The organism is Glycomyces harbinensis (genome assembly GCF_900101745.1).
Taxonomy (GTDB): domain Bacteria; phylum Actinomycetota; class Actinomycetes; order Mycobacteriales; family Micromonosporaceae; genus Glycomyces; species Glycomyces harbinensis.
Genome location: NZ_FNAD01000001.1, coordinates 112322 through 226606, shown reverse-complemented (window position 1 = coordinate 226606; position 114285 = coordinate 112322). Strand labels below are relative to the sequence as shown.

The 114285-nt window shown below is 69.9% G+C and carries 97 protein-coding genes and 4 pseudogenes (2 of these 101 only partly in view); 38 read left to right on the top strand and 63 right to left on the bottom strand.

Annotation, left to right across the window (positions count from 1 at the left end):
• Positions 1–193, top strand: partial view of a WD40 repeat domain-containing protein gene (locus BLQ63_RS00965; RefSeq protein WP_143014720.1) — the final stretch only. The gene continues 1619 nt to the left of window position 1, outside the view; 193 of the gene's 1812 nt are visible here — the last part of the coding sequence; its start codon lies beyond the left edge, outside the window; the stop codon is at positions 191–193.
• Positions 194–276: 83 nt separating this feature from the next.
• Here the strand turns inward: BLQ63_RS00965 and BLQ63_RS00960 are convergent, their stop codons facing one another.
• Both BLQ63_RS00960 and BLQ63_RS00955 read right to left on the bottom strand, forming a co-directional pair.
• Entirely contained in the window at positions 277–1857 is a 1581-nt protein-coding gene (locus BLQ63_RS00960) for a serine/threonine-protein kinase (RefSeq protein ID WP_091027274.1), read from the bottom strand.
• Between the two features lie 322 nt (positions 1858–2179).
• A complete protein-coding gene (locus BLQ63_RS00955; protein WP_091027273.1) occupies positions 2180–2677 on the bottom strand; it encodes a MarR family winged helix-turn-helix transcriptional regulator in 498 nt (165 codons plus the stop codon).
• 90 nt (positions 2678–2767) lie between these two features.
• Between BLQ63_RS00955 and BLQ63_RS00950 the strand changes: the two genes are divergently transcribed.
• Complete coding sequence (locus tag BLQ63_RS00950; RefSeq protein ID WP_091027272.1) at positions 2768–3190, top strand: Rid family hydrolase; 423 nt, start codon at positions 2768–2770, stop codon at positions 3188–3190.
• Here the strand turns inward: BLQ63_RS00950 and BLQ63_RS00945 are convergent.
• The 6 genes from BLQ63_RS00945 to BLQ63_RS00920 all read right to left on the bottom strand — a co-directional run bounded on the left by BLQ63_RS00945 (position 3187) and on the right by BLQ63_RS00920 (position 11258).
• A complete protein-coding gene (locus BLQ63_RS00945) occupies positions 3187–4113 on the bottom strand; it encodes an alpha/beta hydrolase (protein ID WP_218124976.1) in 927 nt (308 codons plus the stop codon). The two genes, BLQ63_RS00950 and BLQ63_RS00945, sit on opposite strands and share 4 nt — an antisense overlap.
• A gap of 73 nt (positions 4114–4186) precedes the next feature.
• Positions 4187–5365 (bottom strand): damage-control phosphatase ARMT1 family protein, encoded by a 1179-nt coding sequence (locus BLQ63_RS00940; protein ID WP_218124975.1) that lies wholly within the window; start codon positions 5363–5365, stop codon positions 4187–4189.
• A gap of 52 nt (positions 5366–5417) precedes the next feature.
• Complete coding sequence (locus tag BLQ63_RS00935) at positions 5418–6572, bottom strand: nucleoside 2-deoxyribosyltransferase domain-containing protein (RefSeq protein ID WP_091027270.1); 1155 nt, start codon at positions 6570–6572, stop codon at positions 5418–5420.
• 77 nt (positions 6573–6649) lie between these two features.
• Positions 6650–7720 (bottom strand): LacI family DNA-binding transcriptional regulator, encoded by a 1071-nt coding sequence (locus BLQ63_RS00930; protein ID WP_091028529.1) that lies wholly within the window; start codon positions 7718–7720, stop codon positions 6650–6652.
• 174 nt (positions 7721–7894) lie between these two features.
• Positions 7895–9187: an ABC transporter substrate-binding protein gene (locus BLQ63_RS00925; protein ID WP_091027269.1), complete on the bottom strand. Its 1293-nt coding sequence runs from the start codon at positions 9185–9187 to the stop codon at positions 7895–7897.
• 205 nt (positions 9188–9392) lie between these two features.
• On the bottom strand, positions 9393–11258 hold the full coding sequence (locus tag BLQ63_RS00920) for a rhamnogalacturonan lyase family protein (RefSeq protein ID WP_218124974.1): 1866 nt from the start codon (positions 11256–11258) through the stop codon (positions 9393–9395).
• Positions 11259–11660: 402 nt separating this feature from the next.
• Here BLQ63_RS00920 and BLQ63_RS00915 point away from each other — a divergent pair, with 402 nt between their 5' ends.
• Positions 11661–14378 (top strand): exo-rhamnogalacturonan lyase family protein, encoded by a 2718-nt coding sequence (locus BLQ63_RS00915; RefSeq protein ID WP_091028522.1) that lies wholly within the window; start codon positions 11661–11663, stop codon positions 14376–14378.
• Between the two features lie 170 nt (positions 14379–14548).
• On the opposite strand, the gene BLQ63_RS00910 is transcribed toward BLQ63_RS00915, so the two are convergent.
• Both BLQ63_RS00910 and BLQ63_RS00905 read right to left on the bottom strand, forming a co-directional pair.
• The gene (locus tag BLQ63_RS00910) at positions 14549–16894 is read right to left on the bottom strand and encodes an endo-1,4-beta-xylanase (RefSeq protein WP_091027268.1); all 2346 of its coding nucleotides are present in this window, start codon (positions 16892–16894) and stop codon (positions 14549–14551) included.
• A 184-nt stretch (positions 16895–17078) separates the two neighbouring features.
• Positions 17079–17492 (bottom strand): VOC family protein, encoded by a 414-nt coding sequence (locus BLQ63_RS00905; RefSeq protein WP_091027267.1) that lies wholly within the window; start codon positions 17490–17492, stop codon positions 17079–17081.
• 101 nt (positions 17493–17593) lie between these two features.
• Here BLQ63_RS00905 and BLQ63_RS00900 point away from each other — a divergent pair, with 101 nt between their 5' ends.
• Positions 17594–18565, top strand: coding sequence for a helix-turn-helix transcriptional regulator (locus tag BLQ63_RS00900; protein ID WP_091027266.1), 972 nt, complete (start codon positions 17594–17596; stop codon positions 18563–18565).
• On the opposite strand, the gene BLQ63_RS00895 is transcribed toward BLQ63_RS00900, so the two are convergent.
• A complete protein-coding gene (locus BLQ63_RS00895) occupies positions 18555–19589 on the bottom strand; it encodes an SDR family oxidoreductase (RefSeq protein WP_091027265.1) in 1035 nt (344 codons plus the stop codon). The genes BLQ63_RS00900 and BLQ63_RS00895 overlap by 11 nt on opposite strands.
• Before the next feature lie 144 nt (positions 19590–19733).
• Between BLQ63_RS00895 and BLQ63_RS00890 the strand changes: the two are divergent.
• Positions 19734–20552: pseudogene (locus tag BLQ63_RS00890) on the top strand (helix-turn-helix domain-containing protein); the annotation flags it as partial.
• Positions 20553–20576: 24 nt separating this feature from the next.
• Here BLQ63_RS00890 and manD read toward each other — a convergent pair.
• Positions 20577–21815 carry a D-mannonate dehydratase ManD gene (gene manD / locus BLQ63_RS29010; RefSeq protein ID WP_091027264.1) on the bottom strand — a complete coding sequence of 413 codons (1239 nt, stop codon included), beginning with the start codon at positions 21813–21815 and terminating at the stop codon, positions 20577–20579.
• Positions 21816–22090: 275 nt separating this feature from the next.
• Between manD and BLQ63_RS00880 the strand changes: the two genes are divergently transcribed.
• Entirely contained in the window at positions 22091–23119 is a 1029-nt protein-coding gene (locus BLQ63_RS00880; protein ID WP_177154731.1) for a LacI family DNA-binding transcriptional regulator, read from the top strand.
• Here the strand turns inward: BLQ63_RS00880 and BLQ63_RS00875 are convergent.
• Positions 23113–27168 carry a bifunctional nitrate reductase/sulfite reductase flavoprotein subunit alpha gene (locus BLQ63_RS00875; RefSeq protein ID WP_218124971.1) on the bottom strand — a complete coding sequence of 1352 codons (4056 nt, stop codon included), beginning with the start codon at positions 27166–27168 and terminating at the stop codon, positions 23113–23115. The two genes, BLQ63_RS00880 and BLQ63_RS00875, sit on opposite strands and share 7 nt — an antisense overlap.
• A gap of 390 nt (positions 27169–27558) precedes the next feature.
• Between BLQ63_RS00875 and BLQ63_RS00870 the strand changes: the two genes are divergently transcribed.
• The 3 genes from BLQ63_RS00870 to BLQ63_RS00860 are packed head-to-tail and all read left to right on the top strand — an operon-like array spanning position 27559 to position 31545.
• Positions 27559–29544 (top strand): serine hydrolase domain-containing protein, encoded by a 1986-nt coding sequence (locus tag BLQ63_RS00870; protein ID WP_091027261.1) that lies wholly within the window; start codon positions 27559–27561, stop codon positions 29542–29544.
• A gap of 46 nt (positions 29545–29590) precedes the next feature.
• Positions 29591–30895 (top strand): sensor histidine kinase, encoded by a 1305-nt coding sequence (locus BLQ63_RS00865; RefSeq protein WP_177154729.1) that lies wholly within the window; start codon positions 29591–29593, stop codon positions 30893–30895.
• The gene (locus tag BLQ63_RS00860; RefSeq protein WP_091027259.1) at positions 30892–31545 is read left to right on the top strand and encodes a response regulator; all 654 of its coding nucleotides are present in this window, start codon (positions 30892–30894) and stop codon (positions 31543–31545) included. Before BLQ63_RS00865 ends, BLQ63_RS00860 begins: the two co-directional genes overlap by 4 nt.
• Before the next feature lie 28 nt (positions 31546–31573).
• Here the strand turns inward: BLQ63_RS00860 and BLQ63_RS00855 are convergent, their stop codons facing one another.
• From BLQ63_RS00855 to BLQ63_RS00835, 5 genes are all read right to left on the bottom strand, one after another.
• Positions 31574–32773 (bottom strand): MFS transporter, encoded by a 1200-nt coding sequence (locus BLQ63_RS00855; RefSeq protein WP_091027258.1) that lies wholly within the window; start codon positions 32771–32773, stop codon positions 31574–31576.
• Positions 32774–32886: 113 nt separating this feature from the next.
• Positions 32887–33597, bottom strand: coding sequence for a YesL family protein (locus tag BLQ63_RS00850; protein WP_091027257.1), 711 nt, complete (start codon positions 33595–33597; stop codon positions 32887–32889).
• Positions 33594–34451, bottom strand: coding sequence for a carbohydrate ABC transporter permease (locus tag BLQ63_RS00845; protein ID WP_218124970.1), 858 nt, complete (start codon positions 34449–34451; stop codon positions 33594–33596). The genes BLQ63_RS00850 and BLQ63_RS00845 overlap by 4 nt, the downstream gene beginning before the upstream one ends.
• Positions 34448–35395 (bottom strand): carbohydrate ABC transporter permease, encoded by a 948-nt coding sequence (locus BLQ63_RS00840; protein WP_218124969.1) that lies wholly within the window; start codon positions 35393–35395, stop codon positions 34448–34450. The genes BLQ63_RS00845 and BLQ63_RS00840 overlap by 4 nt, the downstream gene beginning before the upstream one ends.
• Positions 35392–36759: an ABC transporter substrate-binding protein gene (locus tag BLQ63_RS00835; protein WP_143014719.1), complete on the bottom strand. Its 1368-nt coding sequence runs from the start codon at positions 36757–36759 to the stop codon at positions 35392–35394. The genes BLQ63_RS00840 and BLQ63_RS00835 overlap by 4 nt, the downstream gene beginning before the upstream one ends.
• 310 nt (positions 36760–37069) lie before the next feature.
• Between BLQ63_RS00835 and BLQ63_RS00830 the strand changes: the two genes are divergently transcribed.
• Positions 37070–38089 carry a LacI family DNA-binding transcriptional regulator gene (locus tag BLQ63_RS00830; RefSeq protein ID WP_245680816.1) on the top strand — a complete coding sequence of 340 codons (1020 nt, stop codon included), beginning with the start codon at positions 37070–37072 and terminating at the stop codon, positions 38087–38089.
• Positions 38090–38104: 15 nt separating this feature from the next.
• On the opposite strand, the gene BLQ63_RS00825 is transcribed toward BLQ63_RS00830, so the two are convergent.
• Positions 38105–38989 (bottom strand): pirin family protein, encoded by an 885-nt coding sequence (locus BLQ63_RS00825; RefSeq protein WP_091027255.1) that lies wholly within the window; start codon positions 38987–38989, stop codon positions 38105–38107.
• 160 nt (positions 38990–39149) lie between these two features.
• On the bottom strand, positions 39150–40118 hold the full coding sequence (locus BLQ63_RS00820) for an alpha/beta hydrolase fold domain-containing protein (RefSeq protein WP_091027254.1): 969 nt from the start codon (positions 40116–40118) through the stop codon (positions 39150–39152).
• Between the two features lie 74 nt (positions 40119–40192).
• Between BLQ63_RS00820 and BLQ63_RS00815 the strand changes: the two genes are divergently transcribed.
• Positions 40193–40753 carry a TetR/AcrR family transcriptional regulator gene (locus BLQ63_RS00815; protein WP_091027253.1) on the top strand — a complete coding sequence of 187 codons (561 nt, stop codon included), beginning with the start codon at positions 40193–40195 and terminating at the stop codon, positions 40751–40753.
• Positions 40754–40756: 3 nt separating this feature from the next.
• On the opposite strand, the gene BLQ63_RS00810 is transcribed toward BLQ63_RS00815, so the two are convergent.
• The 5 genes from BLQ63_RS00810 to BLQ63_RS00790 are packed head-to-tail and all read right to left on the bottom strand — an operon-like array spanning position 40757 to position 45561.
• Positions 40757–41548 (bottom strand): ABC transporter ATP-binding protein, encoded by a 792-nt coding sequence (locus BLQ63_RS00810; protein ID WP_091027252.1) that lies wholly within the window; start codon positions 41546–41548, stop codon positions 40757–40759.
• Entirely contained in the window at positions 41545–42576 is a 1032-nt protein-coding gene (locus BLQ63_RS00805; protein ID WP_091027251.1) for a FecCD family ABC transporter permease, read from the bottom strand. The genes BLQ63_RS00810 and BLQ63_RS00805 overlap by 4 nt, the downstream gene beginning before the upstream one ends.
• Positions 42573–43622 carry a FecCD family ABC transporter permease gene (locus tag BLQ63_RS00800; RefSeq protein ID WP_091027250.1) on the bottom strand — a complete coding sequence of 350 codons (1050 nt, stop codon included), beginning with the start codon at positions 43620–43622 and terminating at the stop codon, positions 42573–42575. The genes BLQ63_RS00805 and BLQ63_RS00800 overlap by 4 nt, the downstream gene beginning before the upstream one ends.
• On the bottom strand, positions 43619–44506 hold the full coding sequence (locus BLQ63_RS00795; protein WP_218124968.1) for a siderophore-interacting protein: 888 nt from the start codon (positions 44504–44506) through the stop codon (positions 43619–43621). Before BLQ63_RS00795 ends, BLQ63_RS00800 begins: the two co-directional genes overlap by 4 nt.
• On the bottom strand, positions 44503–45561 hold the full coding sequence (locus BLQ63_RS00790; RefSeq protein ID WP_143014718.1) for an ABC transporter substrate-binding protein: 1059 nt from the start codon (positions 45559–45561) through the stop codon (positions 44503–44505). The genes BLQ63_RS00795 and BLQ63_RS00790 overlap by 4 nt, the downstream gene beginning before the upstream one ends.
• Positions 45562–45759: 198 nt before the next feature.
• On the opposite strand from BLQ63_RS00790, the gene BLQ63_RS00785 reads away from it, so the two are divergent.
• Positions 45760–46794 carry a pectate lyase family protein gene (locus tag BLQ63_RS00785; RefSeq protein WP_091027248.1) on the top strand — a complete coding sequence of 345 codons (1035 nt, stop codon included), beginning with the start codon at positions 45760–45762 and terminating at the stop codon, positions 46792–46794.
• A 58-nt stretch (positions 46795–46852) separates the two neighbouring features.
• Here BLQ63_RS00785 and BLQ63_RS00780 read toward each other — a convergent pair whose 3' ends face one another.
• Positions 46853–48916 (bottom strand): cellulase family glycosylhydrolase, encoded by a 2064-nt coding sequence (locus BLQ63_RS00780; protein WP_218124967.1) that lies wholly within the window; start codon positions 48914–48916, stop codon positions 46853–46855.
• A gap of 168 nt (positions 48917–49084) precedes the next feature.
• On the opposite strand from BLQ63_RS00780, the gene BLQ63_RS00775 reads away from it, so the two are divergent.
• Positions 49085–49693, top strand: coding sequence for a TetR/AcrR family transcriptional regulator (locus tag BLQ63_RS00775; protein ID WP_218124966.1), 609 nt, complete (start codon positions 49085–49087; stop codon positions 49691–49693).
• A 51-nt stretch (positions 49694–49744) separates the two neighbouring features.
• Here the strand turns inward: BLQ63_RS00775 and BLQ63_RS00770 are convergent, their stop codons facing one another.
• From BLQ63_RS00770 to BLQ63_RS00755, 4 genes are all read right to left on the bottom strand, one after another.
• A complete protein-coding gene (locus BLQ63_RS00770; protein WP_091027247.1) occupies positions 49745–50716 on the bottom strand; it encodes an aldo/keto reductase in 972 nt (323 codons plus the stop codon).
• Between the two features lie 76 nt (positions 50717–50792).
• Positions 50793–51857: a saccharopine dehydrogenase NADP-binding domain-containing protein gene (locus BLQ63_RS00765; protein WP_091027246.1), complete on the bottom strand. Its 1065-nt coding sequence runs from the start codon at positions 51855–51857 to the stop codon at positions 50793–50795.
• 55 nt (positions 51858–51912) lie between these two features.
• Positions 51913–52962, bottom strand: coding sequence for a glucose 1-dehydrogenase (locus BLQ63_RS00760; RefSeq protein ID WP_091027245.1), 1050 nt, complete (start codon positions 52960–52962; stop codon positions 51913–51915).
• Between the two features lie 95 nt (positions 52963–53057).
• The gene (locus tag BLQ63_RS00755) at positions 53058–53972 is read right to left on the bottom strand and encodes an SDR family oxidoreductase (RefSeq protein ID WP_091027244.1); all 915 of its coding nucleotides are present in this window, start codon (positions 53970–53972) and stop codon (positions 53058–53060) included.
• Positions 53973–54082: 110 nt separating this feature from the next.
• On the opposite strand from BLQ63_RS00755, the gene BLQ63_RS00750 reads away from it, so the two are divergent.
• On the top strand, positions 54083–54661 hold the full coding sequence (locus tag BLQ63_RS00750) for a TetR/AcrR family transcriptional regulator (RefSeq protein ID WP_091027243.1): 579 nt from the start codon (positions 54083–54085) through the stop codon (positions 54659–54661).
• A 17-nt stretch (positions 54662–54678) separates the two neighbouring features.
• On the opposite strand, the gene BLQ63_RS00745 is transcribed toward BLQ63_RS00750, so the two are convergent.
• The 5 genes from BLQ63_RS00745 to BLQ63_RS00725 form a co-directional block, all read right to left on the bottom strand.
• Positions 54679–55050, bottom strand: a complete 372-nt coding sequence (locus tag BLQ63_RS00745) for an MmcQ/YjbR family DNA-binding protein (protein WP_091027242.1) — start codon at positions 55048–55050, stop codon at positions 54679–54681.
• 81 nt (positions 55051–55131) lie between these two features.
• Positions 55132–59883: an ATP-dependent helicase gene (locus BLQ63_RS00740; RefSeq protein WP_177154728.1), complete on the bottom strand. Its 4752-nt coding sequence runs from the start codon at positions 59881–59883 to the stop codon at positions 55132–55134.
• Between the two features lie 58 nt (positions 59884–59941).
• Entirely contained in the window at positions 59942–60688 is a 747-nt protein-coding gene (locus BLQ63_RS00735) for a GntR family transcriptional regulator (protein WP_218124965.1), read from the bottom strand.
• A gap of 69 nt (positions 60689–60757) precedes the next feature.
• Positions 60758–62011, bottom strand: coding sequence for an FAD-binding protein (locus BLQ63_RS00730; RefSeq protein ID WP_091027241.1), 1254 nt, complete (start codon positions 62009–62011; stop codon positions 60758–60760).
• 3 nt (positions 62012–62014) lie between these two features.
• Positions 62015–62728, bottom strand: coding sequence for a GntR family transcriptional regulator (locus BLQ63_RS00725; RefSeq protein ID WP_091027240.1), 714 nt, complete (start codon positions 62726–62728; stop codon positions 62015–62017).
• 174 nt (positions 62729–62902) lie between these two features.
• On the opposite strand from BLQ63_RS00725, the gene BLQ63_RS00720 reads away from it, so the two are divergent.
• The 6 genes from BLQ63_RS00720 to BLQ63_RS00695 are packed head-to-tail and all read left to right on the top strand — an operon-like array spanning position 62903 to position 69847.
• Positions 62903–64180: an extracellular solute-binding protein gene (locus BLQ63_RS00720; RefSeq protein WP_091027239.1), complete on the top strand. Its 1278-nt coding sequence runs from the start codon at positions 62903–62905 to the stop codon at positions 64178–64180.
• The gene (locus tag BLQ63_RS00715) at positions 64177–65094 is read left to right on the top strand and encodes a carbohydrate ABC transporter permease (protein WP_143014717.1); all 918 of its coding nucleotides are present in this window, start codon (positions 64177–64179) and stop codon (positions 65092–65094) included. The genes BLQ63_RS00720 and BLQ63_RS00715 overlap by 4 nt, the downstream gene beginning before the upstream one ends.
• Positions 65091–65984: a carbohydrate ABC transporter permease gene (locus tag BLQ63_RS00710; protein WP_091027237.1), complete on the top strand. Its 894-nt coding sequence runs from the start codon at positions 65091–65093 to the stop codon at positions 65982–65984. The genes BLQ63_RS00715 and BLQ63_RS00710 overlap by 4 nt, the downstream gene beginning before the upstream one ends.
• Before the next feature lie 2 nt (positions 65985–65986).
• Positions 65987–67711, top strand: a complete 1725-nt coding sequence (locus tag BLQ63_RS00705) for a GH39 family glycosyl hydrolase (protein ID WP_091027236.1) — start codon at positions 65987–65989, stop codon at positions 67709–67711.
• Positions 67708–69141: an aldehyde dehydrogenase family protein gene (locus tag BLQ63_RS00700; protein ID WP_091027235.1), complete on the top strand. Its 1434-nt coding sequence runs from the start codon at positions 67708–67710 to the stop codon at positions 69139–69141. Before BLQ63_RS00705 ends, BLQ63_RS00700 begins: the two co-directional genes overlap by 4 nt.
• 16 nt (positions 69142–69157) lie before the next feature.
• Positions 69158–69847, top strand: a complete 690-nt coding sequence (locus tag BLQ63_RS00695; protein ID WP_091027234.1) for a molybdate ABC transporter substrate-binding protein — start codon at positions 69158–69160, stop codon at positions 69845–69847.
• 46 nt (positions 69848–69893) lie between these two features.
• On the opposite strand, the gene BLQ63_RS00690 is transcribed toward BLQ63_RS00695, so the two are convergent.
• Positions 69894–70757: a hypothetical protein gene (locus BLQ63_RS00690; RefSeq protein WP_091027233.1), complete on the bottom strand. Its 864-nt coding sequence runs from the start codon at positions 70755–70757 to the stop codon at positions 69894–69896.
• A gap of 96 nt (positions 70758–70853) precedes the next feature.
• On the opposite strand from BLQ63_RS00690, the gene BLQ63_RS00685 reads away from it, so the two are divergent.
• From BLQ63_RS00685 to BLQ63_RS00670, 4 genes are all read left to right on the top strand, one after another.
• Positions 70854–71492 (top strand): TetR/AcrR family transcriptional regulator, encoded by a 639-nt coding sequence (locus BLQ63_RS00685; protein WP_091027232.1) that lies wholly within the window; start codon positions 70854–70856, stop codon positions 71490–71492.
• Positions 71489–72523 carry an NADP-dependent oxidoreductase gene (locus BLQ63_RS00680; RefSeq protein WP_091027231.1) on the top strand — a complete coding sequence of 345 codons (1035 nt, stop codon included), beginning with the start codon at positions 71489–71491 and terminating at the stop codon, positions 72521–72523. The genes BLQ63_RS00685 and BLQ63_RS00680 overlap by 4 nt, the downstream gene beginning before the upstream one ends.
• A gap of 49 nt (positions 72524–72572) precedes the next feature.
• Positions 72573–72884, top strand: coding sequence for a hypothetical protein (locus tag BLQ63_RS00675; protein ID WP_091027230.1), 312 nt, complete (start codon positions 72573–72575; stop codon positions 72882–72884).
• An 86-nt stretch (positions 72885–72970) separates the two neighbouring features.
• Complete coding sequence (locus BLQ63_RS00670) at positions 72971–73921, top strand: NAD(P)-dependent alcohol dehydrogenase (protein WP_091027229.1); 951 nt, start codon at positions 72971–72973, stop codon at positions 73919–73921.
• Positions 73922–73988: 67 nt separating this feature from the next.
• Here the strand turns inward: BLQ63_RS00670 and xynC are convergent, their stop codons facing one another.
• Both xynC and BLQ63_RS00660 read right to left on the bottom strand, forming a co-directional pair.
• Positions 73989–75257, bottom strand: coding sequence for a glucuronoarabinoxylan endo-1,4-beta-xylanase XynC (gene xynC / locus BLQ63_RS00665; protein WP_091027228.1), 1269 nt, complete (start codon positions 75255–75257; stop codon positions 73989–73991).
• 192 nt (positions 75258–75449) lie between these two features.
• Complete coding sequence (locus tag BLQ63_RS00660) at positions 75450–76730, bottom strand: LacI family DNA-binding transcriptional regulator (protein WP_218124963.1); 1281 nt, start codon at positions 76728–76730, stop codon at positions 75450–75452.
• A gap of 192 nt (positions 76731–76922) precedes the next feature.
• Between BLQ63_RS00660 and BLQ63_RS00655 the strand changes: the two genes are divergently transcribed.
• Together BLQ63_RS00655 and BLQ63_RS00650 are read left to right on the top strand one after the other, a co-directional pair.
• Complete coding sequence (locus BLQ63_RS00655; RefSeq protein ID WP_091027227.1) at positions 76923–78191, top strand: M20 metallopeptidase family protein; 1269 nt, start codon at positions 76923–76925, stop codon at positions 78189–78191.
• Between the two features lie 211 nt (positions 78192–78402).
• On the top strand, positions 78403–79647 hold the full coding sequence (locus tag BLQ63_RS00650; RefSeq protein WP_091027226.1) for an alpha-hydroxy acid oxidase: 1245 nt from the start codon (positions 78403–78405) through the stop codon (positions 79645–79647).
• On the opposite strand, the gene BLQ63_RS00645 is transcribed toward BLQ63_RS00650, so the two are convergent.
• On the bottom strand, positions 79604–80905 hold the full coding sequence (locus tag BLQ63_RS00645; RefSeq protein ID WP_091027225.1) for an MFS transporter: 1302 nt from the start codon (positions 80903–80905) through the stop codon (positions 79604–79606). The two genes, BLQ63_RS00650 and BLQ63_RS00645, sit on opposite strands and share 44 nt — an antisense overlap.
• Positions 80906–80976: 71 nt before the next feature.
• Between BLQ63_RS00645 and BLQ63_RS00640 the strand changes: the two genes are divergently transcribed.
• Positions 80977–81975, top strand: a complete 999-nt coding sequence (locus BLQ63_RS00640; RefSeq protein ID WP_091027224.1) for a GlxA family transcriptional regulator — start codon at positions 80977–80979, stop codon at positions 81973–81975.
• Positions 81976–82064: 89 nt separating this feature from the next.
• Here BLQ63_RS00640 and BLQ63_RS00635 read toward each other — a convergent pair whose 3' ends face one another.
• The 4 genes from BLQ63_RS00635 to BLQ63_RS00620 form a co-directional block, all read right to left on the bottom strand.
• Positions 82065–83108 carry a hemolysin family protein gene (locus BLQ63_RS00635; protein ID WP_091027223.1) on the bottom strand — a complete coding sequence of 348 codons (1044 nt, stop codon included), beginning with the start codon at positions 83106–83108 and terminating at the stop codon, positions 82065–82067.
• Positions 83105–84472 (bottom strand): hemolysin family protein, encoded by a 1368-nt coding sequence (locus BLQ63_RS00630; RefSeq protein ID WP_091027222.1) that lies wholly within the window; start codon positions 84470–84472, stop codon positions 83105–83107. Before BLQ63_RS00630 ends, BLQ63_RS00635 begins: the two co-directional genes overlap by 4 nt.
• A 242-nt stretch (positions 84473–84714) precedes the next feature.
• The gene (locus BLQ63_RS00625) at positions 84715–85593 is read right to left on the bottom strand and encodes an alpha/beta fold hydrolase (protein ID WP_091027221.1); all 879 of its coding nucleotides are present in this window, start codon (positions 85591–85593) and stop codon (positions 84715–84717) included.
• Between the two features lie 15 nt (positions 85594–85608).
• Positions 85609–86217 carry a GNAT family N-acetyltransferase gene (locus tag BLQ63_RS00620; protein ID WP_091027220.1) on the bottom strand — a complete coding sequence of 203 codons (609 nt, stop codon included), beginning with the start codon at positions 86215–86217 and terminating at the stop codon, positions 85609–85611.
• A gap of 133 nt (positions 86218–86350) precedes the next feature.
• Here BLQ63_RS00620 and BLQ63_RS00615 point away from each other — a divergent pair, with 133 nt between their 5' ends.
• Positions 86351–87358 (top strand): TetR/AcrR family transcriptional regulator C-terminal domain-containing protein, encoded by a 1008-nt coding sequence (locus BLQ63_RS00615; protein WP_218124961.1) that lies wholly within the window; start codon positions 86351–86353, stop codon positions 87356–87358.
• A 418-nt stretch (positions 87359–87776) separates the two neighbouring features.
• Here BLQ63_RS00615 and BLQ63_RS27585 read toward each other — a convergent pair whose 3' ends face one another.
• The 3 genes from BLQ63_RS27585 to BLQ63_RS00600 all read right to left on the bottom strand — a co-directional run bounded on the left by BLQ63_RS27585 (position 87777) and on the right by BLQ63_RS00600 (position 89002).
• Positions 87777–88328: a hypothetical protein gene (locus tag BLQ63_RS27585; protein ID WP_143014716.1), complete on the bottom strand. Its 552-nt coding sequence runs from the start codon at positions 88326–88328 to the stop codon at positions 87777–87779.
• Positions 88329–88376: 48 nt separating this feature from the next.
• Positions 88377–88538: a cation transporter dimerization domain-containing protein gene (locus tag BLQ63_RS00605; RefSeq protein ID WP_177154727.1), complete on the bottom strand. Its 162-nt coding sequence runs from the start codon at positions 88536–88538 to the stop codon at positions 88377–88379.
• A gap of 176 nt (positions 88539–88714) precedes the next feature.
• Positions 88715–89002, bottom strand: coding sequence for a hypothetical protein (locus BLQ63_RS00600; RefSeq protein WP_091027216.1), 288 nt, complete (start codon positions 89000–89002; stop codon positions 88715–88717).
• A gap of 155 nt (positions 89003–89157) precedes the next feature.
• Between BLQ63_RS00600 and BLQ63_RS00595 the strand changes: the two genes are divergently transcribed.
• Complete coding sequence (locus BLQ63_RS00595; protein WP_091027215.1) at positions 89158–89727, top strand: helix-turn-helix domain-containing protein; 570 nt, start codon at positions 89158–89160, stop codon at positions 89725–89727.
• 272 nt (positions 89728–89999) lie between these two features.
• Here the strand turns inward: BLQ63_RS00595 and BLQ63_RS00590 are convergent, their stop codons facing one another.
• Positions 90000–91271, bottom strand: a complete 1272-nt coding sequence (locus tag BLQ63_RS00590; RefSeq protein ID WP_091027214.1) for an ROK family transcriptional regulator — start codon at positions 91269–91271, stop codon at positions 90000–90002.
• 182 nt (positions 91272–91453) lie between these two features.
• Between BLQ63_RS00590 and BLQ63_RS00585 the strand changes: the two genes are divergently transcribed.
• The 3 genes from BLQ63_RS00585 to BLQ63_RS00575 all read left to right on the top strand — a co-directional run bounded on the left by BLQ63_RS00585 (position 91454) and on the right by BLQ63_RS00575 (position 94467).
• Complete coding sequence (locus BLQ63_RS00585) at positions 91454–92956, top strand: cellulase family glycosylhydrolase (RefSeq protein WP_091027213.1); 1503 nt, start codon at positions 91454–91456, stop codon at positions 92954–92956.
• 329 nt (positions 92957–93285) lie between these two features.
• Positions 93286–93603, top strand: a complete 318-nt coding sequence (locus BLQ63_RS00580) for a hypothetical protein (RefSeq protein ID WP_091027212.1) — start codon at positions 93286–93288, stop codon at positions 93601–93603.
• A gap of 93 nt (positions 93604–93696) precedes the next feature.
• On the top strand, positions 93697–94467 hold the full coding sequence (locus tag BLQ63_RS00575) for a transposase (protein WP_091028496.1): 771 nt from the start codon (positions 93697–93699) through the stop codon (positions 94465–94467).
• Positions 94468–94506: 39 nt separating this feature from the next.
• Here the strand turns inward: BLQ63_RS00575 and BLQ63_RS00570 are convergent, their stop codons facing one another.
• The 6 genes and pseudogenes from BLQ63_RS00570 to BLQ63_RS00550 form a co-directional block, all read right to left on the bottom strand.
• Positions 94507–95022 carry an AlbA family DNA-binding domain-containing protein gene (locus BLQ63_RS00570; protein ID WP_143014715.1) on the bottom strand — a complete coding sequence of 172 codons (516 nt, stop codon included), beginning with the start codon at positions 95020–95022 and terminating at the stop codon, positions 94507–94509.
• A 202-nt stretch (positions 95023–95224) separates the two neighbouring features.
• Entirely contained in the window at positions 95225–95833 is a 609-nt protein-coding gene (locus BLQ63_RS00565; protein WP_091027210.1) for a hypothetical protein, read from the bottom strand.
• A 245-nt stretch (positions 95834–96078) separates the two neighbouring features.
• Positions 96079–96786, bottom strand: a complete 708-nt coding sequence (locus BLQ63_RS27580) for a hypothetical protein (RefSeq protein ID WP_143014714.1) — start codon at positions 96784–96786, stop codon at positions 96079–96081.
• A 265-nt stretch (positions 96787–97051) separates the two neighbouring features.
• Positions 97052–97860 (bottom strand): annotated as a pseudogene (locus tag BLQ63_RS29005) (IS5 family transposase).
• 84 nt (positions 97861–97944) lie between these two features.
• On the bottom strand, positions 97945–98439 hold the full coding sequence (locus BLQ63_RS00555) for a hypothetical protein (protein ID WP_091027208.1): 495 nt from the start codon (positions 98437–98439) through the stop codon (positions 97945–97947).
• A 404-nt stretch (positions 98440–98843) separates the two neighbouring features.
• The gene (locus BLQ63_RS00550; RefSeq protein ID WP_091027207.1) at positions 98844–101447 is read right to left on the bottom strand and encodes a tetratricopeptide repeat protein; all 2604 of its coding nucleotides are present in this window, start codon (positions 101445–101447) and stop codon (positions 98844–98846) included.
• Positions 101448–101846: 399 nt separating this feature from the next.
• On the opposite strand from BLQ63_RS00550, the gene BLQ63_RS00545 reads away from it, so the two are divergent.
• On the top strand, positions 101847–102209 hold the full coding sequence (locus BLQ63_RS00545; protein ID WP_091027206.1) for a histone-like nucleoid-structuring protein Lsr2: 363 nt from the start codon (positions 101847–101849) through the stop codon (positions 102207–102209).
• 92 nt (positions 102210–102301) lie between these two features.
• Here BLQ63_RS00545 and BLQ63_RS00540 read toward each other — a convergent pair whose 3' ends face one another.
• The gene (locus BLQ63_RS00540; RefSeq protein ID WP_177154726.1) at positions 102302–103144 is read right to left on the bottom strand and encodes an HAD family hydrolase; all 843 of its coding nucleotides are present in this window, start codon (positions 103142–103144) and stop codon (positions 102302–102304) included.
• Between the two features lie 49 nt (positions 103145–103193).
• Positions 103194–103589: a hypothetical protein gene (locus tag BLQ63_RS00535; RefSeq protein ID WP_143014713.1), complete on the bottom strand. Its 396-nt coding sequence runs from the start codon at positions 103587–103589 to the stop codon at positions 103194–103196.
• A gap of 123 nt (positions 103590–103712) precedes the next feature.
• Between BLQ63_RS00535 and BLQ63_RS00530 the strand changes: the two genes are divergently transcribed.
• A complete protein-coding gene (locus tag BLQ63_RS00530) occupies positions 103713–104252 on the top strand; it encodes a GIY-YIG nuclease family protein (RefSeq protein WP_143014712.1) in 540 nt (179 codons plus the stop codon).
• A 54-nt stretch (positions 104253–104306) separates the two neighbouring features.
• Here BLQ63_RS00530 and BLQ63_RS00525 read toward each other — a convergent pair whose 3' ends face one another.
• Positions 104307–104981, bottom strand: a complete 675-nt coding sequence (locus BLQ63_RS00525) for a GNAT family N-acetyltransferase (protein ID WP_091028494.1) — start codon at positions 104979–104981, stop codon at positions 104307–104309.
• A 970-nt stretch (positions 104982–105951) separates the two neighbouring features.
• A pseudogene (locus BLQ63_RS29930) lies at positions 105952–106145 on the bottom strand (GNAT family N-acetyltransferase); the annotation flags it as partial.
• Between the two features lie 626 nt (positions 106146–106771).
• Between BLQ63_RS29930 and BLQ63_RS00510 the strand changes: the two are divergent.
• Complete coding sequence (locus BLQ63_RS00510; protein WP_143014711.1) at positions 106772–107356, top strand: uridine kinase family protein; 585 nt, start codon at positions 106772–106774, stop codon at positions 107354–107356.
• Positions 107357–107500: 144 nt separating this feature from the next.
• Here BLQ63_RS00510 and BLQ63_RS00505 read toward each other — a convergent pair.
• A protein-coding gene (locus BLQ63_RS00505; RefSeq protein WP_091027201.1) for an IS3 family transposase occupies positions 107501–108663 on the bottom strand; the annotation gives its coding sequence in 2 pieces (ribosomal slippage) (positions 107501–108405 and positions 108405–108663; 1164 coding nt in all).
• Here BLQ63_RS00505 and BLQ63_RS00500 point away from each other — a divergent pair.
• Positions 108662–109117, top strand: coding sequence for a hypothetical protein (locus BLQ63_RS00500; RefSeq protein WP_143014710.1), 456 nt, complete (start codon positions 108662–108664; stop codon positions 109115–109117). The genes BLQ63_RS00505 and BLQ63_RS00500 overlap by 2 nt on opposite strands.
• Positions 109118–109330: 213 nt before the next feature.
• Here BLQ63_RS00500 and BLQ63_RS00495 read toward each other — a convergent pair.
• The 4 genes and pseudogenes from BLQ63_RS00495 to BLQ63_RS28165 all read right to left on the bottom strand — a co-directional run bounded on the left by BLQ63_RS00495 (position 109331) and on the right by BLQ63_RS28165 (position 112443).
• Positions 109331–110482, bottom strand: a pseudogene (locus BLQ63_RS00495) (IS701 family transposase).
• Between the two features lie 661 nt (positions 110483–111143).
• Positions 111144–111500 (bottom strand): hypothetical protein, encoded by a 357-nt coding sequence (locus BLQ63_RS27575; protein ID WP_143014709.1) that lies wholly within the window; start codon positions 111498–111500, stop codon positions 111144–111146.
• A gap of 261 nt (positions 111501–111761) precedes the next feature.
• Positions 111762–112001: a DUF2845 domain-containing protein gene (locus BLQ63_RS28170; RefSeq protein WP_177154725.1), complete on the bottom strand. Its 240-nt coding sequence runs from the start codon at positions 111999–112001 to the stop codon at positions 111762–111764.
• A 76-nt stretch (positions 112002–112077) separates the two neighbouring features.
• Complete coding sequence (locus BLQ63_RS28165; RefSeq protein ID WP_177154724.1) at positions 112078–112443, bottom strand: hypothetical protein; 366 nt, start codon at positions 112441–112443, stop codon at positions 112078–112080.
• Positions 112444–112731: 288 nt separating this feature from the next.
• Here BLQ63_RS28165 and BLQ63_RS00490 point away from each other — a divergent pair, with 288 nt between their 5' ends.
• The gene (locus tag BLQ63_RS00490) at positions 112732–113313 is read left to right on the top strand and encodes a hypothetical protein (protein ID WP_218124958.1); all 582 of its coding nucleotides are present in this window, start codon (positions 112732–112734) and stop codon (positions 113311–113313) included.
• A gap of 74 nt (positions 113314–113387) precedes the next feature.
• A complete protein-coding gene (locus BLQ63_RS00485) occupies positions 113388–114146 on the top strand; it encodes a transposase (RefSeq protein WP_091027199.1) in 759 nt (252 codons plus the stop codon).
• 95 nt (positions 114147–114241) lie between these two features.
• Here BLQ63_RS00485 and BLQ63_RS00480 read toward each other — a convergent pair whose 3' ends face one another.
• Positions 114242–114285 carry the final stretch of a hypothetical protein gene (locus tag BLQ63_RS00480; protein ID WP_143014707.1) on the bottom strand. The gene runs 292 nt beyond the window's last position, so the window shows 44 of its 336 coding nt (coding positions 293–336); the start codon falls outside the window, past its right edge — the gene reads right to left on this strand; it ends in the stop codon at positions 114242–114244.

The following is a 114285-nucleotide window of genomic DNA, read 5'->3' as shown; positions in this document are numbered from 1 at the left end:
GTTGGCGTTCAGCCCTGACGGCTCCGTCCTCGCCGCCAGCGACGCCAGTGGGGCCGTGACGCTGTGGGACACCGCCGCGTACGAGCGGATCGCCTCCTTCAACGTGCAGAACACCTACGCGCGCTTCTTGAGGTTCGTCGACAACGGAACGCTCCTCATCGCGAGGGGCCGGCTCGCGCTCTGGACGGACTGACCGCCGAAGGGTCGTTCGAGAATCCCGGGCGGGCCGGACGGCGACCGCCCGGGATTCTCGCGAGCAGTCCTTGCGTCGCCGGGTCAGCCCTGCTCGTAGAGGATGTCGTAGATGGCGACGCCCAGGTCGAAGAGGAAGTCGCGTTCGGCTTCCGAACTGGCGTCGATCGCGTTGAAGGGTCCCACCGTGACGCCCACGTGGTCGGTGAACCAGGCCATCACCAAGTCGCCGTTGGCCCTTTCGGCCAAGGCGCCCTCGGTCCAGGGGCGCTCCGTGGACTCCCCGAAGGGTCGCTGCAGCCCGGAGTAGCCGCATTCACCGAGTTCGCACAAGGCCACTTGAATGTCGTCGTTGACGCCGCGGTGCTGGATCCAGATGTCCAGCCAGTTGAGTTCGCCGTCCACGGAGAAGTGGATCGTGCAGGTCTCGATCCCGTAATCGGGGTTGTCGCGTTCGTCGACCGACCCGACGGTGGTACCCGGCGGGCTCATCGCCAGCAGTGCGTCGGTATCGACCAGCGGGCAGATCTCGGCCGGGACCACCGGTTCCGCGGTCGGCTCCTCGAGAGCCGCGCTCGGCGCCGATCCGGCGTCCTCGGCGGCCATGACGCCTTCGGGCTCGCCCGTACCGGGCCTGAAGACGATGCTGAGCACGACCACCGCGATGAGCGCGCTGATCGCGGCCGCGGCGATCAGTGCGGGAGTCCGCCGACGTCGGGTGGCGGGCGCCTGTGGTCGAAAGGCGGGGGCGGGATCGGCCGTCTCCGGACGGTCGAGCGCGGCGGCTTGGAGCGCGTTGATCGCCGCCTCCTGCTTGGCCGCGTAGGTCGCCGCGATCGGCGGCACCTCGGCGTCCGCCGCACCGCCCTGCTCCAGGATTGCGCGCAGGCCGTCCGGGGTGGGCCGGTCCTCGGGGAGTTTGGCGAGGCAGGCCGCGATCGGTGCGCGCAGGGACTCCGGAACCGCGGCGAGGTCCGGTTCGCCGTGCACGACCGCATAGAGCTGCTGCGGGATCGATGCGCCCGCGAACGGCGGCCGACCCGAGGCGGCCGCGGCCAGGAGGCAGCCGAGGCTGAAGACGTCTGAGCTCCCGGTGAGCCCCCTGGACTCGGCCTCCTCGGGCGACATGTATCCGGGCGAGGCCGGCCCGACTCCGGCCCGCGTGAACGCCTCGGTCGCGGAGAGGTCCGGCGTGCGGGCGGTGCCCGTCAGCACGGCCCCGGCCGGTGACAGGAGCACGTTCGAGGGCTGAACGTCCCCGTGGACGAGTTCGGCCGCGTGGACGTCGCCGAGCGCGGAGGCGAGTTCGGCACCGATGCGTCGCACGAAGTCCTCGGGGAGCGGCCCGGCCGCCTCGATCGCGTGCAGCAGTGTCGGGCCCGGTACGAACGCCGTCGCCGACCACGGCTCGGCGGCGGCGATGTCGGCGTCCACGACTCGGACGGTGCGGGGGCCGACGACGCTCCGGGCCGCTGCCGTCTCCAGCGCGAACCGCTGTCGGCTTGCGGGGTCGGCCGCGAGGTCGCGCGGGAGGCGCTTGACGGCGATCGGCCGGCCCTCCGGGTCGACCGCGAGATACACCTGCCCCGTACCGGCCTGCCCGAGCCGGGCCAGCAGGCGGTGCCCTCCGACGGCGCGCGGGTCGTCTTCGGTCAGTGTCAGCATTGATCCGTTCCTTCGATCTCGAGAAAACCGGAGGCGCGCGAATCCGGGCCACCCGCTCGAATCTCACCTCGGTCGCCACGAATCCATCACTGAACGGTCATCAGTCCAAGGTCGCTTCCGACCGCCGGGCAACGATAAGGCCCCCGGCCGTCGTTGTCCGAGTGGGAGCTGCGAACGTCCGACGGCCGAGGGCCTCGGCTCCAGAAATCGAGACGGGACTCGCGGAAATGACCGAAAGCCGCCCCGTGCACCTATGATTCTGCGCGCAGGCGGCCCGGGGCGCAAGGCGGAACACCGGCAGGACACCGGCGGGACCGCCGCGTCAGGCGAGGTCGGCGGGGCGGACGCGGAGTTTCGCGGCGATCCGGGCCAGCGCCTCCTGGTCCTCGGCGGTCAGCGGGTCCAGTACGAGCTGCCTGACGGCCCTGACGTGCACGGGGGCGGCGTCCACGACCACGTCGTAGCCGGCGTCGGTGAGGGCCGCGACGGTGTACCGGCCGTCCTCGGGGTCGGGCGAGCGCTCGACCCAGCCGCGCTGCTCGAAGCGCTTGACGACGTTGGACAGGCGCGAGAGGGAGCCGTTGGCGAGGAAGGCCAGTTCGCTCATGCGCAGGCGCCGGTCCGGGGCCTCGGAGATGTGGCTGAGGGTCAGGTACTCGAAGAGGCTCAGGCCCGAGTGCTGCTGGAGCGGCGCGTCGAGCTGCCCGGGCAGGAGCAGGACGAGGGAGACCAGTCCCGTCCACGCCTCCTTCTCTTCGGCGTTCAGCCACAGGTCGTCGGGCGGGTCCCCGACGGTGTCCGGGGTCGGGCGGGCAGTCATGGCGACACTGTACCCAACCGGCATGACTTCATGCTTGAAGTTAAACGTGCTACGTTTACTTCAAGCATGAAGTCAATCGGAAGGAATGCCATGAGCGACCCCCAGTTCGCCGTCACCCCCGGGTACGGCGAGATGTTGAAAGAGCGGCTGCACTACCACCAGGCCGTCCGCATCGGCGACCGCGTCGAGATCTCGGGGCAGGGCGGCTGGTCCGACGAGGACTTCCCGAACTTCCCCGCCTCACTGGAGGACGAGATCGTCAAGGCCTTCGACAACGTGGAGCGGGCGCTCGCCACCGTGGGCGCCACCTGGCGGGACGTCGTGGCCGTGGACTCCTTCCACGTGCCCGACGCCCCGGACGAGATCGGCGCCGAGCCGACCCGGGTCATGTCCGAGCAGTACCGCAAACGCATGGGCGACCGCGCGCCGATCTGGACGCAGATCGGCGTCGCCGCGCTCGGGGCTCCGGGGATGCGCGTCGAGATCCGCGCGACCGCCCACGTGAGCGCTTAGCCGTTCAGGCCCTTCGCGAAGAAGTCGAGCGACCGGCCCACCTCGGGCACGTTCGGGGAGTGGTTGAGGTGGCCGTGCGTCATGCCGAGGGCCAGATACGCCTCGACCGGGACGCCGGCCTCGCGCAGCTGCCGTTCGAGGAGTTCGGCCGAGGCGCGCAGGTCGTCGTACTCGGCGGCGAGGATCAGGGTGCGGGGCAGTCCGTCGAGGCGCGCCGCACCCGGCAGGGCGTCGGCGGGGACGTCGCTGATGCGGCCGACGTAGTTGCGGACCATCTCCTCGACGCCCTCGGGCTCGAAGCGGAACGGCAGGGGCGCCATCTCGACGCTGAGCGCCGGGCTCAGGGCCGGGTTCGGGTAGTGCGCGAACGGGTAGGCGAGCAGGAGCGCGTCGGGTAGACGGGGCCCGGAGTCCCTGGCGCGCAAGGAGGCCGAGAGTGCGAGGGCGGCTCCGGCGCTGGCGCCGCCGATGGCGACCGGGCCGCCTTCGGGCAGGTCCTGCGAGCAGAGCCAGGTCCAGGCGGCGTGGACGTCGTCGATCGGGACGGGGTAGCGGACCTCCCCGTCGGCGAGGCGGTAGTCGACCGAGGCGACGGTGACGGCGGCGCGGCGGGCGAGTTCGATGCTGACGATGTGGCCCTCGGGCATGTCGATGTCGCCGTGGCGGAAGCCGCCGCCGTGGGCCCACAGGAGGGCGCCGGTCGGCGACTCGGGGCGGTAGACGCGGATCGGGACGGGGCCGTGCGGGCCTTCGATCAGCGTGTCCTCGACGGCGACGCCGGTGGTGTCCCAGCGCTCGGTGTCGGCGCGGTAGTCCTGGAGGTAGGCCTCGACCAGGGCCTCGGGGTCCTCGTCGGGGCGTGCCGCGGCGCGGGCGGCCGCCATGCCGCGGAACATCTCGGTGAAGTACTCGTCGACCGGCACCTGCCGCCTCCTTCTCGCGTGCGGGCCCGGATCGGGCCTCACGATGCAATGATGCCGCTTGCCGATCCTGGGATCAACGGCGCACCTGGATCATCGCGTGCGTGCCGCTGGTGCGCCAGTCCGGAGTGTCCTGGTCGAGTTCGGCGAGGCGGGCCGGGTCGATGCCGACGGCGAGGTCGGACTTGGCGGTGCGCAGCGCGGCCACCGGGCCGGGGAAATAGGACGCGACGGTGTCGAAGGGCGTGGCGGGGTCCCATTCGCGGTCGCCGGTGAGGCGCCGGTAGTTCAGGTCGCCCTTGAGGATCACGAGTTTGGCCGCAGCGAATTCGGTCGCGAGGTCGGCCGGGAGTTCGCGGTACGTCGAAGGAAGCGTGTAGAAGCCGTGGGTGCGCAGTTCGAGGCGTCCGGTGCCGATCGCCTCCCGCAGGCGGGTCGCGAGCGTGCCGGCGGGCTCGTTGGGGATGGAGTCGAGCGCGTCGAGGGTCGCGAGCACGTCCTGGCCGGTCGCGTCCGAGACGAAGAACGGGTCGGCCTTGAGGTGCAGTTCGACCGCGGTCGTCCCGGTCTCCAGGAGGCTGTCGATGAGGGCGAGATCGGCGGTGATCTCGCGTCCGGCGTTGTCGGCCACCACGATCACGGGCGCGTGTCCGGGCGCGTCGAGGAGTTCGGCGACGGCGTCGCTGTCGTCGACCACGACGTCTCCGGCGCTCTCGCCTTGGCCCGCTTGGAGATTGTTGGTGCGGAAGCCCAGGTCGGCCTGGTTGCCCCAGAGCGCGGCGTGCAGGAGCGATCGGCGTCGCTCGGCGGGGTCGGTCTCGGCCAGCGCGGCGTAGGCGTCGAGGTCGCGCAGCATCTCGGGGCCGTCGTGCTGGCGGCCCTTCTGCGGGGCGAAGGGGTCGACGCCGCGCCAGGGACTGGACAGGTCGAAGTACTGGACGGCGTCGAGGAGGCGGCGGTAGAAGTAGGCCTCGGCCCACAGGAACGGCAGGTCGTTCCAAGGCTTGCCCGCGTACGGCGCGAGCTGGGCCGCCCAGGCGGCGGTGTCCGGGCCGGGCGGCGGCTCGGCGGGCACGGTGCCGTCGAGGGATTCGGCGAGCAGTTCCTCGAGTTCGGCGCGGATGCGGGGCGGGTAGGGGAAGTCCTCGAGGAGGTTCGCGATGAGGACCGGGTGGCGCTCATGGAAGACCGATCGGCTGAAGGAGCCGGGGCGGTCGATCCCGATCCGCGGGGGCAGGCCGTTCGCGTCGTCCACCGTCGCCACTCCGTTCACTCGGGTACGACAGCATGATCGCATTGCCGTGGGTTCAGCCGGTGAGCGCCTGGGAGATCATGCCGAGGCTGGCCCAGTCGGCCAGGGGGTTCTTGCGGATCTGGCCGAACGTCGTGATCTCGATCCAGGTCACCTCTCCCCCGCCCACGCCGTGCGGCCCGGGTGCGGCGGCGAGCGCGGCGAGTTCGGCTTCGGTGATCTCGGCGGCGAACAGGTGCGCGTGGTGGGCGGAGATCGTGCCGGCGACTTGGCGGCTGCCGAGGGGGCGGAGCCGGTCGGCGGTGAGCACGAGGCCGGTCTCCTCCTCGACTTCGGCGAGTGCCTGTGCGGCGTCGACGGGCCCGGGGCCGCTGCCGCCGGGCGGTTCGTGCACGAAGCCGTCGGGTGTCGATGCGGGGCTGCGGAACTCGCGCACCAGGACCACGGCGGTGTCGTCCGGGTCGGGCGCGGGCCGGTAGAGGACGACCACGGCCGTGTCGGGGCGCGAGATGACGACCTCGTTGTCCTTGACGCGGTCTTCGGCGCCGACGTGGACGCTGACGTGCAGCGCCCAGTAGTGGACGGCCCTGGCGGGGCCGACCCGGAAGGCCCAGACGACGCGCGCGGCCAGGAGGGTGTTCCCGGCGCGCTGCTGCGCGGCGAGCCAGGTCTGGAGGCTGTCGCTGCGCCACAGGAAGATCGGGATCTCCCGTTCGCCGCCGGTGCGGACCGCGCCGGTGCCGATCCGGTCGAGCGCGTGGGCGACCGCGCCGTCGAGCGTGAAGGCGCTGGGGACGCCGCGGGTCTCGGCCTGGCGGAAGAGGTAGGCGTTGCCGGGCGCGTCCTCGGGCGCGCCGAGCACGGCCTTGCCGGTGGCGTGCCAGATGCCCCATTCGATGTTGGTGGTGAACGCGGGCATCGTCGCCAGGTCGCGCGGCACCCAGAAGAGGATCACGTCCGCGAGGTGGAGGCTGCGCTCCTCCCAGGCGATCTGGCCGTCGTAGTCGGCTTCGAGGCCGCCGCGCGGCTCGGGCGAGAACACCACGAGGGTGCCGTCGCCGCGCCACTGCTCGCGCAGGAGCCGGATCGCCTCGGGGTGCCAGGAGACGGCGTTGTCCGCGCGCGGCAGGGGTCCGGCGAGGAAGACCGCTCCCGACCAGGTCTCGGGCGGGGTCTCGTTCGCGTGCACGACGACGACGTCCTGTGGCATGGGGCGGCTCCGATCGGTTTGCGGCACTCTCAGCAGTGTAGGGGTCCGCAGTGGAGCGGCGAGGGCCCGAACACCGGTCAGATCGGCAGGAGCGGGCGCACCGAGCCGCGAATGACCAGGTGGGTGCCGAGGACGGTGTGCGGCGGCGCGCCGCCCATCCGCGCGTGCTGCAGGGCGAGGCGCACGGCGATGCGCCCCAGCTCCTCGTGCGGGAGGGAGACCGTGGTGAGGTCGATGTCCATCGCGGGCGGCAGGTCGTCGAAGCCGACCATGGAGACGTCCTCGGGGATGCGCAGGCCGGTCTCGACCAGCGCCTGCCTGGCGCCGGCGGCGATCTGGTCGTTGGCGGCGAACACGGCGGTGAAGTCCGGGGCCCCGGAGGCCAGGCGCTCCTTCATCATCCGGTAGCCCTCGAACCGCTCGAAGGTGCCGTCGACCTCCAGGTGCGGGTCGTGTTCGACGCCGTGTGCGGCGAGGGCCTTGCGGTAGCCGTCGATGCGGGCGTCGGCGGTCGTGTAGCCGGTGCGCCGGCCCAGGAACAGGATGCGCTTGTGGCCGCCCGAGAGCAGGTGGCTGGTGGCGGCGAACGCGCCGCCGGTGTTGTCGTACTCGACGACGATGGCGGGCACGTCGGGGCCCAGGGGCGGGCGGCCGCAGAGCACGAGCCGGGAGCCGATCGCGGCGAGCGCGTGCGCGTAGCGGCTCATGCGGGCCCGGTACTCCTCGTCGGCGGCCACGTTGCCGACCAGGATCACCGCCTCGGGGTGCTGCTCGCGCATGAACTGGACCATGGCCAGTTCGCGTTCGGCCTCGCCGCCGGTGGTGCCGATCTGGCAGAGGCGGTTGTCCTCGGCGGCCTGGGTCTGGACGCCTTGGGCCACATGGGCGTAGTGCGGGGAGATCACCGAGTTGACGATGATGGCGATGCTCCCCCGGGTGGTGCCCTGGAGCGCGCGGGCGTGGTGGTTGGCGACGTAGTCGAGTTCCTCGACCGCGCGCATGACCTTGGCGCGGGTCGCGGGCGCGGCCGGGTAGGTCCCCGAGAGGATGCGCGAGACGGTGGCGACGGAGACGCCCGCCAGCTCGGCCACCTCGCGGATCGTGGTGTGGCGCGGGCCGTCCCCGATCTTGGCTGCCTTTCGGGCCACCGCATCCACCTCTGTTGAAATTCGTCGTACAAACGGTTACTGAAACAATGATTCACGGCCGCGGCGGGGGTGTCAAGTCCGGGGCGGGTCGCGGGTCGGTCGGCCCGAAACACTTGGGGGCCAACGGGAGTGAACGGCCGAGGGGCGACGGGGGGTCGCCCCTCGGACGTTCGGTCACTGCTCGGAGGCGAAGAGGGTCTCGGCCTCGGTGAAGAACAGGTCCGCGGCGTCGGCGGGCGTCATGGCGGCGTACTGGACCTGCTCGTAGATCTCCATGTACTTCGCCTCGATGGCCCCGGCGGCGGACGGCGGGACGGGCGGGGCCGGCTGGATGAAGTCGGCGACGCTCGCCTCGTAGTCGAGCACGGCCTGGGAGGCCTCGTCGAGCTCGATGGCGTCGATGCTCGCGGTCTTGGCGGGGATGCCGCGGTTGGTGCCGAGGATCGCGACGGCCTCGGGGTCGCCGAGGAAGAAGTCGATGAACTTCGCGCAGGCCTCGGGGTACTCCGTGGTCCCGGAGACCACCAGCTGCATCGAGGGTTTGAGGTAGATGCCGAGGTTGGCGGGGTCGGTGGTCGGCGGGGCGGTGAGGGCGAGCTGCCCGCCCTGCTCCTGGACGGTGGGCAGGAACCCGGTGATGGCGCTGTCCCAGCGGATCTCGGAGGCGATCACGCCTTCGGCCATGCCGTCGGTGGCGAAGGCGGCCATCTCCTCGCCGTCGGGGACGAGGTCCTGCTCGATGAGCGGGGCGCACGTGTTCCAGTACGCGACGAGCTGGTCCTTGGTGAAGCCGAGGGCGTCGGCGCCCTCGGAGTAGAAGACGCCGCCCTGCTGGCGGATCCACATCTCCATGAACAGGTAGGAGCGGGCCCAGTCCTCGCCGCCCCAGGAGCCCTCGTCGAGTTTGCCGCGCAGGTCGGTGAGGAGGGCGACGTAGTCGTCCCAGGTGTAGCCGGCCTCGGGCACGGCGACGCCGTTGGCCTCGAAGATGTCGGCGCGGTAGATCAGGCCGAGGGTGTTGCCGGCGACGGGGACGGCCACGAGCTGGTCGTCGACGCGGCCGCAGTCGAGGAGGCCGCCGCGGAAGTCGTCGGTGTCCACGACGCCCTCGAGGGGCAGGAGCATCCCGCTGGCGGCGAACTGGCGCAGGCGCGGGTAGTCCATCTGGAAGACGTCGGGCAGGTCGCGGGAGGCCATGCGGCCGGTCAGGCCCTCCCAGTGGGCGGCGTAGTCGGCGAAGTTCGCCTGGACCTTGATGCCCTCGTTCTTGGACTCGAAGAGGGCGATGGCCTCTTTGGTGAGTTCGGCGCGCGCGTCGTCGCCCCACCATTCGAAGCTGATCTCGATCGGGTCGTCGGCGGTGCCTGCCGCGCCGCCGTCGTCGCCGCACGCGGCGGTCGCTCCGAGGGCGGCGGCGGCCGCGGCACCGGTCAAAACGCTCCGGCGGCGGATCGGGAAGGGGGTCATGGCTTGTGCGCTCCTTTGCGGCGAGGGGTCCCGGGCCGTCGGGTCGGGGTGCCGACCGGCTCGGAATCGAGAAACTTAAATCGTTTTAACATCCGTGCCGACACCTTAGAACGCGCTTTCCAAACCTGTCAAGCGCCGTGCCGTGATCGTTCGGATCGGGCTGCGGGGGCCGTCCCGCCCGGGGTGCCGGGCGGGACGGCGGGGTTCAGTAGGTGATGGCGGGCCGGGGCGGGGTGCTCATGCCCGCGCCGAGGAAGTAGTCGACGTGGTGGGACTGCATGTAGCCGTGCAGGGTCATGGCGTTGCGGTAGGCCGGGTTGTGGGCGAGGGTGTACAGCCGGGTGCTCGAGGGCCGGTCGGTGGTGAAGACGACCAGCTCGTCGTAGGCGGCGTTGGTGTAGACGACCTCTTCGCGCCAGTCGCCGAACAGGTCGCCGACGAGCGTGGGGCCGCTCTGCGCGGCGGTGACCGCGCCGTAGTTCCAGGTGGACTCCAGGCGGGGCAGGCTCCCGGTCGGGCGCGGGTTCGCCGGGTCCCACTCCTCGATCTTGCCGGCGTTGAGCAGCTCCATCGTGACGTCGCCGTCCCACCACAGGCCCAGCTGCGGCCAGGGCCGCAGGCTGGTGTCCGGTTCGGTGAGCCGGTTGCCCGCGGCGTTGTAGAGCCCGTCGAAGGACCAGACCTCCATGCCCGGGTGGTTCGGGTCGACGTCCCCGGCCATGCCGCGGCCGACGTCGGCGGTGCCGGAGAGGGTGTGCTTCCAGATCATCTGCCCGGTCGAGGCGTCGTAGTAGTACTCGCGCAGGCCGGAGGGGTTGTTCTGCTGCACGCCATAGCCTTCGAGGCCCGGCCGGGACGGGTCGATGTCGGCGATGTGGAACCGGTCGCCGTGGATGATCCCCTGGCTCGCGAGGGAGTAGCGGAGGGTGCCGTCGCCGTTGAGGACGAAGCCGATCTCGGCGACCTCGTCCCTGCCGTCGCCGTTCACGTCGATGATGCGGGTGTTGTGGCCGTCGGGCGCGTTGGTGTTGCCGCGCAGCCACTTCCATTTCTGGGTCAGATTGGTGCCGCTCCAGTTCCAGGCGGCGATCACGAGGTTGAAGGACCCGTCGTCCTTGCGGTTCTTCATGAACGCCACCAGGCTCGGCGTGACGCCGTCGAGGTACCCGACGCCGAAGCGCGCGGCCAGCGGGCCGTCCGCGAGGTAGTCGGTCGGAATGGCCGAGTAGTTGCGCAGGGCGCCGGTCCGGCCGTCGAGGATGGCGAGCCACTGCCTGTCGTCGTCCGAGTGCGTCCAGGTCTGCCCGTCGCCGAAGGTGACGCCGTCGGCGATCTTGAGGGCGACCTCGGCGAAGCCGTCGCCGTTGAAGTCGTACACGGTCACGCCGTCGTTGTGGCCGACGTCGACGGTGGCCGAACCGGGCTCGATGTTGTCCTGGTTGGTGCTGTTGGGGCCCAGGTCGACCTCCCACAGGAACTCGCCGTCGCCGGTGTAGGCCTCGATGGACTGGGGCGAGGTCTGGCGGTCGACGACGTAGTCGTACTCGCCGTCGCCGTTCAGATCGCCGGTCCAGGTGAACTTGACGGCGCCGCCGTCGCGCAGCGGGATGCGGACGACCGGCTCCTCGGCGTGGTTGGCGCTCAGGGTGAAAGCGTCGCTCGGGGCCTGCTCGGAGCCGTTGACGACGGGGGCGACCCGGTAGGCGTTGGCCTGGGAGAGGTTCGCGGACGAGTCGGTGTAGTTCGTGCCGCCGGTGAGGACCGAGCCGTTGAGCTTGGTCCAGGTGCCGCCGTTCGCGGACCGGTACACGTTGAACCCGACGCCCGAGGGGTCGAGGCCGAGGAGGCGCCAGCTGACGAGCACGCTCGAGGAGCTCGCCCGCACGGCGACGACGCCGCGGCCGAGGTCCTCCATCGGCCGGGCGGTCTGCTGCGCCTCGACCTCCTGGTTCGCGACGGCCGGATCGTCGGGCTCCGCGTGCGCGGACGAGGTGCTGACGGCGAACGCGGCGACGCCGGCCAGGAGGCCGACGACGGCCGCGAAGACCGGCGGTTTCGTAAACGTTTTCACTGATGCTCCAGATATGCCGTTGAACTGAAGGTTGAATCGTTCTAACCGCGGTACGGCCCGCAAGCGCTTAACTCTGCGAAACCCCAGCGGCCGGCGCCGCCGTCCCGAATGCGGCGACGCGCCGTATCACGCATCTAAACATAGATGGTTGTGGATGGCAAGGATGGGCTCCATGATGTCTACCTGGGGATTGTCGTCCGTGACCTCAATTTTCACAGGAAGATGTTGACCCTCGATCGACACATGACTATATTGAAGCCCCTAGAAGTTAAAACGATTTAATCCGGAACCATTCCCGGACCCCTTGGAGGACCCGTGTCCGACCCTTCGGCGGAACTCGAAACCGCTCCGTCCCTTCAGCATTCATCCCTCGAAGCACCCCCTGCGACGCCCGGCGGCGGCATCCGTCGCCGGAGCGTCCTGGCCACCGGTGCGGGCGTCGCCGCCGCGGCCGCGCTCCTCGACGGCTCCCCCGCCGGGGCCCAGGCCGAGACGGCCGCCGATCCCGGACCCGAGTCGGTCCGGCTGTCCTGGCTCGAAGGCGCCCCCGCCGAGTCCCCCGGCTCGACCTGGGGCGTCCCCTGGGGTCAGGGCCGCTTTCCGGAAGACCAGCAGTTCAAGCTCACCGCCGAGGACGGCGCCGCCGTGCCGGTCCAGACGTGGCCCCTCGCGTACTGGCCGGACGGGTCCCTGAAGTGGACCGGGCACGCCGTCGGACCCGCGGCCAGGGCCGAGGCGTTCACGCTCGAGGCGGGAGCGCCGGCGGCACCGGCGTTCGCCGTCTCGGTCTCGGAGTCGCGCAAGCACTTCGACGTCTCGACGGGCGTCATCACCGCCCGGATCGCCAAGTCCGGCACCGATCTCGTCAAGCACGTCAAGCGCGGCGACCGCACCCTCGTCAAGGCGGGCCACCTGGTCAACATCACCCAGGACGAGGCCCCCGACCCCGAGACCGGGTCGGTCTCGCGCGACCGGTACGTCTCCGAGGTCGAGGAGGTCGTCGTCGAGCAGGACGGGCCCGTCCGGGCCGTGCTGAAGGTGACCGGCAATCACCGCAAGACCCAGGGCCGCAACAAGTCCTGGCTGCCGTTCACCGTCCGCCTGTACTTCTACGCCGGCGGCGAGTCGTTCCGGATGGTGCACACCTTCGTCTACGACTCCGACGGCGAGGACGCCTTCATCGCCGGGCTCGGCGTGCGCTTCAAGGTCGCTTTGACCGACGAGCTGTACGACCGGCACGTGCGGTTCGTCGGCGAAGGGCACGGGCAGCTCACCGAGGCGGTCAAGGGCATCACCGGCCTGCGCCGCGATCCCGGTGCGGCCGTTCGGGACGCGCAGATCGCCGGGCAGGCGCTCCCCGATCCGGCCACATGGGACCAGCGCGTCACCACGCGCCTGCACTGGATCCCGGCCTGGGGCGACTACTCCCTCGCGCAGCTCAACTCCGAGGGCTTCGCGATCAAGAAGCGCACCAAGGAGGGCCACGGCTGGGTGCCGGTCGACCAGGGCCGCCGCGCCTCCGGCTTCGCCTACGTCGGCGGGCCCTCGGGCGGGTTCGGCTTCGGCATGAAGGACTTCTGGCAGCGCCACCCCACCGGCCTCGACATCCGCGGCGCCCACACCGACGAGGCGACGGTGACCGTGTGGCTGTGGTCGCCCGAGGCGCAGCCGATGGACACCCGGTTCTACCACGACGGCCTCGGCCAGGACACCTATCCCGAGCAGCTCGACGCCCTCGAGATCACCTACGAGGACTACGAACCGGGCTTCGGGACGCCCTACGGCGTCGCCCGCACCTCCGAACTCCAGTTCTGGGTCACCGAGGCGACGCCGAACGCGGAGCGCCTGGGCGCCATGGCCGACGTGGTCCGCGCGCAGCCGCAGGTCATCGCGCCCGCCGAGCACATGAGCGCGGCCGGCGCCTTCGGCGGGCTCTTCGGACCGGTCGACCGGTCGCACCCGGTCAAGGCCGATGTCGAGGACACGTTGGACTTCCTGTTCGAGCACTACCGGACCGAGCAGGACCAGCGGCACTGGTACGGCTTCTGGGACTTCGGCGACTTCATGCACTCCAAGGACGTCGACCGCAAGGTCTGGCGCTACGACGTCGGCGGCTACGCCTGGGACAACTCCGAGATCTCGCCCGACCAGTGGTTCTGGATGCAGTACCTGCACACCAACAGGTCCGATGTCTTCCGCTTCGCCGAGGCGATGACCCGCAAGACCAGCGAGGTCAACGTCTACCACATCGGCGACTGGGCGGGGCTCGGCACGCGGCACGGCGTCCAGCACTGGGGCGACTCGTCCAAGCAGGTGCGCGTCTCGAACGCGAACTACCGCAGGTACTTCTACTACCTCACCGCCGACGAGCGCACCGGCGACCTGCTCCACGCTCTGGCGAACAGCGAGGAGACCGCGCTCGTGCTCGACACGGGCCGCAAGATCCGCAGCCCCGAGGACCCGTGGAACCCCGACCGGAACTCGGTGGACATCGGCTTCGGGACCAGTTGGGCCGCACTGGCGGCGGCCTGGCTGACCGAGTGGGAGCGGCGCGGCCCGGACTGGGAGTTCTGCCGCGACAAGGTGCTCGGCACGATGGAGACCATCGCCGCCCAGCCGCACGGGTTCGCGCAGGGCTCGGCGGACTACGACATCGACACGGGCCGGTACGCGATCGAGGCCGAGCCGTTCACCGAGCGAAGCAACCTCTCGAACTCCTTCGGCCGCATCGAGATCTGCGCCGAGTTGATCCAGCAGATCGACATGCCGGCGTTCGAGGCGGACTGGCTCAAGTACTCCCGCTTCTACACCGCCACCAGGGCGGAGCAGGAGGCCGAGTACGGCGGCAGGTTCGGCGACCTGTTCCTGTACTCCTACACGCGCGCGAACGCGTTCGTGTACCAGCGCACCGGGGACGAGTCGCAGGCCGCGCTCGCGTGGGCGAAGTTCCGCGGTGCCTCGGACGCGCCGGACTACTCGCCCAGGGAGACCGAGACCGTCGAGGGCACCCTCAACACCATCGAGTGGTGGCCCAACGGCGGCACCAACGACATGGCCCAGTGGGGTCTGGCCGCGATCGAGATCCTGCACCTCGTCGGGGACTTCGCGCCGGACGAGTGAGGCGGGGCGCGCTCGGGCACCGCGGCATCCGCGGTGCCCGGGCACGCCCTGGGCCCGTTGCGGACCGGAGAGGGGTTTCGCAACGGGCCCTTGTAGACCCGCGAGAAGGGAGGGACGGGACCGCTCGAAGCGAGCGGTCCCGTCCTCATGCGTCGTCGATCAGCTCGGGATCAGTCGCCCCAGTTCGCGGCGGCGCGGCGGCGGCGCATCACCATGAGGGTCGTGATGCCGGCGGCGGCCAGGAGCACGGCCCCGCTGATCGCGGCGGTGAGGGCGGCGCCGGTGGTCGGCAGCTGCCCGCCGCCGCCTCCGCCGTCGACCTCTTCGACCAGTTCGGCGATGCCCCAGTTGGCGTTGGTGTTCCAGGACAGGCCGGTCGGGTCGTACCAGGTGTGGACCGCGGTGCGGACGCCGTCGGTGCCGTCGTTGACCTGGAGCTCCAGGCCGTGCTCGGCGCCGACCTCCCCTCGGCCCTCGGCCAGCGCGATCGCGATCTCGACCCGGTAGCCGGTGTCGGTGGCCGCGGCGGCGCTGGTGATCTCGCCGGCCTCGGGTCCGTTGCCGCCCACGGAGACCGCGTTGGTGAAGCTGACGCGGTACTGGCCGTCGGCGTCGTCGTAGCCGCCGGACTTGGTGTTGCCGGGGTTGAGGAAGACCTCGACGGAGTCCTGCTCCCAGGGGTTGGCGCTGCTCTCGTCGAGCTGGGGGTCGGTGACCTCGAAGAGGGCGTAGACCGCGCCCTCGTCCCACAGGAGGGAGACGTCGGCCTTGGCGCCGTCGGCGCCTTCGACGTTGACGTCGGTCGCGACGGTGGCGGCCCCGTCCCAGGCGTCGTCCTTCTGGCCGTCGATCTCGGGTGCGGTGTCGGCGAGGGGCACTTGGACGCGGGCGTAGTCGGGTTCCTCCTCGTCGGGGATGTCGGGCAGTCGGGTCGGGTCGACGATGCCCCAGTAGGCCCATTTGGACTGGAGGGCGTCGCTGAACGCGAGGGGGCTCTCCAGTGGACGGTCCTCGCTGCGGAGCCAGGAGCGGCCGTCGTGCAGGCCCCAGAGGGTCACGGACTCGAGGTCGTCGGCGTGCTCGCGGAACATGGCGAACAGGTCGCGGAAGTAGTGCCCCTGCTCGATGAGCCGGGCTTCGAGCTGGGGGAACTCCTCCCCTGCTCCGGGGGCGCCGATGGCGACGTCGAGTTCGGTGACGCTCTGGAGCACGCCGAGGCCGGCGAACTTGTCGATGCTCTCCTCGATCTGGTCGATGGAGGTGTTGAGGTTGATGTGGGTCTGGTGGCCGACGCCGTCGACGGGGACGCCGTCGGCGATCATGTCGGCGACGAGGTTGTAGAGGTTGTCGCGCTTGCCGGGGTTGTCGGTGCCGTAGTCGTTGATGAAGAGCTTCACGTCGGTGGCGCCGACGGCGTCGAACTGCTCGCGGGCGATGGTGAAGGCGTGCGAGACGTATTCGGGGCCTTCGAAGATCTCGTACCAGCGGCTGTGGCGGTAGACCTCGGCGTTGTTGTCGCTGATGACCTCGTTGACGACGTCCCAGGCCCACATGTCGTCGCCGTAGTGCTCGGCGATGGCGCCGATGTGCGCTTCGAGGCGGTCGATCATGATCTGGCGGTCCTCGTCGGAGCTGCCGAGGGGCTGGCCGGCGTTCGGGTGGCCCGCGGGGTACTGGAACCACCATTCGGGGACCTGGCTCGTGTGCCACAGGAAGGTGTGGCCCCAGATCGCCATGTCGTTGGCCTGGGCGTGGTCGACGAGTTCGTCGGCGGCGTCGAAGGTGAACTCGCCTTCGGTCGGCTGGATCGCGTCGGGCTTCATGTGGTTCTCGGCGGTGATGGAGCTGAAGTGCTTGTTCAGCAGCTGCGCGGAGGGGTCGACGAGGTCGCTGGCGTCGACGGCGGCGCCGATGAGGAAGTCGTCGGCGAGGACGTCCTTGAGCGAGGGGATGTCCGGTTCGATGCCGGGCGGGGTGAGTTCGGTGATGGTGAAGTCGTCGATCCAGTAGGACGCGTCCACTGTGGGTGATTCGACGTAGAAGGTGAGGCTGTCGGCGGGCGAGGTGATGCTGTACTGCCCGGTGAGCTCGACCCAGTCGGCGCCGACGGCGGACTGGTAGACGATGCTGTCGTAGGAGGTGCCCGCGGCGGATTCGCGCTGGACGGTGGAAGTGAGGACCTCGCCGCCGCTGCCTTCGGCGAAGCGGACGCTGACGCTGACGGCGTAGGTGCCGCCGGGGGCGATGTGGTCGGTGATGTCGACCGAGGGGCCGTGCCAGTCGGCGGCGCGGCCGGCGGTGAGGAGGGCGCCGTCTTCGACGGTGAGGGTGACGGGGCCGCGGGGGGCCCAGTCGCCGACGTCGCCGTCCTCGAAGTCGGAGGTGTAGACGACGGTGCCCTCGTCCTGGGCTGCGGCGGGTTGGGCGAATCCGATCGCGGCGGGCAGGAGGAGGGCTCCGGTTGCGGCGGCGAGCGCGCGCAGGCGCCGGTGCCGTTCGCGGGGTTGACGTTTCATGGTTCTGCGGCTCCGTTGCGGAGGAGGGATAACAGGCTTCCGGAAGTTTCAGGGATTCTTTGAAACTTCCGGTGAGGGTGGTGCCATGGTATGGGGGATATCAACGCCTGTCAATCACTGAGGCGAACCGATGTTCCGCGGGGCCCGGCGGCCCGGCCGAGGCGCGCTCGGCCGGGCGCTCGGATCAGGCGGGGAGGACGTCCAGGACCCAGGTGACGCCGAAGCGGTCCTTGAGCATCCCGTAGAGCGCCGCCCACGGCGACGGCTCCAGCGGCTGGAGGATCACGGCGCCGTCGGCCAGGCCCTTCCAGGCCGCGGCGATCTCCTCGGCGTCGTCGCCGCGGACCGAGACGAAGAACGGGTCCTCGCCCGGGCTCCAGGGCCGCGAGGCCGGCACGTCGTAGGCCATCACCCGGAAGCCGTTCGGCGCCGAGACCTGGCCCCAGACCACGTTCGCGGCCTCGGCCGGATCCTCGGGGGCCCCCATGTCGCCGTAGGTGATGACGGTCAGGTCGCCGCCGAACGCGGCCTGGTAGAACTCCAGCGCCGCGCGGGCGTCGCCGCGGAAGTTCAGGTGCGGGGTCGTGTTCACGCTCATGTCTGCTCCTCAGGTCGCCCGGCGGCCTTCGCCGGGCTTGGGACGACTCTCGCAGCGGTAGCGGACAGTTGGTGTCCGCTACCGCTGGCAGTATGGGGACTATGACGGGAACCTCATCGCGCGTGCTCACGCTCTTGTCGCTGCTCCAGACGCGCCGGGACTGGCCGGGCGGGCTGCTGGCCGAGCGCCTGGCGGTCTCGGAGCGGACCGTGCGGCGCGACGTGGACCGCCTGCGCGGACTCGGGTACCGCGTGAGCGCGGTCAAGGGGCCGTACGGCGGCTACCGGCTCGAGGCGGGCTCGGACCTGCCGCCGCTGCTGTTCGACGACGAGCAGGCGGTGGCGCTGGCGATCGCGCTGCGGACGGCGGCAGGGGCCGGGATCGAGGAGTCCGCCGCGCGGGCGCTGGCGACGGTCCGCCAGGTGCTGCCGGCCCGGCTGCGCCGCCGCGTCGACGCCGTGCAGGTCGGCGCCGTACCGCAGGGCGATCCGGTGGACGCGGCGGTGATCGCGGAGCTCGGCGCGGCCGTCCAGGCCCGCGAGGAGGTCGGTTTCCGCTACGGCGTCAAGGAGGAGCGGCGCCGGGCGCAGCCGCATCACGTGCTGGTGCGCCAGGGGCGCTGGTACCTCGTGGCATGGGACCTCGACCGGGAGGACTGGCGCGTGTTCCGGGTCGACCGGATGGCGCTGCGCACTCCGAACGGGCCGCGCTTCACGCCCAGGGAGGTGCCCGGCGGCGACGTGCACGCGTTCGTGCGCGCCAGGTTCAAGGGGTCGGACGGGCCCGACGCCTGGCCCTGCACCGGGTCGGTGGTCCTCGCGGCGCCCGCCGGGGCGGTGGCGCCGTTCGCGGGCGAGGGGACGGTCGAGGACCTGGGGCCGGGCCGGTGCCGGCTCACGACCGGGGCGTGGTCGTGGCCGGCGGTGGCCGCCTCGGTCGCCAGGTTCGACGCCGACATCGAGGCGGCGCGGCCGGTCGAACTCGTCGCGGCGTTCGCGAGGCTCGCCGGGCGGTTCGCCGCGGTGGGCGACTCACAGCGGTCGGCCGAAGGGCCCGAACGGTTCAGGGCGTGACGAGCGACTTCGCGATCATGCTCTCGGCCGCGGCGACCACGGCGTCCTCGGACGGGCGCGGCTCCCAGTCGAGCACGCGGCGGGCCTTGCCGTTGTCGATCTTCCTGGCGTAGTCGAGGTCGGGCACGACGGTCCGGAACCGCGGCGAGAACCTGGCGGCGATGCGGACCGCGGCGCTGGGGATGCTCCGGCTGGGCACCCGCTTCGCGGCGTCTCCGAGGTGCGTTTTCAGGAGCGCCCCGATCTGGCGCATCGGGATCGCGGGCCCGCTGGAGACGAGGAACCGCTGGCCCGCGGCCGCCGGGGCGGTCATCGCCGCCAGGTGCGCGCCCGCCACGTCCCGCACGTCGACGATCGGGAACCACAGGTTCGGATAGGCCGGGACCTGACCGGCGAGCAGGCGCTGGACGACGTGGTTCGCGCCGGAGACCGCCGTGCCCAGCACCGGCCCCATCACCGCGACCGGCAGGATCGCGGCCAGTTCCGTCGAACCGCCTTCGGCCGCGATGACATCCCATGCGGCACGCTCGGCGAGGGTCTTGCTCCTGCTGTAGGCGTCGACGCCGGGGCCGTCGAGCACGGTCCAGTCGTCCTCGGTGAAGACGCGGTCGGTGCGCGGGTGGCCCCAGCCGGCGGCGTGGAACGCCGAGGTGAGCACGACCCGCCGGACGCCGCCGTCGCGGGCGGCGCGCAGCACGCGCAGCGTGCCCTCACGGGCGGGGACGATGAGGTCGTCCTCGTTCGCGACGCGCCCCGGACGGACCGGGGAGGCCACGTGCAGCACGAAGTCGCATCCGCTCACGGCCTCGGCCCATCCGGCGTCGCGCAGGAGGTCGACGGCGGCGAACTCCAGCGCCTCGCCGTTCACCATGCCGGCGTCGCGCAGGACCGCGCGCACCGCGGGCTCGCGGTCGGGCGAGCGCACGGTGGCCCGGACCCGGTAGCCCCGTTCGAGCAGTTGGAGGATGCAGTGCCCGGCGATGAAGCCGGACCCGCCGGTGACGAGCACGCGCCGCTGGTTCATGGTCGCTGTCTCCCTGTGTGGACGTCGGTGGCCGGTGCGGCCGACGTCCATGTTCGGCGCCCGCGCCGGTCCGCACCAGTCCCCTGGCGGCAGTGGTAGTGAGAGGGACAGTCACCGGCGCGGACCGCTGCATACGATGGGGTCATGACCGACGAGCCGAACCTGCTGGGCGATTTCCTCCGGGCCCGGCGCGACCTCGTCGACCCCGCGCGGGCGGGCGTCCCGGACGTCGGCGTGCGCCGGGTCCCCGGCCTGCGGCGCACCGAGGTCGCGATGCTCGCCGGCATCAGCGTCGAGTACTACCTGCGCCTTGAGCAGGGCCGCGACCGCAACCCCTCGCCGCAGGTCCTCCGGTCCCTGGCCCGCGTGCTGGAGCTCGACGAGGACGCGACCGCGTATCTGCTCGGGCTCGCCGCGGAGCGGCCCCGGCGCCCCCGCCGGCGGCCGGCCGAGACCGTGCCGCAGGGGATGCGGACCCTGCTCGCGACGCTCCCGCTGCCGGCGTTCGTGGAGGGCCGGTACCTGGACGTCCTCGCCGCGACGCCGCTCGCGACGGCCCTCTCCCCGTGCCTGGCGGCGGGACGCAACCGCCTCCGGGACGTGTTCCTCGACCCGGCCGAGCAGGCCCTCTTCACCGATTGGAAGGCGGCCGCGGCCGGGCTCGTGGCGGGCTTTCGCCAGTCGATCGGCACCGACACCGACGATCCCCGGTGCGCGGCGCTCATCGGGGAGCTGTCGCTCGCGAGCCCGCTGTTTCGCCGGCTGTGGGCCCGCCACGACGTGCGCGAGCGCCGCGGCGCCACGGTGCGGTTCGACCATCCGCAGGTCGGCGCGGTGACGCTGCACCGGGAGAAGCTCCTCGTCACCGGGACCGACGGGATGATGCTCGTCCTCTACCACCCCGAACCGGCCACCGACAGCGCCGACAAGCTCGCGATGCTCGGGTCGGCCTCGCAGCCCGCGGTGCGGCGGTCGAGCGGCCCGCGATTACCAGTCGTGGACGGTGCCGTCGGCGAGGCGGTTGAAGGGCAGGTAGGCCTGGACGTACGGGTACTTTCCGGACTCGTCGAGGTCGAGTTCGACGCCGAGGCCCGGATTGTTCCCGGGGTGGAGGAACCCGTTCTCCCAGGTGAAGGACTGCTGGAAGACCTGGTCGGTCTTGGCGCCGTGGCGCATGTACTCCTGGATGCCGAAGTTGTGGATCGCCAGGCCCAGGTGCATCGCGGCGGCCATGCCGACCGGTGAGATGTCGGTGGGCCCGTGCATGCCCGACTTGATCTGGTACTGCGCCGCGTAGTCGAGGACCTTCTTCAGGTGGGAGATGCCGCCGGTGTGGGTGACCGCCGAACGCACGTAGTCGATGAGCTGCTCGCGGATGATCTGCTGGTAGTCCCAGACCGTGTTGAAGATTTCCCCGATCGCCAGGGGCGTGGTGGTGTGCTGGCGGACCAGGCGCAGCGCCTCCTGGTTCTCCGCGGGCGTGACGTCCTCGAGCCAGAACAGGTCGTACGGCTCAAGGGATTTGCCCAGTTGCGCGGCCTGGATCGGGGTGAGGCGGTGGTGGGCGTCGTGCAGCAGCGGCAGCTCGGACCCGAACTCGTTGCGCACGGCTTCGAAGACGGTGGGGACGTGGCGCAGGTAGGCGCGGGTGTCCCAGTCCTCCTCGGCCGGGAGCGCGCCGCGCTGGGCGGGCTCGTGGTCGTACCGGACGCCTTCCATCGCTTCGTAGGTCGCGTTGGAGGCGATCCCGTAGATGGACTTCAATCCCGGGACGCCGGTCTGCACGCGGATGGCCCGGTAGCCCTGCTCCTGGTGGGAGCGAATGGAGTCGAAGAGTTCATCGGTGGTCTTGCCCGAGGCGTGGCCGTAGGCGAGGAGGCCGTTGCGGGAGGCCCCGCCGAGGAGCTGGTACACGGGCATCCCGGCGGCCTTGCCCTTGATGTCCCACAGCGCCATGTCGACCGCCGCGATCGCGGCCATCGTCACGGGCCCTCGGCGCCAGTACGCGGAGCGGTACAGGAACTGCCAGGTGTCCTCGATCCGGTGCGCGTCGCGGCCGATCAGCAAGGGCACCACGTGGTCGGCGAGATACGCGACCACGGCCATCTCGCGGCCGTTGAGCGTCGCGTCGCCCAGGCCGGTCAAGCCGTCGTCGGTGGTCAGCTTCAGCGTCACGAAGTTCCGGTCCGGACTCGTGACGACGACCTCGGCCCTGTCGATGATCATGGTGGGGTCCTCTCCATCGATGGCAACAGTTTCGCAGCCGCGAATCGGTGGGGTCCAAGCGGTTCGGATCGCGGCTCCGGGTTCGAGCACGAGCGCCATTCAAGCATCGAAGATCGCAATTGTCAATCGATTGCCCCTCGATATGCCTGAAATATGGGCCACTACGGTTTCTCGCCGGGGTTCGGTATGATCGGCTGAGTCGGGCGGCAACCCCGGCAACATTCCTCAATCGATTGCCTGGCGACATTCGCGGCGAACTTCGTGAAAGGGGACACGTGGACCAGCCAGATGCAGCTGCCCCGGCCCAGGACCGCAAGGCGCCTGCGACGATCTACGACATCGCGCGGCACACCGGCGTCAGCCCCTCCACGGTCTCGAGGGCGCTCAACAAGCCCGGCCGTCTCAACCCGGACACGGAGCGGCGCATCCGCGAGGCGGCCAAGGAACTCGGCTACCGCATCAACCCGATGGCGCGGGCGCTGCCGACCGGCAAGACCGGCACGCTCGGCCTCATCGTCTCCGACATCACGAACCCCGTGTACTTCGACCTGGTCCGCGGCGCCGAACGGGCCGCCTCGGAGGCCGGGTTCACGCTGATCTTCGCCGACTCGCAGGAGTCGGGCGAACTGGAGCTGACCACCGCCGAACGACTCCAGTCCTATGTCGACGGACTGCTGCTGGTCGCCTCGCGGCTCGACGACCGCCAGATCCAGGGGCTGTCGTCGGTCAAGCCGGTCATGATGGTCAACCGCGAAGTGCCCGGCATCCCCGCCGTCGTCCCCGACGTGCGCCCCGGCATCACCGACGCGCTCGACCAGCTCCGCAGGCTCGGGCACCGGCGCATCGCCTACCTCTCGGGTCCGCCGCTGTCGTGGCTCAACGGCATGCGCTGGAAGACGCTGTTCGACCTCGCCGTCGAATGGGACATGTCCATCGTGGAGGTCAAGTCGACGGCGCCGACCCGCGAGGGCGGGGCCGAGGCGTTCCAGCGGGTCAAGGCCGCCGGCGTCACCGCCGTGTTCGCCTACAACGACCTCGTGGCCCTCGGCCTGCTGCGCGAGTGCCGCGAGCACCGGATCGACGTGCCCGGGCGGCTCAGCATCATCGGCTTCGACGACATCTTCGGGGCCGACCTGCCCACGCCCGCTTTGAGTTCGATCAAGAGCCCCCTGTCCGAGATCGGCGAGAAGGCCGTCAGGCGCCTGCTCTCCGAACTCGACGGCACCCAGGGCGGCACCGAGATCCTCCTCCAGACGCGGTTCGTCAGCCGCGAGTCGGTGGCCGGACCGCACGAGGTTCAGTAGACGTCGCGCACATACCGCTTCTCGGCGGCGAGCTTCTTGACGTACGCGTCGGCGCCGTCCCGGTCCAGATGGCTGTGGGCGGCGACGACCTCGCGCAGCGTCCGGTCGACGTCCTTGGCCATGCGGTTGGCGTCGCCGCAGACGTACACGTGCGCGCCGTCCTCGAGCCAGGACCACAGCCGCGCGCCGTGCTCGCGCATCCGGTCCTGCACGTAGACCTTCGTGCGCTGGTCCCGCGAGAAGGCGAGGTCGAGCCGGGAGAGCACGCCGTCGCGGCGCAGCCCGTCGAGCTCCTCGCGGTAGTAGAAGTCGGTGGCGCGGCGCTGCTCGCCGAAGAACAGCCAGTTCGCGCCGCCGTCGCCGCGGGCGCGCCGCTGGTCGAGGAAGCCCAGGAACGGCGCGACGCCGGTGCCCGGCCCGATCATGACCATCGGTGCGTCGGGGTCGGCGGGCGGGCGGAAGTGCGGCGTGCGCTGCACGTACACCGGGATCTCGGTGCCCGCTCCGGCATCGGCCAGGTACGTCGAGCACACGCCCTTACGGGGGACGCCGTGGGGATTGTCGAAGCGCACCACCGAGACCGTGAGCCGCACTTCGCGCGGGTTCGCCAGGGGGCTCGATGAGATCGAGTACAGGCGGGGCTGGAGCCGCTTGAAGACGCCGGCCCACTGCGCCGCGGTGGCGCGCAGCGGGAACGCGGCGGCGACGTCGACGGCCTGCCGGCCCCAGGACCACTTGGTGAGCTCCTCCTTGTTGTCGGGGCGCAGCAGCGTCTTCAGGTACCAGTCCTCGGTGTGCTCGGCGGCGAACCGCAGCAGGTCGGGGGTGATCTTGGCGATCTCCCAGTGGTGTTGCAGCGCTCCGCCGAAGGAGACGCGCCCGACGCCGGGGACCTCGACTTCGGCGGACGACTCGAGGCCGGTGACGTCGAGCCACTCGGCGACCAGGCCGGGGTCGTTGACCGGCCGCACGCCGAGCGCGTCGCCCGCCTCGTAGGCGAGGTCGGTCCCGGTGAGGTCGAAGGTGAACTCCCGGACCTCCTTCTGGGCGCCGGGAAGGCTGAGGAGGCGATTGCCGACGAGGGCCGCGACCTGGTCCCGGCGTTTGGGTTTGGCGACGGGCGCCGCGGGAGGCGGCGGCGTGTTCTCAGTGGACAGGTTGGCGAGGACGCGGTCGAGCCAGGCCCTCGCGGGGGCGTCGTAGTCGGGTTCGCAGTCGACGCGGGGCGCCAGCGGGGCCGCGCCGAGTTCGCTGAGCCGCTCGTCGATCCGCCTGCCGTGCCCGCAGAAGTCGTCGTAGTTCGAGTCGCCGAACGCCAGCACGGCGTACCGCACCCCGGCCAGCGCCTCGGGCGCGGCGCCGTTGAGGGCGTCCCAGAACGCGGCGCCGTTGTCGGGGGCGTCGCCGTCGCCGAAGGTGCTGGTGATGACGAGCAGGTCCGCGTCGCGGGGCACCGAGTCGAGCGTGAACGCGTCCATGCCGTGGAGCGCCGCGGTGCGGCCGGCGGCCGCGAGTTCGGCCGCCGCGGCGGCGGCGAACTCCTCGGCGTTGCCGGTCTGGGAGGCCCACAGGACGAGGATCCGGCGGCCGGGCGCGGCGCCGTCGGCGACATCGGTGTCGTTCGCGGCGCCGCCGCGCGAGAAGACGCCGGCGAGCATCCCGTTGACCCAGTCGGCGTGCTCGGCGGTGAAGGGGGCGCTCGGCGGGAGGACGGGGACCGCGCGCACCGGGGCCGAGGCCACGCCGGCGAGGAAGCCGGAGAGGAACTGCCGCTCCCCTTCGCGCAGGGCGGGCGGCGTCAGGTGCGACAGGCCGAAGGCGCGGGCCAGGATCGCGACTTCGGTTTCGCCGGAAGGGGTCTCGGGCGGGGTCTCGGGTGCGGCGACTTTCGTCAGGGTCACGGCGCAGACCTTGAACTCGGGCTGGAACGAGACGGGGTCGACCGCGTCGTTGGTGACGGCGTTGATGCTGCGGTATTCGCCGAACAGGTCGTTCCAGTGGAAGGGCGCGAAGGTGCAGCCGGGCCTGACGCGGTCGGTGACCTTGGCGGGCAGGACCGCCCGCCCGCGCCGGGAGGCGACCTCGACCGAGTCGCCCTCGCCGATGCCGAGCCGCTCGGCGTCGGCCGGGTGGACCTCCACGAACGGTCCGGGGTTGAGCTTGTTGAGCTTGTCGATCTTGCCGGTCTTGGTGAGCGTGTGCCACTGGTGCTGGAGGCGGCCGGTGTTGAGGGCGAACGGGTAGTCGTCGTCGGGCATCTCGGCGGCGTCCATGTGGGGGCGCGGGTAGAAGACCGCGCGGCCGCCGGGGGTCGGGAAGGCCAGGCGCGGGCGGGTGCCGTCGGCGCGTTCGGCGAGGTGCTGGTGCACGCCGTCGTTGAGGTATCGGATCGGGTTGCGGGCCTTGCCGTCCGCGCTGGGCCATTGGACCGGCGACTCGCGGAGTCGCTCGTAGGTCACGCCGCGCAGGTCGTATCCGGTGTTGGGGTTCCATGCCTGCTTGAGTTCCTCGAAGACCTCTTCGGCGCTCGCGTAGGTGAAGGCGTCGGCGAAGCCCATCTCGCAGGCGACGCGGGCGATGAGCTGCCAGTCGGGCAGGGCCTCGCCGGGCGGGGTCACCGCCTGGGGCACGAGGGTGACGTTCCGTTCGGAGTTGACCATGAGGCCGTCGCCCTCGACCCACATGGCGGCGGGGAGGATGACGTCGGCGTAGGCGTTGGTCTCGGTCTCGGCGAAGGCGTCCTGGGCGATGACGAGTTCGGCGGCCTCGAGTCCGGCGATCACGGTCCTGCGGTTGGCGACCGAGGCGACGGGGTTCGTGCAGATGATCCAGCACGCCTTGATCGCGCCGTCGGCCATCCGCGAGAAGAGGTCGACGGTGCCGGTGCCGACGTCGGTGCGCAGGGTCCCCTCGGGGAGGCGCCACAGGTCCTCCATGAAGCGGCGGTCCTCCTCGACCAGGACCGAGCGCTGGCCGGGCAGGCCGGGGCCCATGTAGCCCATCTCGCGGCCGCCCATGGCGTTCGGCTGGCCGGTGAGCGAGAACGGGCCGCTGCCGGGGCGGCAGATCGCGCCGGTCGCCAGGTGGAGGTTGACCAGGGCGTTGGTGTTCCAGGTGCCGTGGGTGCTCTGGTTGAGGCCCATGGTCCAGCAGCTCATCCACTCCCCCGCGGCGCCGATCCACTCGGCGGCGGTGCGCAGGTCGGCTTCGGCGAGGCCGGTGGTCGCCGCGACCGCTTCCGGGGTGTAGTCCCGGAGGAAGTCGGGCATGGCGTCCCAGCCCTCGGTGTGCTCGGCGATGAACTCGGCGTCGATGTGCCCGTTCGCGACGAGGAGGTGCAGGAGGCCGTTGAGGAGGGCCAGGTCGGTGCCGGGTTTGATCTGGAGGAACAGGTCGGCCTTGTCGGCGGTCGCGGTGCGGCGGGGGTCGACCACGATGAGCTTCGCTCCGGCTTTGACGCGGTCCATCATGCGCAGGAACAGGATCGGGTGGCAGTCGGCCATGTTGGCGCCGCTGACGAAGAACACGTCGGCGCGATCGAAGTCCTCATAGGACCCGGGCGGGCCGTCGGCGCCGAGGGACTGCTTGTAGCCGGTGCCGGCGCTGGCCATGCACAGCCGGGAGTTGGACTCGATCTGGTTGGTGCCCACGAAGCCCTTGGCGAGCTTGTTCGCGAGGTACTGGGCCTCGAGGGTCATCTGGCCGGAGACGTAGAAGGAGAGCGCGTCGGGACCGTGCTCGTCGAGGATCGCCCGCAGGCCTTCGGCGGTCCGGGTGACGGCCTGGTCGACCGGGAGCGGGTCGGGTTCGGCCCCGCGGTCGGCGCGGACGAGGGCGGTGTCGAGCCTGCCGGGAGCGGCGAGCATCTCGGCGCTGGTGGCGCCCTTGGTGCACAGGCGTCCGGCGTTCGCGGGGTGGGACTTGTCGCCGGAGGCCTTGACGGCCCGGCGGCGGCCGTCGGCGTCCCGTTCGATGTCGAGGACGATCCCGCAGCCCACGCCGCAGTACGAGCACACCGTCTTGACCGTGCCGAGCCGCGTGTCGACCACTCGGGCCCCTCTCTTCACATGGACGTCCGGGGATGTCGGGGCCGGCGGGCCCCTCGCCTCGCGAGGACCTCCAGGGAAGGAAAGGACGGCTCCGGCCTCTCGCTTCACATGGACTTCAAGATAAGGACTGTAGAAACCACGCGTTTCACATGTGTAACGGCGTGCGCGTCCGCCGGTTACATCCGTTGCGCATCGCGGCGCGAGGGCCTGTGCTCCCGCCGTTGATCCCTGCGAAGCAGCTCGTACCGGTGCCGCTTGCGTCCTTCGACGCAAGCGGATTTGCTTCCCGCGCCAGAAGCGGACAGCGGGTGGATCCGGCGAGGATTGGTACATCCGCAGGGGCGCCCCGGACGGATGCACCGAACTCCACCGATCAGAGAGGCATGAGCGATGCGCTTGCCCGCCAATGAGACCGCCGCCAGGCGGCGGAAGTCCGCCGGATTCGCGGCCGTGGCCGCCGCACTGGTGCTCGCGGCTGCCGCGGCCTGCGGCCAGGGCGCCGACCCCGGGGCGATTCCGCCCCCGGTCGACGCCCCCGCGGCCGCCCAGCCCCTGGACCAGGCCGACGTCGACGCCTGGCTCGACGGGCTGCTGCCCGCCTCGCTGGAGCAGACCGGCATCGCCGGCGCGACCGTGTCGGTCGTCCACGACGGCGCCCTCGTCACCGCCCGCGGCTACGGGAACGCCGACACCGGCGAAGGGGACGGGGAGCAGACCCCGGTCGACCCCGAGGAGACCCTGTTCCGCGCCGGGTCGGTGTCCAAGCTGTTCACCGCCACCGCCGCGATGCAGCTCGTCGAGAGCGGCGACATCGACCTCGACGCCGACATCGACGAGTACCTCGATTTCGAGATACCGCGTGAGTACGACGACGACGTGACGATGCGGCACCTGCTCAGCCACACCGCCGGGTTCGAGGAGCGCATCTCCGGGCTCATCGGCGAGGGCGACGAGTCGCCCGACCTGCGCGTGGCGCTCACCACCGACCCGCCCGTGCAGGTCTACCGGCCCGGGACCACCCCCGCGTACTCCAACTACGGCAACGCCCTGGCCGGGTACGTCGTCGAGCTCGTCTCCGGGACGCCCTTCGAGGAGTACGTCCAGGCCAACGTCCTCGACCCGCTCGGCATGGACTCCTCCACGTTCCAGCAGCCGCTGCCCGGGGACCTCGCCGACCGCCTCTCCGGCGGCTACGACGACAGCTCCGGCCCGGCCGGGCCGTTCGAGATCGTCGGCACCCCGCCCGCGGGCTCGCTCACCACGTCGTCGGTCGACATGGCGCGGTTCATGCTCGCCCACCTCGGGGCACTGCCCGAGACGCCGATCCTCGCGCCGGAGACCATGGAGCTCATGCACGCCCCGGCCCTGACCGAGGAGACCCTGGGCGGCTTCGCCGAGGCGCCCCGCATGGCCCTGGGCTTCTTCGACGAGAGCCGCAACGGGCACACCGTGATCGGCCACGGCGGCGACACCCAGTACTTCCACTCGCACATGCAGATCTACCCCGAGGACGGGGCCGGGATCTTCATCTCGCTCAACAGCTCCGGCGTCGAGCCGATCGCCAGCCTCGAAGTGCGCGAGACCGTCCTCAACGGCTTCGCCGACCGGTACTTCCCCGCCGCGGACGACGGCCCGGCCGCAATGGACGACCAGGAGGCCGCCGAGGCGGTCGCCGGGTCCTATGTGACCTCGCGCGGCTTCCACAGCACCTTCATGTCCGCGTTCGCCATCGCCGGCGCCACCACCGTGACCGCCGTCGAGGACGGCCGCCTGCTGTTCGAGCCCGGTCCCGTCAGCGACTCCCCCGCCCTCTACGAGCAGATCGGCCCGAACCTGTGGCAGGAGGTCGGCGGCCAGCGCACGGTCGCGACGCGCACCGTCGACGGCGAGGTCACCGCGTTCATCAGCGACGGCGCGTTCACCATGCTGCGGGCCGAACCGGCCCAGGCGGTGGGTCTGACCGTGCTCCTGGCCTCCACGCTGGTGCTGCTGGCGGGCCTGGTCGGCTGGCTCGTCGCGGTGCTCGTGCGCCGGCTGCGCAAGCGCCCCTACACGCGGGTCCCCGGCCGCAAGTGGCGCGTGATGACGCGCGCCGCCATCGTCGCCGCGCTCATCGCGGTCGGCACCTGGGTGGTGATCATGATGCAGGTCATCGGCATGCAGGAGGTCCCTGACGGGGCGATCCGCAACGCGCAGATGCTGCAACTGGTAGCCATGCTGGGGACGGTCCCGGCGGCGGTCCGCGTGGTGGACGAGGTGCGCCGCAGGGCGGGGTGGCGTCGCATGGCCGCGAGCGCGCTGGTGCTGCTGGCCCTGATCGGTCTGGCCTGGTTCGCGCTCAGCTTCCAGCTGGTCTCCCCCGACATCTCGTACTGACGGGCCGCACGCCGAGGACGCCGAGGACTGAGTAAGGATGATCCGCATGACCGAACGCCGAGACGACACGGAGACGGCCCCCCTGAGCCCGCTGCGATGGATCGACGAACGCCTCGCGCGCCTCGGCGTCACCGGGCGGTTCGGCCAGGACGTGGTCTTCGCGGTCGCGGTCGCGGTGGTCACGTTCGCCTTCGACATCGTGCTGCTGCCGGTGGCCGCGGACGACCTCGCCGTGACGCTGACGGCGGCTCAGGTGTGGACGCTCACCCTGGCCGGGACCCTCCAGGCGCTGCTGCTGTGCCTGCGCCGGGTCCGCCCCCGGCTGTGCCTGGCGGCGGTGATGGCCTGCCAAGTGGTCGTCACCGCCGCCGCGCCGGGCTTGACCGCGAACGGCCTGGCCGTGGTCATCGTGTTCTACACCGTCGGCACCCTCGCGTCCGTCCGGTTCACCGTCGCCGCGGCGGCCGTCTTCACGCTCATCGGCGGCGCCACCGCGGCGGCGTCGCTCTGGGCGATGGGCGACGACCTGGCGATCGTGTTCGGCCACTTGACGTCGAGCGCGCTGTGCTACGCGGCGGCGGGTTTCGTCGGCATCTACATGACCTCCCGGCGCAGCTACCTCGCGCTGGTCAACGAGCGGGCGGACGAGGCGATCCGCCGGCAGCACGAGCGCGCGCAGGCCGCGGTGGTCGCGGAGCGGACGCGGATCGCCCGCGAGCTGCACGACGTCGCGGCGCATCACCTGTCGGGCATGGTCGTGCAGGCCGCGGCGATCGAGCGGCTGATCGACCGGGATCCGGCGGCGGCGAAGTCGGGGGCGGCGTGGATCCGCTCGCAGGGGAAGGCCACCTTGGACAACCTGCGGCAGGTCGTGGGGCTGCTGCGGGACCGGGAGGGCGCCGACGGGGACGGGAACGCCCCGGTGCCGGGGCTCTCGGCGCTGGAGGCGCTCGTGGACGAGGCGCGGAGCCTCGGGGCCGACGTGGCGTTCGAGCGGGAGGGCGAGCCGGTCCGGCTGCCGCCGCTCGCGGACATCTCGGTGTACCGGATCGCCCAGCAGGCCTTGACGAACGCGCGCCAGCACGCGCCCGGGGCGCCGGTGCGGGTGCGGTTGGCGTGCGGGGAGCGGCAGGTCGAGCTCGCGGTGGTGAACGGCCCCTCGGGAAAGGCGGCGTCCGGCGGGCGCGCCGGCACCGGCCTGATCGGGATGCGCGAGCGCGCCGACCTGGTGGGCGGCGACTTCGCGGCCGGGCCGTCGGCCGACGGCGGCTGGACCGTATCGCTGCACCTGCCCGTGCGGGCCGAGGACCTCGCCCGCGACACCGAATTCGAGACTGGAGTCCGCGCATGATCAAGGTGCTGCTCGTCGACGACCAGGCGGTGGTGCGCGCCGGGTTCCGGGTGCTCCTGGAGGACGCCGGCGACATCGAGGTCGTCGGCGAGGCCTCGAACGGTCCGGCCGCGGTGCGCGAGGCGGCGCTGCTGCGACCGGACGTGGTGTGCATGGACGTGCGCATGCCCGGCGGCGACGGGCTCGCGGCGACGAGGCGGATCGCCGAGGGCGGGGCCGAGGCGCCCGCGGTGCTGGTGGTGACCACGTTCGACCTCGACGACTACGTCTTCGGGGCCCTGGAGGCGGGCGCCAGCGGGTTCATCCTGAAGGACTGCGAGCCCGACGAGCTGATCGCGGCCATCCGCCGGCTCGCGGACGGCGAGGGCCTGGTGGACCAGTCGGTGACACGGCGGGTCATCACCGAGTTCGCCCGGCGGCGCCGCAGTCCCGAGCCGGAGGCCGGCGCGCTGGAGGCGTTGACGGCCAGGGAGACCGAGATCGTGCTGCTGCTGGCGCAGGGCATGTCGAACGCGGAGATCGCCGAGCGCCTGTTCGTGGAGACGAGCACCGTCAAGTCGCATCTGCGCCGGGCGATGACGAAGATCGGCGCCCGCGACCGGGTCCAGACCGTGGTGTGGGCCTTCCAGAACGGCCTCGTGCCGCAGTAGATTCCTCGACCGGCCCGAGGCGGCCCGCTCACGCCTGCCAGGGCACGCGCTTCACGTAGTGGGCGCAGGCGACCAGTGCCGCCAGCGCGGCGATGACGCCGCCGAGCGTCATGACCGTCGAGGGCGAGGAGCGGTCGACCACGATGCCGCCCGCGAGCGCCCCCATGGCGATGGTGGCCTGGAACGAGGCGGTGAACAGCACCGAGGCGGCCTCGGCCGAGTGGGACGCCTTGGCGAACCAGGTCTGCGAGCAGACCGGGACGCCGCCGTAGGCGAGGCCCCAGAGGGCGAGCAGTGCGACCGCTCCGCCGATGCCTTGACCGAGTACGGGCAGCAGCAGGGTTCCCGCCGCGACGGCCGCCGCCACCGCGGCGAACGTGGCCCGCGGGTGTCGGGACACGGTGGATCCGCAGACGAGGTTGCCGACGACCCCGGCCGCCCCGTAGACGAGCAGCACGACCGTAATGGTCCCCGAGCCCGCCTTCGTGACGTCCTCCAGGAACGGGGTGACATAGGTGTAGGCGCCGAAGTGGGCGGCCACGATGAGGACCGTGATCGCCAGCGCGAATCGCGTGCTGGTGCCGCGCAGCAGGGCGCGGAGTTCGGCCGTTCGGGTCGGGCGTTCGGGCGGCAGTGCGGGGACGGTGAGGAGCAGCGCCGCGAGCACCGCGATGCTCAGGACGCCCAAGGCGACGAACGCGGTGCGCCAGCCCGCGGTCTCGCCGATGAAGGTGCCGGCCGGGACGCCGAGCACCGAGCCCAGGGGCACCGCGGAGAAGATCACCGCCGTCGCCCGGCCCGCGGAGGCGGCGGGCACCAGGCGGCTCGCGAGGCCGGCGCCGATCGACCAGAACCCGCCGATGGTGACGCCGACGAGCACCCGGGAGACGAGCAGCAGCCAGTAGTCCGAGGCCGCCGCGGCGAGGAGGTTGGCGACGGCCAGCAGGAGGATGCAGGTGCACAGCATCGCCCGGCGGTCCAGGCGCGCCGTCGTGACCGTCACCAGCGGCGCGGCGATCGCGGCGACGAATCCGGGCATGGTCATCATCAGTCCGGCCATACCGTCCGAGACGGCGAAACCGGAGCCGATCGAGGTCAGCAGGCCGATCGGGAGGATCTCGGTGGTGACGATGGCGAAGATGCCGGCCGTCACGGCGGCCACCGCGAACCATGACGTGCGGCTCGCCGGCGGATTGCCGGTCACGCGAGGCGGGGCGGCAGTGTGCATGAGGTGTCCTGTCCTGGGGCGCTGGGGCGTTGCGGAGGTTCCAGCTCACCAGGCGACGCCGTGCGTTGCTGGCAGGATTGCGACATCAACGATCACGCGCGCGGGCAGGGGTGTCAGGGAGTCGGGGCCTTGCTCCCGGCGGCGCTCTGGTCGAAGCCGGTGGCGGCGTTGACGATGAGGATCGCCGCGGCGCAGGCCGCGGGTGTGAACAGGGTCAGGTTCGCCCCGATGACGGGCAGTTGGGCCGCTCCGTACGCGAGGGCCACGAGCGCGAGCCAGGCGGCCGGCGCGTGGGGTCGGCGCACCGCCGCACGCAGGCCCGCGGTGAGCACCGCCAAGGCGGGGCCGTCACCGTCGAGTGCGAGCGCGGCGCTGCTCGCGGCGATGAGCGCAACGGCCATGAGCGCGGCGACCGCGGCGATCGCGATGAAAGCCGCGTCGCCGCCGCCGTACAGGACCGCGTTGTACGCCAGCAGGAGTCCGATCGCCGCGGCTCCGGTCCACAGGCGCCACAGGCGCTTCCAGCCTTCGGCCCAGGCCGTCCAGAATCGGCGGAAGGGCCTGCCGGGGTAGCCGGGCCCGGCCAGGCTCAGGCGCATGCACCGCAGGGCCGCGTACCCGCCCGGGCCGATCGGTATCGCGGCGAGGGCGCCGATCCATATGGCGGCGTGCGTGAGTCGGCCGCCGGAGGCGTGGTCGGCGGCCGCGAACGGCAGCGCCGTCGCCAGGAACTGGACCGAGACGGTGAAGTACCAGAACACGGCCAGGAGCACGCGGGAGAGGCGGCCGTCGTACGCGAGCCACGCCCGGGTCGCGGTGGTCATCCCTTCACCGCCCCGATCGACATGCCCTTGATGAAGTAGCGCTGGAACGCCGCGAAGAGCGCCACCGACGGGATGATCGCGAGGATCGCGCCGGTGTAGATGAGCTCCCACTGCGAGGTCAGGAGGCCGACCATGCGGCTGAGCGCGACGTTGACGGTGCCGGCCGAGGAGGAGTCGAGGAACACCAGCGGGATGAAGAAGTCGTTCCACAGGCTCAGCGCCTGGATGATGACGAACGCCGACGTCACGGGCAGGAGCATCGGGAAGACGATGGACCAGAAGGTCCGGAGCTTCCCGGCGCCGTCCATCTCGGCCGCCTCCTCGACCTCCCGGGGCACCCCTTTGATGAAGGAGCAGTACAGGAGGATGCCGAAGGAGGCCGCGCCGCCGAGGTGGACGAGGATGACGCTCGTCAGCGTGGAGTAGAGCCCGATCTGGTTCATCGAGGACACGAGCGGGATCATGCGGACCTGGAAGGGGATCATGAGCCCGGCGATGAACAGCAGGTAGATCCACCGCGAGGACCGGCCGCCGAGCCGCTCGATCCCGTAGGCGGCCATGGGGACCAGGGCCATCAGGAGCACGAGGGTGCCGCCGGTGATGATGACGGTGTTGAGCAGCGCCTCGCCGTAGTCGGTGGTCTGGAACAGCCGCGCGTAGTTGTCGAGGCTCAACCCGGTGGGCAGGCCCATGGGGTCCTTGGTGATCTCGGCGTAGGAGCGGAAGGAGTTCAGCAGCGCGTAGACCACCGGGAACGACACCGCGAGCACGAGCACGGCGAGCACCGCCATGACGACGGCCTCTCCGGCGGTGAGCCGCCGGCGCTCCTTGCGGCGCTTGGGTTTCGCGCTCATCCCTGGACCTCCCTCGATCGCATGTACCGGTTGGCGAGCACGGTGGTCGCCATGACCACGGCGAAGAGCACGATGGCCGCGGCGGAGCCGTAGCCGGCGCGGTACTCGCCGAAGCCGACCTTGTAGATGAAGAACGCCATGGTCTCCGAGATGAAGCCCGGACCGCCCGCGGTGAGGACCATGACCTGGTCGAAGATCGTCCATCCGGCGATCATCGCGAGCGTCATGTTCACGGTGACGGCCCCGGCGAGCATCGGCCAGGTGACGTAGCGGAACACCTGGCGGCCCGAGGCGCCGTCGATCTTCGCGGCCTCGACCAGTTCCTGAGGCACCGACTGGAGGTTCGCCAGGTAGATGAGGGTGGTGTTGCCACCGAGGGTGAAGCAGATTATGAACAGCAGGACGCCCACGACGATGTCGTTGTCCCCCAGCCAGTCCATGGCCGCTCCCTCGAAGCCGAGGTCGCGCAGGACCGTGTTGACGGCGCCGAAGTTGAAGTTGAGCATGTACTTCCAGATGGTCGCGGCGATGAAGCCCGAGACCAGGGCCGGGAGGTACACGATGGTGCGGAAGAAGCCCTGGGCGCGGTGCAGCCGGTCGAGCATGAGCGCGACGGCGAGGGCGATGACGTTGATGATCGCCGCGGAGCCGAGTCCGAGGATCAGGGTGTTGGTGGTGGCGTTCCAGAAGCGGTCGCTGGTGAGGATGTCCTGGTAGTTGCGCAGTCCCACGTAGTCGTACGCGGGGTTGATCCCGTCCCAGTTCGTGAGGCTCAACTGGACCGACTGGAGGGACGGCGCGATCACCATGAGCACGTAGACGACGAGGGCGGGCGCGATGAACAGGAGCATCACCGCGCGCTGGCGTCGCGACCGCGCCCGGCCGCGCGGGGCGGCCGGGCGGAGCGGTGTTCGGGTCTCGGGGACGGCGGTCTCGGTGGTCACCCTTCGGCCGCCAGGTTCTCGAACTCCTCCTGGCACTTGGCGATGCACTCGTCGATGGTCGTCTGCCCGTCCTGCATCTCGATGCGGGACTGGCGGAAGAACGTGTTGAAGGTGCTGATGGCCGACATCGCGGTGTCGTTCTGGAACCACGCGAGGTTCGGGTTCTCCAGCAGCGCGAAGTAGTCGGCGGCGCCGGGGATCGACTCGTTGCGCGTCACCTGGTCGGCGTCCTTGATGTTCGGGGCGATCATGCCCGTCTCCTCCATCAGGTCGCAGGTGTCGACCGCGAAGTAGAACTCCAGGAACTCGACGGCGGCGTCGTACTGCTTCCCGTCCTGTTGCGCCTGGGCGCTGATCGCGAAGCCCGAGGCGGTGTCGCCGTTGACGGAGTTCTTGAGCACGTGGATCTTGCCGTCGTCGGCGGGGACGGCGAACAGCCCGGCGTTGAAGTCGGGGTCGACCTTGGCGATGTCGTTGAGGCGCCCGATGCCGGCCGAGGACGTGGCCATGACGGCCTGGCCGTTGATGAGCAGCGTCGAAGTCTGGGCATCCTGAGTGGACTGCCATCCTTCGATCACGTACTCGTCGGTGATGGTCTTCAAGCGCTCCAGGGGTTCGCGGAGGTCCTCCATGGAGGCCTCCCCCGCCGCGACGGCGGTCCAGAACCCGCCCGCGTCGCTGTACCGGGCGAACCAGGGCGCGGCCAGGGGCTTCCACAGCTGGTCGGAGGGCCAGACCTCCCCGGCGGCCGTGGCGAGGGCGCCGTCGCCGTTGGACTTGACCGCGTCCAGCAGGGCCACGAACTCGGCGTAGGTCGTCGGGGCGGCCAGGCCGTGCTCCTCGAAGTAGTCGCGGTCGTAGACGATGTTGAAGCCCAGCTCGCCGTTGAGGGCGGTGGTGGGGACGATGTAGACCTCGCCGTCCTCGGAGGGGGCGTAGACCTCCTCGTTGAGCAGGCTCGTGACCGCCTCGGGGATCGGGGCGAGCTTCCCGGCGTCGAGGTAGGTCGAGGTGTCGCGCATGTCGACCAGGGCGGGCCAGTTGCCGGTGGCGTCCATGGTCTTCATGGCGGTGGCGTAGTCGCTGCCGGCGGGGAGCGGGTCGAGTTCCACGGTGGCCGTGGCGCTCTGGGCGTTGAAGGCGTCGGCGACGGCCTTGGCCACGGCGTTCCAGGTGTCGTCGCCGGTGGCGTAGAGGAAGCGGATCGCGGTCTTGCCGCCGGTCGTGCCGCCCGAGGTGCCGCAGGCGGCGAGGGGCAGCGCGGTCGCGAGCGAGAGGCCGCCGGCGCCCTTCACGAGCGACCGGCGCGAGAGGCCCCGCGGCATGGCGGCACCGGCCGTCGAACGCGCCCTTGCGTTTCGCATGTCATCTCCTTGAACGTCGAGAGGTTCACGGTCTTCTATAGATACCGCTATCTGTGATGCTAGGCGGGACCGGCCCCGGACACAAGCCGACGTTGCCGAATCGTTACTGGCGTTGATCATTTTCATTGCCGCGCAGCATGTATTCGCAGTTCAGTGGACACATGTACCGCAGCGAAGCGAGGCGGGACCCGGTGGTCGGGTTCCCAATGGCGGCTGCCTATGGTAGAAACCGATAACTGTCCTATCACTCGAAAGCAGGTGCCGGGTGCCCAGGAGACCGGAGCGGGGAAAGCGGCCGACGCTCGCGGACGTGGCCGAGCGCGCCGGGGTCTCGGCCATGACCGTCTCGCGGGTCGTCTCCGGGAACTACCCGGTCGCGCCGCCGACCCGGGCGAAGGTGCTGCGCGCCATGAAGGACCTCGACTACGTGGTCAACGCGCACGCCCGGTCGCTCGCGGCCACCACGACCAAGACCGTCGCGTTCGTGGTCGACGACGTGACCGGCCCGTTCTTCGCGCTCATCGCGCGCGGCGTCGAGCACCAGGCCTCCTCCGAAGGGCGCTTGTGCCTGTTGTGCACCACCCACGGCGACCCCGAGCGGGAGCTGGCGGTCGTGGAGCTCATGCGCGAGCAGCGCGCCGAGGCGGTGATCCTCGTCGGCGGCGCCTGGGACACCGCGACCTACGCCGAGCGCACGGCCGCTTTCGCACGGGCCCTGGAGAAGTCGGGCTCGCGCCTGGTGCTGTGCGGGCGGCCCGCGCCCGAGGAGGGCCTGCCGGTCAGCACCGTCGAGTACGACAACGAGGGCGCGGCCTACGCGATGACCTCGCACCTGCTCGCGAACGGGCACCGCCGGATCGCCTACGTGGGCAGGGCGGTCGGCCTGTCGACCACGGACGAGCGGGTGGCCGGGTACCGCCGGGCGCACGCCGACCACGCGGTGGGCTTCGACCCCTCGCTCGTGCGGGCCGGGGAGTTCACGCGCGAGAGCGGCACCGCGCTCACCGAGGCGCTGGTGGAGGAGCGCCCCGACGTGACGGCGGTCTTCGCGGCCACGGACATGGTGGCGGCCGGGGTCCTGGCCGCGCTACGGCGGCGCGGCGTGCGCGTGCCCGAGGACGTGTCGGTGGCCGGCTTCGACGACATCCCGCTGGCCTCGGACCTGACCCCGGCGCTGACGACGGTGCACGTACCGCACGAGCAGCTGGGACGCGAGGCGGTCCGCCTGGCGCTCCACCGGGGCCCGGGCGCGGAGGACCGGGTCATGCTCGGCACCCACATCGTCATCCGCGACTCGGTGGCCCCGCCGCGTGCCGCCGTCGTCCCGTGAAGGACCGCGCCGGTCTCAGCGGTCGTAGGCGAGCCGGGCCTGTCGGGGCACCGGACCGAACGCGCCGGACTGGAAGTCGCTGAAGGCCTCTGCGATCTCGGCCCTGCTGTTCATCACGAAGGGCCCGCCGAAGGCGACCGGTTCGCGCAGCGGGGTGCCGCTGTAGACCATGGCCTTGGCGGGCTCGTCGCCGTCGGGCACGGTCAGGTGCAGCATCGTGGAGTCCACGCCGCCGACCGGGTCGGACCAGCCCGTCTGCCCGGAGGCCAGCTCGCGTCCGCCGACGAGCAGTCGACCGCTGACGACGTGCACGAACAGTCGGTGCTCGGCGGGGACGGCGAGCCCGAAGGACGCCGTCGGGTCGATCGCGGCCATCAGGCCCTGCACCGACTGGTGCGTCTCGGCGGTGCCGGTCACGCCCGCCACCGTGCCCGCGTGCACGTCGATCACCACGCCCGGTGCGCGGACCCGCCGCATCCCGGCGCGGGTGAGGTCCTGGTAGCGCGAGTCGGTCATCTTCTTCGTTCGCGGCAGGTTGAGCCACAGCTGGAAGGTGTGGGCGTGTTCGTTCCGGTACGCGAGTTCACGGTGGACGATGCCCTTCCCGGCGGTCATCCACTGCACCTCACCGGGTTCGAGGGCGCCCGCGTTGCCGAGGTTGTCGCCGTGTTCGAGCACGCCCTCGACCACGAACGTCACGGTCTCCAGCCCGCGGTGCGGGTGCCACTCGAAGCCCGGGCTGGAGAACCAGTCCTCGGCCATGATCAGGAAGGGGTCGGTCAGCGCCGGATCGTTCGGCGCGAAGGCCAGCGCCTTGTCGTCGACCTGGGCGTCCGCACCCAGACGGCGTGCGTTCTCGACCCGGTCGAGGGTCCGCTGGAAGACGGCTGCGGCGGTCATGTGCTCGTTCTCCGCTCGTTCGAGGTCGATGATGCGGTCATATACATGATAGGTCAACTATTGAGCCGCCGCACACTGCGGCGTCGTCGGCCCCGTATCGCGGGTGGCGACGCCTCCGTGGCGGGCGGTCGCGCCTCCGCAGGCGAACCGGGTCCGGCGTTCAGGCAAGGCGCTCGGTGAGGAACGCGGTGATCCGGGCGCGGGCGTCCCGGGCCTGGCGGACCAGGCCCGACATGTTGAGGAACGCGTGGCCCGCGCCCTGGTGCTCGCTCAGCTCCGCGGCGGTGCCGGCGGCGCGGAGCCGTTCGGCGTAGGCCCGGCCGTGGTCGGCGACCGGGTCCAGGACGGGGACGACGACGAGCGCCGGGGCCAGGCCGGCGAGGTCGTCGGCGTGCAGCGGCGAGACCGCGCGGGCGTCGGCGCCTTCGGGAACCGCGAAGCGGCGGAGCAGTTCCAGGCGCGGCATGTTGAGGGTCGGGCTGTCGCCGTGTTCGATCATCGACGCGTAGTCGAAGGCGGTCGCGGTCAGGTCGGTGCAGGGGTTGACGAGGACCTGGGCGCGCAGCGACAGCCGGGCGTCACGGGCGCGGATCGCGGCCATGGCGGCGATCAGTCCTCCGGCGCTCTCGCCGAAGACGGCGACCCGCTCGGGGTCGACGCCCCGGTCGGAGGCGTGCTGGACGACGTGTCGCAGTGCGTCCCAACCGTCGTCGACGGCCGCGGACATCGGCAGGTCGGGGGTGAGGAGGCGGTGGTCGACCGAGACGACGACCGCGGGCACCCGCGCGGCGACGTGGCTGCTGACCCAGTCGCACTGCGCGGCGGTGCCGATGAAGCCGCCGCCGTGGACGTGGAGGACGAGCGGCAGGCGGCCCTTCGGCGCGGTGCGCGGACGGTAGACCCTGACGGGGAGCTCGCGTCCGGGCAGCACCAGGCGGTCGTCGGCGATGTCGGCGCCGCGGTCGGGGAAGCCGGTGACGGCCCGCAGTCTTCCCGCGGCGGCGGCGCGGTTCTGGGCGTCGCGGAGGGCGTACAGCTCATCGAGGGGCAGTGTCCCCCAGTCGGGTTCCTTCCGCAGGCCGAAGACGAGGCGGATGCCGAGCGGCGGTTTCGTGCGAGTGGCGGTCATGGTTCCTCCTGGATCAATATTACGCTACTAGCAGTATCGATACCGAAGGTAGCATAATTGGGTATGCTGGTGCCATGGCCCGAACCACCACCGCCGCCGGAGCGCCCGGCAGGCCCCGCTCGAGCGTCGACGCCGCGGTCTTCGCCGCGACGCGCACCACGATGGACGAGCTCGGCTACGCGCGCGCCACCGTCGACCGCATCGCCGCCGCCGCGGGGATCGCCAAGACCACGATCTACCGGCGCTGGCCTTCCAAGGGCGCCTTGATCACCGCTTTTCTGGTGGACGCGTTCGACGCGCCGCCGCTGGAGGACGCCGACCCCAAAGACGGCCTGGGGCCGCTCGTCCGCTGGGTCGCGGCGAAGATCGCCGAGCCGGGGGTCGGCACGGCCTTCGCGGGGGTGTTCACCGACGCGGTCAACGACCCCGCGCTGCGCGAGATCCTGTCCACGCGGCTGCAGGAGCCCCATGTCCTCACGCTCCAGGAGATCCTGGGCGAGTCGCGGCAGCGCGTCCTGTTCGTCGTCGACGTCGTCGTCGGTACCCTGCTGCACCGCATGGGCATGACCGGGGAGCCGATGGCCGACGACGACGTGGCGGCGCTGGCCGCGATGATCCAGCGCGTCCTGGACTGAGGTTCAGGCCGGGCGGCGCTGCGCCCGGCCGAGCGGGAGCACCAGCGGCGTGCCCGAGACCGGGTCCGGGACCACCTTGCACGGCAGGTCGAACACGTGCGCGACGGTCTCGGCGGTGATGACGTCCTCGGGCGGGCCCTCGGCGTAGATCGCGCCCTCGCGCATCGCGACGATGTGCGAGGCGTACCGCGCGGCCTGGTTGAGGTCGTGCAGGACCGCGATCACGGTGCGGCCCTGGTCGTTGAGCCCGGCGAAGATGTCGAGCAGCTCGATCTGGTGGGCGATGTCGAGGAAGGTCGTCGGCTCGTCGAGCAGGAGCAGCTCGGTCTGCTGCGCCAGGACCATCGCGACCCAGACCCGTTGGCGCTGGCCGCCGGAGAGCTCGTCCACAAGGCGGTCGGCGAGGTCGGTCGTGCCGGTCGCGGCCATGGCCTCCTTCACGGCGGCCTCGTCGGCCCGGCTCCACTGGCGCAGCGCCGACTGGTGCGGGTAGCGTCCGCGCGCGACCAGGTCGACGGCGGTGATCCCGTCGGGGGCGATGGAGGTCTGCGGCAGCAGGCCCAGGCGCTTGGCGACCTGTTTGGACGGCATCGAGGCGATGAGCTTGCCGTCCAGGAGGACCGAGCCCTCGGTGGGCTTGAGGAGGCGCGAGAGCACGCGCAGGAGCGTGGACTTGCCGCACGCGTTGGGGCCGACGATCGCGGTGAACGAGCCCGGTGCGATGCGCAGGTCCAGGTCGGTCCCGACCGGCCGGTCGCGGTAGCCGAAGGTCACTCCGGAGGCTTCGAGGGTCATCGCATCTCCTTCCGCGACTGCACGATGAGCAGCCAGACGAGGTAGGCGCCGCCGAGGACGACCGTGATCAGGCCGACCGGGAGCGCCTGCGGCGGGACGTTGAGCGCGAACGCGTCGCAGGTGACGAGCAGGAGCGCGCCCGTCGCCGCCGAGGGCACGAGCTGGACGCCCGGCGCCCGGGTGATCCGCCGCGCCAGCTGCGGCGCGACGAGCGCCACGAACGTGATCGGCCCGGCCAGGGCCGTCACGACCGCGCTCAGCGCGACGCCGACCACGACCAGCGCGAGCCGGACGGGCTCGACCCTGACGCCGAGGGCCGCGGCCGCGTCGTCGCCCAACTCCAGCATCCGCAGGCGCCGCCCGAGCCACAGGAGCGGCACGAGCAGGACCCCGACCACGGCGACGCCGTTGCGCGCGTCGCTCCAGTCAAGGCCGTTGAGGCTGCCCGCGCCCCAGATCGCGGCCATCTGCGCCTGCCACAGTTCGGCTTTGAGCAGCAGGTAGGTGTTGACCGACCCGAGCAGGGCGGTGATCGCGATGCCGACGACGATGAGCCGGAACCCGTGCACGCCGCGGCGGTAGGCGAGCAGGTAGACCGCCAGCGCGGTGGCGATGCCGCCGGCGAGGGCCGAGGGGATGACGAGCGCGGTGCCGCCGACGGCGATGATCGACAGGACCGCGCCGGTGTAGGCGCCGGAGTCGAAGCCGATCACGTCGGGGCTGCCGAGCGGGTTGCGCGTCAGGGACTGGAAGATCGCGCCGCTGAGGCCGAGCGCGAGGCCGAACACGAGGCCGAGGAGGACTCTGGGGAGTCGCCATTGGACGACGACGGTCTCGACGGCGGCACCGGCGTCGCTGATGAGGGCGCGCACGACGTCGACGGCGGACACGCGCATCTCGCCGAGGCCGAGGGCGACGACGGCGGCGAGGATCGCGGCGGCGGCCACGATCGCGGTGACGACGGCGACGCGCAGCAGGGTCCGGGTCGAGGCGCGGTCGCCCGCGCGGAGCACGAGGTAGCGCCTCACAGGCCGCTCGCCTTCGTGCGGCGCACCAGCATGATGAGCACGGGCGCGCCGATGACGGCGGTGACGATCCCGGCGGGGATCTCGTCGGGGATGACGACGACGCGGCCGAGGACGTCGGCGGCGACCATGAGGGCCGGGCCGAGCAGGCAGCTGTAGGCGAGGATCCACCGCTGGTCGGGGCCGGTGATCCAGCGGGCCGCGTGGGGCACCATCATGCCGAGGAACCAGACGACGCCGACGGCGGCGGTGGCCGAGCCGCACAGGAGCGTGACGGCGCCGACGACGGCGATGCGGGTGAGCCATTGATTGCCGCCCAGGGCGGTCGCGAGGTCGTCGCCGAGGGCGACGGCGTTGAGGCCGCGTGCGGCGACGGCGGCGAGGACCAGGCCCGCGCCGATGAACGGGGCGATGGTGGCGAGGGTGGACCAGCCGAGGTCGGCCACCGATCCGGCCTGCCAGCTGCGCATGGTGAGGAACGCGTCGGCGTTGAGCAGGACGATGGTGGAGGCGATGCCTTGGAGGACGGCGCCGAGCGCGACGCCGGCGAGCACGAGTGTCACCGGGGAGCGGCCGCGGCCTCCGGCGCTGCCGATGAGGAAGACGGCGCACGCGGTGATCACGGCGCCGGCGAAGGCGGCCCAGACCTGGAGGAGGTCGCCCGCGGCGGGGGCGAGGCGGACGACGGCGACCATGCCGAGGGCGGCGCCGGCGGAGACGCCGAGGAGGCCGGGGTCGGCGAGCGGGTTGCGGGTGAGGCCCTGCATGAGGGCCCCGGCGACGGCGAGGGCGATCCCGACGACGACGGCGAGCGCGGTGCGCGGGAGGCGCTGGCCGACGACGATGGTGTGCGGGTCGCCGTTGTCGGTCCTGAGGGCTTCGAGGACGTCGCCGATGGGGAGCGGCCTGGAGCCGAACACGAGGCTGAGCGCGACCAGGACGAGGAGGGCCGCCGCGGCGGCGACGAGTCCGAGGAGTCGGCGCCGCCGCCGGTCGGGTGCGGCGATGTCGTCGGCCGCTGTTGCGGCCGTTGGGCTTTGCGTTGTCATAGTCCCAGTGAGTCGAGCCGGTCTTCGTAGGCGTCGGCGATGTCCTCGGGGTCGTCGCCGGAGTCCCACATCGCGTCGAGTTCGGCGCGGGTGGCCTCGTCGAGGGCGGCGAAGCGCTCGCGCCAGCGTTCGGCGTCGGCGGTCCAGTAGCCGAGGGCCTTGTAGGCGCTCGCGGGGAGTCCGAGGTCGCGGCGCAGGTGCTTGCGGGCGCCGCGGAGGGTCTTGGTCTCCCCGGCGATCCACACGTAGCCGATGCCGTCGGGGAGCTGGAGGCCGCGGGCGGCTTCGTCCAGGCAGCTGGGGCCGTGGCCGTTGCCGCCGACGATCCAGGTGGTCTCCAGGAGCGGGTGCGCCGGGAGGTCGGTCTTGTGGGACTCCTCGGCGACTTCGAGGACGAGCCGGGTGCGGACGTGCGCGGGGGTGAGTTCGACCAGGCGCAGCGCGGCGGGAAGTCCGGCGTTGTCGGCGAGGAGGACCTGCCACTGGAGGCCTTCGGGCGGGTCGTACAGCGGCTTGGGCGTGTTGATGCCGATGACGTCGCCGACCTGGGCGGTCTTGGCCCAGGAGGCGGCGAGGCCGCCGTCGTGGACGACGAAGTCGACGGTGACGAGGCCGCGCTCGGGGTCGGCGTCGCGGATCGTGTAGGTCCGCAGCCGGTCGCCCTGGACGGTGCTGTAGTCGAGGTCGTCGCCGGCCACGTCGGGCAGCGGCGGCCGCTCCTCCCCCGCGAGCGGGAAGAGGATGCGGACGTACTCGTCGCCGACCCCGGTGGTGGGGTAGCCGACCAGGTTCGGGCCGCCGAAGACGATGCGGCGCATGGCGGGCGTGAGGTCGACGACCTGTACGACCGGGGCGTGCATGACCCGCATGGGCTGGCCGGTCATCCGACGAGCGCCTGCTCGACGACGTCGAGGAACGCGAGCTGGCCGCTGGGCGAGCCGAAGGTCATCTCCATCTCGTAGCCGACGACGCCGTCCTGCGCCACGAAGTCGAGGTCGGCCCACAGGGGGTTCTCGGCGGCGTCGTCCAGGAGCTGCTGGAACTGGGCGTCGCCCTCGTCGCCGATGCCGCGGATCATGAACGCGTAGTCGATCCCGTCCATCTTGCCGATCGTCTCGCCGCTGAGGGCTTCGCCTTCGCGGTCGTTCGCCAGCGAGGTGGGGGCGACGGTGAGGCCGAGGTCTTCGAAGACCTGGCATTCGACGCCGGAGTAGCAGCCGGTCTGGAACTGGTCCTCCCAGTAGCCGACCGGGGCGACGGTGATCGCCGCGGGGTCCTCGATGAGGGCGCGGACCTCGGCGACGCGCTCGTCGTAGATCGCCTTCCACTCCTCGTAGTACTGGGAGCGGCCGAGGGCGGCGGCGGTCTGCTCGAAGTGGAGCATCCAGGACTCGCCGTCGAACGCGTCGACGCTGTAGGTCGGGGCGATCTCGGGCAGGCGCGAGACCACGTCGGGGTCGTAGCCGAGGCCGTTGAGGATGAAGTCGGGTTCGGCGAGCAGGAGCGACTCGTAGTCGTACTCGGGGTAGTTGGTGAAGGTCGAGACGTCGGCGAGCGCCTCCTGCGGGAAGAAGCAGGGGAAGGTCGTGTACCCGGAGTCGGAGCGGATCGGCTGGCTGGCGGCGAGGGGGTAGCGCAGCCAGATGAGCATGTCGACGTCGGTGGTGTACATGCCGAGTGCGGCCTCGGGGGCGGCGGGCAGGTCGACGTCGCCGAAGTCGGTCGCGACGGTCCGGGTGCCGGTGCCCTCGGCGACGGGTTCGAGCTCGGGCAGCTCGGGGATCACCGCGTCCCGGCACTGCTCGCCGAGTTCGGACTCGCGCTCGGCGGCCTCGGGCTCTTCGGCGGTGTCGGTGGTGCACGAGGCGGCGAGCAGGAGTCCGGTCACGCCTGCCAGGGCCGCGGCGGCGGAGCGTCGCATGGTTCTACGGGGGGTCACCGTTCGTCCTCCTCATTTAGGTAAGGCTTACCTTAAAGGATGGCGAGGGCCACTCATGATCGCGGCCCGGTCCAGTGGCGGCGGCTACGGCGGAAGCGGGGCGAAGGCGGCGGAAGCGGCCGCGTGCAACCGGTTGCATTGTCTGCGGCGCGCCGATATTATATCGATATCTACCAATATCTTGAGAGAGGAATCGGCATGCGAAGACGCGGAGACGCACGCAAGGCCGTGGTCGCCGGACTGGCCGCCGCGGCCTGCGCCCTGGGGACGTGGGGCGCACTGGGACCGGCGCAGGCGGACGAGGCGACCGATGGCACCCGGAACGCCATCGGTGACGCCTCGTTCGAGGCCGCGCAGACGGGCACCGCCGACGGGTTCGCCTCGGTGAACGCGCTCGGCCAGAACGGGACCACCGGCGGCGTCGGCGGCCCCACGGTCACCGTGGACACCACCGACGAGCTGCTGGAGGCCATCGACACCGTCGGCGCCGTGGTCATCCAGGTCTCGGGCACGATCGACATCACCAGCAAGCAGGGCGTGCGCCCGAACAAGACCATCATCGGGCTCGGCGACGACGCGGTGATCGACGGCGGCGGGTTCGACTTCTACCGGTCCTACAACGTGATCGTGCAGAACCTCACCTTCGCCAACGCCGAGGACGACGCGGTCAACGTCGGGCAGGAGTCCCACCACATCTGGATCGACCACAACACCTTCGTGAACCCGACCGACGGCTCGATCGACATCGTGCGCCAGGCCGACTATGTGACCGTGTCCTGGAACCACTTCGACGGGACCGACAAGAGCATGCTCCTGGGCCACTCCGACAGCGCCTCCACGGACGCCGGCCACCTCAAGGTGAGCATCCACCACAACTACTTCGACGGCTCGAACCAGCGCCACCCGCGCGTGCGGTTCGGCGAGCCGGTGCACGTGTACAGCAACTACTTCCGCGGCAACGAGTCCTACGCCGTGGCCTCCACGATGGACGGCGGGGTCTTGGTGGAGGGCAACTACTTCGCGAACGTGCCCTTCCCGTGCTTCTCGGCGAGCGGCTACGCCGAGAGCGGTCCGGGCCGGCTCGTCGAGCGCGGCAACCGGTTCACCGAATCCGGCGAATGCGAGACCGCCGGCTCGGTCGAGGAGCCGGGCGACTACTACGACTACACCCTCGACGACCCGGCGACGCTGCCGTCGACGGTCCCGGCGGGAGCGGGGGCCGGAGTGCTTTAGCCGGCAGGGACACACGGGCCCCGGCGCGAACACCGCGCCGGGGCCCGTGTCGTCCGGGTCAGCCGGCGTCGCCGGTGACGGTGTCTCCGGATTCGGTGATCGTGTAGGCGACCCGGGCCCCGCTGTGGAAGTGGAAGGTCAGGGTCACCGGCTGCCCGTCGGTGACGGCGGCCAGGAACTCGGGCGTGAGGATCAGCGTGCCCGCGTCGTAGTCGGGCCGGAAGTTCGACCAGAACTCCTGGTAGGACGTCCAGTTCGCGGGCCCGGCGTTCGAACCGTCGGCGTACTTGGCCTCCATGGTGGCCAGGGTGTCGCCGCGGAACTGCGTCGGGATCGCGAAGGAGGCGGTGGGCCCGGTCGCGTCGGACAGGACCGGCGCGTCCGCGGTGATGACGTTGACGCGCCACGGCACGCCCGCCGAGAAGCGCGCCTCGATCCGGGCGTTCACCCCGTACGCGCGGTCGCCCGCGAGGCGGGTGAGGGCCGCGGCGGTCAGCGTGAGCGTGTCGCCCGAGACCGTGTAGTCCGCACCTTCGGCCAGTTCGGCGCCGCCCTGCCAGAGTCCTTCGAAGTCGAGGCCGTTGCGGTTGAGCGTCAAGGACTCCGACGTGATCGCGCCGGACTTCGGCAGGTACACCGAGTCGAACGAGGCCGTGCCCGAACGGGTCGTCCAGCCCGACGCGAAGTAGTCGTAGAGGTGCTCGTCGCGCCATTGCAGCGTGTTCCGGTTGAGGAACTGGCCCGCGTCCCACAGCATCGTGGTGACGCCCTTGTCGCGGGCGTGGAACTCGGCCGCCTCGAAGAACTTCGTCAGCTCGCCGTACTGGTGGATGCCGGGCCGGGTGTGGTCGTAGCTGAGGACGGCCCACTCCCCGACGATGACCGGGACGCCCGCGTCCACGAAGGTGTCGTTGACGCGCTGGAACGTGTTCACCATGTCGGCCTCCACCTCGGCGTTGAAGGTGGTGACCCCGGCGATGTTGACGCTGAAGGGCCAGAAGCCGTAGAAGTGGACCGTCGCGGCGATCATCGGGTCGTCGAGGTCGTCGAAGGTGGCCTTGAGCGCGTCCAGGCGCACCTGCTCGGAACTGGTGTGCAGTGTGGGCAGCACCAGGAGCCGGTCCTCATTGCCGCCGCCCGAGCCGCGCACGACGTCGTGGAAGGAGCGGTTCAACTCGTCCACGAGCACGTCGCCCTCCGCGTCCTCGACGCCGGCGAGCTGCGGTTCGTTGATGCTCTCCAGGGCCAGCTCGGCGGGGTGGTCCTTGAAGCGGTCCGCGATCTGGGTCCAGATCGCCTCGTACTTCGCCAGGACCGCGTCATGGTCGTTCGGCAGTTCGCTGAGCCACATCCACGAGTCGTGGTGGAGGTTGAGCAGGACCTGGAGGTCCTGTGCGAGGGCCCAGTCGACGACCTGGGCGACGCGCTCCATGCGGGCCGGGTCGATCGCGTAGTCAGGGCCCTCGCCGACGAACTCGTCCCACGTGACGGGGAGGCGGATCGAGTTGAAGCCCTGGCCCTTCACCGTGGCGAGCAGTTCCTCGGTGATCATCGGGTTGCCCCAGGCGGTCTCGCCGCCGAGCGCGTCGAGCGTGTTGCCGACGTTCCAGCCCGGCTCCATCGCCGCGACCTGCTCCATCGCCGTCACCGAGCCGGCGGGCGGGTCGGTCGTGGGGGCGGTGGTCGGTTCGCCGACGGTGCCGTCGCAGACGCGGCCGTTGAGCCGGAACGCGAACGGGTCGCGGTTGACGCCCGCCCAGAACCCGTTGAACCCGAACGAGATCGAGCCGCCGGTCGCCACCTCGGCGTTGTAGCTCAGGCTCGTCGCGTTGACCTGCTCGGCGGTGGTGGTGAAGTGGGCGTTCCACCCGTGGGTCACGCTCTGGCCCTCGGGCCAGACCCACTCCACGTCCCAGCCGTCGACCGGTTCTCCGAGGTTGACGATCTTGACGTCGGCGGTGAACCCGCCCGGCCACTGGCTCTGGACGTTGTACTCGACCTCGCAGCCTTGGGCCGCTTGGGCGCTGACGGCGCCCAGCAGCCCGGTCGCCAGCAGCGCGAGCACCGCGGCCGCGACGGCGAGCAGCCGTATGCGGGTTCTTCGAAGGGATGGCAGGTTCACTTTGCACTCCTTGCCGGACGGATTGCGGAGGGACGCGGCAGGGATCGCAGAGCCGCATATGAATCGACGATACTCAATGTGTCAGTTGAATGTCAATTATCCTCGGACCGTCCCTCGCGACGGATTCGACCGGTCCGAAGGCCTCGCGGCGCTGGCTAGAATGCGCAGGTGCCCCACGAAGAACGCGCGCTGCGCGCCGACGCCGCGCGGAACGTCCAGCGGCTCCTGGACGCCGCCCGCGCCGTCTTCGCCGAGACGGGGCCCGACGCGCCCCTGGAACTGATCGCCGAACGGGCGGGCGTCGGCATCCGGACCCTGTTCCGCCACTTCCCGCACAAGGAGGCGCTGGTGCGCACGGCGATGAAGCAGGCGGTCACCGAGCGCCTGCCGCCGATCCTCTACCGGACGCCCGACTTCCCGCCGCGCGCGGCCATCATGGTCGTCATGGAGGCCGCGCTCGCGATCATCGACCGGGAGCGGAACACCCTCGCGGCCGCCGCCAACCCCGCAGCGCTGGCCGCGGAGGTCGTCGCGCCCGTGCTCGAACCGCTCGCGGCCCTCACCGAGCAGGCCAAACAGGACGGCACGATGCGGTCCGACGTGACCGGCGACGACGTCGCCCGCGTCCTGGGGATGCTCACGAACTTCCTGTGGGTCGTGCCCGAGGGGCACGAGGGGTGGCGGCGCTACCTCGTGCTCGTCCTCGACGCCTTCGAGCCCGGCGCGGCCACGCCGCTGCCGCCCGCGGCACCGGTCGTCGACGGCGACGCGATCTGACAAGCGAAGCGACCGCGGACCGGTCCCCCGGTCCGCGGTCCCGTCGAAGTCCTACCAGGAGTACGCCTCGGGCGCCGCTCCCCCGGGGCCGGGGAAGATCTCGTCGAGGGTCTTCAGGTCGGCCTCGTCGAGTTCGACGTCGAGCGCGGCCACGGCGTCCTCGAGCTGGGACATGGTGCGCGGGCCGATGATCGGGCCCGTGACGCCGGGCTGGTGGAGCACCCACGCCAGGCCGAGGACCGCCGGGGCGACGCCCTTCTTCGCGGCGAAGGCCTCGTACTGCTCCAGCTGCGGCCGGTGCTCCTCGACGCGCGCGGCGAAGTGCTCGCCCGAGCGGCGGCCGGTCGCGGCCTGCTCGCCGAGGACGCCGCCGAGGAGCCCGCCCGCCAGCGGCGACCACGGGATGACGCCGAGGCCGTACTGCTGCGCCGCCGGGATCACCTCGAGTTCGATGTTGCGGTTGAGGAGGCTGTAGATCGACTGCTCCGACACCAGGCCGAAGCTCCCGCGCCGCTCGGCGCGCTCGTTGGCCCGGGCGATGCCCCAGCCGGGGAAGTTCGACGAGCCCGAGTAGACCACTTTGCCCTGCGCCACGAGGACGTCGATCGCCTGCCAGATCTCCTCCCACGGGACCGTGCGGTCGATGTGGTGGAACTGGTAGAGGTCGATCCGGTCGGTCTGGAGGCGCCGCAGCGACGCCTCGATCTGGGCCCTGATGTGGTACGCCGACAGGCCGCGGTCGTTGGGGCCGTCCGCGACGTTCCCGTAGACCTTGGTGGCAAGGACGACCTGGTCGCGGGCCTCGGGGCGGGAGGCGAACCAGCGCCCGATGATCTCCTCGGTCCAGCCCTTGCGGGTGCGGCCGTAGACGTCGGCGGTGTCGAAGAAGTTGACGCCGAGTTCGAGCGCGCGGTCCATGATCTCGTGCGCGTCGCCCTCCTCGGTCTCGGGTCCGAAGTTCATGGTGCCGAGGACGATGCGCGAGACCTTGACGCCGGCGCGGCCCAACTGGGTGTACTCCATGAGTCCTCCTGATAGGTGAGGCCCTCATTCTAACGCCGCCGAGAAAGCCCTTTCCTCGCGCTGTCCGGGCGGCCGGTCAGGCCAGGACCTCGTCGAGAAGGTCGGCGCGGCCCTCGATGTCCCCCACCGCGAGCGGTTCGGCCAGGTCCGGGGCGACGCCCGCGACGGCCTCGCGGGCGGCCTCGGTGAAGTGGACGGTGCCGTCCGGGTCGATGCGCTCGATCCCGTCGGCGCGGGCCATCCGCTCGTTGAACGCGATCGCGTCCTCCAGGGACTCGCCCGGCGGCAGGTCGAGCGCGATCGACCCGCCGGAGATCCGCACCGGGTACCCGCCCGGCAGGCCGCCGGGCGCCGGGACGGACCAGCGCAGGTCCGGCCCTTCCGGCAGCAGCGCCTCCAGGACGGGGACGGTGGCCGCGGCCGTGACGAAGTTGTTCTGCATCCCCGGTTCGATCGCGGGCGCGCGGTAGGCGGCGCCGTCGTCGCGCCGGCCCTCCTCCCCCAGGTAGACGCGGCAGCGCTCGGCCGGGTCGGCGGGCGGGTCGGAGGTCATCACGGCGTCCAGCTGCGAGTGGTGGCCGACGACGCGGACCAGGGGCGGTTCGGTGTCGGGCGACTCCCGGCGCAGGGCGGCCCTGGCGCGGCGCAGCATCATGCCCGCGTTGCCCAGGCCGAGCATCGGCGCGAGCCCCATGCGCTCGAGGACCGGGCCGGTCACGTCCGGATGGGACAGGTTCGCCACCGGTCCCGCGAAGCCGGTCTCGCGGGCCGCCCGCATCACGTTGACGATGATCGGGAGCTGGTAGGGCAGCCGGATGCCGAGCCCCGCGGCCTCGACGGCCTCGGCCGCCGGGTCCTTCCTGCCGTCCAGGGCCCAGGGGCTGCGCAGCGAACCGCACTGAACGACCAGGTCGGGCTTGACGCGCTCCAGGAGTGCGGCGACGTCCTCGACGCGGGTGGCGTCGAGCTGCGTCGGTTCGACCAGGCAGTCCGTGGCGCTGGCGACGATGCCGGCGACGGCCCTGACGTTCGCGGCCGACCGGCTCGCGACCACCAGGCGCCGGACGGCCCCGCTCGCGGCGAGCCCGGCGGCGATCCGCTCGCCCATGTCGCCCATGCCGATGATCAGTGCGGTGCTCATCGGACGATCGTATGGGAATCGAGGACGGTCCGACAGGCCAAGTGCTTCTTGCGTACTAGCCGATGTCGATGACGACCTTGACCTCTGCGGAGCCGGCGTGGAAGGCGTCGGTGAAGTCGTCCAGGGAGACCCGGCGGGTGATGAGGCCCCGCAGCCATTCCCGGTCGGAGTCGGCGAGGACTTCGGCGGCCTTCCGGCAGTGGTCGAGGTTGGCGTTGACCGAGCCGACGACCACGTCGTTCTCCAGGACGATGTCCCGGTTGAGGCTCCCGGCGTCGACGTTCATGCGCCGCCCCGCGGGCGAGACGCCGGTGAGGCAGGTGACGCCGAAGGCGCCGGTCGCGGCCATCGCGTCGAAGACGAGCGCTTCGGAGCCGGTGGCCTCGATGACGACGTCGGGCACGACCTGCTTCATCACCGCCGGGAAGCCCTCGTGGTGGTAGGTCGCCCCGAGCGCCTCGACGAGCTTGGGCTTGTGGCCGTCCGCGGCGCGGTCGAGCACGTGCACGTCGAGCCCGCGCTGCGCCCCGATGAGCGCGGCCAGGAGGCCGATGGGTCCCGCGCCGGTGACGAGCACCGACTTCGGGTCGAACCAGGAGCGGGAGCCGACCTTGTCGATCTGCTCCCACGCCTTGACGAGCACGCTCATCGGTTCGAGGAGCACGCCGACGTCGGCGAGCGAGGGGTCGAGCTTGACCGCGTAGTCGGCCTCCACGGTCCACACTTCGCTGCCGTAGCCGTGGATCTCCTTGATGCCGCGTTCGGTGTACTCGCCGTTGCGGCAGTTGTCGAACAGGCCGCGCGCGCAGGCGCAGCACGGTTCGGGGTCGGGGCGGCGGACGACGCCGACGACGAGGTCGCCCGGCGCGAATCCGCCGCCCTCGGGGGCTTCGCGGACCCGGCCGAGCGATTCGTGCCCGATGATGAGCCGGTCGGCGCCGGGCGGGGCCCAGCCGTACTCGCCGTCCGACAGTTCCCGGTCGGTGCCGCAGACGCCGAGCGCCATGGCGTCCACCAGGAGTTCGCCGTCGCCGGGGGTCGGCTCGTCGACCTCCTCCAGTTTCAGCGAGCCCTGCTCACCGGGCACGATCGTCAATGCGCGCATGTCGACACCTCTCCGCTTCAGCCCCGGGACCCGTCCATTATGCAACGATTGCGGGTTGTGCTCCGGTGCTTCGCGAGTACGGGCGCGCGTGCGGGTCAGGCGGACTTGAAGTAGTGGCCCTGCTCCAGGTCCTCGATCAGGCCCGGGTGGACCGGCTCCCAGCCGAGGAGTTCGCGGGTCCGGACGCTGGAGGCGGCCCGGTCGGCGCCGGCGAAGTCGGCGAGCCAGCCGAAGTGCCCGGGCGCCTCCTCGGCCGTGATCGAGGCGACCGGGACGCCGAGGTGGCGGCCGGCGACGGCGGCGATGTCGCGGAGCGGGACGCCTTCGTCGGCGACGACGTGGAGCGTCGAGCCGGCCGGGGCCTTGTCGAGCGCGAGGCGGACGAGGGTCGCGGCGTCGGCGCGGTGGACCGAGCACCAGCGGTTGGCGCCGTCGCCGACGTAGGCGGAGACGCCGCGTTCGCGGGCGGCCTGGAACAGCGTGGTCAGGAAGCCGGCGTCGCCCTCGCCGTGCACGATCGGGTAGCGCAGGACCTGCGAGCGGACGCCGCGCGCGGCGAGGCCGAGCACGTACTCGGCGGTGGCGAAGCGGCCGGCCGGTCCGGAGACCTCCGGGCCGACGTCGTGGCCGTCCTGCTCGCCGACGGGGTCGCCGCCGCCGGACATGGGCGTGCCGGAGGCGATGGCGAAGAACTTGTCGGTTCCGGCCAGCGCCTCGCCGATGGCCTCGACGGCGCGGCGGTCGTCGGCCACGGCGTCGTCGAACCGGCCCGAGAAGGCGATGTCGTGCTTGAAGGCGAGGTGGACCACGGCGTCCGAGGCGGCGGCCTCGTCGCGCAGGACGTCGAGGTCGTCGACGGTGCCGCGCCGCACGTCGGCTCCGGCGGCGGTGAGCGCCGCGGCGGAGGCGTCGGAGCGGGCGAGGCCCACGACGCGGTGGCCCGCGCCGAGGAGTTCGGAGACGACGGCGGAGCCGATGAAGCCGGAAGCGCCGGTGATGAAGACGCGCATGTGAGTCCTCCTGGTTCGGTGGCCGGTGCTGGGAGCCCGACCTGATGTCAGTGTCTGACATCAAACCTAGCACGTGATGTCAGTGGCTGTCATCAAGGTAGGATCGGGCCATGAGCCGATGGGAGCCGAACGCGCGGGGACGCCTGGAGACGGCGGCGTTGGCCCTGTTCACCGAGCACGGCTTCGAGCAGACCACCGTGGCGGAGATCGCCGGTCGCGCCGGACTCACCGAGCGGACGTTCTACCGGCACTTCGCCGACAAGCGCGACGTCCTGTTCCCGGACACGAACCCGCTGGGCACCTTCCTCGTCGAGGCCCTGGAGGGCGTTCCGGCCCCGGCCGCCCCGATGGACACGGTCGCGGCCGTCCTCGACGGCGTCGGCCTCTTCTTCAAGGACCGCTGGGAGTTCGCGCGCCGGCGCCAGGCGGTCATCGCCGCCAATCCCGAGCTCCATGAGCGCGAGCTCGTGAAGTTCGCCTTCCTGACCGCGACGCTGTCCGAGGGGCTGCGCCGCCGCGGGGTCGGCGAACCGGCCGCGAGCCTCGCCGCCGAGGCGGGGGTCGCGGTCTTCAAGATCGCCTTCGGCCAGTGGGTGGCCGAGTCCGAGCAGCGGGACCTGCGCGAGCTCATGCGCGCGGCGGTCGCCGAGCTCAAGGCCGTGACGAGTGCGGGCGAAGCGCCCGGGTAACGACCGGCCGGGGCCGCTCAGAGGGAGCCGTCGAACTTGAGGCGGAGTCGCTTGGGCAGTGCGTCGCGCACGATGCCGTGGGCGTCGCGTACCAGGTCCGCGACCAGTTCGCGGGTGATCTCCCCGCCCGCGGTGACCGAGATCCAGAGGCGCTTGTTCACGTGGTACCCAGGGGTGATCTGGGCGTACTGCTCGCGCAGCGCGATCGCCTCGGTGGGGTCGGCCTTCAAGGTCGCCATCGCAACGCCCTTGACGTCGGCCAGGAGCAGGAAGATCTTCCCGCCCACCTTGTAGACGTCGGTGTCCGGGCCGAAGGGGTGTTCGAGCACCGCCCCGGACTGCTCTTCGGCGGCCTCGGCCGCCACCTTCAACAGCGTCTCGCCGTCCATGCGCGCTCCTCTTCCGGTCGCCGGTCACGGTACACCTCGGCACCGACATGCGGCCGGGCCTCGCGTTTCGGCTCGGGGCCTTCAGGGTCGGAGGCGGAAGCCCTGGGGGGTGACGCGGAAGCCGGACCGTTCCAGGAGCGGAGCGAGCGGTGAGGACTGCGCGGCGTGCTCGTTGACGCGTTCGATGTGGAGGGTCCCGGCGGCGCCCGCGCGGGTCGCGTCGGCGAGGGCCGCGGTGGCGGCGGACAGGCGGCGGTCGCCGGTCCACGCCGCGGCCGGGTCGGCGGGCCAGGCGAGGAGGGTCTTGCCGCCGCGTTCGAGGTAGAGGGCGAGGTCGCCGTTCACGAGGACGACGAGGGCGCCGGCCTTGCGGCCGGGGCCGTGGCCGGAGCCGCCCGGGGGTTCGGGCCAGGGCAGTGCGGCGCCGTAGGCGTTGGCGGGGTCGGCGGCGGCCAGGACCGCGACGGACGGTTCGGCGGCGGCCGATTCGCGACGGGTCGCCGTGGCGCGCAGGCGGTCGACGGCGCCGTCCACGGCGAACTGGGCCGCGCCGAGGCCTTCGACGACGTAGCCGCGGCGGGCCTTGCCGGTCTCCTCGAAGGCCGACAGGACCCGGTAGACCTTGGCGAAGCCCCCTTCGACGCCTTCGGCGGCGACCGCGCCGCGGGTGACGACGCCGTGCCGGTCGAGCAGGGCGTGCGCGAGGGCGTGGGCGCGGACGGTGGGGTCGGGTTCGGGCCGGGGCAGGAGGGACCAGCGTCCGGCCACGGTGGGCGCGCCGGTGAATCCGCCGTCCTCGGTGCGCAGGTCGCGCCAGCCGGGAGGGCTGAAGCGGGCGCGGGGGGCGGCGCGCCTGGCGCGGTGGGCGGTCGCACCGGCGGTGCGGCCGGAACCGAGGCGGGCCCGCAGCGGCGCGAGGGTGTCGTTGGTGACGCGGCCGGACCAGGCCAGGTCCCACAGCAGGTCGGCGAGCGGGCCGTCGGTCACTTCGGTGAAGACGGCGGCGCGGACGCGTTCGGCGAGTTGGCGGAAGAACAGGCCGTAGCCGCCGGCGAGGGCGTCGAGGAGGGCGCGGTGCTCGTCGGTGAGTTCGAGCGGGCCGGGCTCGGGCAGCAGGAGCGGGGCGGTCTCGGCGGGGTGGAGGGCGATCCAGCCGTCCTTGCCCGCGAGCGCGCCCGCCCCGGACCAGAGGACTTCGCCGGAGGCGGTGAGCTCGTCGAGCATCGCCGGGGTGTAGTCGGCGACGCGGGACGGGAGGATCAGCTTCTCCAGGGCGGAGGCGGGGACGGCGGCGCCTTGGAGCTGTTCGATCGCGCGGGCGAGGCCGTCGAGGCCGCGCAGTTCGCCGCGCGCGGCACTACGGGCCGCTGCGGCGGGTGCGGACTCGCCGCCGGGTTCGGCGCGGTCGCCTGTCGGCGTCCAGGTGCCGAGGTGCTGCCAGTGGGGCAGGAACTCGGCGAGCGAGGCCGCCGGGACGGGTTCGAGTTCCTTGCGGAGCAAGGCGAGTGAGCGCCGGCGCAGGCGGCGCAGGACCTGGGCGTCGCACCATTCGAGATGCTCGCCGCCGGGCCGGAACTCGCCTTCGACGAGGCGCCCGTCGGCGGCGAGGCGGCGCAGGGCGGCTTCGGCGACGGCGGTGCCGAGGCCGAAGCGGGCGGCGGCGTCGGCGGTGGTGAAGGGCCCGCGGGTGCGGGCGTGGCGGGCGAGGAGGTCGCCGAGGGGATCGGGGACCGGTTCGGTGAAGGCGTCCGGCACGCCGGCGGGCAGCGGCGTGCCGAGGGCGTCCCGCAGTCGCCCGGCGTCCTCGATCGCGGCCCAGCGGTCGCGTCCGGCGATCGGGACGCGGACGGCGCGTCCGGCCTTCGACAGCGCTGCGGCCCATCCGGGTGCGGCGCCGCGTTCGGCGAGTTCGGCGTCGGTGAGCGGGCCGAGGACGCGCAGGAGGTCGGCGACGCTCTCGGCGTCGCGGGCCGCGCGGTCCTCGGTGAGCCACTGGAGTTCGCGTTCGACCTCGGCCAGCGCGTCGGGGTCGAGCAGTTCGCGCAGGTCGACGTCGCCGAGGAGGTCGGCGAGGAGGCGGGAGTCGAGGGAGAGGGCGGCGGCGCGGCGCTCGGCGACCGGGGAGTCGCCCGCGTACATGAACTGGGCGACGTAGCCGAACAGGAGGGTGCGGGCGAAGGGCGAGGCCTCGGTGGTGGTGACCTCGACGAGTCGGACCTCGCGGGAGTCGATGTCGCCCATGAGTTCGGTGAGGCCGGGGACGTCGTAGACGTCCTGGAGCACTTCGCGGACGGCTTCGAGGATGATCGGGAACGAGGGGAACCGGCCGGCGACCTCCAGGAGCTGGGAGGAGCGCAGGCGCTGCTGCCACAGGGGCTGGCGCTTGCCGGGCTGGCGGTGCGGCAGGAGCAGGGCGCGGGAGGCCGCTTCGCGGAAGCGCGAGGCGAACAGGGAGGAGCCGGTGACCGCCTCGGTGACGCGGTCGGCGATCTCGCCCTTGTCGAAGGCGAGGTCGTCGGCGTGGAGCGGGACCCGGCCGAAGCCCGGTTGCGTGTCCTCGACGGATTCGAAGGCGCCGGTGTCCGGTGCGGCGCTGTCAGGGAGGCGGACGACGATGCCGTCGTCGTGGTGCATCAGCTGCGGGTCGACGCCGTAGCGTTCGCGCAGGCGCGTGCCGAGGGCGAGGGCCCAGGGGGCGTTGACCTGGGAGCCGAACGGGGAGTGGACGACGATGCGCCAGTCGCCGAGTTCGTCGGGGAAGCGCTCGATGACGATGGTGCGGTCGTCGGGGACCTGCCCGGTGGCCTCGCGCTGCTCCTTGAGGTAGGCGATGGCGTTGGCGGCGGCGTTGGCGTCGAGGCCCGCGGCGGCGAGGCGGGTGTGGGCGGCGTCGTCGTCGAGGGCGCCGAGTTCGCGGACGAACGCGCCGATCGCGCGGCCGAGTTCGAGGGGCCGGCCGAGGCCGTCGCCCTTCCAGAACGGGAGGCGGCCGGGGGTGCCGGGGGCGGGGGTGACGGTGACGCGGTCGCGGGAGATCTCCTCGATGCGCCAGGAGGAGGTGCCGAGGGTGAACACGTCGCCGACGCGGGACTCGTAGACCATCTCCTCGTCGAGTTCGCCGACGCGGCCGCCGCCGCGCTTGGGGTCGGTGCCGGCCAGGAACACGCCGAACAGGCCGCGGTCGGGGATGGTGCCGCCGGAGGTGACGGCGAGGCGCTGGGCTCCGGGGCGGGCGCTGAGGGTGCCGGCGGTGCGGTCCCAGACCAGTCGCGGCCGCAGTTCGGCGAAGGCGTCGGAGGGGTAGCGTCCGGCGAGCATGTCCAGGGTGGCCCGGTACGCGGAGTCCGGGAGCGTCGCGAAGGGGGCGGCGCGGCGGACGAGGGCGAGGAGGTCGTCCGCGTTCCAGTCGTCCATCGCGGTCATGGCGACGATCTGCTGGGCGAGGACGTCGAGGGGGTTGGCGGGGACGGTGAGCGATTCGATCCGCCCGGTGCGCATCCGCTCGGCGACGACGGCCGACTGGATGAGGTCGCCGCGGACCTTCGGGAAGAACACGCCGCGGGAGACGGCCCCGACCTGGTGGCCGGCGCGGCCGACGCGCTGGAGCCCGGAGGCGACCGAGGGCGGGGCCTCGACCTGGACGACGAGGTCGACCGCGCCCATGTCGATGCCCAGTTCGAGGCTGGAGGTGGCGACGACGGCGGGCAGGCGCCCGGCCTTGAGGTCGCCTTCGACTTCGGCGCGCTGCTCTTTGGAGATCGAGCCGTGGTGGGTGCGGGCGAGGATCGGGGGCGGGCCGGGGGCGGCCGAACTGCCGCCCATGGCGGCGGCGGGGCCGTGGTCTTCGGCGAGCCTGGCGCCGGTGCGGCGTTCGTATTCGATCTCGTTGAGCCGGTTGGAGAGGCGTTCGGCGACGCGGCGGGCGTTGGTGAAGACGATGGTCGACCGGTGCCGTTCGATGAGGTCGACGATGCGCTCTTCGACGTGCGGCCAGATGGAGGTGGCGGCGCGGGCGTCGGTGGCGGACGGGGAGGCGACGGCGGGGGCTTCGCCGAGGGCGCCCATGTCCTCGACGGGGACGACGACCGACAGGTCCCAGCGCTTCTCCGAGGGCGGTTGGACGATCGCGGTGTCGCGCTGCGGGGAGAGGAACCGGGCGACCTCGTCCACGGGTCTGACGGTGGCGGACAGGCCGATGCGGCGGGCGGGCCGCGGCAGCAGCTCGTCGAGCCGTTCCAGGGAGAGCGCGAGGTGCGCGCCGCGCTTGGTGCCCGCGACGGCGTGGACCTCGTCGAGGATGACGGTCTCGATGCCGGCGAGGGCGTCGCGGGCACGGGAGGTGAGCATGAGGAACAGCGATTCGGGCGTGGTGATGAGGATGTCGGGCGGCCGGAGGGCGATGGAGCGGCGCTCGGATTGGGGCGTGTCGCCGGAGCGGACCGCGACGGTGATGTCGGGTTCGGGGTCGCCCAGGCGCCGGGCTTCGGCGCGGATGCCCTTGAGCGGGGCGCGGAGGTTGCGCTGCACGTCGACGCCGAGGGCCTTGAGGGGCGAGAGGTAGAGGACGCGGCAGCGGAGCTTGGGGTCGTCGGGCGGCGGGGTCGAGGCGAGGGCGTCGAGGGCGGACATGAACGCGGCGAGGGTCTTGCCCGAGCCGGTCGGGGCCACGACGAGGACGTTCCGGTCCTCGCCGATGGCCTGCCAGGCGCCCTGCTGGGCGGTGGTGGGGGCGCCGAAGGCGGCGGCGAACCAGGAGGCGGCGGCCGGGGAGAAGCGGGCGAGGGCCGGGTGCGGTGCGGCGTCGTCCGCGTCGGCGGATGCGCGACGGTCCATGCCGTCCATGGTGCCCCACGGGTGTGACAGGGTCACGGCTTTGGCCCGTGCGGGTGGCTCAGAGGCCGGTCTTGCCTTCGGGGCCGGGGCCCGAGAGGGGGCCCGGCACGCGGGCGGCGTCGGTGCCGCGCATCTGGCGGATCCTGCGGAGGGTCCATCCGATGTGCTTCTCGATCGCGGCGGCCGCGGCGGCGGGGTCGCCCTTGGCGAGGACGTCGCGCAGTTCGGCGTGCTCGCTCCAGGCCGAGGACCGGAAGTCCTCGCGGTCGGTGCGGGCGTTGAGGAACATCGAGACCTGGCTGCGCAGCAGCGCCCAGGTGCGCCGCAGCCGCGCATGGTCGGCGGCCTCGTAGACGAGGTCGTGGAATTCGAGGTCGAGGGAGACGTGGTCGAGCGCGACGTGGTCGCCGTTCTCGTTCGGGCCCGTCAGGGCCTTCATGCGGGCGATGACGTCGTCCATCGCGGCGAGCGTCTCGTCGGTGATGCGCGCGGCGCACCGCTCCATGGCGAGGCGCTCGATGGCCAGGCGCAGCGAGTAGACCTCTTCGATGTCGTCGTAGGTGAGGGTGATGACGCGCGCGCCGCGGTGGCGCTGGAGTTCGATCAGCCCGTCGCGCTCGAGGATCGAGATGGCCTCGCGCACCGGGCCGCGGCTCACCTGCATCGAGTCGGCGAGCTCGGTCTCCTTGAGCCGCTCCCCCGGGGCGAGGACGCCCCGGGTGATCATCTCCCGCAGCCGGTCGGCGACCAGCGTGGACATGGCCGGCGGCATCGCCGGCCCGCTCAGGAAGTCTGACGTCGCCACGCTCACCTCTTTCGCATCGTCTCGGATCAGGTCCGGGAATCCAGTGTATTCGGCGCGGCCGCAGGCATATCAGGCACCGAGGACGCGGTCGAGGAAGGCGTTGCGGAACTTGCCCTTCGGGTCGGCGTACTCGGCGAGTTCGCGGAACGCGCGCCCGCGCGGGAAGCGGGGCAGGCGGTCTGCGAACGCGGGGCCGACGAGCTTGCCCCAGTGGGGTCGGGCGTCGGCGTCGGCGAGCACCCGCTCGACGGCGGCCAGCGCGCCCTCGACGGCGGTCGTGTCGGGCTTCCACGTGAAGTGGACGCCGACCGTGTCGCGGCGGTAGGCGCCGCTGAGCCACAGGTCGTCCGCGGCCATGGTCCTGATCTCGGAGACGAGGAGGGCCGGGTCGATCCGGTCGGCCTCGCGGCGCAGGGCTTCGAGCACGCGGGGCGCGAGCGACCGGTCGATGAAGTACTCGCTCTGGAGTTCGTCTCCGGCGTTGCTGGGTGCGGCGTCGTGGCGGAAGTGCGGCAGGCGTTCGAGCCACGGCCCGGGGACGCCGGCCTGGAGGGTCACGGTGTCGTCGGAGGCGGCGGCGACGGGCGAGACGGCGCGGGCGAGGGACCGCCGGGCGCGCACGCCGGCGGGCAGCGCGGGCTCGCCTGAGTCCACGGTGGACTTCCAGAGGACCTGGTCGATCGCGGCAGACGCCCAGCCCTGGATGAACAGGCTGGTGCTGTAGGTGCCGGAGGTGATCGCGTCGAAGTCGGCGAGCACGGGTTCCCAGTCGGCGTCGAGGAAGAGGTCCTGGCGCAGGTCGAAGGTCTCGCGGACGTCGAGTTCGAGGCGGGTGGCGATGCCGAGGGCCCCCAGTGCGACGACGGAGCCGTTGAACGCGTCCTCGCCGCGGCGGACCGTCGCGAGTTCGCCGTCGGCGCGGACGTATTCGACGGCCGAGACCTGGGCCGAGAGGATCGGGTTGCGGTCGCCGGAGCCGTGGGTGCCGGTCGCGACCGCGCCCGCGACCGAGATGTGCGGCAGCGAGCCCAGGTTCGACAGCGCGAGGCCCTGGGCCTGGAGGGCGGCGGCGACGCGGGCGAAGGGCACGCCGGCGGGGACGGTCGCGGTGCGGCGGTCCGGGTGGACGTCCACTTCGGAGGGGAGGTCGGCGACGGTGACCATGACGCCGGTGGTGTCGGCGATGTCGTTGAAGGAGTGCGTCGTGCCGAAGGCGCGGACGCGGTCGTTCGCGGCCACGGTCTCCTGGAGTTCGGCGACGGAGGCGGGGCGCGCGATGCGGGTCGCGGAGAAGTCCACGTTTCCCGCCCAGTTGGTCGTCATGGTTCAGGTGGTCCTCTCTGGGGTCCGGGCCTCGGGTTCGGCGCCGGTCTCGTTGACGTGGGAGGGGGCGAGGCGGTGCAGCGCCCAGCCGATGTGGCGCTCGACGGCGGCCACGGCCGCTTCGGGGCCGCCGGCGACGAGGACGTCGCGCAGCGCCCGGTGCTTCTCCCAGCTGGTGCGCCGGAAGTAGTCCTTGTCGGTGCGCGCGTTGAGGAACACCGAGACCTGGCTGCGGATGGGGGCCCAGGTGCGGTCGAGGCGCCGGTGGTCGGCGGCCTCGTAGACGAGGTCGTGGAACTCCAGGTCCAGCGCCACCACGTCGGCGACGGCGGCCCCGGGCGGGAGGTCCTTCATGCGGGCGAGCACGTCGTCCATGGCGCCGCGGATCTCGGCGGTCATCCGCTCGGCGGCCCGCGCCATGGCGAGGCGCTCGATCGCGAGGCGCAGCGAGTAGACCTCGTCGATGTCGCGCGCGGACATCTCGATGACGCGGGCGCCGCGGTAGCGCTGCGTCTCGATGAGGCCCTCGGCGGCCAGGAGCGCGATCGCCTCGCGGACGGGTCCGCGGCTGACCTGCATCGCGGCGGCGAGTTCGGCCTCCTTGACGCGTTCGCCGGGGGCGAGGCCGCCGTGCACGATCAGGTCCCGCACGCGGTCGGCGACGAGCGCGGCCAGGGCGGGGAGGTTCGCGCCGACGGCGAACGGGGTGGTGTCCACGAGGCCTCCTGGGAATGTCGTCGCAACTGAGGATAGCAGGCAATTGCAGATTATTTATTGTTGACAATGTGCAATCACTGGGATAGCGTCGCAGCGTCGGCGTGAGAACGCCGACCCGAACCCCCCATGACCACCGCCCCGACTCCGGTCGGGTCGCGCAAGGAGGCGCGCTGAATGGTCCAGATCACTCGAAGACGACTCCTCGAAGCCGGAACGGCCCTCTCGGCGGGCGCACTCCTCACCGGGTGCGGCTCCCCGTTCGACGACACCACCGCGGCCGGCGGCAACGTGCTCGAGTTCGTCACCTTCTACACGGGGCCCGACGGCGTCGTGATGCAGCAGATCGTCGACCGCTACAACGAGCAGTCGACGGGAGCGCAGGTCCGCATGTCGGCGCCGGCCTACGGCGGCGACTACCTCACCAAGCTCGTCACCTCGACCATCGCCGGGAACCCGCCGGCGATCATGGCCCTGCACAACAACGAGGTCCCGCCCCTGCGGCGGTTCCTCCACGAGATCGACCTCGCTTCCATGAGCTTCGCCGAGTCCGACTTCGGCGAAGGCACCCAGGACCTGGCCGTCGTCGAGGGCAGGCGCCTGGGCGTCACCATGAGCACCGGGCCGCAGGCCATGGTCTACAACCGGCGGCTCTTCGAGGCCGCCGGGCTCGATCCGGACGCGCCGCCCCAGGACGCCGCGAGCTTCGTCGAGGCCGGCAAGGCCCTGCGGGACATCGACGTGTGGGGGTTCATCCGCGAACCCGCCACATGGATGCCGTGGCTGACCATGAACTGGCAGAACGGCGGCGAACTCGTCGACGGCGACCGGGCCCTGTTCGGCTCCGACGCCGCCATCGAGGCGATCGACATGGAGCGGCGCTGGGTCCACGAGGACGGCATCTCCCCCAGCCAGCTGCTCGACGGCGTCCAGATGGGACAGCAGTTCCAGGACGAGCAGGTCGGCATGATCTTCATCGGCCCCTGGGGCCTCGCCGACATGGTGAAGGCCAACGAAGAGGGCGGCAAGGACTTCGGGGTCGCCCCCGTCCCGACGTTCTTCGACGCGGCCCCGGCCGTCGCGGCCACCTCGCACATCTACTGCATCCCCAAGCAGCGCAGCAATGACGATTGGGTGCACGCCGAGGCGGCCAAGTTCATCGAATGGGTCGTCCGCGAAGGCAGCGTCACCTGGGCGGGCTCGCAGGCGCCGTCGTTCAACGGCGTCGACGCCGAGGTGGCCGCGAGCGACGATCCCGTGATCGCCGCGATGACCACGTTCGTCCAGGAGCAGCCCCGCGCGCGGTTCGTCCCCTACGCCCCGCGCTGGAACCAGGCCTTCACGTACCTCATCAACGCGACGCAGTCCATCGTGTACCGCAACGAGGACCCCGTGGCGCTCATGACCGACGCCGCCGAGCAGGCGACCGCCGCGATCGAGGGGGCGGGCCGATGAGCACCGACGTGATCGAACGCGAGGCGCGGACCGACCGGCCGAGGCGCCGCAAGCGGCTCACCCGCGTGGGCTTCCTCTTCGCCGCACCGTTCCTGCTGCTCATGCTGTTCCTGTGGGGCGTCCCGATCGTCTCGGGCTTCTGGACCAGCCTCACCGACACCAACATGGCCGAGGGCACCGGCGGATTCGTCGGCCTCGACAACTACGCCCACCTCGCCACCGACCCCGACTTCCGTGCGGCCCTGGGGAACACGGCGCTGTTCGTGGTCCTCAACGTGCCCATCCTCGTCGCGGTCGGCCTGCTGCTCGCGATGCTGCTCAACCAGCCGCTGGGCGGGCGCGGAGCGATCCGCGCGGCGTTCATCTCGCCCTACCTGCTCACGGGCGCGGCCGTCGCCATCATCTGGCAGACCGCGCTCAACCCGCTGGGCGGCAACCTGAACCAGGTCCTGTCGGCGGTCGGACTGCCCGAGCAGGCGTGGCTGTCGACGCCGGGCCAGGCCATGGGCGGCGTCGTGCTCATCACCCTGTGGTGGCGCGTCGGCTTCCCGCTCCTGGTGCTGCTCGCCGCGCTCCAGGACATCCCGGCCCAGCTCTACGAGGCCGCGAAGATCGACGGCGCGAACGTCTGGCAGCGCTTCCGATACGTCACGCTCCCGGCCATCGCGCCGGTGCTCATGCTCGTGGTGCTCCTGCGGCTCATCGACTCGTTCAAGGTCTTCGAGCAGGTGTACCTGGTGACCCAGGGCGGGCCCGCGGGCTCCACCCGCGTGGTCCTCCAGATGCTCTACGAGTCGGGCTTCCGCGACTTCCAGACCGGCTACGCGTCCGCGATCGGCTGGACCCTGGCCTTCATCATCCTCGTCGTCACCGTCCTCCAGCTCGCCCTGACCCGAAGGAGGGAGTCGCGATGAGCACTGCGACCCTTACCGCCACAACGGAGACCACTCCGCGGCGAAAGCGGGCCCACAGGCCCGAGGCCCGGCGCGCCAAGCGCCTCGCCACCGCGATCGCGACCGTCTTCGCCCTCGGGTGGACGCTCCCGCTCCTGTGGACGCTCATCGGCTCCTTCAACGCCGAGCGCGCGACCGAAGGGGCCGGGTTCATCCCGTCGATGCTCACCTCGGCCAACTGGTCGAAGCTCGTCCAGCCGGACGGGCGCGCCGTCAACGTCTTCGTCGCGTTCTTCAACAGCACCGTCGTCGCCGTGTGCGCCACGCTGCTCGCGCTCGTGGTCTGCTCGATGATGGCGTACGCGCTGGCGAAGCTCCCGTTCCGCGGCAGCGCGGTCGTCCTGAGCGTCATCGTCCTGGCGATGCTCATCCCCACCGAGGTCATCCTGGTGCCGCTGTTCCAGCAGTTCGCGGCGCTGGGGCTCCTGAACACGTACGGGGCGCTCATCATCCCGCACGTCGTGTCGCTGTTCGGGGTGGTCCTGTTGCGGCAGTTCATCGCGAACCTGCCCGTGGAGCTCACCGAGGCCGCCAAGATCGACGGCGCGAACGCCTGGCAGAACTACCGGTACATCGTGCTGCCGCTCATCAGGCCCGGCCTGGCGACCCTCGGCATCCTCGTGTTCCTCGCGGCGTGGAACGACTTCCTGTGGCCGCTCATCGCCACGAGCACGCCGTCGATGCAGACCCTCCCGCTCGCGCTGATCACCTTCCGATCGGCGTACGGCGACTCGGAGTACGGCGTGGTCATGGCCTCGACCATCCTCGCCATCGCTCCCCCGCTCCTCGTTTTCCTCTTCGCCCAGCGGTTCATCGTCGCTGGCATCAGCAACACCGGTTTGAAAGGCTGACCATGGCTACCAGCAAGCGATCCACCGAACACGCCGGACACAACGACGCGCACCCGAGGGCGGCCCTGTCCGACCCGGACGCGCCGCACGTGGGCGCCGCCGAGGTGCGCATCGACGCCTCGACGCCGCTCGGGGACCTGACGCCCATCTGGGCGAGCATGGGCTACGACGAGATCAACTACACCTACCGCCCCGACGGCAAGCGGCTGCTCAGGGAGATCGGCGAGTTCTCGCCGCGGTCCTTCCACGTGCGGCCCCACTACATGTTCTGCTCCGGCAGCGGCTGGGGGCAGCCGCACTGGGGCAACGGGAACGTCTACCACGAGGACGCCGACGGCAACCCGTTCTACGACTTCACGCTCCTGGACGAGACCTACGACGCGATCGTCGGCGCCGGCCACCACGTGCTCGTCGAACTCGGGTTCACGCCCAAGGACCTCGTGCCGGAGACGGCCTACGACGTGTTCACCACGATCCCCAGCCCGACCGTGTACAGCGCCTACGAGAACGGCCTGTGGTCGTTCCCGCCCAAGGACTACGGCAAGTGGGCCGGGCTGTGCGCCGCGACCGCCGAGCACGTGCTCGAACGCTACGGGGCCGACGAGGTCGCGACCTGGGTGTGGGAGCTGTGGAACGAGCCCGACATCTTCTACTGGCGCGGCACCCCCCAGCAGTACTACGACCTCTACACCGTCACCGTCGAGGCGATCCGCGGCGTGCTCCCCGAGGCCCGGATCGGCGGCCCGTCCGTCACCGGCGGCGACAAGGGCGTCGAGTTCCTGCGCGGCTTCCTCGCCCACTGCGCGAAGACCGCGACACCGCTGGACTACGTCTCGTTCCACACCAAGGGATCGGCGTTCACGCCGTGGCGCACCTACGGGCCCGTCGGCGCCCCGGCGCCCGTCAAGGAGTCGCCCTCCTCGGTGAAGATGCTCTTCGAGGTCGACCGGCTGCTCGCCGTCATGGGCGAGTTCCCCGAGTACGCGGCGCTCCCCGCGATCGTGGACGAGTGCGACGCGGGCGTGCCCGCCCACCACAGCGCCTACGACAACCCGAACTTCCAGTTTCAGAACAACGAGTACTACCCGGTGTTCCAGGCGAAGCTCATGAAGAAGCTCCTCGACCTCAGCGCGAGTCACTCCGGCAACATCGAGCAGGCGACCACCTGGTCGTTCTACTTCGAGGGCGAACGCTACTTCGAGGGCACGCGCTCGTGGATCACCCAGGGCGGCATCGAGAAGCCGTTCATGAACGCCTACCGGCTCTTCGCGAAGCTCGGCGAGCGGCGCCTCGGCGCCGAGTCCGACGCGGCCTGGCCGATCGACGACCTGTCCGGGCGCGAGCACGGGATGCCCGAGGAGATCGACGCGCTCGCGTCCATCGGCGCCGACGGCACCGTGACCGCCCTGGTCTGGCGCCACAGCGACGACCAGTACGCCGAGGACGGCGCGGCGACCGCGACGCTCGGGTTCACCGGCCTCGCGGCGTCCTCGTACGCCGTGACCGAGTACCGCATCGACGCCGAGCACTCCAATTCGCACACCGTCTGGCGGGAGCTCGGGTCGCCGCAGGAGCCGGACGCCGAGGCGCTCGAGCGCATCCACGCCCGGCAGGGCCTGGAGACCGTCGGCGGGCAGCGTCTCCTCGACGCGACCGAGGGGAGCCTGCGATACGAGACGAGCCTGCCGCTGCCGTCGGTGTCGCTCGTCGTCCTGGAGCCCCGATGACCGAGGCGGACAAGCAGTCGCTGCTGTTCATCGACGGACGGTGGCGCCCGGCGGCGGACGGCGCGGCGGACCCGATCCGCGACCCCGCCACCGGCGAGGTGATCGGCACGGTGGCGCGCGCGGGCGAGTCCGATGTGGAGGAGGCCCTCGCCGCCGTCGACCGGGGCTTCGCGGCCTGGCGGCAGTTCGCGCCGGAGCAGCGCGCCGGCGTGCTCGACGCCGCGGCGTCGATCCTGCGGTCGCGCGCCGAGGACATCGCCCGGACCATCACCGCCGAACAGGGCAAGCCCCTGGCCGAGGCGAGGTCCGAAGTGGAGCAGTCGGCGGGCTACTTCGACTGGTACGCCGAGGAGGCCGTGCGCGACCTCGGCCGGACCTGGACGGAGGGCGACCGCGAGTTCACCGTCGAGCGCCGCCCGGTCGGGCCGGTGGCCGCGTTCTCGGCGTGGAACTTCCCCGCCTCGCTCCCGGCCCGCAAGATCGCCCCGGCGATCGCGGCCGGATGCAGCATCCTGGTGAAACCGGCGGAGGAGGCGCCCGGCGCCGCGGCCGCACTGGTCGACGCGCTGCTGGACGCGGGGCTGCCGGGGACGGCGATCGCGCTCGTCACCGGCGACGCGCCCCAGATCGCCCGGCAGGTCATCGGCTCGCCCGTGATCAGGAAGATCACGCTGACCGGATCGATCCCGGTCGGCCGGGAACTGGTGCGGCTCTCCGCCGAGCACCTGCAGCCGCTGAGCCTCGAACTCGGCGGCCACGCGCCGGTGATCGTGCTGCCGGGCGCGGACGTCGAAGCCGCCGCGAACGCCTTGGCCGGTGCGAAGTTCCGCAACGCGGGGCAGGTGTGCATCTCCCCCACCAGGTTCTTCGTCCCGCACGAGGACGCGGACTCGTTCGCGGCCCACTTCGCCGCGGCGGCAGGGCGGCTCAAGGTGGGCCCGGGCGACCGGGACGGGACCGACGTCGGGCCGCTGGCGAACGAACGCCGGCTCGCCGCGGTCGAGTCCCTCATGGAGGATCTGCGGGAGACCGGCGCGCGCGTGCTCACCGGCGGGCGCCGCGTCGCGTCGCTGCCGGGATGGTTCTACGAGCCGACCGTGGTGGTCGACGTCCACGAGGACGCGCGGATCCTCACCGAGGAGCCGTTCGGCCCCATCGCGCCGGTGCTGCCGTACCGGTCGCTCGACGAGGCGGTGCGCCGCGCGAACGCCGTGGAGCAGGGACTGGCCGCGTACGTCTTCGGGCCGGAGGCGCAGGCGCGGCAGGTGGCCGCGCGACTGGACGCCGGCATGATCGGCGTCAACGGCACCGCGCTCGCGGTGGCGCAGGCGCCGTTCGGCGGCGTCAAGTCCTCCGGCTACGGCCGCGAGGGCGGCACCGAGGGCATCGGCGAGTACACCGTCGCCGTGTACACGCAGGTGGCCGGATGATCCGGGAAGGAGCCGCATGACGATTCGACTCTTCAGCACCCTGGCGGTCCGGCTCGCGCTGGACGAGGGCGTGACCGACGGCTTCGTCCGGGCGACCGGGCACGGGGTCGAGACGGTGTACGACCCCACCAACGTGCTGCTGCGACGCATTGCGGGAGGCGACCTCCCCGACGTGATGATCGGCGTGCGGTCGCAGCTCGACGGCCTGGCCGAGGACGGCCTCCTGGACGGGTCGACGCTCACCGAAATCGCCCGGGTGGGCGTGGGGATCGCCGCGGCTCCGGATACCGGGGCACTTCCGAACATATCCACTGTGGATGATCTCAAGGAGACGCTGCTCGGCGCGCGCTCGGTCGCCTACTCGCGCACCGGGGCGAGCGGCGTGTACTTCGCGTCGCTGCTGGAGCGGCTCGGGATCGACGAGGCGGTGAACGCCCGGGCCACGGTCGTCGAGAAGGGCTTCACCGCCGAGGCCGTGCTCGACGGGCGGGCGGATCTGGCGGTCCAGCAGCTGAGCGAGCTGCGGTTCGTGCCGCGGGCGCGGCTCGTCGGGCCGCTTCCGGAAGGGGCGCAGCACTATACGGTCTTCGCCGCGGCCGTCGGCGCCGAGGCGGAGGACCGCGATGCGGCGCGAGGGCTCGTGGCGCACCTGGCCGCCGAGGACGCCGTCGGACGCTACCGGGCGGCGGGCCTCGAAGCGGCCTGAACGGAACGGCGGGCGCCGGGCCTTCGGGCCCGGCGCTTCGCCGCGGTCAGCCGCCGCCGCCCGAGGGCTGCGTGTACTGGTCGGTGTCGGGATCGAACGCCGCCGGGCGGTCCAGGTCGGGTTCGACCAGTGCGGCGCCGTCGCCGACCATGACGCGGACGGGGAAGCCGGGCAGCGGCACGCGATCGGAGACGGTGGCCATCGCGGCCCGGATGGTCCGGGTCTCGGCGTCGAGGGCGTACCGGATCGTCGCGTCGAACTGCGGGCGCCCCGAGATCCACTGGTTCTTGAACTCGAGCGAGTCGACCTCCCCCGCGAAGCGCGTGCCGGTCTCGCGAAGCCCGATGATCCGGCGCTGCCGGCGCCGGGCCCGGAAGAAGGCGAACGGCAGCCACACCAGGCCGGTGGCGAGGATCGCGCACGCCACCGCGGTGACGATCAGGACGATCGTGTCGTCGGGCCCTGCCGCGGACGGCGTCGACGCCCGGTAGACGGCGATCATCCGCAGGTGGACGAGCCCTGCCGCGAGGAAGCCCGCGGCGGCGATCGCGACCGAGCATCCGAAGCCGAACGTCTGCTGCCCGAAGCGCCGCACCAGGGTGCCGTAGAACGACGGTGCGGCGGACACGAGGCCGATGATCCCCACGACCGAGAGCGCGATCCACCACCAGGAGTGCGCCGCCTCGTCGACCCAGGGGACCACGTTGCCGCTGCCCATGGTCCGCGGAATGACCGCGAACGCCAGGCCCGCCCACGTGGCGCAGGTCAGCGCCGCGCCGGCGGCGAGCTTCGGGGTGAGCGTCCCGAGCGGCGCGCCCGGTGCGATCGTCGTGATCTTCGACCCCTGGTCGGTCGTGGAGAACACCGGACCCGAGGTCCACCATTCGTCGTGCGGCTGCTGTTCACCCATGGGCGCCAAGGTAGGGCAGGGGTGCAAAAGTGCGCGCGTCCGGAGGCGCGGCCATTCGTGATACGGTTCTGCATCTGAATGCAGAACTGTATCTGAATGGAGGCGTGCGTGGTGAGACGGCTGACGCGCGAGGAGAGTCGCGCGCAGACCAGGGAGCGCCTGCTCGCCGCCGCGGAGGAGCTCTTCGTGGAGCGCGGGGTCAACGGCGCTTCCGTGGAGCAGATCGCCGAGCGGGCGGGCTTCAGCCGCGGTGCGTTCTACGGCAACTTCGACGGCAGGCACGACCTGGTGCTGGCCCTCCTGGAGCGCCGCACCGAGCGCGAACTAGAGGAGGTCGCCGCGCTGGGCGAGGGCGCCGCGTCGTTCGCCGAGGTGCTGGAGCGGTTGCGCGCGTTCAACCGCCGCCGCGCCGAGCACCTCGAGCACTGGTACGCGATGCGCACCGAGCTGCTGCTCTACGCCCTGCGCAACCCGGAGGTGCGGCCGCAACTGGCGCGGCGGGAGTACTTGGCGCGCAAGGCGTTGGCGGAGGGCATCGCCGCGGCGCTGTCGCGGCACGGCGCCGCTCCCGCGGCCGACCCCGCCTTCCTCGGGCTCATCGTCCACGCCCTCGAGGACGGCCTGCTCATCCAGCGGCTCATCGCCCCCGACGGCGTCGGCGACGAAGTCGTGGTCGACGCGTTCGCGCTGCTCCTGGACACCTGGACTTCCCGTACTGGAATGGAGACGTCATGACGACCCCGGTCAACCGGCAGTGGGTCCTGGCCTCCCGACCGGAGGGCCTGGTCGACGAGGCGAACTTCGCACTGCGCACCGGCCCCGTTCCCGAACCGGGAGAAGGAGAGGCGCTGGTCCGGGTGGTGTGGCTCAACGTCGAGCCGACGCAGCGCGGCTGGCTCAACGAGGGCGCCAACTACATCGACCCCGTGCCCCTCGGCGAGGTCATGCGCTCGAGCGGCGTCGGCCGGGTCGTCGCCTCCCGCAATCCGCGTCTCGCCGTGGGCGACTGGGTCGCGGGCATGGTCGGCTGGCAGGACTACGCCATCGCCGCCGACGACGGCCTCTTCGGACTCAACCGCGTCCCCGACGGCATCGATCCCAAGGCGATGCTCGGCGTCTTCGGATCCACGGGACTGACCGCCTACTTCGGCATGGTCGACGTCGGACGGGCGGGCGAGGGCGACACGGTGTTCGTCACCGGCGCGGCCGGGGCGACCGGCTCCATCGCGGGCCAGATCGCACGCCTGCAGGGCTGCAAGGTGATCGGTTCGGCCGGCGGGCCGGAGAAGTGCGCATGGGTCGTCGAGACCGCCGGATTCGACGCCTGCGTCGACTACCGTGCGGACGACGTCGAGGCGCGCCTGCGCGACCTCGCACCCGAAGGGCTCGACGTGGTCTTCGACGGCGTCGGCGGCGCCGTCCTCGATGCGGCGCTGGCGAACCTGGCCCTGCGGGCGCGCGTCGTCGTGGTCGGCGGCATATCCTCGGGTTACGGCGCGGGCGAGCCCCCGCCGGGACCGCGGAACTACCTGCAGCTCGGTATCAAGCGCGCCCGCATGGAGGGCTTCATCTTCCTCGACTACCTCGAACGCTTCCCCGAGGCATTCGGCCGGCTCGGCGAATGGGTCGGCGGCGGCCGGCTCGTCTACGCCGAGGACGTCCGCCAAGGCCTCGAACGGGCCCCGGCGGTATTGCGCGGCCTCTTCGAGGGCCGCAACCTCGGCAAGCAGCTGCTCCGCATCGCCGACCCGGACGGGACCGGCTGAGGACCAGCCCGAGCCCGTGCGACTCGATGGCAACGGAAGGACGGCGGCGATGATCCTGCGAACCTGGACGGCCCGCGCCACACCCGAGGGCGTCGACGCCTACCGGAACTACTTCGAGGTCGTCCTGCTCCCGGAGCTGCGGCGCCGGCCCGGCTTCCGGGGCGCCTACCTCGTGGCGGAGGGCGACGAGCCGGTCCGCACGTTGAGCACGCTGACGTTCTGGGAGTCGATGGCCTCGATCCGGGGCTTCGCCGGAGAGGACGTCGACGCCTCGGTGGTCGAACCCGAGGCGCAGGCGGTGCTCGTCGCATTCGACCGCACCGTCACGCACCGCGAGGTCCTGACCGAAGCCGGTCCCTGACCGCGAACCGGTCCGCGGCGGACCCCGTTCCCCATTATTTCGGTCTAATCTGGAGTTTCCCGGCTGCTTCGAGACTGGAGTCCCCCATGAGAGCCGTGATCCAAGACCGATACGGCACCGCCGAGGCCATCGGCGTGGACGACCTGCCCGAGCCGGTGCCCGCGGACGACGAGATCCTCATCGAGGTCAAGGCCGTGTCCCTCAACGGCTCCGACCGCGAGAACCTCGCCGGCAGCCCCTTCTACTCGCGCCTGGGCGGCCTGCGCCGGCCGCGCAATCCGGTGCCGGGCTCCGACGTCGCCGGGATCGTCGTCTCGGCGGGGCGCTCGGTCACCGAGTACGCCAAGGGCGACGAGGTCTACGGCGAGCTGGCCGGGTACCGCGGCGGGCTCGCCGAATACGTCGCGACCTCGCCGCGGCTCCTGGCCCGCAAGCCGACTGGTATGTCCTTCATGGACGCCGCGGCGATCCCGCAGGCGGGATGCATCGCCTACCGGGCCACTCGCGGGATCGGTCCGGGCGACCGGGTGCTGGTGAACGGCGCGGGCGGTGCGGGCGGCTCCCTCGTCATCGGCCTCGCCAAGCACTACGGCGCCACGGTGACCGGCGTGGACCGCGCGGCCAAGGCGGACCACATGCGGCACATCGGCGCCGACGACACGATCGACTTCGAGACCGAGGACTGGGCCGACCACCGCGACCGCTACGACCGGATCGTGGACCTCATGGGGCACCGCTCGCCGTACCGCGTGCACCGGGCGCTGCGCCCCGGCGGGCAGTACCTCATGGTCGGCGGGCGGACCCGCATCCTCCTGGCGCTGGCCGCCGCGGGGTGGTCGGCCGGGCGCGGCAAGACCGTCAAGGTCCTGGTCGTGCCGCAGTCGCGCGCCGATCTGGAGGCGGTCACCGCCCTGGTGACCGAGGGCGTCGTCACGCTCGCCCTCGACCGGACCTACTCCCTGGAGCACGCCCCGGCGGCCTTCGCGCGGCTCGCCGCCGAAGACCACCAGGGCAAGATCGTCGTCCGGGTGCCGTGACCAGCCGGGTTCGTTCCGGCGGTGGAGCAGCGGCTCGCCCGCCCGGCGGCGACGGGTACGGCCCTTCCTAGTTGGTCACGAACGTGGTGATGCTCCTCGCCGGGAGCTGCGCGGTGTACGCGCCGCCCGAGAGGCCGATGTTCGACTGCTGCGCGAGGGTCCGGCTCGCGTCCGTCAGCCACCAGGACACGCTGGGAGCCGCGCTGCCGGTGATCGCGAAGCGCTGGCTCACCGAGGAAGTGCCCTTGTTGACGGCCACGACGACGACCTTGGAACCGGACTTGAACCCCGTGATGTAGAGGTTGGACTGCGGGTTCGCGGTCGCGGTGATCCGCTGGTAGCCGGGGCGCACGAACTTGGAGAAGTGCGCCATGTTCGCGCCGCGCTTGCTGATCTGGCCGTCCTCGCGCATCGGGCCGTAGCCGCGGCGGATGTACCACCAGATGTACGCCTGGAACCGGCCGTACACCAGGGCGCGGTGGAGGTGCTCGCCGACGTCGAGCGCGTTCGGCCACAGGTCGGCCGAGTCGGAGCTGTTGGGGTGGTAGACCTCCGTCATCCACAGCTCCTTGCCGCCGCCCTTCTGCTGGAACAGCGGGTAGGGGAAGTCCGCGTTCTGGGTCCCGTAGAGGTGGGCGCCGAGGATGTCCATGTTGGCCAGCGCCTGCGGGTCGTTGAGGATCGGGTCGGAGAGCGCCTTGCGGTACTGGAAGGACTCGGGCGCGATGATCTTCGTGCCGATCGCGCCGGAGTTCTCCTTGAGGAAGCGGACGATCTCGGCCGCGGTCCACGCCGTCCACTCGTGGGCGTAGTCGGGTTCGTTCTGCACCGAGATCGCGTAGAGGTTGACGCCGTTGTTGCGCATGAAGGTGTTGAAGTCGTTGAGGTGGGTCGCGTAGGCGCCGTACTGGTCGTAGCGGAGGCGCTTGCCGCCCGAGAAGGACTCGGTCATGGAGGTCGGCGGGTTCCACGGGGAGGCGATGACCTTGGCGCCGAGGGCGACCGCGCGCTGGGCGGTGGCGACCTCGCGGCTCCAGTTGGCGCGGTCCTCGTGGACGGGGATGCGCAGGATGGTGAAGCCCAGCTGGCCGGCGCCGTTGCCGAAGGCCGTGTCCCTCTGGGCGGCGGTGAGGTCCGAGATCCAGACCGTGTGGTTCATGCCGCCGAAGCCCTGGATGGTCTGCTGCACCACGTTGGGTTCGACGGTGACGGTGGTCTGGGCGGCGGCCGGGCTCGCGACGGCGAGGACCGGGAGGGCCCCGCCGAGTGCCAGGAGCGACCGCCGGCTCACGTGCGCCGGCCGCTGGTCTCGGGGTTCGTTGCGTTGCGGTGTCATGGTCCGTCCTCGGTTTGCAGCCGTTGGAGGTGCGGGAGCACGGTGCGGACCGCGGCGGCGGGTGGGGGCGCGTCGGGACTCCCTGGCAGGGCCGCCCGGTGCTGGGGCGGGCGGCACTCCATTGCATCGACATAGATCGATGCAAGCAGTGTCGCAGAAACGATCGGTGAAGGCAAGGACCGTTTCGTGGAGTCAGTGTCGCGTCGGCGGGGCGGTGCTGTCGCGGACCACGAGGGTCGTCATCAGCTCGATGCGGGACTGGGCGACGGTCTCGCCTTCGGCGAGGGCCAGGACGAGGTTCGCGGCGGTCGCCCCGAGGTCCCTGAACGGCTGCCGGACGCTGGTGAGGGCCGGGCCCGTCCACCGCGCGTGCGAGATGTCGTCGAAGCCGACCACCGAGAGGTCGTCGGGGATGCGCACGCCCGCGCGCCGGGCCGCCTCGAAGACGCCGAAGGCCTGGAGGTCGTTGCCGCACAGCACGGCGGTGGGCGGGTCGGACATGCGCAGGAGCGCGGTCCCGTGCTCGAGTCCGTCCTCGAAGGCGAAGCCGCGTCCCTTGCGGACCAGCGCCTTGTCGAGCGGTACTCCGGCCGAGGCCGCGGCGGCGCGGGCGCCGTCGAGGCGCTGGGCGGCGCTGAGCCGTTCCAGGGGTCCGGTGACGACCGCGATCCGCCGGTGGCCGAGGTCGAGCAGGTGCCGTGCGGCGGCGATGCCGCCGTGGCGGTTGGCGGAGGCGACCGAGGGGACCGGGAGCAGGGACTCGCCGACCGGGTCGAGGACGACCATCGGCATGCCGCTGGCGCTGAGCAGTCCGTGCTGCTCGGGGGTGAACCCCATGTGGGCGATGATGACGCCGGTGGGGCGCCCGGCCAGCAGGTGCTCGGCCCAGCCGAGGCCGGCGGACTCCTCCTGCTCGACGTCGGTGAAGCCGACCGAGAGCCCGTGCTCGACGGCGACGCCCTTGGCGCCCCGCATGATCTCGACCGCCGGGTACCCCTGCATGCCGTAGAAGACCAGTTCGACGCAGGCGGCGCGCGCGATCTTGTCGGGGCGCTGGTAGCCCTCCTCGTGGAGGAGGCGCTGCACGCGGCGCCGGGTCTCGGGGGCGACGCCGGCGCGGCCGTTGAGCACTTTGGACACGGTGGGGGCCGAGACGCCGGCGAGGCGGGCGATGGCGGCCATCGTCAGCCGGCCCGGGGCGGCGGCCGGCGCGGCGCCCGCCGCTGCGGAGCCGGCGGTCGGGCGACGGTCGGCCTTCTCGGTCCTGCGGTGCGCTTCGGCGCGGGCGAGGAGCCGGTCGCGCACGCCCTCGGCCTCGCGTGCGGCCTCGGGCCCGGCGGGGACGGTCTCGACGAGGTATCGGCGTTTCCTGGTCGCGGGATCGATTCCGAGGTAGACGCGCACCCGCAGCGACCCGCTCGGGAGCCGCTCGATCTCTCCGCGGGCCCGTCTCGGGCCGGTGCCGCTCGCCATGGAGCCACGATAGCAGCTCCGGATGCTCCAATCGAACGCAGTTCGGCTCCACGTTCGGCTCCACGAGCCGATCGCATGGGTGCCAGCGGTAGCGGTGATCGGGGGGACAGCATGACTGTTTTCGCACCGCGATCGTCCTATCGTCCGGAGCAACACCCTTTCGCGGCGCTGCCGCATGAACTCGGAGGACGCATGTCCGACAACAGGAACCAGACGCCCGAACTGTCCCGGCGCATCGCGCTCGGCGCGGCGGCGGCCGCCGCCGCGGTCGTCGCGTCGCCCGCGCACGCCGCCGCGGCCTCGGGAGGCGGGCCGGACCAGGACGCGATCGACGCCGCCGTGGCGCGCATCGAGGCCGACCTCTTCGCCTTCCGCGCCGACCTCCACGCCCATCCCGAAGACTCCGGCGAGGAGGGACGCACCGCCCGCAAGGTGGCCGAACAGCTCAGGGCCGCGGGCCTGACCGTCACCACCGGCGTCGGCGGCCACGGCGTCGTGGGCGTCCTCAAAGGAGCGAAGCGGGGCCGCACCGTCGCCTACCGGGCCGACATGGACGCCGTCCCCACCGACGCGGGTCCGTCGCACCTGTGCGGGCACGACATCCACACCGCGGTCGGCGTCGGCATCGCCGTGGTCCTCGCCCGGTTGCGCCGCAACCTGAGCGGCACCGTGGTCTTCTTCTTCCAGCCCGCCGAGGAGTCCCTCGAAGGGGCGCAGGCGATGCTCGACGACGGCGTCCTGGACTGGACCGACCCCGTCGAGATCCACGCCCTGCACTGCGGGGCGCTCCCGGTCGGCGAGTTCGGCGTCAACCCGGGCATCGGCATGCCCGGGCTGGACCGCGGGACGACCACGCTGTCGGGCCCGGACGCGGCCGAGCGGGCCGCGGCCTTCGCGGAGGCCGTCCACGGACTCGCCACCGTGTCCTATCCCCAGTCCCCCGCCGAATTCGAGGTCCTGGTCCAGGCCCTGGAGACCCCCGACGGGCTGCTGGCCGAGTTCGTCTTCTCCTGGGCCGACGTCGGCGAGCCCGACGCCGGCGGCGACGTCACGGTGGACTTCGGCTACCGGTGCTGGCCCGAGGAGCGGTACCTCGAGGTGCGCGAGGAGATCGACCGGATCGGCGGCGGGCACGGCGCCGACGTGTCCTTCCCCGAGGACCCGTTCCCCGCGCTGGTCTGCCCGGTGCGCGAGGGCCACGAGCTGAAGCGCCACCTGCGCCGCGACCTGGGCGAGGCGGCGGTGCACGTGCTGCACGCGGTGGTGCCGTTCAACGGCGAGGACTACTCGCTGTTCGTCGACCGGCTCCCGGGCACCTACACCTACCTCGGCGTCGGCAGGCCGGGCGCGGGCATCCTCACCTACGCGCCGCACTCGCCGCTCTTCGACCCCGACGAGCGGTCCATCGGCCACGGCGTCCGCGCCATGGCCGGCTGGCTCGCGGCGAGGACCTGCGGCTAGCGGCATCGAGAGTGAGGCGCGGGCGGGAGCCGCCGCGGCGGCTCCCGCCCGCGCCGCGCCACCGGGTTGACTACGGCGGGACGCTGACTTAGGGTTCTACTCGTCCGCCGGATTGAAACGTTTTAATCGATCGCGCGGGGTGTACCCTCCGCATCGCCCCGACGCCGTCCCCATAAGGTGCACTCAACCGACCCGTTCGATAGGCCCTCATATGACCAAGCGACAGCTCCCCCGCCCCAAGGACATCCTGCCCCTGGTGCGGTTCAAGAAGCCCGACTTCAACGGCAGGCGCCGGCGCCTGCGCGCCGCGCTGACGATCGGCGACCTGCGGCTCATCGCCAAGCGCCGCACGCCCCGGGCCGCGTTCGACTACACCGAGGGCGCCGCCGAGGGCGAGCTGTCCCTCGCGCGGGCCCGCCAGGCCTTCCAGGACGTCGAATTCCACCCCGCGATCCTCCGCGACGTCTCGACCGTGGACACCGGCTGGGACGTCCTGGGGCGGCGCGTCGAGCTGCCGTTCGGCATCGCGCCCACCGGGTTCACGCGCATGATGCACACCGAAGGCGAGACCGCCGGAGCCGGGGCCGCCGCGGCCGCGGGCATCCCGTTCGCCCTCTCGACCATGGGCACCACCCCGATCGAAGAGGTCGCCCAGGTCGGCGGACCCGAAGGGCGCCACTGGTTCCAGCTGTACATGTGGAAGGACCGCGACCGGTCCATGGCCCTGGTCGAACGGGCCGCCGCGGCCGGGTTCGACACGCTCCTGGTCACCGTGGACGTGCCGGTCGCCGGAGCCCGGCTGCGCGACAAGCGCAACGGCTTCGCGATCCCGCCGGAGCTGACGGCCAAGACGTTCTTCGACATGGCGAGGCACCCCAACTGGTGGTTCGACATGCTCACGACCGAACCGCTCGCGTTCGCCTCGCTGAGCCGCTGGTCCGGCACGGTGGCCGAACTGCTCGACGTCATGTTCGACCCCACCGTGGACTACGAGGACCTGGCCTGGATCAAGGAGCAGTGGCCCGGGAAGCTCGTCGTCAAGGGCGTCCAGACCGTCGCCGACGCCAAGCGCCTGGCGGACATGGGCGTCGACGGGATCACGCTCTCGAACCACGGCGGGCGCCAGCTCGACCGCGCGCCCATCCCGTTCCACCTCCTCCCCCAGGTGGTGAAGGAGGTCGGCAAGGACACCGAGGTGCACCTCGACACCGGGATCATGTCCGGCGCCGACATCGTCGCCGCCGTCGCGCTCGGCGCGCGGTTCACCATGATCGGCAGGGCGTACCTGTACGGGCTCATGGCCGGAGGCCGCGACGGCGTCGACCGCACCGTCGCGATCCTCCGGGAGGAGGTCGTCAGGACCATGAAGCTGCTCGGCGTCGCGAGCCTCGACGAACTCGAGCCGGGCCACGTCACCCAGCTGCAGCGACTGGTGCCGCGCGGCGACCGACCATGAGGGACATCACCGCGGCGAGCGCGCACAGCGCTCCCGCGGTGAACCACGCCGGGTCGTAGTTCCCCGTCGCGTCCCTGACGAAGCCGGCGCCCCAGGCGATGAGCGCCGCCCCGACCTGGTGCGAGGCCAGGACCCAGCCGAAGACGACCGCGCCGTCCTCGCCGAAGTGCTCGCGGCACAGCGCGATCGTCGGCGGCACGGTCGCCACCCAGTCGAGCCCGTAGAACACGATGAAGAACAGCATCGGGGGCTTGACGTCCCCGGCGAACAGCGACGGCAGGGCCAGCAGCGAGAGCCCGCGCAGCGCGTAGTAGACCGCCAGGAGGACCCGCGGGTCGAACCGGTCGGTGAGCCAGCCCGAGAAGATCGTCCCGACCAGGTCCACGAACCCGATGACGGCCAGGAGCGACGCGGCCGCCGTCAACGGCATCCCGTGGTCGTGGGCGGCCGGCACGAAGTGCGCGCCGACCAGGCCGTTCGTGGAGGCGCCGCAGATCGCGAACGTCCCGGCGAGGAGCCAGAACACGCGGGTCCCGCTCGCCTCCCACAGGACGCGGAGGGTGCGGCGCGCGGCGCCCGACTGCGGCGGCGCCGGCGTCACGTAGTCGGGTCCGGCGCCGAACGGGCGCAGGCCCGCGTCCTCGGGCCGGTCGCGGACCACCAGCAGCACCAGAGGGACCATCGCGAGCGCGCTGAGCGAGACCAGGATCGCGGCGGCGCGCCAGCCGGGCCCTTCGACCAGGAGGCCCACGAGCGGGAGGAAGACCAGCTGGCCGGCGGCCGAGCCCGCCGTGAGGATGCCGCTGACGAGCCCGCGGCGCGCGATGAACCACCGGTTGGTGATCGTGGCGACGAACGCCATGGCCATCGAACCGGTGCCGATGCCGACGATGAAGCCCCAGCACAGGACCAGCTGCCAGGAGGCGGTCATGAAGATGGTGACGCCGCTGCCGACGGCGATGAGGGTGAGGGCGCAGGCGACGACGCGGCGGATGCCGTAGCGCTCCTGGAGTGCGGAGGCGAAGGGCGAGAAGAGGCCGTAGAGCAGGATGTTCACGGCGATCGCCATGGAGATCGTGCCGTGCGACCAGCCGAACTCCCGGTGGAGGGGGTCGATGAAGACGCTCGGGGTGGCGCGGAAGGCGGCGGCGCCGACGAGCGCGACGAAGCTGACGGCGGCGACCCACCAGGCGAGGTGGATGCGGCCCGCGGGCCGATGCCGCTGCTGCTGGGGGGCGTCTGGGGTGGCGATGGACATGAGGTCAAGCTTCGCCGGTGCGGCGGGAGGCGGCCAGTGGCCCGACGGCCAATATGTGCGAGGATCGGGCCATGACGGTTTTTCAGCATCCGGGCAGGCACCGCGTGGCGGTCCTGGTGCGCCACGGCCTCCTGCCGGTCGAGCTGGGCATCCCGCACCGGGTGTTCGGGACCGCGAAGTCGGCGGGCGAGCCGCTGTACGAGGTGGCGACGTGCGCGGTCGAGGCGGGCGAGGTCCGGACGGACACCGATGTCACGGTCAACGTCCCGCACGGGCCCGAGGCGCTCGCGGAGGCCGACACGGTCGTGGTCCCCTCGGCGCACGAGTCGGACGAGTCGTGGACGGACGGACGGCTGCCGGGTGCGCTCGCGGAGGCGCTGGCGCTCGTGCGCCCGGGGGCGCGGATCGCCTCGATCTGCACGGGCTCGTTCGTGCTGGCGGCGGCCGGACTGCTCGACGGGCGGCGCGCGACGACCCACTGGGACGCGGCCGAGCGGTTCCGGCGGCTCTATCCGCGGGTGCGGCTGGAACCCGAGGTGCTGTACACCGAGGACGGCGGGGTGCTGACGTCGGCGGGGGTCGCTTCGGGCTTCGACCTGTGCCTGCACATGACGAGGCTGGACTTCGGGGTCGCGGTCGCGAACCGCGTGGCGCGCCGGGCCGTGGTGCCGCCGTACCGCGACGGCGGGCAGGCGCAGTACATCGAGCGGCCGATCCCCGAGCCGGGCGCGACCTCGACGGGGAAGGCGCGGGCGTGGGCGCTCGACCGGCTCCATGAGCCGTTGACGCTGCGGCAGCTGGCCGAGTGCGAGGCGATGAGCGTGCGGACGTTCACGCGCCGGTTCCGGGAGGAGGTCGGCACGTCGCCGCAGCGGTGGCTGCTGCACCAGCGCCTGGAGCGGGCCCGGCACCTGCTGGAGCGCAGCGGCGAGTCGGTCGACCGGGTGGCGGCCGAGGCCGGGTTCGGGTCGGCGGCGTCGCTGCGGTTGCATTTCCAAGCGGCCCTGGGGGTCTCGCCGAGCGCGTATCGGCGGACGTTCGCGGGGATTGCGGTCGCGGAGCACGGCTGAGGTGACGCGGAGGCCACGGCCTCCGAGGGAGCGCGGAGGCCCCGGTCGCCGTCGGCGGCCGGGGCCTCGGTCCTCAGTCTCAGATGCGGTCAGGCTCGGCCGGCGGCGTCCTGGACTTCGCCGATGAGCTCTTCCACGATGTCCTCCAGGAAGAGCACGCCGGTGGTGGCGCCGTCGGCGCCGGTCACGCGGGCGACGTGGGCGCCCTGGGCGCGGATCTGCGCCAGGCCGTCCTCGAGCTCGTCGGGGCCGGACACGACCGGGAGGTCGCGGAGGCGGTCGGCGGGGATCGGCTGATCGAGCGCATCGGCGTCGGTCAGGTCGAGCACGTCCTTCAGGTGCAGGTACGAGCGCGGCGGCCCCTCCGGATCGTCGATGACGTAGCGGGAGAAGCCGCTTCGCGAGACGGCCTCCTGCACGTCGCGGGGCGTGGCGTTGGCGGGCAGGGAGACCAGTTCGCCGATCGGGACCTCGACGTCGGCGACGGTCTTCTCGGTGAACTCGAACGCGGCCGTCAGCGTGCCGGAGTCGTCCACGAGGGTGCCCTCGCGCTGGGACTCCTCGACGATGGTCGCGACCTCGTCGATCGTGTAGGCGCTCTGCGCCTCGTCCTTGGGTTCGACGCGGAAGAGCCGCAGTACGCCGTTGGCGATCGCGTTGAGCGACCAGATGAGCGGGCGCACCACGCGCGAGACGAACACCAGCGGCGGCGCGAGGATGAGCGCCGCCCGGTCGGGGACCGAGAACGCGGTGTTCTTCGGGATCATCTCGCCGAACACGACGTGCAGGAACGTGACCAGCAGCAGCGCGACGACGAACGCGATGCCGGTGACCATCCCCGGCGTGAGGCCGGTCCACCCCAGCGGGTATTCGAGGAGGTGGTGGATGGCCGGTTCGGACACGTTCAGGATCACCAGCGAGCACACGGTGATGCCGAGTTGGCTGGTCGCGAGCATGAGCGTCGCGTGCTCCATGGCCCACAGGGTGGTCTTGGCGGCACGGCTGCCCTCGGCGGCGCGCGGCTCGATCTGCGAGCGGCGCGCGGAGATGACGGCGAACTCGGCGCCGACGAAGAAGGCGTTGGCGACCAGGAGGACCACCAGCCAGATCAGTCCGGGGAGGTACTCGCTCATCGGTTCGCCTCCTGCTCGAAGGATTCGAGGATGCGCTCGCGGGTCCCGCCGAAGGCGGGGTCGGTCGCCTTGTCGTCGGGCAGGTAGCGGAGGCGGTCGATGCGCGAGCCGGTCAGGCGGTCCACGCGGAGCCGGCCGCGTTCGATCCGGACCTCCTCGCCGGGGGCGGGGATGCGTTCGAGCACGTCGAGGACGTAGCCGGCGACGGTCTCGTAGTCCTCGCCCTCGGGGATGCGCACGCCCGCGCGCTCCCACAGCTCGTCGGGCCGCAGCGAGCCGACCAGCAGGATCGAGTCGGCCTGTCTGAGGATGTGGCGCTGCAGCTGGTCGTGCTCGTCCTGAACCTCGCCGAGCAGTTCCTCGACGAGGTCTTCGAGGGTGACGATGCCGGCGGTGCCGCCGTGCTCGTCGATGACGACCGCGATCTGGAAGCCGCGGCCGCGGAGCGTGCCCAGCAGCGATCCGACGCCGGCGGTCTCGGGGACCTTCAGCGGTTCGGACATCAGGTCGCCCACCGGAACCGATTCGCGCCGGTCGAACTCGACGCCGTACGCGGTCTTGACGTGGACGACGCCGATGACGTCGTCGACGTCCTCGCCGAGGATCGGGAACCGGGAGTGGCCGGTCCGGGCCGACTCGGCGATGACGTCGGCCGCGCTGGCGTCGCGTTCGAGCGTCACGGCCCGCACTCGCGGGGTCATGACCTCGGCGGCGGTGTGGGTGGAGAACGTCAGGGTCCGGTGCAGCATCGCCGCCTCGTCCCGGTCCAGCGAGCCTTCGGTGGCCGAGCGCCGGATCAGGAAGCTGAGCTCCTCGGCGCTGCGCGCGCCGGAGAGCTCTTCCTTCGGTTCGATGCCCATCGACCGGATCACCCGGTTCGCCGTGCCGTTGAAGAGCGCGATGATCGGTTTGAACACGAAGGTGAAGCCGATCTGGAACGGGACCACGAGCTTCGCCGTCGCCAGCGGCACCGCGAGCGCGAAGTTCTTCGGCACGAGTTCGCCGAGGATCATCGAGAACAGCGTCGCGAGGGTCACGCCGATGACGGCGCCGATCGCGCCGACCGCGGACTCGGCGGCGCCGAGCCCGAGGAGCGGTTCGCGCAGCAGCGAGGAGATGGCCGGCTCGAAGGTGTAGCCGGCGAGGAGTGTGGTGAGGGTGATGCCCAGCTGCGCGCTGGACAGGTGCGTAGAGGTCACTTTCAGCGCCTTGATGGTCGGGCTCAGGCCCTTCTCACCGCGCGATCGGCGACGTTCCAGTTCGGCGCGGTCGAGGTTGACCAGCGCGAACTCGGAGGCGACGAACAGTCCGGTGCCGACGGTCAGAACGACCCCGGCGAGGATGCCCCAGACTTCCGTACTCAACGCTCACCTCGCTGCGGCGTGGCGGGAACCGGCATTGGCCGCCCCGAGGTGAGCCAGGGTTTATGACTAGGAGAATCGTCCATGCCGACGAGCATAGCGGCGGAGCGCCGGAACGGCTCGGGGACCGTGGCCGTGTCACATTCGACCGTCCGGTGAGGGGCGCGGGCCCCCGGGGTCGCCCGGGGAGGCTTCGGGGGCCCGCGCGTCGGCGCCGCCGCGGGGGCGGCGCGACCTCGGCGGCGCTACCGGGCGGCGCGCTCGGCGATCTCGGCGAAGATCTCGATGATGTCGGGGCGGTAGAAGGGCCCGACGTGCGGCGCGGGGACGGAGTGGACCTCGGTCGGGTTGTGCGGGGTGAGGCGGTCGGCCTCGGCGATGAACCGGTCCTGGAGGGCCGGCGGGATCAGGCGGTCCTCGGTGAGGCGCACGTAGGTCCGCGGGATGCGGCCCCACCGGTCGGCTTCGACCCGGACCTCGCCGTAGGGGATGGCCACGGGCTCGTCGGGCTGGAAGAGGTTGAGGAGGCGGGTCAGCTCCTCATCGGACAGGCCGCCGGCGAGGCAGTCGCGGATGCCGTCGAGCAGCGCGGCGTCGGCGGTGCGCCAGTTGATGCGGGCCACGCCGAGTTCGGCGGGGTCGCCGGCGAGCGCCGCGGTGACCTTGTCGATGAGGCTGTCGGCGTTCTCGGGTTCGGCGAGGTAGGCGGCCATGGTCGGCAGGTCGACGCAGCAGTAGGCCCCGATGTAGACGATGCGGTCGATGAGTTCGGGGACGGCGCTGCCGACGCGACTGAGGGTGACGCCGCCCTGGCTGGAGCCGACGAGGACCACGGGCCCGTTGCGGCGGGCGCGGCGCACGACTTCGACGACGTGCTCGGCGTAGTCCTCGGCGGTGTAGGCCGCGAGCGGGGAGGGTTCCTTCGCGAGCGCGGCGAGGTCTTGCGGCGCTTGGTAGGAGCGCGGGAAGAACCCGTCGATGCCGTGGCCGGGGAGGTCGACGGCGACGGTGCGGAACCCGCGGAGGGTCAGTTCGCTCGTGAGTCCGACCCAGCTGAAGGAGGAGACGTGGGTGCCGTGGACGAACACGAGTGTGGGCGTGGACTTGCGGTCGGTGGTGGTCATGGTGTCGGTTTCCTTCTATCGGCGGTGGACGGGACGGGTATCGGCGGCGGGGTGCCGCCACATGGGGAAGAGCGGTGGCGCGTCGGCGAGGCGCACGGGTTCGCCGAGGTCGGCGAAGCCGTGGCGGAGGTAGAAGGCGCGGCTGCGCGGCGAGCTCGCTTCGAGGTAGGTGCCGACGCCGTCGCGGTCGGCCTGGTCGAGCCGGTGGCGCATCAGGGACGTGCCGAGGCCGGAGCCCTGCCGGGAGGCGGCGACGCCCATGACGGCGAGGTACAGGTGCGGTCCGGCGGGGTGGCGGGGCGCGAGGGCCGCGCCGAGGGCGTGCAGGCGCGCGAGGGCCGGGTCTTCGGGTGCGGCCTCCTGGGCGGGGTCGCCGAGGTGCCGTCCGGGGGCGAGGTCGAGCCAGATCGCGGCGGCGTCGCCGGCGAGGTGGGTCTCGGCGGCGGGGTGGTCGAGGAGCGACCCGTAGAACCCGGCCTGGTAGTGGGTGCGGCTGATGCGGTCGGGGAAGAGCCATGCGGCGAGCGGGTCGGCGCGGAAGGCGTCGGCGAGGACGTCGACGACCGCGTCGCGGCTCGCGGGCCCGATCCTCCAGACCGGCGCGTACGGTGTATCAGGTGCCATGCGTACATCGTATCCACGCGAACCTCGCTGAAAGCAAACGTAAACAGTAAGAAGTGTACTAGTGCATGGCCGAGTGATCTAGTACGATTGCGGCGAGCGGTGCGCGCGTGGGCGCCCGAGATCGGAGGAACCCGTGTCGTCACCGGTGCCAGAACCGCCGTACCGGCAGATCGCCGCCGAGATCCGGTCCGGGATCGCCGCGGGCGATCTGCGTCCGGGCGACCGTGTGCCTTCGGTGCGCCGGATCGCCCAGCGGTGGGGCGTCGCGCTCGCGACCGCGAACCGGGTCATGGCGGTGCTGCGCGACGAAGGGCTCGTGGAGACGCGCGTCGGCGCCGGAACCGTGGTCAGCGGGCCTGTCGCGGGCGACGCTGCCGAGCGCGAGGTCGCGGCCGCGATGCCCGCCCGGCGACCGGCCGCGCGGCCGGGGAGGCTCCCGCCGCCGTTGACGGCGGCGCTGATCCGGCGGACCGCGGTCGCCGTCGCCGACCGCGAGGGCCTGGAGTCGGTCACCATGCGCCGCCTCGCCGCCGAGCTGGGCGTGGGCCCGATGTCGCTGTACCGGCACGTGGCGACCAAGGAGGAGCTGGTGGCGCAGATGGTCGACGAGGTCGTCGGGGACGACCTGCCCGAGCCGGGCCCCGACGGGTGGCGGGCCAAGCTCGAACTCATGGCGCGCCTGCAATGGCGGCTGGCGCGCAAGCACCTGTGGCTCGCGCGCGCCGTCTCGTTCACGCGGCCGCTGCTGGTCCCGGGACTGGCCGCCCACACCGAGTGGACGCTGCGGGCGCTCGACGGGCTGGGCCTGTCGCCGCGCACCCGTTTTCAGGAGGCGATGACGCTGCACGCGATCGTCATCAGCGCCGCGCTGTCGATGGCCGACGAGATCGAGGCCGAGCAGGAGAGCGGCGTGAGCCTCGACCGCTGGCGCCGGGCCCGGCGCGAGCAGACGGACGCTCTGATGGAGGGCGGCCGCTTCCCGCTCCTGGCCGCGGTCCCCGAGGACGCCGTCACCGACCTCGACGGGCGGTTCGAGTACGCGCTCGCGAGACACCTCGACGGCTTCGCGGCCATGCTCATCGACCAACCGGAGCACGAACCCGCTAGATCCACGACATGTAAGCGCGACACCGATCAGTGATCGGCAACGCCACCCTCTCAAGGCGGAAACGGCGGGTGGATCCTTTCCCAAGCTCAGCTGTCCCAGGGCGTTGCCGCCCTTCCCTCGCTATGCCCAGCGAAAGCTCCCGTGTTCGTGAAGAGCAGTTCCGGCCGATCGAACCTCGAACCCACATTGCCGCAAGACCTCCACGTGTGTGAAGAGCAGATACGCGCGTACCCCAGGGCACCTCGAGTAGGAACCTGGCCATGCTCCCGCCTCACCCGGGAACGGGCGGATCGCCGCGGCGAATGCGGCGATGTACGGCCCGGCCTCCTCGGTCAGCTCGCGCCGCGCCGCTTGACCGACTTCCTCACCGGGCTGACCGGCAGCCCGTCGTGAGTGGTCTGCGGTTCCACCGCTGATCCCGTGATGTCGTTGGCAACCGTGGCAAGCATCCTCAGTTGTGATTACTCGAAATGTCGTTCATCGACTGGACGACGGTGTTGACGTCATTACCACCCTCGACATCCTTGAGGAACTCGGAACCGAGAGCCCCGAAGGCGAACACGGAACCGAAGATGGCGACTCCCACGGCAACAGGCACCATATCGCCCGAACCGAGGAACGACACGAATGCGGCGATCAGCGAGATTCCGGACAGGACTGCGAGGCCCAGTCCGATCCAGCCGGCGACACCCATCCGGTCCTTCACTCGCGTCTTCATACGCTCGATCACGACGAGGATCGCCACCAAGGCCAAGACCGCGATGCCGGCGGGCCCGGTGATCCACAGCGCCGCATCGCCGAACTCCATCAGACCCAGACCCGCCGCGACCGCGAGTCCTGCGACGGCCACGGAGCCGCAGACTGCGGCCGCCCGAACGAGCGGCCTGCGCTGTTCGCGTTCGCGCTGCCGGGCCTCTTCCTTCCTGCGCCGCTTCTCGCCTTGCTTGGAGTTCGGCCGTTCGTCGCCTTCTGGTAGGGGATCTTCGTTCGGGGCTTTAGACATATCGGCAGGTTAGCAAAGACAGGTATCGCCACAGCCCCGCAATCGGTCTCAGCGGTGATGGGCGATCAGGTCGTGGGCGTCCCGGCTACCGTGCGGGTCAGTGTGGACGGTGGCGCGGGCCAGGCTCGAGACCTCGCTGATCAGCCGGTACTCGACCTGGGCGACGATCGCGTGCGCCTCGCTCACCGACGGCGTCGCGTCGACGGTCACGCCGGTCTCGGCATGCAGCCATGCCCGATCCACCTGAGCCGCAGCCAGATCGCATAAACCTCACTCAGCGCACCGATCACCTTGCAGAGAAAGCCTCAGTGCTTATATCTGCCCCAACATTGGGTTTCTCGGAAGACCTCCACGTGCGTGGAGAGCAGACTTGCTGAGCTGGGGCTTTAGGCAGGCTCTTCTCCCCGCTTGGCGTGAAGGTTGCGGTAGATCGATGCGGAACGGATTTTCTGAGCGTTCAGGAGATCGATTGCGTTCTGAGCGGTGACCCTGATCCATTCGGTGTCGTCGTTGATCCACCAATAGCCCAGGTATTGGACGCAGTTGTCGATCTGGGGTGAGAGCGGGCGGACTTCGCCTCGGAGCCAGGCGATTCGCATGGTCTTGGCTGTGATGACGTGTGGCAGGGGTTTGGGGGCTTGGCTGCGGGCGGTTGAGCGGTGCGGCTGGGTCATCGGAGACCTCCGAGGCCAGGTTGCGGTTCGTTGGGTGACTGCTGACCTGGAGTGGCTGGGCTCTGGCTGGTGGTCGGGTTGGGGGTGAGTTCCCGGATGGCGCTGCGGAGTCAGCGTCGAAAGTCCTCGACCCCAATCAGATCGTCGTACTGAGGATGAGCGAAGTTCGAAAAGCTCAAGGTCTGACGGTCGACGATCTGGTCGAGCGGCTCGCAGACATCGGCCGCTCCGACATCACGAACAACAAAATCTGGAACATGCAGGCCGGCCACGTCAAGCCGACCTTCGATGCAGTTCTGGCCATCGCGAACGCCCTCGGCGTCTCACCGCTGACTTTCATGACCATGCCGGACGGCGCCGAGGTCGCCATTGAGATCGCCCCAAGTGTCGAGATCTCCCCCGCACGCTTCAACGCCTGGACCACCGCTGCCCGCCCGCTTCCCGGCGGCGACGAAGACCTGTTCGTCGAACATCACCCCTTCGGCACCGGTCTCCCACGGCGCCAAGGAAGCCCTGAAGAGAAAGCACAGGCGCTCGTCAGTCGCCTGACCGCCCGACTTGCCGCAGTGGACGAAGTGATAGCCGCCCTCGATGCCGAAGCCATCGAGTTCGCCAACGGGGTTCGGGAACTCACTGATGTAGATCTTCCCGAGGAGCAACGACGAGCTATCAACGCCCTCATGCGCACGCTCAGAATCGACTCGGACCCAGAACTGACAAGCTGACGCAACAGCGAGCGCCAGACCGATGCGGACCTTTGCGGAAACCGATCACGACTGGATGCACGCCAGGCGGATAGAACCGGACATCCCACACCAGGACCTCATACAGATCAACCACTCAGGGCAAGATCCGGTAGGCCCGTCGAACCAAGCCCTCGCCGCATATTGCCAGCTCAAGCGCCCTAGCGGACAGAACCGCATGTTGAAATCCGTACAGCGTGGGTTCGAATCCCACCCGGGCTGGGGCTCGAGGAATCTGCGCCCCGCTCTCGGGGCTAATCACCCGCGACCGCGGCCACCGGTCGGGCATGGCTGCCGGCACCCCTCCCCTCCTCAGTCCGAGTCCGGCCATGGGTCAGCTCGCTTTGCAGCACGAGGGCCGCTGCGCCGATCGCTGCTGCGTCGGGGCCGTTGACCGACGGCATCACCCGCACCGGGTGCGTCCGCCAGGTGACGGTGCGACGGTCCACTTCCTCCTGGATCACGGTCTGGTAGATAGAGCCCGCTACCGCGAAGCTTGGACCGGCCAGGACGATCGCGTCCACATCGAAGAGGATGGTCATGGTGACGGCGGCGGCTCCGATGTAGCGGGCCGACCGCTCGATGAGGTCACGGGCGGCCGGATCGCCGGCGTTGGCGGCAGCCGCGATCCGCGCGAACTCGGTGAGGAAGTCGGCGGTGTCAGGGTCGGGCACCAGTCGCTCGGCCAGCGCGGGCGTGGCCGCGGCCTGCCGGACCAGGGCTGACGGGCCGGCGAAGTTCTCCAGGCAGCCGACGTTGCCGCACGGGCACTGGTCGCCGTTGATGTCGATCGACATATGGCCGAGTTCTACGCTGTTGGAGGAGCTGCCTCGGTATACCTCGCCGGCGACCACGATTCCGCCGCCGATCCCGCTGGCCATGTAGATGCAGCCGTAGGTGCTTCGTCGGTCGACCGCGCCCATCCAGTATTCGCCGATCGCGGCGGCCGCGGCGTCGTTGTCGAGCAGCACGGGCAGGCCGAGGCTCTGCGCGAGTCGCTCCGCGACCGGGTATTCGAGCCATGGCTCGGAGGGCTGCGGGCTCAACAGGACCCCCGCGCGGCGGTCCTGCGGGCCGTAGCTGACCAGCCCGACCCCCAGCACCCGGTCGCGGTCGACGGCAGCCGTGGCCAGCAGGGCGTCCACCTGCGAGGCGATCATCGGCAGTGCCTGGTCCGGCGGCATCGACGCCACACCCTGGAACGAAGTTCGGGCCACCGGTCGGCCGGCCAAGTCGACGATGACGATGACGCAGGTGTTGCGCTCCATCTGGACTCCGACGCTGTAGCGGGCCCGGGGGTCGAGCTGCACCAGCGTGCGCGGCTTGCCGCCGGTCGGCGCACCTCGGCCGGCCTCGACGACCAATCCGTCGTCGATGAGCTCCCGCACGAGATCGGAGATCGTGGCGCCGGTAAGACCCGTCGCTGCCGCGAGCTCCACCCGGCTGATCGTGCGGGCCGCACGGATGGCGTCCAGGATCAGACCCCTGGTCCTCGATTTGTTTGTCCACGTCGGGCTGAGCGCCACGTGTGCCTCCTTCGCTGTACTTTGTCAGGCTGCCTTACTTACTCGCCTGCTTGCCCTTTCGCCCGATCGGCTGCACGGTGATCACTAAGCATAGATCTATATGAATGCTTGACTTTATTCGGCTGCCTAACTAAGATGATAACGGAAGCGCTCCCATCCCTCACGAGAATCAAGGAGCTGACATGCGACATCGTCAGACACTGTTGGTCGTCGGCGCCGTCGGCGCACTGGTACTGGGTGGCTTGGCAACGGCGACCCTTCCCGCATCGGCGGCTACCTCGGGCTGCGCGGTCACCTATACCGTGCAGAGCGAGTGGTCGGGCGGGTTCCGCGCCGACTTGGACGTCACCAACCTCGGCGACCCGATGTCCGACTGGACATTGACCTTCGACTTCCCGAACGCCGGCCAGCAGGTCACCCAGGGCTGGAGCGCCGCCTGGACCCAATCCGGCGCCAGCGTCTCCGCCGCCAGCATGAGCTGGAACGGGTCACTGGACACCGACGCCTCCACCTCGATCGGGTTCGTCGGGACATGGCGCGACGCCAACCCCGAACCGGCGTCCTTCGCGCTCAACGGCACGCCCTGCACCGGCTCGACGACACCTACCGGGGGCCCGACCACCACCCCCAGCGAGGACCCGACCACCTCCCCGCCGGACGGTCCGGCGCCGCAGCTCAGCGTCTCCGGCAACCAGATCCTCACCGAGGACGGCGAGCCGTACCGGTTGCTGGGTGTGGACCGGTCCTCCGCTGAGTTCGCGTGCGTGCAGGGCAAGGGCCTGTTCGACTCCGGCCCGGTCGACCAGGCGTCCGTCGACGCCATGAAGGCTTGGAACATCCACGCCGTTCGCCTCCCGCTCAACGAGGAGTGCTGGCTCGGCCTCAACGGCTCACCCAGCGGCACCGCCTACCAGGAAGGCATCAAGGACTACGTCGATCTCCTGGTCGCCAACGGCCTCAACGTCATCCTCGACCTACACTGGACCTGGGGCGCCTACACCACAGGACCGGACTGGCATTGCACCGATGTGCACGCCACCTGCCAGAAGCCGATGCCCGACGCGCAGTACGCCCCGCAGTTCTGGGCCGGCGTCGCCGACACCTTCAAGGGCAACGACGCCGTCGTCTTCGACCTGTTCAACGAACCGTACCCGGATATGGCCAGCAACTGGGACAAGACGTTGGGCTGGCAGTGCCTGCGCGACGGCGGCACCTGCGCCGGCATCGGGTACGAGGTGGCCGGTATGCAGGACCTCGTCGACGCGGTCCGCGACACCGGCGCCACGAACATACTAATGGTCAGCGGGCTTGAGTGGACTAACGACATGCGGGAATGGCTGGCCTACATGCCGAACGACCCGCTGAACAACATCGCCGCGTCCTGGCATTCGTACAGCTTCAACAGGTGCGTGACCGAGTCCTGTTGGGACAGTGAGATTGCCCCGCTGATGCAGGAGGTGCCAGTCGTGCTCGGCGAGTTCGGCCAGGACGACTGCGGGTTCGACTACATGCAGGGACTGGTGGACTGGGCCGACGCGAATGGCATGGGCTACCTGGCGTGGACCTGGAACCCCTGGGGCTGCACCGGCGGCGCGGTCCTCATCAAGGACTGGTCCGGCACTCCGGAGCCCGGTGTCGGCGAAGGCTACCGGACCCACCTGCTCACCCAGAGCCCCTACCTGTGACCCGACGAGACGCTTAGGCCGTGTTTACGGACTGAGAAAGACTCCTGTTGAGTTCCGTTGTGCCACAACGGAACTCAACAGGAGTCTTCCATATCGAACCAATTGCGGCGCGGGGATCTGACCGAGCATCCAGTAGGCGCGAGGTCAGGGAAGCCTTCAAAGATCGGGGCCGGCGTGGACGCCGCTGAGTCGCCATGTTCGCGGGCATGACGGCCAGCAACGACCACAGGGTTAGGGTTATAGCGGACATGCCGGAGTGAACAGAGGATCTGGGTGTGCATCAATGGAGGCCGGTCATTGAACGCGGTGACGGAGCGTGGATCGGTCGGATGGTCGACGGCCGCCTTGGTGTAGGTGTTATCGGCGAGGAGCGGGTGAGCCTGGGGCAGGCGAACATGGTCCCTATGTGGCCGTTCATGGAACGCCCGCTGGCCGATTGCCTCGGCGAGTTCTCCCGGCACTGGGCTGACTTGAGCCCGGAGGAGTTTCGTTCCCCGTCGCATTTGCTGTCAACGGTCATCGGTTCGGCGCGGCGATCCTGGTCGCCGTACTGGAGGGAGCTTGCTGCGCAATGGCTCCAGCAGGCCGCCGAGATGCAGGGATTCGATTCCAGTGAACTCGAATCCGTTCGCAGCGAGGTCGACTAAAGCCTCCAGGTTCCTGCCCGGTGGGCACTGACCACTCGCTCATCTCGGACCCGCCGGACCAGATGCCGTTGAAGCGCAACGGATCATGGTGTGGTGGCAGGAGTGATCACGGCGAAGGACGAATCTTTGGTGCTGTTGTTCAGCGGGCTGAGTCCTAGTCGGTTCGCAAGGTTGGTCCGCCAGCTTCGCCGAGAAGGCGCCGATCCTGTGCTGCGAGGTCGTCCTTGGAAACTCGCTTTTGAAGACCGGGTGCTGCTGGTCGCGGCATACTGGCGTACCAACCTCACGATGCGCCAGATCGCGGCACTGTTCGGCACCTCGAAGTCGGCCGCCGACCGGATCATTGACGACCTCGCACCCAAACTCGCGCTTCGTCCCCGGCAGCGGTATGCGCCCGAGACGGTGCTCATCGTCGACGGCACTCTGGTCCCAACCAGGGACCACGCCGTGGCTGCGAAATCGAAGAACTACCGGTACTCGACCAACCATCAGGTGGTCATCCACGCCGACACCCGACGGGCGGTCGTCGTCGGGGAGCCCTTGCCGGGCAACCGTAACGACTCGGTGGCCTTCGCCGCCTCTGGCGTTGATCACGCTACCCACACCGCGACAATCATCGCCGATGGCGGCTACCAGGGCACTAGGGCGGTGATCCCTCACCGGCGCAGGGCCAAGGACGAGCCGCTCACTGACTGGAAGGAGGCGCACAATGCCTCGCACCGGAAGGTCCGCGCCCGCATCGAGCACACGTTCGCGAAGATGAAGGTCTGGAAAGTGCTGCGCGACTGCCGTCTGCGCGGCAATGGATCAGCCGAAGCGATGGCCGGCATCGCCCGGCTCTACAACCTCACCCTCGAAGACTGAAGCCCCGCGGCACCAAACTGGAACACACCGGTAGTCAACTTACGGGACAATACTTAGGAGGTCGTGGATCTGCTCGCCGAGGTCCCGGTGGGCAGCCAGGTATGTGCGCACTTCAGCGTCCCCCAGGCGCCGCTTGGTCTTTTCTCCTCGTGCGTAATAGATGTTGTCGACCATGTGCGGGGCCTGCGGCGAGGCCGGGACCTCGACGGCCACGTACCCGAGTGTCGGGTCGCCGGCTGCGGGGAAGGTTCGGGCGCGGACGGGCAGTGGCGAGTGGATCAGCTGCTGGACGACCTGCTCGATTCGCTCGCCGAGTCCTTGGAGCGGTAGTGGTTCGCACCGCCACGACTGGATGTCCTTGAGTTCGGCAACGCCGATGATGAGCACGCCGCCGTCGATGGCAAGGCCGGCGAGGTCGCGTGCCATCTCCTTGTTCTTTGCAGACCCGGTCGCGAACTCGCGCTTCGCCTCGACGTGGTGGTTCTCCTCGAACGTGCCGTTCGCGATCGCTTGCTGCAGGGCGGCTTCGGAAGTCGGGATCCAGTGATCAGCCATGGAGTCGACGTTACCGATCGCCTCCGACACGCGACATTGCGTTTACGCCGCTGCGGCGGCCTGCTACCGCTTCACTCAGTGCGTAATCGCCCCCGCTTACGGAGCTCCGGGCCCGGTCATAGGCTCTCAGTCTGATCGGACAGGAACGCAAGGAAGCGTTCGGCGAGTGGGGTCGTGATCGCTCCCCAGGCGCCGTTGGCGGTCATGTTCCCGCCGAGCTGTCCGCTGAGCAGGCCGTCGTTGACGAGCTGGTTGAAGAACCGGTCCGTGATGTCCTTGCCCTCGGCTGCCAGGTCGGGCAAGGCCCACTCAGGTTCGACGACATGGAGAAATCCGGCCTTTCCAATTCGGGGCGGGCATCGAACCATCCCGGAGGGTCTCCGAAGAGCATGAGCAGGTTGAGATGGGTAACGGTGAGGTCGTCGACCATCCGGAAGAAGAGCTGCTGGACATCGGATTGCGGTGCGCCTGTACGGGCGGAGTTCATGACCGCATTTTTGAGCAGACGGATCTTCTCTTGCTGGGACGTCCGGTCGATGATGCGTGTAGCGGTGACCACCGCGTCGATGAAGTCGTCGTTCTCTGCCAGGTTCTCCGGGCTCAGCCCGTCGACCGTCTCGCTGAGTCGCGCGATCTCGTCTGCGAGCGCCTGGAGCCATGCGGCGCGCCGCTGCTCCAGCTTGTGGTTCAACGCTTTCGACAGCGCCAGCGCGACGATGCCTCCCACCAACGGGATCACGTTCGCGCCGGCTTCGAGCCCGGTCTTGGTGTGCTCGACCCAAGGCTGGTCCTGCGGATACTCATCTGCCATACCCGCATCATCCCACGTTGGCGCACGTCGGGGCACTTTCGCGGGGTGGTCCGAGCCAGGCAGCCCGGAGATTTCATCAACGACTACGAACACCGGTCAAATTGAAACAGGATCAATCTCCCACGGCATCGCTATGCCCGATCAGCGACCGAATCTGAAACCCCAGACCGGACACAGCCAGTCTGATCACCCGCGAACTTGAAATCAGTTCTTAGTTGGCGAATCTTGCTGAAGCGTCATCAACTTCAAGCCCAGGGTGGCGCTTGATCCGGCGTAGGTTTTTCTCCGTCAGCACGAACCTCAAATCCGCTCATATATATAGGCGATCCTCCCAATCCGCCACTCAGAGGAGTTCCTCCGAACGATGGATATTGGCGCCACGTAACTGCATTGCCGTCGAACGATGACAGCGGAGTTGCGGTCTGCACATACCCACCGCCAAAGTTTCCAGTTCCGAAAGGGGGAGCAATTGGTATGGCGGATGTGGGCGCTATTTCTCTGGCCTCACTCGGTTGCTCAGTAAGCGCAGAAATACATGATCGGAGAAGGGCGGTCATTGAGAAGCCCTTTTCGCTATATTTTTCGGCTTGCAGGAGGGCCAGGACGTGCGTATCAAGATTATCCGCGATTGCCCCTATCTGCTTGCTTTTATCGGGATCTGAGTATTTAACGATAACTCGAAGCCATGCCTGCGCTTCGGCAAGATCATCGAACCATTCCCGCTGGTGCTCAAGAGAGATCACCGCACGACCATTCCCATCGATGAAACCGGTCCGCCTGAACGTGGCGCGAGTGAGATACCGCAACGCTTGTTCATGCCCTTCTGCAAGCTGCCCGCGGCGCCACTGTTGTTCCTCGATTCGAGCACGGCGAGATTCAACGAGTAGGCCTCCAAGAATCACGGCTAGCGCACCGGCCAGCGCACCACCAAAACCCATAAGCGCTGCCAACATCTGAAGCTCTTTCAGTCGTTAACTCATACGGATACGATTATCGCGCTCGGGCCGTATTCCAACATCAGCTATTCGGTCAGTTCAAAGAGCATTGATCTCGGCAAACGCTTCTCCACTTGACGATCTTCGTGAAAGCAGGAGGCACAAGAACTCACATTTCCGGCATGAGGACTATGCTGCGACCTCCTATCACTATTACAACTCGCTTCTGCTTTGCGACAGGCGGTCACAGATGCTTTTATTGACCGGAAACTTAGAGCGTGTCTCAGTTGGCGAGTTTCTTGTAGCAGGTGATGGCCGCTGCGAGGGCGAGGAATGCGGCGAAGAGGTGGCCGCGGCGTTCATATCGGATGGTGAGGCGGCGGTAGCCGCCGAGCCAGGCGATGGTGCGCTCGACGGCCCACCGGTGGCGGCCGAGCCGCTTCGAGGATTCGATGCCGATGCGAGCGATCCGGTCGCCGATGTGCCGCTCACGCAGCAGATGGTGGTTGGCGGGGATGTCGTAGGCCTTGTCCGCGTGGACCTTCGCGGGTTTGCGCCGCCGAGGTCCGCGCCAGGACCGGACCCCTGGGAGGCCCTGGATGAGAGACTCGAACGCCTGGGAGTCGTGGAGGTTCGCCGCCGAGACCGCCAGAGAGAGGGGCAGGCCGACTCGATCGGTCAGGACGTGGATCTTCGAGCCCGGCTTGCCACGATCGACCGGGTTTGGACCGGTCAGCGATCCCCCTTTTAGCACGCATGCTCGCAGCGTCCACGATCGCGCGTGACCAGTCGACCTCACCTTGCGCGCCAAGTCGGTCAAGGATGACACGATGCAGCTTCGCCCACAGCGCGGCCTCGGACCACTCGGTGAAGCGCCGGTGCGCGGTCTGGTGCGAGACACCGAAGACCGGCGGCAGATGCCGCCACGCGCACCCGGTGGTCAGCACGAACACGATCGCGGCGAAGACCTGACGGTCATCGACCCGTTGGATGCCGCCGCCCTGCGCGCGCTTCGGTGATCTCCTACAGTCCATCGGGTACCAGGCGTCTGGTGAACTCATCCACGCATGATCTATACCGGACCCGTTGCATGCCAAGGGAGACACGCTTTAGGGCGCTCGGTGCGGATCGCATCGTCAGCCTCGCAGCGTTTCGCAGCCTCTGCCCGGCTGCAAATCAGTTGGCTTTCGTATAGAACTGGTCGTCCTCTGGTGCCGCGTCAATGTTCCATGGGTACAGGCGCACGTCGTCACCGGAGCCGGTGAAGATGAGCTCTTCAGTGAACGGGTCGTCGGCTTCCATGTCGATCCATTCGCCGACACCGGTGATGCCGCAAGGCTGCCCGAGATCGCCGCCCTCGTCGTACGCCTCAAACCGGTAGTCATCGCACAGCGTCCACGTGCCGGTGAACTCGTTCCCCGCGATGTTCCGGCCGGACCCGGGCCCGTACGTGGCGCCGGTCGCGGTGAAGGTGCCGTTGTCGCGGAAGTCGACGGTGCGGCCGGTTTCGTCCTGCCAGAGCCCGAGGACTGCTTCGCGGGCGATCCTCTCGCCGGGCGGGTCTTCGTGAGGTGCGGCACCGTATCCCCCAACGCACGCGAGCGTGAGGGTGGCGAGGGCGAGCGTGAGCGCGATGATGTGGGGTGTGCGCAGGCGACCGGTTGCGGGCATGGGGTTCTCCGAGGCAAACAGAGCAACATGTCTTGAACGTGTTCAAATTTCTACGAAGACTGTACTGCTGTCGTGAACGCTCCTCGCCAGCCCTGCGGCCACCGTGACAGCCGCCCTGGTCAAAATCCTGATTGGGCTGGATTAGCCGACCTCGGGCCCGACGATCCCGGTGCCGTCTCAACGTTCATGCGTGACCGCCGTGCCGCGCTCGTGGCCGCCATCGAAAGACTCTTCCGCGCGCCAAGTCAAGGTTGTAAGAAGCGCCGACCCCAGACAATCCCGCAGGTACACAGACCAACTGAGACACGCTCTTAGGAGATGGAAGAACCAGTTTCTTTTTCACAGCCTGAACCTGAGAGCGGCCCGCCAGCGACTCACGAGCTTACTGACCTGTTTGCTGGCGATCAGTAGAGGTCAAAGGCGTGCAGGCATCGGTCGATGCGCTCTGTCCAGTCGAGTTCGCGATAGTGTTTTAGGGCGATATCCAGTGCGGCTCGGGCTTCATCGTTGCGCTCTGCTGCCGTGTGCATCCGGGCGAGGCCTTCGAATGCCATGGCTCGGCCGACCTGGTCGCCCGTGGCGTCGGCGAAGTCGATCGCCGCCTGGTAGTGGGCCTGCGCTTCTTCCCAGTTGTGCTGCGCGCGGGCGGTGGCGCCGATTCCGCGCATGGCGATGGACTGGGCGATGCGATCGTTGATGGCCTGGGCGATGCGGAGCGCTTCCTTGTAGAAGTCTTCCGCCTCGATCCAGCGGTGTTGCTCACGAGCGACGGCGCCGCGACCACTGAGGGCGATGGCCTGGACCGGCTGGTCGTTGGTGTTCTGAAAGATGTCGAGCGCTTGCTGGAAGAGTCGGTCGGCTTCATCCAGCTGGCCTTGGAGGCGTGCGAGGTCGGCGAGGCCGATGAGGGCGCGCGATTCAGCGAAGGCGTGCTCGGTGGCTTCTGCGAGGCGCAGTGCGGTTTGGAAGTGCTCTTCTGCTTCGGGCCAGCGGTCTTGAAGCCGAGCGATTCTGCCGAGCCCGATATGGTTCCCGGCCCGGTCGCGGAGGTACTCGGGGTTGTCGGTGCCGTCGGTGAGGCGGAGCAGGGTCTGGTAGTGGACTGCGGCTTGCTGCCAGCGTCCACGAAACTGCGCGATCCGTCCGAGGCCCGCGGCGGCTTTGATTTGCCCGTCCAGGTTGGGGTTCTCGCTCAAGTCGGCGAGTACGACGGTGGCGAGGTCGTAGCGGTTGGTCAGGCGCAGCCAGCGAGCGAACTCGTCGGCCAGTGTCACCGCGTCGACGTGCTGGGCGTCGATCGCGGCGAGGGTGGTCGCGAGGATTTCGGCGGTCGCGGCGTTGAGCCACGCTTCGGCCGGACCAGGGCCTGTGAAGGCGTGCTCGTCGGTCAACGCGGCGGGCTCGGTGGTGGTATTAGTGCCCCAAATCTGGCTTACTGCGGCGCTGACACGCTGGCGCATCCACGCGACAAGACGGTCCCGTGCTTCCTCGGGGCCTTGGAGATCGGCTTCTGCGGCGATGGTGGGCACGAACTTGGCGTCCTGATCGTGGAGTTGGAAACGGTAGTGCGGCAGCGTCTTGACCAGGTGGTGGCTGGCAAGCATCCGCAGATGCTCGGCGGTGGTGTACTCGCTGGCCCCGGTAATGGCGCCGATGGAGGCGGCTTCGAAGTCAGGTCCCGGGTGGAAGCCGCATGCATATGCGGTGCGCCGGAAGACATCGGAGGCGAGCTGCTGCAATGCCTCGCGATACATCACCTCAAGCACATCGCTTCCTGCATCCTTAACACGCTGCAGCAGCAGACTGGGCTGCACGCTCCGCAGTTGCTGCCCAAGCGCATCCAAGGCCTTGGGGTTGTGATTGACCGCTGCGGCGAGTGCGTCGAGATCGCCCTGGTCAAGGTCGGCATCGTTGCCGTGGCGCAGCAGGGCCACCGCATCGGAGGGCTTGAGTGGTCGAGCCTCGATCGACTGGTCACCTGGCAGCCGCAAGCCCGTGAGTGTGTTGCGGCTGGTCATCATAAGGGCGCAGCGTGATCCGGCCGGCGGCATCAACTCGCTCACCTGCGCCGCGTCAAGAACATCGTCGAGGATGACTAGTGCCTGGTGCTCGGCCATCCAATTGCGCCACCGATCGACACGGGTGGCCAGGTCAGGCGGAATGGTGAGGTGCCTGGCTTGGTGCAGCAGTTCTTCGAGCAGGTTCGCAGGGGTGCGCCGCGGTTGGCCGGGGGTCCAGGAGTGGAGGCTGACGTACAACTGCCATTCAGGGAAGTCTTCGCTGGCATCGGCAGCGGCCTGGTGGACCAATACTGATTTGCCGGCGCCGCCGCGGCCGTGTACGAGGGCGACGAACGGTCCATCCCCAGCGGCAGCACGCCGTGCGCCAGCCGCGAGAGCGTTCACCTCGCTTGCTCTGCCCACCAGGTACCGGAGTGGCGTGGGAATCGTCGACTTCCTGGAGGCCGAGGCGAGCGTTTCCTGGATAGCGCCGTCCTGCGGCCCTTCCATCGCCGGAACCGAACTTGTCAGCGCTGCGAGGTCGTGGCGGTAGTTCGACCACATCTCTGCCAGCGGGCTGTCGTCGCCGCGGCGTTGCGCCCAGTGTTTGAACTGCGCCAGGATAGCCAGGAGCAACGGCGCTACGAACTCATGGTCCGGGTCGATTGGCGGAATCTGCCCGGTCTCATCTGGCGGCGCTTTAATGGTGGCCACCCAAATGCAGATCTCTTCAGCGAGATCGATCGGGTAGGAGCCGTTGACCAGGGGCCAGTCGTCCCGGTCTCGCTCGAGCAAGGCCCGTTCAAAGCTTGCCTGGTCCTCGGCATCGGTGAACAGGGCCCTCGCCGCCTCTTTCACGCCGTCCTCAACAACGAACCCGAGTGCAGAGCGCACCTCGGGCGTGTCCTGACCACGTCGCATCAGCTGTGTTCTGCGACGGCTTTTCACTTGGCTCAGCAGCAGCTTCAACAACATCCCCGACAGACCGAACTGTCCCGGCTCGATCATCACATCACCGCTGCCCCAGCGCCGACAGCGCGCACCAGCGGCGCACAACCACAGCCCGCCGGTACCGCTCGGGATAGCGGGTGCGATGAGGACGCTGCAGCTCGCGTAAAAGGAAGTGGACGGCTGTCACCATGCTTCGACGATACCGGCTCGTGGCCTATGGCGCTCTCCCTCGATCGGCCAGGCGCACAGTCAGCATCGGTGATGGGCAGTAGCACGGCGAGCGCCGATGAATTATTGCTTGAATATGGCACCAATTGCCCACCGATCTGACAGGGCTTGCGGATCATGTCGTTACTCGTGGGTTAATATGCTGCGAATAATCGAATGCGCTACTCGAATCGCTGGTCGCATACAGTCGCGATCAAGGCTTGTGGCGTTCATATCTAAGGGGCACATATGGCTAGGAAAACCCAGGTCATTCTGATCGACGACATCGATGGTGGGAAGGCCGAGGAGACGGTCAAGTTCGCGCTTGATGGCCAGGCGTACGAGATCGATCTCTCGGCCGGGCACGCCAAGGAACTGCGAAGCGTCTTGGAGAAGTTCCAGGAGGCCGGCACTCGCCTGGGCCGCTACAGCCTCGGCACCACACGCGGTCCGGTCCGCTCGGCTTCGGGTGCACCGCGCAGTCGTCCGAGTGTTGACCGGGAGCAGAACAAGGCGATTCGGGAGTGGGCCGGGCGCAACGGCAAGCAGGTCTCGCCTCGCGGGCGTATCCCCCAGGCCATCATCGAGGAATACCACGCCGCCAACAACTGACCTCGCCACAACGGGCTGTCTGGTGCTTGAGACCAGTAACGATGGTTACCAGCGCGATCAAGCTCGGCCTATGTCAATCTAGAGGCTGGGCGTCACCGAGCGCCAAGTGAATCGTCTCCGGCCCCAGGCTGGCCGGTAGCGAGGAGGGCTTCGATGACGGCGGCGACGCCGTCTTCGCCGCTGGCGCCGCACCGGTCGGTAGCGGCCCGGGCCGCTGCTGGGTGGGCGTCGGCGACGGCGAAGGAGCGGCCGGCCCACGCCAGCATCGCACCATCGGTCGGGGCGTCGCCGAACGCGACGACCTGCTCGGGGCCGATGCCGGCCTCGGTGCACCAAGCGGCGAGAGTCCGGGCTTTAGAGACGCCGGCAGGGCCGAGCTCGAGCAGGTCGACGCTGCCGGTCTCCCACACCTCAACACCTTCGAGCTCAAGCTTGCGGGCAATGTAGAGGAGGTCGGTGGCGCTGCCTCCGGCGATGTGGGCGTGGAGCTTCACGAACGGCGGCGCCGATCCAAGAACCGCACCGAGCGAGGTGGCGAATGTGGTCCGGTCGAGCACGGAGTCGACCTTCGCGTATCCGGGCTCGGCGAAGACCTCCAGGCCGGTCTCGACCGCGAACCGCACCCCGGGCAAAGCGGCGCGCAAGGCCTTCGCCGCCGCTTCGGCAATCTCGGGCGCCATGGTGTGCAACATGATCGAGCTGCGGTCAGTCGGGTTGTAGACCATGGTCCCGTTCGCGCAGATCGCAAGATCGATGCTGGCGGCGAGACCAGTCCAGACCTCGAAGACTCGCGGCGGCCTCGCAGTTACCGCCACCACCGTGATGCCGCAGTCGCGCGCGGCACCGAGAGCGGCTCGGCTGCGGTCGCTGAAGCAGCCGCCGGCCCCCAGCAGGGTCTTGTCGAGGTCGGTCGCAATGACACGCACGGCAGTCACGAGATCTCCCGTCTGGCAGTCGATCGTTGCCCTGGCATGAGTCTGCGGTTCACTGGTAGTGGGAGGGAGCTACGTCGAGATGGCTGAGGTCAGGCCATCGGCGTATGGGCTCCTCGAGCCAGGAATGGATTTCGAGTGAGCGCAGGTACCCGTCGCTAGTGAAAAGGATGACGCCGGCGTAGACGTCGGTGTCGACGTAGTTGCCGTCGGCCAGTGGCCGGCCCTCGTGCGCAGGCGCGGGATCACACTTGGTCTTGTCGACCCAGAGGTCGACCGAGGTGCACCCGCACGGGCACCCCTCTTCCATGGTCGTGAAAGGAATCTGGCGCCGCAGCGCACAGTGCACCGGGTTGTCGCCTGGCAGGAGGGCCTCCAGCGTGTCCACGACGATGGGCGACAGCGGCACCGGGCTGTCAACCGGAACTGTCTCCTGCGGTCTGCTCACCAGACGATTCTCGCAGAACCCCACGCGACCGCCCGTCTCTGATTGCGTGCTGCATCAAGCAGCTCGGGTGCAGCCAATCGGCACGGGGGCAGGTGTCTTTCTTCGGATCGGTACTGTGGCCTGGTGGACGAACTCAGCACGTTCGCAACACCCCCGGTCCCCCTCGAGTCGGCAGTCCCGGTGCTGCCATCGACTGCGGGCCTGTACGCATGGTGGGCCCCGATGGAGGTCTTTGAGACGCTCCCGGGGCCGTTCCACCTCGCCAGGCCCGATCTGCGGCTGCTGTACATCGGGACTGCTTCGAACCTGCGCCGCAGGATCCGAGGCGACCATATCCGGCGATCGGGAACCTCGACGCTTCGACGCACACTTGCCGGTCTCCTCCTCGAAACCGAGCGCTACCAGACCACTTGGACCGACCGGGTCGTGCTCGTACCAAGCGATGAGGTGCGCTTGACCGAATGGATGCAGCGCCACTTGCAGTTGAACTGGGTCATCGAAGCCGAATCGGCACCGGTCGAGACACGGCTGATCGCCGCCTTGCAGCCACCGCTCAACGCTCGCGGAATCGCAGCCGGCGCCACGGCCGACACCATCAGACAAGCGCGATCGTCCTACCGACGCAGCACAGTCGCCGAGGACAGTGAGTCCCCACAATTCTGATTTGACCCCATCCACAGTCTGAACCCCCGGGGCAAGAGCTTCCCCTGGTTTGAGTTACGGGGTGAGCCGCTTGCTGAAGCGCCGGCAGACATGGACGCGCGCGAACTGTTCGCGGAGCGAGCTCTCTTCCTTGATGGTGGCATGGAGGAAGACCTTTACCGGCTTGAGTCCGGGCCGGCGCTCCCCGATCGCTCGGTCAGGCTCTTGGACGTCGACGTAGAGATCGGCGTACACGTGAAGGTAGTGGTCGCTCTCGGAGAAGCCGTTGTCGCGGTACCACTTCAGAGCGCCGGGGTCGTCTCGGGTCCATGCCTCGATGGTCTCCGCACCGAGGCGGAGTGCACGATCGCCTGCTTCTTCGAGCAACTTCCTGGCGATGCCTTGGGAGCGGTGGTCGGGGTGGACGGCGAGAGTCTCGATAGTGGCCGTGGCGTCCTTGACAGCGAGGTCGAGCATGCCCACCACGCCGTCCGCCCTCGCAATCGCCACCAGCTCGAAGCCGGGCGCAGTGATGCGCGGTTTGGTTCTTTCGACCGCGTCAAAGTAGGCCGTGTCCAGGAACGACAGGACATGACAGCGAAGCCAGGCCGACTCGTCCCCAGGCTCGTAGTCGCGAACCGAGACCGTCGCGGACAGTTCCCTCCAGATGTCGAGATCGAAGCTCGGGACATACGGCACGGGACTCGAGGGAGGGCCGATCTCCCTGTGCTCGTTCTCAATACCTTCCATCACTCCATCTTGCATCGACATGCCATAGATCACCACCTCCTTTTCCCAGGCTAGCGTCGCTGGCGATCAGCGGAGAGTATCGAGCAGGAGGTTGAGGGCCTCTCCCTGCGTCGCGCCAACCTTTCACCGATCCTCACCGGCAGTAAAGTCTCCGCATCGACTAGTGATCAAGCGCAAGCGATCAGCTCATCCCGGCTTCAAGTCCGGAGCGGTGCAGGTTACGCTGAGTCGCCCTTGACCCACACGGGCGAGGTGAGAATGTCCGCGTCGGGAATTCGCTGCTGTCGTCAAGTTCCGCGCAGCCCTGCGCGAGAACTGCCCTGGCTGCGCCAGCCTGCCGCGATCTGCCCCAGCTTTTCGCAACGCGGCAGTTTTCGAGTGACGCGACGACCTCGGCAACATTGCCGGTCACACGGCGGGGCGCTTGCGTCCATGTCTGGCGCCCCCGTGCCGATCAGTCTTCATTCGCGGCCAGTCGCACCGTCTGGCCCAGCGGCCCAAGTTGCGCGGTCACGTTGCGTGACGGTTGGGGCCTACCGCAGAGCGGTGGTTCAACCGGCAGGCCAACCGCCGCCGGTGGGTGGTCGAGCAGGGCATCGCGCATTTGCGATCGTGGAAGGTCCTCGCTACCGGCTACTGCCGGCCCCTGCCGAAAGCCGACCCGTCCCTACAGACCGTGATCAAACTCCAGATGTACCGCCATCACTCAGAAGCAGCTTTTGAATGAGCTTCAGGGTCTCGCCGATAAGGCGAGCGATGCCATGCTGCGAACGTCCGCGCCGCGGTCTCATCGTCGAGTCCGTCGTCGAGCGCCGCCATCACTCGCATCCGCAGTAGTTCCTGCTACTTGGGCGAGAGCGTGCGCGTGTCTACTCGGAGTCCGTCAGCCACAACAAGGCAACGACGAGAGCATCTACGAGGTACTCACTGAGCCGTGTATCGGCTTGAGTGATGGTCGCGCCCCTGAGCATCACAGCGACGTGGCGTGGATGCGAACTGGCTTCTCGGAGCGTGAAGTGGCGTTGCGCTCGAAGGGGAGGCCGATCTTCTCGGCGACACGCTGCGATGGCTGGTTGTCCGGGTCATTATCGCGATCAGGCGCTTCGCTTCGATGACGTCGCGGGCGTGGTCGCGGCAGGCTGCCGCTGCTTCGGTGGCGTAGCCGGGCGCCGGAATCCCGCGCCTCGGCGAGCGGAACGAGGTGGTCGATGTCCAACCCCCGAGGTCCCTCGACGGTCACCTCATCGTAGTAGGAGTACCAGCTACCACCGGAGACCTTGCAATCCTCATCAACCGTCGGCGCGACCACGGCTTCGGCGATCAAGACCTCCTGACGGGTCGCACACCCATCGTGGTCCGCATCGATCCAGTGGTGAAACAGGTCCCGGTCGTAACCGGTACGGTCCTCGCTCGCGACCGGCAGCCCCGCCAGCGCGTCGGCCAGCGTGGGGCCTTCAGCAGGGGCTTGTGCGATCGCCGGAGCGGTGAGGCCGCAGCCGAGGACAGCAGCCATGGCAGCGGACATGACTAGCGAGCGCGTGCGCATGGGGGTTCCTTCACAGTGGTAGCAGTACAGGGCAAACCGCACCGACCCTAACCACCAATCGTCTACTATGCACTGATCTTAGTAAGTCCATCCCGGCCGCGCCTCGCGCACGCCAGGACCCCTTGCCCAGATGAGGCAACACCTCGCCCCGCATGACGGACCAACTCCGTTGCCTGACCCGCGCGTACGAAGGCCCTCCCACCGATCCCGGCCTCCGGCCCGGGCGTTCCGTAGAATGGCCACGATGATCGACGAACTGTGCGAGCGGATCACCGCCAGGTCACCCAAGAACGGCGAGTTCCTGATGGTGGCCGTCGACGGACGCGGCGGATCGGGCAAGTCGACCTTGACCGACGAACTCGCGCGCCACCTTCCAGGCTTCACCATCATGCACGGTGACGATTACTGGGAGCCGAGCCAAGACAGCGAATTCGGTTGGTTCAACGAGGATCGGTTCCACCACGATGTCGTCGAACCGCTGAGCAAGGGTCAGCGTCGCCTGGCATATCGCCCCTACATCTGGGAATCCGAGCCGCACCTGCGGTCCCAGGAGCTGGTCGTGGACGCCGGGATCGCCATCGAGCGCTGCTACTCGATCGGCCTGCCACTCGATTGGGACTACACCATCTGGGTCGATGCCACCCCCGAACTGGCCCTCGAACGCGGCATCGCCCGCGACCCGCACCAGGCCGAGGTCTGGGCGAACCTCTGGCTCCCCAGAGAAGACGCCTACATCGAACGCGAACAACCGAAAACCCGCGCCGACACCGTCATCGACGCAACCCTGCCCTTCACACAAACCAGCCCCCGCCCTGAACATCACATCTAGTACTGCTGCGGCACTTGGCGATCATGAGGCGGAGCGCTTGAGGTTGTGGGTGTGACGGGAGGGGTTGCCGCAGGCATCGCGTCTTGTAGGTTCGTACTGAGGTGTAGCGAGGATTTTGGACGTGGATCTCGTAACGGTTGGGTTTCAGGCGGCGCGAGTGAAGTACTCGGCCAGGGCCTCGGCGGGTGTCTTGTAGCCGAGGGTCGAATGTAGGCGTTGGCGGTTGTAGAACACCTCGATGTAGTCCGCGACCGCCAACCTGGCTTCGGCGCGGGTAGCGAAAGACCGCTGGTGGTAGCACTCGTTCTTCAAGCTCGCGAAGAACGACTCGGCGGCGGCGTTGTCCCAGCACACGCCGGTGCGGCCCATGGACCGGTCGATGCCGTTGGTGGTGCACCAGGCCGCGAACGCCGCCGAGGTGTACTGGGTGCCCCTGTCGGAGTGGAACACTGCGCTCTCCTCGAGGTAGCCGGCGTCCTTCGCGGCAGCCAGGGCATCGATGATCAGGCTCGTGCGCATGTGATCGGCACTCTGCCAGCCGATGACCATGCGCGTGTGCAGGTCGATGACGGTAGCCAAATACAGCCAGCCTTCCCCGGTCTTGAGATAGGTGATGTCACCGACCGCTGCGCGCCCGGGAACTTCGGCGGTGAAGTCCCGCTCGATCCGATCGGGCACCTCCTCAGCGACCTCACCGGGCACGGTGGTCTTCTTCCACGCTCTTGGCTGGACCGCTTCGAGGCCGAGCTCGCGCATCAGGTCAGCGACCAGCCCCACCGAGCAGGCAACACCTTCCCGGTTGAGCTGCGCGCAGACCCTGCGACACCCGTAGGTCTTCCTGGAATCGGCGAACACCCGCCCGATCTGACCGGCCAGGTCGCGGCGCCGCACTTCGGTAGCCGTCTCGGCTCGGTTCTTCCAGTAGTAGAAGGTCGACCGGGCGACCCCGAGCAGCCGGCACATCCAGGTGATCTCGTAGTGGGCCTTCTCCGCCTCGATCAGGGCGCAGCGCTCGGCTACTCCTGCATCCTCGCGAAGAAGGCCGCGGCTTTTTTCAGGAACTCGTTCTCCATGCGCAGCCGCGCGACCTCGGCCTCCAGCTCGGAGATGCGGGCTCGATCCACGGGTGATTCCTCAGGTGATGTCTCGGGGTGTTCGTCTTTCCAGGCATTCACCCAGTTGCCCAGGGTGGTCGGGTTAATCCCGAGGTCGCGGGCGACCTCGGCGAACGTCCGACCGGTCTGGACGACCATCTGCACAGCCTCGGCCTTGTACTGCGGGCTGAACTTCCGGCGTTTCGCGGGCATGGACACGATCCTCTCAAATCAGGATCCGTGTCCAACATCCTTGTTACACCTCAGTACCGTGTTCACCCCTCTCATGTGTCCGCTGGCAATGGCCGTCCTGGTTACCCTCATTGTCCTCAAGATCCGCAATCGTTCGAAGGGCGTGCAGCAGACCCGCAGCCTGGGTTTCGCGGCGGTCGCGGTGGCTGGGCTTTTCGGGATCGTGATCGTCTATGGGCAAGGCGAGTTTGACGCGGCGCTTTACCAGGACGTGGAGATGCTGTGCCCCGCGAACGGAGCCGGGACGCATATCGGATGGGAGTACTCGGATCTCCCTCTCCGTCGAACGCTCCTTTGCTCAGAGGGCAACGTCGAGCTGGTGCCAGCCTGGGTCAACCCAGCATTGTTTGCCCTCTTCGCAGCGGTGCTGGGATTCTTCGCGGTCTCGCTCGTAACTTGGAGGCGAGGCCGTTGATCCTTCAGCGTGAGTGAAGGAGTCGCCCTCGCGAAGTACCACGGCGTTGTTCTCCCGAGGCTGGCAATTAACCCGCGTACCGTCGCTCGTAGTGGCTTTGCCTGGTCTGGTGCTGTTTTCGTCGTCTCCAGCGTGACCAGGCAAGCAGTCGATCGTTATCCCGTTGGGGTGCAAGGAGAAGAGCATAGACCAGTCGCCGCAGTTCGGGGACGGTCAGCGGGATGCGCTGCTCCGGTCTAGCCAGTCCACCCCTTTTTCGCGTCCGGCGGCGCGGGTCACCGCAAGCAGGGCGTGGGCGATCATCGCTAGCGTGGTGTGGGCGTGCCAGGCCCGCCAGGTCCGGGCCTGGTACTGGTCGAGCCCGCAGACGTCTTTGGCCTGCTGGAAGCACTCCTCGACCTTCCACCTTGTTCCAGCGATTTAAGCCAGGTCGGTCAGACTGGAGCGCCTTGGCCCGTAGCAGATGTAGTAGGCGATCTTGGTCGGGTCCGTGATGGACCGCCGTGCCAGAAGCCAGTGACCCCGGCCCGGTCGCCAAGCCCAGCGGACCGGCACCCGCGCCCAGTCATAGCGCCTGGGTCCATGGGAGCCGGCCCCGACGCTGAGCCGCTGCCAGGCGCGTTCGGGCAGGTCGTCGATCACGGCCTGGGCGCGCGGTTGTGAGAAGCCGATGACCACATCGTCCTTGCCGCGCAAGGCAAGGACATGGAACTGGTCGCGTTGCTCGAGCCAGAACCGGAGGTACTTCGCCGACCCGTACGCGGCATCGGCCGTCACCCACTGGAACGGCAGCCCGGCATCGTCGGCGCGCTCGATGATCACCTGGGCAAGACGGGGCTTGGTGACCGTCCCGGCCGCGATGCGCTCGGCTGGGACCCCGGCCGCTGCGCAGCGGTCCGGGTCCTCGGTCCAGTCCTTGAGCAGGTAGAGCTCGCGGTCGACCAGGGCATGCCCTTTCGCGGAGGCATAGGCGGCGAACACGGTGATCTGGGAGTTCTCGATCCGGCCCGCGGTTCCCGAGTACTGCCGCGCGACCCCGACCGAGGCCCGGCCCTTCTTCACGAACCCGGTCTCGTCCAGGATGAGCACCCCGTCGGCCTCGCCGAGCCGCTCGGACACATAGCCGGTCAGGTCGTCGCGGATCGCCTCGACATCGAAGCGCGCCTTGCGCAGCAGCCGCTGCATCCCGTCCGGGCTGCTCTCGCCGGCGTGTTCGGCGATCCACCACGAGTTCTTGCGCTGCAAGCCCGACAACAATCCGGCGACATAGTCGCGCACCCGCTCACGCGGCTCCGACCTGGAGAACCGTGGGCCGATCCGGGCCATCAGATCCTCGAACTCCGCACTCCAGAGAGCAAGGTTCACATCCTCCATGACCAGAGAACGAGTCAGCTTCACAACCGGTAACGCCAAGTGCCGCAGCAGTACTAGGGCTTGTCCTGTGAATCGTGGAGCCAGACCATGGTCCGGTTATGACCAGGACCGCGCGGTAGATGGACCCCCGTTTCGCGTAGCGGGGCTCCTCGCCCCGGATACCCAGACCATCATTCGGAACATCGCCTTCATCAAGACCTGGGGGACAGACGACCTTCCCCGGAGGTATCTCAAATCTGACCAGACCTGGAGGCACCGGCAATTCCCCTACTGCAAGGTGCCCCACATCAACGATGCGATGCTGACGGGTCACCCGTCATGCTGCACCTTGAACGCCTCTCACCTGGCGCCCTCGAACTTTCCAATGTTTGCTGGTGATATCCCAAGGCACGCAACCAGACTCGATTTCACGGAGGACTGTGACTTAGTTAACTCAAGAGAAGACTGTCGCCCCTGAACGTCCCAGGGCATCCTGGAAGGTCTAGACCAGCGAGAGACTAGCGAGAGCAAAAAAGGAAAGCTCCCAAGCCAGGGAGCAAGTCCCTGACCTAGGAGTTCTGGTCGGGTTGACAGGATTTGAACCTGCGACCCCCTCGTCCCGAACTATTGGCATCGGGGTCAATGAGGGTCCTCCGCGATGCATTGAGGCTGCTCAGGGCCGTTCTGCTACGTCCTCGGGTTCAGGGGTTGCTGCACTTTGCTGCGGTACAGCAACCGCCCTCGTTCCGCCAAAGCGGTCTCCATCGGCGCGTTCACGATCCTCCCGCCGAGACTCGGCACTCCGCGTGATCCATTCCAAGACCAAGAGCACAGCCAGCCATGGGCCGCCAACCATGGCCGTGCCGAGAAACCCCCTGAAGATCGCCTCAACTTCACGATCACCGGCAAGGTAGTAGCCGTACATCATCATGGCGCACAACGCTGCCATTGCCACCCAAGTGCGCAGCCGACGCCAGACCGCAATCCAAAAACCCATCCACACCACTCCTCGCCGGAAGACCTCAGCCACATGAGAATCCCACATCATCGGAACCATGAAGCGCTGCCGCCCGTGGAGCGGTCCCGTCCGGCGCGCCACTAACCCGAAACCTACGGATTTAGCGTCAACCGGCTATGACGTCTAATCCGGCAGGTAGAACGTCACGTGAGACTCATTCGGGTGAACCTCAGCCGGTGCGGTTGCTGTACTTTCGTGCCGTACTCCCGCTGCTCCAGCACGCACCAGGGCCACCGCATGCCGGTCATCCCGTGGCTTTGCACCCAGTCAGCCTTAATGCCTCGTCGGAGGGGTACTGACCTTGACCACTCGGCCACGCTCGAACGAGACCTGAGTGTCGTATCCAGCAGGAACATTGATGTAGAGCCAGCTCTCGTGGCTTGACGTCCCGCCAAGATTGAAGACATGCGCTCCGGCCTGCCGCGCATACTGCCTATCAGATATCCGCCCGGTCGGCTTGCCGAGCAGACGCTTGACTTCTCGCTTGGTCATACCGACCATCACATCGCTCATGGGTCGAACCCTAGAACTCCCAACCAGGACCGGTCCCGCAGCTGTTCTGGTACGACGCACTGCACCAACTAATTCACTAGAGCGAAAGCCAGTAAAAGAAGAGTGAGGTTGCAAGCGAGGTAAGCGCCCCCAGCCCAAAGAAAATCCACTCTCGGCGTTGGGATTTCTTCTGCTGCTCTCGCTCTCTTCTCTCTGCATTCTCCGCAGCCTCTGTCGCAACTTTAGATGCACGATCATGAAGTATCTTGCCGATATTCTCAGCATCCTCAGCCGTAACTTGGAGATACTGGCGTCGCTCCTCTACTTCATCCTGAAGTGAAACTAGAGCATCGCGTTCAGATTCAAGGTGATCTCTCAGTTCAGTAAGGATTCGGACCGTTTGGTCTAGATTCTGCTTGGAACCTTCAACCTTCTCTTCGATTGTCGGTTCTTCGCTAGGCACCTCGCTGATGCTATGAAGCTTCTCAAGGCGTCTATTTGATTCCTCTGATTCCCTGCGCTACAACACGAGGGAGGAGGATGCGCCAAAGATTGCGGCAAGAGCCGCCATCACAAGTTCAATGCCCATCGGAGTATTTAACACCAAGGCTAAAGGCTGTCCCGCAATGCTGGGTGGGGCTGGGGTGGCTGATCGTTCCCGGCCTATCCTCCTGTCATGCAGTCGCCTCGGGATCACCCAAGCACCGTTTGCGCCCTGCTCGCAGCGTTCCCGGCCAGGATGAGCTGCGACGTGCGACGGGTCGTCGAGATCGTCCCTGATGCTCGGTACCCGCCGACGGAGCCTTTCGAGGTGGCGGTACAGGGCGAGAACGTCTCCATCCCCCGCCGGATCTACAGCGAGGAACTAGACCCCGCCTTGGAGCGATCCCTGACAGGGACGCAGCGTGTCATAGCGCATTGCCTGTACTCCCGGCACCACGATGGCTATGTCCGCCAACGAAGTCTCGAGCTGCTCATGGATTCGGCGGAGCCGTGGGTTGCCCCGTTCGTGGTGCATCTGGCCGGCGAGTACGTGTTGGAGATCCTTGAGGACATCCGCCGAGGTCTCGGCGGGCTCACCGTCCCAGGTTCGGTAGAGCGCCAGCTCTACGGGGAGTTCATCGTGCGGAATCCGGCGTTCTTCGTGCGCACGGAACGACGAGTGGTGAGCTACTGGACGTGCTATTACCGCAGGAAGTACCCGACATTCGGAAGGTACCCGGGTTCTGAGCTGATGGAAGCGTTCCGAGCCGCTGCTTCAGAACACCACGGCGCGCGGTGGCCGCGGAACACGCCACCTCCATTCGCGGGGACGGTCGAAAGCACCGTTTGAAAGCCGCTTTCCCCAGGAGACCTGGTCGGCGTGTTACCCATTGCTCACCAAGGCTTTAGGATGCACGGGTAGGTGTGGTGACTGCGGCCGAGGCGTCTTGGATCGAACCGTTCTCGGGACTGCAACCTCGACTGTTCACCCGCCTGGTGCGCCAGTTGGAGCGTGATGGCGCCGAAGCGCTCCGCCGGGGCCGGCCATGGAGTCTGCCGCTGGCCGACCGGGTTTTGCTGGTGGCCGCCTACTGGCGGACGAACCTGACCCTGCGACAGCTCGCGCCCCTGTTCGGCGTCTCGAAGTCCGCCGCCGACCGCATCATGGGCGATCTGGGACCGAAGGTGGCGCTTCGCCCGCGCAAGCGGTTCGCCAGGGGCACCGTCTTGATCGTCAATGGCACGCTGGTTCCGACCCGCGACCGGACCATCGCCGCTCCGAGCAAGAACTTTCGGTACTCAACCAACCACCAGGTCGTCATCGATGCCGACTCGCAGTTGGTGGTCGCGGTCGGCACACCACTGCCGGGCAACCGCAACGACTGCAAGGCCTTCGGTGAGTCCGGTGCCGAGCACGCCTGCCGCAATCATGACTTGATCGGCGACGGCGGCTACATCGCCACCAGCGCGATCATCCCGCACCGCCGCCGCCCCGGCGAGGACCTGCCCGACTGGAAAGCCGAGCACAACGCCTCGCATCGGCAGGTCAGAGCCCGCGTCGAGCACACGTTCGCGCGGATGAAGACCTGGAAAGTGCTGCGAGACTGCCGCCTCCGCGGCGACGGCGTCGCGGTGGCGATGCTCGGAATCGCCCGGCTTCACAACCTCGCACGCACCGCCTGAACGACACCGAGTTCGCCAGAACACCACTGTTATTGGCAACGCTCGGAGCAATAACGGGACAGCCTTTAGGGACCGTCTTCAGATGGAAGACCGTTTCACGTCAGGTTCATCGGAAGGTTCCCGAACCACGGGATCAGAT

Coding starts and splice junctions, on each gene's coding strand:
- BLQ63_RS00580 (WP_091027212.1), top strand. CDS start 93,286: ATGGTCGACGGCCGCCTTGGTGTAGGTGTTATCGGCGAGGAGCGGGTG.
- BLQ63_RS00640 (WP_091027224.1), top strand. CDS start 80,977: ATGACGGTTTTTCAGCATCCGGGCAGGCACCGCGTGGCGGTCCTGGTG.
- BLQ63_RS00645 (WP_091027225.1), bottom strand. CDS start 80,905: ATGTCCATCGCCACCCCAGACGCCCCCCAGCAGCAGCGGCATCGGCCC.
- BLQ63_RS00690 (WP_091027233.1), bottom strand. CDS start 70,757: ATGGGTGAACAGCAGCCGCACGACGAATGGTGGACCTCGGGTCCGGTG.
- BLQ63_RS00655 (WP_091027227.1), top strand. CDS start 76,923: ATGTCCGACAACAGGAACCAGACGCCCGAACTGTCCCGGCGCATCGCG.
- BLQ63_RS00650 (WP_091027226.1), top strand. CDS start 78,403: ATGACCAAGCGACAGCTCCCCCGCCCCAAGGACATCCTGCCCCTGGTG.
- BLQ63_RS00660 (WP_218124963.1), bottom strand. CDS start 76,730: ATGGCGAGCGGCACCGGCCCGAGACGGGCCCGCGGAGAGATCGAGCGG.
- BLQ63_RS00785 (WP_091027248.1), top strand. CDS start 45,760: ATGCGAAGACGCGGAGACGCACGCAAGGCCGTGGTCGCCGGACTGGCC.
- BLQ63_RS00585 (WP_091027213.1), top strand. CDS start 91,454: ATGCGACATCGTCAGACACTGTTGGTCGTCGGCGCCGTCGGCGCACTG.
- BLQ63_RS28170 (WP_177154725.1), bottom strand. CDS start 112,001: ATGAGCGATGTGATGGTCGGTATGACCAAGCGAGAAGTCAAGCGTCTG.
- BLQ63_RS00950 (WP_091027272.1), top strand. CDS start 2,768: ATGAGCGACCCCCAGTTCGCCGTCACCCCCGGGTACGGCGAGATGTTG.
- BLQ63_RS00955 (WP_091027273.1), bottom strand. CDS start 2,677: ATGACTGCCCGCCCGACCCCGGACACCGTCGGGGACCCGCCCGACGAC.
- BLQ63_RS00835 (WP_143014719.1), bottom strand. CDS start 36,759: ATGCGAAACGCAAGGGCGCGTTCGACGGCCGGTGCCGCCATGCCGCGG.
- BLQ63_RS00635 (WP_091027223.1), bottom strand. CDS start 83,108: ATGAGCGAGTACCTCCCCGGACTGATCTGGCTGGTGGTCCTCCTGGTC.
- manD (WP_091027264.1), bottom strand. CDS start 21,815: ATGATCATCGACAGGGCCGAGGTCGTCGTCACGAGTCCGGACCGGAAC.
- BLQ63_RS00675 (WP_091027230.1), top strand. CDS start 72,573: ATGATCCTGCGAACCTGGACGGCCCGCGCCACACCCGAGGGCGTCGAC.
- BLQ63_RS00710 (WP_091027237.1), top strand. CDS start 65,091: ATGAGCACTGCGACCCTTACCGCCACAACGGAGACCACTCCGCGGCGA.
- BLQ63_RS00750 (WP_091027243.1), top strand. CDS start 54,083: ATGAGCCGATGGGAGCCGAACGCGCGGGGACGCCTGGAGACGGCGGCG.
- BLQ63_RS00925 (WP_091027269.1), bottom strand. CDS start 9,187: ATGACCCCCTTCCCGATCCGCCGCCGGAGCGTTTTGACCGGTGCCGCG.
- BLQ63_RS00855 (WP_091027258.1), bottom strand. CDS start 32,773: ATGCACACTGCCGCCCCGCCTCGCGTGACCGGCAATCCGCCGGCGAGC.
- BLQ63_RS00760 (WP_091027245.1), bottom strand. CDS start 52,962: ATGCGCGCATTGACGATCGTGCCCGGTGAGCAGGGCTCGCTGAAACTG.
- BLQ63_RS00600 (WP_091027216.1), bottom strand. CDS start 89,002: ATGACCCAGCCGCACCGCTCAACCGCCCGCAGCCAAGCCCCCAAACCC.
- BLQ63_RS00765 (WP_091027246.1), bottom strand. CDS start 51,857: ATGAGCACCGCACTGATCATCGGCATGGGCGACATGGGCGAGCGGATC.
- BLQ63_RS00570 (WP_143014715.1), bottom strand. CDS start 95,022: ATGGCTGATCACTGGATCCCGACTTCCGAAGCCGCCCTGCAGCAAGCG.
- BLQ63_RS00550 (WP_091027207.1), bottom strand. CDS start 101,447: ATGATCGAGCCGGGACAGTTCGGTCTGTCGGGGATGTTGTTGAAGCTG.
- BLQ63_RS00810 (WP_091027252.1), bottom strand. CDS start 41,548: ATGACCCTCGAAGCCTCCGGAGTGACCTTCGGCTACCGCGACCGGCCG.
- BLQ63_RS00745 (WP_091027242.1), bottom strand. CDS start 55,050: ATGGACGGCGAGACGCTGTTGAAGGTGGCGGCCGAGGCCGCCGAAGAG.
- BLQ63_RS00815 (WP_091027253.1), top strand. CDS start 40,193: ATGGCCCGAACCACCACCGCCGCCGGAGCGCCCGGCAGGCCCCGCTCG.
- BLQ63_RS00670 (WP_091027229.1), top strand. CDS start 72,971: ATGAGAGCCGTGATCCAAGACCGATACGGCACCGCCGAGGCCATCGGC.
- BLQ63_RS00860 (WP_091027259.1), top strand. CDS start 30,892: ATGATCAAGGTGCTGCTCGTCGACGACCAGGCGGTGGTGCGCGCCGGG.
- BLQ63_RS00740 (WP_177154728.1), bottom strand. CDS start 59,883: ATGGACCGTCGCGCATCCGCCGACGCGGACGACGCCGCACCGCACCCG.
- BLQ63_RS00705 (WP_091027236.1), top strand. CDS start 65,987: ATGGCTACCAGCAAGCGATCCACCGAACACGCCGGACACAACGACGCG.
- BLQ63_RS00510 (WP_143014711.1), top strand. CDS start 106,772: ATGATCGACGAACTGTGCGAGCGGATCACCGCCAGGTCACCCAAGAAC.
- BLQ63_RS00715 (WP_143014717.1), top strand. CDS start 64,177: ATGAGCACCGACGTGATCGAACGCGAGGCGCGGACCGACCGGCCGAGG.
- BLQ63_RS00565 (WP_091027210.1), bottom strand. CDS start 95,833: ATGGCAGATGAGTATCCGCAGGACCAGCCTTGGGTCGAGCACACCAAG.
- BLQ63_RS00720 (WP_091027239.1), top strand. CDS start 62,903: ATGGTCCAGATCACTCGAAGACGACTCCTCGAAGCCGGAACGGCCCTC.
- xynC (WP_091027228.1), bottom strand. CDS start 75,257: ATGACACCGCAACGCAACGAACCCCGAGACCAGCGGCCGGCGCACGTG.
- BLQ63_RS00895 (WP_091027265.1), bottom strand. CDS start 19,589: ATGAACCAGCGGCGCGTGCTCGTCACCGGCGGGTCCGGCTTCATCGCC.
- BLQ63_RS00825 (WP_091027255.1), bottom strand. CDS start 38,989: ATGACCGCCGCAGCCGTCTTCCAGCGGACCCTCGACCGGGTCGAGAAC.
- BLQ63_RS00625 (WP_091027221.1), bottom strand. CDS start 85,593: ATGACCACCACCGACCGCAAGTCCACGCCCACACTCGTGTTCGTCCAC.
- BLQ63_RS00680 (WP_091027231.1), top strand. CDS start 71,489: ATGACGACCCCGGTCAACCGGCAGTGGGTCCTGGCCTCCCGACCGGAG.
- BLQ63_RS00820 (WP_091027254.1), bottom strand. CDS start 40,118: ATGACCGCCACTCGCACGAAACCGCCGCTCGGCATCCGCCTCGTCTTC.
- BLQ63_RS00730 (WP_091027241.1), bottom strand. CDS start 62,011: ATGACGACCAACTGGGCGGGAAACGTGGACTTCTCCGCGACCCGCATC.
- BLQ63_RS00770 (WP_091027247.1), bottom strand. CDS start 50,716: ATGGAGTACACCCAGTTGGGCCGCGCCGGCGTCAAGGTCTCGCGCATC.
- BLQ63_RS27580 (WP_143014714.1), bottom strand. CDS start 96,786: ATGTTGGCAGCGCTTATGGGTTTTGGTGGTGCGCTGGCCGGTGCGCTA.
- BLQ63_RS00960 (WP_091027274.1), bottom strand. CDS start 1,857: ATGCTGACACTGACCGAAGACGACCCGCGCGCCGTCGGAGGGCACCGC.
- BLQ63_RS00620 (WP_091027220.1), bottom strand. CDS start 86,217: ATGGCACCTGATACACCGTACGCGCCGGTCTGGAGGATCGGGCCCGCG.
- BLQ63_RS00685 (WP_091027232.1), top strand. CDS start 70,854: ATGGAGGCGTGCGTGGTGAGACGGCTGACGCGCGAGGAGAGTCGCGCG.
- BLQ63_RS00795 (WP_218124968.1), bottom strand. CDS start 44,506: ATGACCGGCCAGCCCATGCGGGTCATGCACGCCCCGGTCGTACAGGTC.
- BLQ63_RS00525 (WP_091028494.1), bottom strand. CDS start 104,981: ATGGAAGGTATTGAGAACGAGCACAGGGAGATCGGCCCTCCCTCGAGT.
- BLQ63_RS00870 (WP_091027261.1), top strand. CDS start 27,559: ATGCGCTTGCCCGCCAATGAGACCGCCGCCAGGCGGCGGAAGTCCGCC.
- BLQ63_RS00905 (WP_091027267.1), bottom strand. CDS start 17,492: ATGAGCGTGAACACGACCCCGCACCTGAACTTCCGCGGCGACGCCCGC.
- BLQ63_RS00935 (WP_091027270.1), bottom strand. CDS start 6,572: ATGCCACAGGACGTCGTCGTCGTGCACGCGAACGAGACCCCGCCCGAG.
- BLQ63_RS00850 (WP_091027257.1), bottom strand. CDS start 33,597: ATGACCACCGCGACCCGGGCGTGGCTCGCGTACGACGGCCGCCTCTCC.
- BLQ63_RS27585 (WP_143014716.1), bottom strand. CDS start 88,328: ATGTCTAAAGCCCCGAACGAAGATCCCCTACCAGAAGGCGACGAACGG.
- BLQ63_RS00695 (WP_091027234.1), top strand. CDS start 69,158: ATGACGATTCGACTCTTCAGCACCCTGGCGGTCCGGCTCGCGCTGGAC.
- BLQ63_RS00800 (WP_091027250.1), bottom strand. CDS start 43,622: ATGACAACGCAAAGCCCAACGGCCGCAACAGCGGCCGACGACATCGCC.
- BLQ63_RS00595 (WP_091027215.1), top strand. CDS start 89,158: ATGAGCGAAGTTCGAAAAGCTCAAGGTCTGACGGTCGACGATCTGGTC.
- BLQ63_RS00700 (WP_091027235.1), top strand. CDS start 67,708: ATGACCGAGGCGGACAAGCAGTCGCTGCTGTTCATCGACGGACGGTGG.
- BLQ63_RS00755 (WP_091027244.1), bottom strand. CDS start 53,972: ATGCGCGTCTTCATCACCGGCGCTTCCGGCTTCATCGGCTCCGCCGTC.
- BLQ63_RS00545 (WP_091027206.1), top strand. CDS start 101,847: ATGGCTAGGAAAACCCAGGTCATTCTGATCGACGACATCGATGGTGGG.
- BLQ63_RS00900 (WP_091027266.1), top strand. CDS start 17,594: ATGACGGGAACCTCATCGCGCGTGCTCACGCTCTTGTCGCTGCTCCAG.
- BLQ63_RS00910 (WP_091027268.1), bottom strand. CDS start 16,894: ATGAAACGTCAACCCCGCGAACGGCACCGGCGCCTGCGCGCGCTCGCC.
- BLQ63_RS00845 (WP_218124970.1), bottom strand. CDS start 34,451: ATGAGCGCGAAACCCAAGCGCCGCAAGGAGCGCCGGCGGCTCACCGCC.
- BLQ63_RS00865 (WP_177154729.1), top strand. CDS start 29,591: ATGACCGAACGCCGAGACGACACGGAGACGGCCCCCCTGAGCCCGCTG.
- BLQ63_RS00500 (WP_143014710.1), top strand. CDS start 108,662: ATGGACACGATCCTCTCAAATCAGGATCCGTGTCCAACATCCTTGTTA.
- BLQ63_RS00555 (WP_091027208.1), bottom strand. CDS start 98,439: ATGCCCGCAACCGGTCGCCTGCGCACACCCCACATCATCGCGCTCACG.